This window comes from Metabacillus hrfriensis (assembly GCF_030127205.1).
In the GTDB taxonomy this organism is placed as follows: domain Bacteria; phylum Bacillota; class Bacilli; order Bacillales; family Bacillaceae; genus Bacillus_P; species Bacillus_P dongyingensis.
On the sequence record NZ_CP126116.1, the window covers coordinates 4247354 to 4362696 of the forward strand.

General features: G+C 39.7%; 122 protein-coding genes (1 of these 122 cut by a window edge). 42 read left to right on the top strand and 80 right to left on the bottom strand.

Features of this window, described 5'->3' with window-relative positions; genetic code table 11:
• Positions 1-4: the 3' end of a potassium channel family protein gene (locus QLQ22_RS21095; protein ID WP_252207337.1), read on the top strand. The gene continues 989 nt to the left of window position 1, outside the view; the window shows 4 of its 993 coding nt (coding positions 990-993); its start codon lies off the left edge, out of view; it ends in the stop codon at positions 2-4.
• On the opposite strand, the gene QLQ22_RS21100 is transcribed toward QLQ22_RS21095, so the two are convergent.
• From QLQ22_RS21100 to QLQ22_RS21115, 4 genes are all read right to left on the bottom strand, one after another.
• Positions 1-405 (bottom strand): YugN-like family protein, encoded by a 405-nt coding sequence (locus QLQ22_RS21100; RefSeq protein ID WP_223437814.1) that lies wholly within the window; start codon positions 403-405, stop codon positions 1-3. The two genes, QLQ22_RS21095 and QLQ22_RS21100, sit on opposite strands and share 4 nt — an antisense overlap.
• A 393-nt stretch (positions 406-798) precedes the next feature.
• On the bottom strand, positions 799-1257 hold the full coding sequence (locus QLQ22_RS21105; RefSeq protein ID WP_223443647.1) for a 2-thiouracil desulfurase family protein: 459 nt from the start codon (positions 1255-1257) through the stop codon (positions 799-801).
• A 125-nt stretch (positions 1258-1382) separates the two neighbouring features.
• Positions 1383-1724, bottom strand: coding sequence for a cupin domain-containing protein (locus QLQ22_RS21110; RefSeq protein ID WP_223437816.1), 342 nt, complete (start codon positions 1722-1724; stop codon positions 1383-1385).
• A 170-nt stretch (positions 1725-1894) separates the two neighbouring features.
• Positions 1895-2365 (bottom strand): DinB family protein, encoded by a 471-nt coding sequence (locus QLQ22_RS21115; RefSeq protein ID WP_223437818.1) that lies wholly within the window; start codon positions 2363-2365, stop codon positions 1895-1897.
• A gap of 76 nt (positions 2366-2441) precedes the next feature.
• Between QLQ22_RS21115 and QLQ22_RS21120 the strand changes: the two genes are divergently transcribed.
• Entirely contained in the window at positions 2442-2585 is a 144-nt protein-coding gene (locus QLQ22_RS21120; RefSeq protein ID WP_223437819.1) for a hypothetical protein, read from the top strand.
• A gap of 200 nt (positions 2586-2785) precedes the next feature.
• Here the strand turns inward: QLQ22_RS21120 and QLQ22_RS21125 are convergent, their stop codons facing one another.
• Complete coding sequence (locus QLQ22_RS21125; protein WP_223437821.1) at positions 2786-4138, bottom strand: glucose-6-phosphate isomerase; 1353 nt, start codon at positions 4136-4138, stop codon at positions 2786-2788.
• A gap of 143 nt (positions 4139-4281) precedes the next feature.
• Positions 4282-5445, bottom strand: a complete 1164-nt coding sequence (locus tag QLQ22_RS21130) for an iron-containing alcohol dehydrogenase (protein WP_284015499.1) — start codon at positions 5443-5445, stop codon at positions 4282-4284.
• A gap of 159 nt (positions 5446-5604) precedes the next feature.
• Between QLQ22_RS21130 and QLQ22_RS21135 the strand changes: the two genes are divergently transcribed.
• The gene (locus QLQ22_RS21135) at positions 5605-5838 is read left to right on the top strand and encodes a DUF378 domain-containing protein (RefSeq protein WP_223437825.1); all 234 of its coding nucleotides are present in this window, start codon (positions 5605-5607) and stop codon (positions 5836-5838) included.
• Positions 5839-6156: 318 nt separating this feature from the next.
• Here the strand turns inward: QLQ22_RS21135 and yugI are convergent, their stop codons facing one another.
• The 5 genes from yugI to QLQ22_RS21160 form a co-directional block, all read right to left on the bottom strand.
• Positions 6157-6555: a S1 domain-containing post-transcriptional regulator GSP13 gene (yugI, locus tag QLQ22_RS21140; RefSeq protein WP_101569160.1), complete on the bottom strand. Its 399-nt coding sequence runs from the start codon at positions 6553-6555 to the stop codon at positions 6157-6159.
• A 628-nt stretch (positions 6556-7183) separates the two neighbouring features.
• Positions 7184-8818: a hypothetical protein gene (locus QLQ22_RS21145; protein WP_284015500.1), complete on the bottom strand. Its 1635-nt coding sequence runs from the start codon at positions 8816-8818 to the stop codon at positions 7184-7186.
• Positions 8811-9368 (bottom strand): RNA polymerase sigma factor, encoded by a 558-nt coding sequence (locus QLQ22_RS21150; protein ID WP_223437829.1) that lies wholly within the window; start codon positions 9366-9368, stop codon positions 8811-8813. The genes QLQ22_RS21145 and QLQ22_RS21150 overlap by 8 nt, the downstream gene beginning before the upstream one ends.
• Positions 9369-9573: 205 nt before the next feature.
• A complete protein-coding gene (locus QLQ22_RS21155; RefSeq protein ID WP_223437831.1) occupies positions 9574-10740 on the bottom strand; it encodes an aminotransferase in 1167 nt (388 codons plus the stop codon).
• Positions 10737-11237, bottom strand: coding sequence for an Lrp/AsnC family transcriptional regulator (locus tag QLQ22_RS21160; protein WP_223437834.1), 501 nt, complete (start codon positions 11235-11237; stop codon positions 10737-10739). Before QLQ22_RS21160 ends, QLQ22_RS21155 begins: the two co-directional genes overlap by 4 nt.
• Positions 11238-11613: 376 nt before the next feature.
• Between QLQ22_RS21160 and QLQ22_RS21165 the strand changes: the two genes are divergently transcribed.
• Positions 11614-12441 carry an alpha/beta fold hydrolase gene (locus QLQ22_RS21165; RefSeq protein ID WP_223437836.1) on the top strand — a complete coding sequence of 276 codons (828 nt, stop codon included), beginning with the start codon at positions 11614-11616 and terminating at the stop codon, positions 12439-12441.
• 42 nt (positions 12442-12483) lie between these two features.
• Here the strand turns inward: QLQ22_RS21165 and QLQ22_RS21170 are convergent, their stop codons facing one another.
• The gene (locus QLQ22_RS21170) at positions 12484-12738 is read right to left on the bottom strand and encodes a DUF1871 family protein (protein ID WP_223443649.1); all 255 of its coding nucleotides are present in this window, start codon (positions 12736-12738) and stop codon (positions 12484-12486) included.
• 354 nt (positions 12739-13092) lie between these two features.
• On the opposite strand from QLQ22_RS21170, the gene QLQ22_RS21175 reads away from it, so the two are divergent.
• The 3 genes from QLQ22_RS21175 (at position 13093) to QLQ22_RS21185 (ending at position 16291) form a co-directional block, all read left to right on the top strand.
• Complete coding sequence (locus tag QLQ22_RS21175) at positions 13093-14259, top strand: MalY/PatB family protein (protein ID WP_284015501.1); 1167 nt, start codon at positions 13093-13095, stop codon at positions 14257-14259.
• Positions 14260-14581: 322 nt separating this feature from the next.
• Positions 14582-15877, top strand: a complete 1296-nt coding sequence (locus QLQ22_RS21180) for an ATP-binding protein (protein WP_223443650.1) — start codon at positions 14582-14584, stop codon at positions 15875-15877.
• Positions 15878-15976: 99 nt separating this feature from the next.
• Complete coding sequence (locus tag QLQ22_RS21185; protein WP_223437841.1) at positions 15977-16291, top strand: hypothetical protein; 315 nt, start codon at positions 15977-15979, stop codon at positions 16289-16291.
• Between the two features lie 36 nt (positions 16292-16327).
• On the opposite strand, the gene QLQ22_RS21190 is transcribed toward QLQ22_RS21185, so the two are convergent.
• Complete coding sequence (locus QLQ22_RS21190) at positions 16328-16900, bottom strand: superoxide dismutase family protein (protein ID WP_284015502.1); 573 nt, start codon at positions 16898-16900, stop codon at positions 16328-16330.
• A gap of 196 nt (positions 16901-17096) precedes the next feature.
• Positions 17097-17309 (bottom strand): hypothetical protein, encoded by a 213-nt coding sequence (locus tag QLQ22_RS21195; RefSeq protein WP_338036994.1) that lies wholly within the window; start codon positions 17307-17309, stop codon positions 17097-17099.
• Between the two features lie 146 nt (positions 17310-17455).
• Here QLQ22_RS21195 and kapB point away from each other — a divergent pair, with 146 nt between their 5' ends.
• Positions 17456-17839: a kinase-associated lipoprotein KapB gene (gene kapB / locus QLQ22_RS21200; RefSeq protein ID WP_284015503.1), complete on the top strand. Its 384-nt coding sequence runs from the start codon at positions 17456-17458 to the stop codon at positions 17837-17839.
• Positions 17840-17873: 34 nt separating this feature from the next.
• On the opposite strand, the gene kapD is transcribed toward kapB, so the two are convergent.
• Complete coding sequence (gene kapD, locus QLQ22_RS21205) at positions 17874-18497, bottom strand: 3'-5' exonuclease KapD (protein ID WP_223437847.1); 624 nt, start codon at positions 18495-18497, stop codon at positions 17874-17876.
• Positions 18498-18733: 236 nt separating this feature from the next.
• Between kapD and QLQ22_RS21210 the strand changes: the two genes are divergently transcribed.
• From QLQ22_RS21210 to QLQ22_RS21220, 3 genes are all read left to right on the top strand, one after another.
• A complete protein-coding gene (locus QLQ22_RS21210) occupies positions 18734-19912 on the top strand; it encodes an MFS transporter (RefSeq protein WP_223437849.1) in 1179 nt (392 codons plus the stop codon).
• A gap of 160 nt (positions 19913-20072) precedes the next feature.
• Positions 20073-21905, top strand: coding sequence for a transglycosylase domain-containing protein (locus QLQ22_RS21215; RefSeq protein WP_423246270.1), 1833 nt, complete (start codon positions 20073-20075; stop codon positions 21903-21905).
• A 52-nt stretch (positions 21906-21957) separates the two neighbouring features.
• Positions 21958-22356 (top strand): thiol-disulfide oxidoreductase DCC family protein, encoded by a 399-nt coding sequence (locus tag QLQ22_RS21220; RefSeq protein WP_223437853.1) that lies wholly within the window; start codon positions 21958-21960, stop codon positions 22354-22356.
• A 33-nt stretch (positions 22357-22389) separates the two neighbouring features.
• Here the strand turns inward: QLQ22_RS21220 and QLQ22_RS21225 are convergent, their stop codons facing one another.
• Positions 22390-22947: a DUF5366 family protein gene (locus QLQ22_RS21225; protein WP_284015505.1), complete on the bottom strand. Its 558-nt coding sequence runs from the start codon at positions 22945-22947 to the stop codon at positions 22390-22392.
• A 114-nt stretch (positions 22948-23061) separates the two neighbouring features.
• The gene (locus QLQ22_RS21230; RefSeq protein WP_223437857.1) at positions 23062-23295 is read right to left on the bottom strand and encodes a hypothetical protein; all 234 of its coding nucleotides are present in this window, start codon (positions 23293-23295) and stop codon (positions 23062-23064) included.
• A gap of 239 nt (positions 23296-23534) precedes the next feature.
• Here QLQ22_RS21230 and QLQ22_RS21235 point away from each other — a divergent pair, with 239 nt between their 5' ends.
• Genes QLQ22_RS21235 through QLQ22_RS21270 form a run of 8 tightly spaced genes read left to right on the top strand, consistent with a single transcriptional unit; the run spans position 23535 to position 29977 of the window.
• Positions 23535-25925, top strand: coding sequence for a Na+/H+ antiporter subunit A (locus QLQ22_RS21235; protein WP_284015506.1), 2391 nt, complete (start codon positions 23535-23537; stop codon positions 25923-25925).
• On the top strand, positions 25922-26359 hold the full coding sequence (locus tag QLQ22_RS21240) for a Na(+)/H(+) antiporter subunit B (RefSeq protein WP_070876103.1): 438 nt from the start codon (positions 25922-25924) through the stop codon (positions 26357-26359). The genes QLQ22_RS21235 and QLQ22_RS21240 overlap by 4 nt, the downstream gene beginning before the upstream one ends.
• Positions 26359-26700 carry a Na(+)/H(+) antiporter subunit C gene (locus tag QLQ22_RS21245; RefSeq protein ID WP_070876102.1) on the top strand — a complete coding sequence of 114 codons (342 nt, stop codon included), beginning with the start codon at positions 26359-26361 and terminating at the stop codon, positions 26698-26700. The genes QLQ22_RS21240 and QLQ22_RS21245 overlap by 1 nt, the downstream gene beginning before the upstream one ends.
• Complete coding sequence (locus QLQ22_RS21250; RefSeq protein ID WP_223437861.1) at positions 26693-28174, top strand: Na+/H+ antiporter subunit D; 1482 nt, start codon at positions 26693-26695, stop codon at positions 28172-28174. Before QLQ22_RS21245 ends, QLQ22_RS21250 begins: the two co-directional genes overlap by 8 nt.
• Positions 28175-28179: 5 nt before the next feature.
• Positions 28180-28656: a Na+/H+ antiporter subunit E gene (locus tag QLQ22_RS21255; protein ID WP_284015507.1), complete on the top strand. Its 477-nt coding sequence runs from the start codon at positions 28180-28182 to the stop codon at positions 28654-28656.
• Positions 28656-28940, top strand: coding sequence for a Na(+)/H(+) antiporter subunit F1 (locus tag QLQ22_RS21260; RefSeq protein WP_223437865.1), 285 nt, complete (start codon positions 28656-28658; stop codon positions 28938-28940). Before QLQ22_RS21255 ends, QLQ22_RS21260 begins: the two co-directional genes overlap by 1 nt.
• The gene (gene mnhG, locus QLQ22_RS21265) at positions 28924-29283 is read left to right on the top strand and encodes a monovalent cation/H(+) antiporter subunit G (RefSeq protein ID WP_284015508.1); all 360 of its coding nucleotides are present in this window, start codon (positions 28924-28926) and stop codon (positions 29281-29283) included. Before QLQ22_RS21260 ends, mnhG begins: the two co-directional genes overlap by 17 nt.
• Before the next feature lie 37 nt (positions 29284-29320).
• Positions 29321-29977, top strand: a complete 657-nt coding sequence (locus tag QLQ22_RS21270) for a DNA alkylation repair protein (protein WP_252207345.1) — start codon at positions 29321-29323, stop codon at positions 29975-29977.
• A gap of 1518 nt (positions 29978-31495) precedes the next feature.
• Here the strand turns inward: QLQ22_RS21270 and QLQ22_RS21275 are convergent.
• The 10 genes from QLQ22_RS21275 to QLQ22_RS21320 all read right to left on the bottom strand — a co-directional run bounded on the left by QLQ22_RS21275 (position 31496) and on the right by QLQ22_RS21320 (position 39573).
• A complete protein-coding gene (locus QLQ22_RS21275) occupies positions 31496-32056 on the bottom strand; it encodes a GNAT family N-acetyltransferase (RefSeq protein WP_284015509.1) in 561 nt (186 codons plus the stop codon).
• 58 nt (positions 32057-32114) lie between these two features.
• A complete protein-coding gene (locus QLQ22_RS21280; protein WP_284015510.1) occupies positions 32115-32513 on the bottom strand; it encodes a hotdog fold thioesterase in 399 nt (132 codons plus the stop codon).
• Between the two features lie 13 nt (positions 32514-32526).
• A complete protein-coding gene (locus tag QLQ22_RS21285) occupies positions 32527-33585 on the bottom strand; it encodes a PQQ-dependent sugar dehydrogenase (RefSeq protein WP_284015511.1) in 1059 nt (352 codons plus the stop codon).
• 290 nt (positions 33586-33875) lie between these two features.
• Complete coding sequence (locus QLQ22_RS21290) at positions 33876-34562, bottom strand: SIMPL domain-containing protein (protein WP_284015513.1); 687 nt, start codon at positions 34560-34562, stop codon at positions 33876-33878.
• An 87-nt stretch (positions 34563-34649) separates the two neighbouring features.
• Complete coding sequence (locus QLQ22_RS21295; protein WP_223437880.1) at positions 34650-35291, bottom strand: response regulator transcription factor; 642 nt, start codon at positions 35289-35291, stop codon at positions 34650-34652.
• 80 nt (positions 35292-35371) lie between these two features.
• Entirely contained in the window at positions 35372-37684 is a 2313-nt protein-coding gene (locus QLQ22_RS21300) for a sensor histidine kinase (protein WP_284015514.1), read from the bottom strand.
• A gap of 29 nt (positions 37685-37713) precedes the next feature.
• Positions 37714-37875, bottom strand: a complete 162-nt coding sequence (comX, locus tag QLQ22_RS21305; protein WP_223437884.1) for a competence pheromone ComX — start codon at positions 37873-37875, stop codon at positions 37714-37716.
• Positions 37876-37879: 4 nt separating this feature from the next.
• A complete protein-coding gene (locus tag QLQ22_RS21310; RefSeq protein ID WP_223437886.1) occupies positions 37880-38791 on the bottom strand; it encodes a polyprenyl synthetase family protein in 912 nt (303 codons plus the stop codon).
• Between the two features lie 172 nt (positions 38792-38963).
• The gene (gene degQ / locus QLQ22_RS21315; protein WP_101567816.1) at positions 38964-39104 is read right to left on the bottom strand and encodes a degradation enzyme regulation protein DegQ; all 141 of its coding nucleotides are present in this window, start codon (positions 39102-39104) and stop codon (positions 38964-38966) included.
• Positions 39105-39345: 241 nt separating this feature from the next.
• Entirely contained in the window at positions 39346-39573 is a 228-nt protein-coding gene (locus QLQ22_RS21320; RefSeq protein ID WP_223437888.1) for a hypothetical protein, read from the bottom strand.
• A gap of 248 nt (positions 39574-39821) precedes the next feature.
• Between QLQ22_RS21320 and QLQ22_RS21325 the strand changes: the two genes are divergently transcribed.
• On the top strand, positions 39822-40112 hold the full coding sequence (locus tag QLQ22_RS21325; protein ID WP_223437890.1) for a YuzC family spore coat inner layer protein: 291 nt from the start codon (positions 39822-39824) through the stop codon (positions 40110-40112).
• Between the two features lie 20 nt (positions 40113-40132).
• Here the strand turns inward: QLQ22_RS21325 and QLQ22_RS21330 are convergent, their stop codons facing one another.
• The 7 genes from QLQ22_RS21330 to QLQ22_RS21360 form a co-directional block, all read right to left on the bottom strand.
• Positions 40133-42112, bottom strand: a complete 1980-nt coding sequence (locus QLQ22_RS21330; protein WP_223437891.1) for a methyl-accepting chemotaxis protein — start codon at positions 42110-42112, stop codon at positions 40133-40135.
• Positions 42113-42200: 88 nt separating this feature from the next.
• Complete coding sequence (locus QLQ22_RS21335; protein WP_223437893.1) at positions 42201-42809, bottom strand: pyroglutamyl-peptidase I; 609 nt, start codon at positions 42807-42809, stop codon at positions 42201-42203.
• 142 nt (positions 42810-42951) lie between these two features.
• The gene (locus QLQ22_RS21340) at positions 42952-43587 is read right to left on the bottom strand and encodes an NAD(P)-dependent oxidoreductase (RefSeq protein ID WP_223437895.1); all 636 of its coding nucleotides are present in this window, start codon (positions 43585-43587) and stop codon (positions 42952-42954) included.
• Between the two features lie 124 nt (positions 43588-43711).
• Positions 43712-44362 carry a DsbA family oxidoreductase gene (locus tag QLQ22_RS21345; protein WP_223437897.1) on the bottom strand — a complete coding sequence of 217 codons (651 nt, stop codon included), beginning with the start codon at positions 44360-44362 and terminating at the stop codon, positions 43712-43714.
• Between the two features lie 85 nt (positions 44363-44447).
• Positions 44448-44891, bottom strand: coding sequence for an Rrf2 family transcriptional regulator (locus tag QLQ22_RS21350; protein WP_223443652.1), 444 nt, complete (start codon positions 44889-44891; stop codon positions 44448-44450).
• Between the two features lie 150 nt (positions 44892-45041).
• Positions 45042-45944: an aldo/keto reductase gene (locus tag QLQ22_RS21355; RefSeq protein WP_284015515.1), complete on the bottom strand. Its 903-nt coding sequence runs from the start codon at positions 45942-45944 to the stop codon at positions 45042-45044.
• Positions 45945-46127: 183 nt separating this feature from the next.
• A complete protein-coding gene (locus tag QLQ22_RS21360) occupies positions 46128-47399 on the bottom strand; it encodes a tetratricopeptide repeat protein (RefSeq protein WP_223437901.1) in 1272 nt (423 codons plus the stop codon).
• Positions 47400-47538: 139 nt separating this feature from the next.
• On the opposite strand from QLQ22_RS21360, the gene QLQ22_RS21365 reads away from it, so the two are divergent.
• The gene (locus QLQ22_RS21365) at positions 47539-47679 is read left to right on the top strand and encodes a lipoprotein (protein ID WP_223437903.1); all 141 of its coding nucleotides are present in this window, start codon (positions 47539-47541) and stop codon (positions 47677-47679) included.
• A gap of 150 nt (positions 47680-47829) precedes the next feature.
• On the opposite strand, the gene QLQ22_RS21370 is transcribed toward QLQ22_RS21365, so the two are convergent.
• A complete protein-coding gene (locus QLQ22_RS21370; RefSeq protein WP_284015516.1) occupies positions 47830-49083 on the bottom strand; it encodes a S8 family peptidase in 1254 nt (417 codons plus the stop codon).
• 220 nt (positions 49084-49303) lie between these two features.
• Here QLQ22_RS21370 and QLQ22_RS21375 point away from each other — a divergent pair, with 220 nt between their 5' ends.
• Complete coding sequence (locus QLQ22_RS21375; protein ID WP_223437907.1) at positions 49304-49522, top strand: hypothetical protein; 219 nt, start codon at positions 49304-49306, stop codon at positions 49520-49522.
• A 22-nt stretch (positions 49523-49544) separates the two neighbouring features.
• Here QLQ22_RS21375 and QLQ22_RS21380 read toward each other — a convergent pair whose 3' ends face one another.
• Positions 49545-49934, bottom strand: coding sequence for a YueI family protein (locus QLQ22_RS21380; protein WP_223437909.1), 390 nt, complete (start codon positions 49932-49934; stop codon positions 49545-49547).
• Between the two features lie 79 nt (positions 49935-50013).
• The gene (locus QLQ22_RS21385; protein WP_243550983.1) at positions 50014-50301 is read right to left on the bottom strand and encodes a hypothetical protein; all 288 of its coding nucleotides are present in this window, start codon (positions 50299-50301) and stop codon (positions 50014-50016) included.
• 145 nt (positions 50302-50446) lie between these two features.
• Here QLQ22_RS21385 and hpaB point away from each other — a divergent pair, with 145 nt between their 5' ends.
• Positions 50447-51907 carry a 4-hydroxyphenylacetate 3-monooxygenase, oxygenase component gene (gene hpaB / locus QLQ22_RS21390; RefSeq protein WP_252207351.1) on the top strand — a complete coding sequence of 487 codons (1461 nt, stop codon included), beginning with the start codon at positions 50447-50449 and terminating at the stop codon, positions 51905-51907.
• Here the strand turns inward: hpaB and QLQ22_RS21395 are convergent.
• The 12 genes from QLQ22_RS21395 to yicI form a co-directional block, all read right to left on the bottom strand.
• Positions 51898-53952: a molybdopterin-dependent oxidoreductase gene (locus QLQ22_RS21395; protein WP_284015518.1), complete on the bottom strand. Its 2055-nt coding sequence runs from the start codon at positions 53950-53952 to the stop codon at positions 51898-51900. The genes hpaB and QLQ22_RS21395 overlap by 10 nt on opposite strands.
• A 130-nt stretch (positions 53953-54082) precedes the next feature.
• Positions 54083-55060: a LacI family DNA-binding transcriptional regulator gene (locus QLQ22_RS21400; RefSeq protein WP_284015519.1), complete on the bottom strand. Its 978-nt coding sequence runs from the start codon at positions 55058-55060 to the stop codon at positions 54083-54085.
• A 94-nt stretch (positions 55061-55154) separates the two neighbouring features.
• On the bottom strand, positions 55155-55370 hold the full coding sequence (locus tag QLQ22_RS21405; RefSeq protein ID WP_223437919.1) for a spore germination protein: 216 nt from the start codon (positions 55368-55370) through the stop codon (positions 55155-55157).
• 203 nt (positions 55371-55573) lie between these two features.
• Positions 55574-56728 (bottom strand): AI-2E family transporter, encoded by a 1155-nt coding sequence (locus QLQ22_RS21410; protein WP_223443654.1) that lies wholly within the window; start codon positions 56726-56728, stop codon positions 55574-55576.
• A 177-nt stretch (positions 56729-56905) separates the two neighbouring features.
• A complete protein-coding gene (locus QLQ22_RS21415) occupies positions 56906-58240 on the bottom strand; it encodes a hemolysin family protein (RefSeq protein ID WP_223437921.1) in 1335 nt (444 codons plus the stop codon).
• Positions 58241-58324: 84 nt separating this feature from the next.
• Complete coding sequence (locus QLQ22_RS21420; RefSeq protein ID WP_252207353.1) at positions 58325-58738, bottom strand: MerR family transcriptional regulator; 414 nt, start codon at positions 58736-58738, stop codon at positions 58325-58327.
• Between the two features lie 185 nt (positions 58739-58923).
• Positions 58924-60420 carry a xylulokinase gene (xylB, locus tag QLQ22_RS21425; RefSeq protein WP_284015520.1) on the bottom strand — a complete coding sequence of 499 codons (1497 nt, stop codon included), beginning with the start codon at positions 60418-60420 and terminating at the stop codon, positions 58924-58926.
• Between the two features lie 89 nt (positions 60421-60509).
• Positions 60510-61817, bottom strand: a complete 1308-nt coding sequence (gene xylA / locus QLQ22_RS21430) for a xylose isomerase (protein WP_223437927.1) — start codon at positions 61815-61817, stop codon at positions 60510-60512.
• A gap of 69 nt (positions 61818-61886) precedes the next feature.
• Positions 61887-62708 carry a carbohydrate ABC transporter permease gene (locus QLQ22_RS21435; RefSeq protein WP_252207355.1) on the bottom strand — a complete coding sequence of 274 codons (822 nt, stop codon included), beginning with the start codon at positions 62706-62708 and terminating at the stop codon, positions 61887-61889.
• Complete coding sequence (locus QLQ22_RS21440) at positions 62705-63565, bottom strand: carbohydrate ABC transporter permease (protein ID WP_223437931.1); 861 nt, start codon at positions 63563-63565, stop codon at positions 62705-62707. Before QLQ22_RS21440 ends, QLQ22_RS21435 begins: the two co-directional genes overlap by 4 nt.
• Before the next feature lie 134 nt (positions 63566-63699).
• A complete protein-coding gene (locus QLQ22_RS21445) occupies positions 63700-64992 on the bottom strand; it encodes an ABC transporter substrate-binding protein (RefSeq protein WP_223437933.1) in 1293 nt (430 codons plus the stop codon).
• 49 nt (positions 64993-65041) lie between these two features.
• The gene (gene yicI, locus QLQ22_RS21450) at positions 65042-67360 is read right to left on the bottom strand and encodes an alpha-xylosidase (protein WP_284015521.1); all 2319 of its coding nucleotides are present in this window, start codon (positions 67358-67360) and stop codon (positions 65042-65044) included.
• A gap of 396 nt (positions 67361-67756) precedes the next feature.
• On the opposite strand from yicI, the gene QLQ22_RS21455 reads away from it, so the two are divergent.
• The gene (locus QLQ22_RS21455) at positions 67757-68941 is read left to right on the top strand and encodes an ROK family transcriptional regulator (RefSeq protein WP_284015522.1); all 1185 of its coding nucleotides are present in this window, start codon (positions 67757-67759) and stop codon (positions 68939-68941) included.
• 299 nt (positions 68942-69240) lie between these two features.
• On the opposite strand, the gene QLQ22_RS21460 is transcribed toward QLQ22_RS21455, so the two are convergent.
• A complete protein-coding gene (locus QLQ22_RS21460) occupies positions 69241-69774 on the bottom strand; it encodes an HD domain-containing protein (protein WP_223437939.1) in 534 nt (177 codons plus the stop codon).
• 239 nt (positions 69775-70013) lie between these two features.
• Between QLQ22_RS21460 and QLQ22_RS21465 the strand changes: the two genes are divergently transcribed.
• Complete coding sequence (locus QLQ22_RS21465; RefSeq protein ID WP_223437941.1) at positions 70014-70475, top strand: helix-turn-helix transcriptional regulator; 462 nt, start codon at positions 70014-70016, stop codon at positions 70473-70475.
• A gap of 129 nt (positions 70476-70604) precedes the next feature.
• Here the strand turns inward: QLQ22_RS21465 and QLQ22_RS21470 are convergent, their stop codons facing one another.
• On the bottom strand, positions 70605-71171 hold the full coding sequence (locus QLQ22_RS21470) for a hypothetical protein (protein ID WP_223437943.1): 567 nt from the start codon (positions 71169-71171) through the stop codon (positions 70605-70607).
• 160 nt (positions 71172-71331) lie between these two features.
• On the opposite strand from QLQ22_RS21470, the gene QLQ22_RS21475 reads away from it, so the two are divergent.
• The gene (locus QLQ22_RS21475) at positions 71332-71820 is read left to right on the top strand and encodes a DinB family protein (protein WP_252207357.1); all 489 of its coding nucleotides are present in this window, start codon (positions 71332-71334) and stop codon (positions 71818-71820) included.
• 280 nt (positions 71821-72100) lie between these two features.
• Here the strand turns inward: QLQ22_RS21475 and QLQ22_RS21480 are convergent, their stop codons facing one another.
• A complete protein-coding gene (locus tag QLQ22_RS21480; RefSeq protein ID WP_223437947.1) occupies positions 72101-72853 on the bottom strand; it encodes a (S)-benzoin forming benzil reductase in 753 nt (250 codons plus the stop codon).
• A gap of 162 nt (positions 72854-73015) precedes the next feature.
• Positions 73016-77530, bottom strand: a complete 4515-nt coding sequence (locus QLQ22_RS21485) for a cell wall-binding repeat-containing protein (RefSeq protein WP_284016916.1) — start codon at positions 77528-77530, stop codon at positions 73016-73018.
• Between the two features lie 727 nt (positions 77531-78257).
• Between QLQ22_RS21485 and QLQ22_RS21490 the strand changes: the two genes are divergently transcribed.
• Both QLQ22_RS21490 and ald read left to right on the top strand, forming a co-directional pair.
• On the top strand, positions 78258-79490 hold the full coding sequence (locus QLQ22_RS21490; RefSeq protein WP_284015523.1) for a sporulation transcriptional activator AdeR: 1233 nt from the start codon (positions 78258-78260) through the stop codon (positions 79488-79490).
• 152 nt (positions 79491-79642) lie between these two features.
• A complete protein-coding gene (gene ald, locus QLQ22_RS21495) occupies positions 79643-80773 on the top strand; it encodes an alanine dehydrogenase (RefSeq protein ID WP_223437952.1) in 1131 nt (376 codons plus the stop codon).
• 68 nt (positions 80774-80841) lie between these two features.
• On the opposite strand, the gene QLQ22_RS21500 is transcribed toward ald, so the two are convergent.
• Positions 80842-81573: a DsbA family oxidoreductase gene (locus QLQ22_RS21500; RefSeq protein WP_284015524.1), complete on the bottom strand. Its 732-nt coding sequence runs from the start codon at positions 81571-81573 to the stop codon at positions 80842-80844.
• 287 nt (positions 81574-81860) lie between these two features.
• On the opposite strand from QLQ22_RS21500, the gene QLQ22_RS21505 reads away from it, so the two are divergent.
• A complete protein-coding gene (locus tag QLQ22_RS21505; RefSeq protein ID WP_223437957.1) occupies positions 81861-82796 on the top strand; it encodes a DMT family transporter in 936 nt (311 codons plus the stop codon).
• On the opposite strand, the gene QLQ22_RS21510 is transcribed toward QLQ22_RS21505, so the two are convergent.
• Entirely contained in the window at positions 82793-84562 is a 1770-nt protein-coding gene (locus tag QLQ22_RS21510; protein WP_223437959.1) for an ATP-binding protein, read from the bottom strand. The two genes, QLQ22_RS21505 and QLQ22_RS21510, sit on opposite strands and share 4 nt — an antisense overlap.
• Positions 84563-84736: 174 nt before the next feature.
• Positions 84737-85333, bottom strand: coding sequence for a sulfite oxidase-like oxidoreductase (locus QLQ22_RS21515; RefSeq protein WP_223437961.1), 597 nt, complete (start codon positions 85331-85333; stop codon positions 84737-84739).
• A 108-nt stretch (positions 85334-85441) separates the two neighbouring features.
• Here QLQ22_RS21515 and QLQ22_RS21520 point away from each other — a divergent pair, with 108 nt between their 5' ends.
• Complete coding sequence (locus QLQ22_RS21520) at positions 85442-86026, top strand: biotin transporter BioY (RefSeq protein ID WP_223437963.1); 585 nt, start codon at positions 85442-85444, stop codon at positions 86024-86026.
• A 46-nt stretch (positions 86027-86072) separates the two neighbouring features.
• Here the strand turns inward: QLQ22_RS21520 and QLQ22_RS21525 are convergent, their stop codons facing one another.
• The gene (locus QLQ22_RS21525; protein WP_284015525.1) at positions 86073-86606 is read right to left on the bottom strand and encodes a DUF6241 domain-containing protein; all 534 of its coding nucleotides are present in this window, start codon (positions 86604-86606) and stop codon (positions 86073-86075) included.
• Between the two features lie 188 nt (positions 86607-86794).
• On the opposite strand from QLQ22_RS21525, the gene QLQ22_RS21530 reads away from it, so the two are divergent.
• Positions 86795-86938 (top strand): hypothetical protein, encoded by a 144-nt coding sequence (locus QLQ22_RS21530; RefSeq protein ID WP_223437967.1) that lies wholly within the window; start codon positions 86795-86797, stop codon positions 86936-86938.
• Between the two features lie 121 nt (positions 86939-87059).
• Here the strand turns inward: QLQ22_RS21530 and QLQ22_RS21535 are convergent, their stop codons facing one another.
• The 3 genes from QLQ22_RS21535 to QLQ22_RS21545 form a co-directional block, all read right to left on the bottom strand.
• Positions 87060-88388, bottom strand: coding sequence for a Na+/H+ antiporter family protein (locus QLQ22_RS21535; protein ID WP_223437969.1), 1329 nt, complete (start codon positions 88386-88388; stop codon positions 87060-87062).
• Positions 88389-88632: 244 nt separating this feature from the next.
• A complete protein-coding gene (locus tag QLQ22_RS21540) occupies positions 88633-90123 on the bottom strand; it encodes a leucyl aminopeptidase (RefSeq protein ID WP_284015526.1) in 1491 nt (496 codons plus the stop codon).
• A gap of 15 nt (positions 90124-90138) precedes the next feature.
• Positions 90139-90537 (bottom strand): DUF309 domain-containing protein, encoded by a 399-nt coding sequence (locus QLQ22_RS21545; RefSeq protein ID WP_223437973.1) that lies wholly within the window; start codon positions 90535-90537, stop codon positions 90139-90141.
• 157 nt (positions 90538-90694) lie between these two features.
• Here QLQ22_RS21545 and QLQ22_RS21550 point away from each other — a divergent pair, with 157 nt between their 5' ends.
• On the top strand, positions 90695-91174 hold the full coding sequence (locus tag QLQ22_RS21550) for a divergent PAP2 family protein (RefSeq protein WP_284015527.1): 480 nt from the start codon (positions 90695-90697) through the stop codon (positions 91172-91174).
• Between the two features lie 12 nt (positions 91175-91186).
• Positions 91187-92002, top strand: coding sequence for a cobalamin-binding protein (locus QLQ22_RS21555; protein WP_252207360.1), 816 nt, complete (start codon positions 91187-91189; stop codon positions 92000-92002).
• Between the two features lie 179 nt (positions 92003-92181).
• Here QLQ22_RS21555 and QLQ22_RS21560 read toward each other — a convergent pair whose 3' ends face one another.
• The 5 genes from QLQ22_RS21560 to QLQ22_RS21580 all read right to left on the bottom strand — a co-directional run bounded on the left by QLQ22_RS21560 (position 92182) and on the right by QLQ22_RS21580 (position 95507).
• Positions 92182-92880 carry a 3D domain-containing protein gene (locus tag QLQ22_RS21560; protein ID WP_223437978.1) on the bottom strand — a complete coding sequence of 233 codons (699 nt, stop codon included), beginning with the start codon at positions 92878-92880 and terminating at the stop codon, positions 92182-92184.
• 139 nt (positions 92881-93019) lie between these two features.
• Positions 93020-93310: a YuiB family protein gene (locus QLQ22_RS21565; RefSeq protein ID WP_223443658.1), complete on the bottom strand. Its 291-nt coding sequence runs from the start codon at positions 93308-93310 to the stop codon at positions 93020-93022.
• Between the two features lie 102 nt (positions 93311-93412).
• A complete protein-coding gene (locus QLQ22_RS21570) occupies positions 93413-93538 on the bottom strand; it encodes a YuiA family protein (protein ID WP_223437980.1) in 126 nt (41 codons plus the stop codon).
• 163 nt (positions 93539-93701) lie between these two features.
• The gene (locus QLQ22_RS21575) at positions 93702-94184 is read right to left on the bottom strand and encodes an NUDIX domain-containing protein (RefSeq protein ID WP_223437982.1); all 483 of its coding nucleotides are present in this window, start codon (positions 94182-94184) and stop codon (positions 93702-93704) included.
• 99 nt (positions 94185-94283) lie between these two features.
• A complete protein-coding gene (locus QLQ22_RS21580) occupies positions 94284-95507 on the bottom strand; it encodes an NAD(P)/FAD-dependent oxidoreductase (RefSeq protein ID WP_223437984.1) in 1224 nt (407 codons plus the stop codon).
• A 388-nt stretch (positions 95508-95895) separates the two neighbouring features.
• Between QLQ22_RS21580 and yumC the strand changes: the two genes are divergently transcribed.
• On the top strand, positions 95896-96891 hold the full coding sequence (yumC, locus tag QLQ22_RS21585; protein ID WP_223437986.1) for a ferredoxin--NADP reductase 2: 996 nt from the start codon (positions 95896-95898) through the stop codon (positions 96889-96891).
• 208 nt (positions 96892-97099) lie between these two features.
• On the opposite strand, the gene QLQ22_RS21590 is transcribed toward yumC, so the two are convergent.
• Positions 97100-97897, bottom strand: coding sequence for a hypothetical protein (locus tag QLQ22_RS21590; RefSeq protein ID WP_284015528.1), 798 nt, complete (start codon positions 97895-97897; stop codon positions 97100-97102).
• A gap of 129 nt (positions 97898-98026) precedes the next feature.
• Here QLQ22_RS21590 and QLQ22_RS21595 point away from each other — a divergent pair, with 129 nt between their 5' ends.
• Positions 98027-98554 carry a hypothetical protein gene (locus QLQ22_RS21595; protein WP_284015529.1) on the top strand — a complete coding sequence of 176 codons (528 nt, stop codon included), beginning with the start codon at positions 98027-98029 and terminating at the stop codon, positions 98552-98554.
• 52 nt (positions 98555-98606) lie between these two features.
• On the opposite strand, the gene QLQ22_RS21600 is transcribed toward QLQ22_RS21595, so the two are convergent.
• A complete protein-coding gene (locus tag QLQ22_RS21600) occupies positions 98607-98969 on the bottom strand; it encodes a HesB/IscA family protein (RefSeq protein WP_223437992.1) in 363 nt (120 codons plus the stop codon).
• 90 nt (positions 98970-99059) lie between these two features.
• A complete protein-coding gene (gene dapF, locus QLQ22_RS21605) occupies positions 99060-99920 on the bottom strand; it encodes a diaminopimelate epimerase (RefSeq protein WP_284015530.1) in 861 nt (286 codons plus the stop codon).
• 334 nt (positions 99921-100254) lie between these two features.
• On the opposite strand from dapF, the gene QLQ22_RS25200 reads away from it, so the two are divergent.
• Positions 100255-100473, top strand: coding sequence for a DUF2225 domain-containing protein (locus tag QLQ22_RS25200; protein WP_423246213.1), 219 nt, complete (start codon positions 100255-100257; stop codon positions 100471-100473).
• Between the two features lie 43 nt (positions 100474-100516).
• Here QLQ22_RS25200 and QLQ22_RS21610 read toward each other — a convergent pair whose 3' ends face one another.
• A complete protein-coding gene (locus QLQ22_RS21610) occupies positions 100517-100759 on the bottom strand; it encodes a YuzB family protein (RefSeq protein ID WP_070876045.1) in 243 nt (80 codons plus the stop codon).
• A 286-nt stretch (positions 100760-101045) separates the two neighbouring features.
• Here QLQ22_RS21610 and QLQ22_RS21615 point away from each other — a divergent pair, with 286 nt between their 5' ends.
• Positions 101046-102113, top strand: a complete 1068-nt coding sequence (locus QLQ22_RS21615) for an NAD(P)/FAD-dependent oxidoreductase (RefSeq protein ID WP_252207361.1) — start codon at positions 101046-101048, stop codon at positions 102111-102113.
• Positions 102114-102281: 168 nt separating this feature from the next.
• On the opposite strand, the gene QLQ22_RS21620 is transcribed toward QLQ22_RS21615, so the two are convergent.
• Positions 102282-102605, bottom strand: a complete 324-nt coding sequence (locus tag QLQ22_RS21620) for a YuzD family protein (RefSeq protein WP_223438002.1) — start codon at positions 102603-102605, stop codon at positions 102282-102284.
• A 219-nt stretch (positions 102606-102824) separates the two neighbouring features.
• Between QLQ22_RS21620 and QLQ22_RS21625 the strand changes: the two genes are divergently transcribed.
• Positions 102825-103046 carry a NifU family protein gene (locus tag QLQ22_RS21625; protein WP_101568137.1) on the top strand — a complete coding sequence of 74 codons (222 nt, stop codon included), beginning with the start codon at positions 102825-102827 and terminating at the stop codon, positions 103044-103046.
• 42 nt (positions 103047-103088) lie between these two features.
• Here QLQ22_RS21625 and QLQ22_RS21630 read toward each other — a convergent pair whose 3' ends face one another.
• From QLQ22_RS21630 to yutH, 7 genes are all read right to left on the bottom strand, one after another.
• The gene (locus QLQ22_RS21630; RefSeq protein ID WP_284015531.1) at positions 103089-105077 is read right to left on the bottom strand and encodes a S9 family peptidase; all 1989 of its coding nucleotides are present in this window, start codon (positions 105075-105077) and stop codon (positions 103089-103091) included.
• A 180-nt stretch (positions 105078-105257) separates the two neighbouring features.
• Positions 105258-106193 (bottom strand): homoserine kinase, encoded by a 936-nt coding sequence (gene thrB, locus QLQ22_RS21635; protein ID WP_284016918.1) that lies wholly within the window; start codon positions 106191-106193, stop codon positions 105258-105260.
• Positions 106190-107248 (bottom strand): threonine synthase, encoded by a 1059-nt coding sequence (thrC, locus tag QLQ22_RS21640; protein ID WP_223443664.1) that lies wholly within the window; start codon positions 107246-107248, stop codon positions 106190-106192. The genes thrB and thrC overlap by 4 nt, the downstream gene beginning before the upstream one ends.
• The gene (locus tag QLQ22_RS21645; RefSeq protein ID WP_223438006.1) at positions 107248-108546 is read right to left on the bottom strand and encodes a homoserine dehydrogenase; all 1299 of its coding nucleotides are present in this window, start codon (positions 108544-108546) and stop codon (positions 107248-107250) included. The genes thrC and QLQ22_RS21645 overlap by 1 nt, the downstream gene beginning before the upstream one ends.
• A gap of 281 nt (positions 108547-108827) precedes the next feature.
• Complete coding sequence (locus QLQ22_RS21650) at positions 108828-109001, bottom strand: hypothetical protein (protein ID WP_223438008.1); 174 nt, start codon at positions 108999-109001, stop codon at positions 108828-108830.
• A gap of 51 nt (positions 109002-109052) precedes the next feature.
• Entirely contained in the window at positions 109053-110018 is a 966-nt protein-coding gene (locus tag QLQ22_RS21655) for a 2-hydroxyacid dehydrogenase (protein WP_223438010.1), read from the bottom strand.
• A gap of 64 nt (positions 110019-110082) precedes the next feature.
• On the bottom strand, positions 110083-111081 hold the full coding sequence (yutH, locus tag QLQ22_RS21660) for a spore coat putative kinase YutH (RefSeq protein ID WP_420828885.1): 999 nt from the start codon (positions 111079-111081) through the stop codon (positions 110083-110085).
• A gap of 167 nt (positions 111082-111248) precedes the next feature.
• On the opposite strand from yutH, the gene QLQ22_RS21665 reads away from it, so the two are divergent.
• Complete coding sequence (locus QLQ22_RS21665) at positions 111249-111749, top strand: phosphatidylglycerophosphatase A family protein (protein WP_223438014.1); 501 nt, start codon at positions 111249-111251, stop codon at positions 111747-111749.
• Positions 111750-112006: 257 nt separating this feature from the next.
• On the opposite strand, the gene QLQ22_RS21670 is transcribed toward QLQ22_RS21665, so the two are convergent.
• Both QLQ22_RS21670 and QLQ22_RS21675 read right to left on the bottom strand, forming a co-directional pair.
• Positions 112007-112777, bottom strand: a complete 771-nt coding sequence (locus tag QLQ22_RS21670; protein WP_284015532.1) for a TIGR01457 family HAD-type hydrolase — start codon at positions 112775-112777, stop codon at positions 112007-112009.
• Between the two features lie 82 nt (positions 112778-112859).
• Complete coding sequence (locus tag QLQ22_RS21675) at positions 112860-113297, bottom strand: DUF86 domain-containing protein (RefSeq protein ID WP_223438016.1); 438 nt, start codon at positions 113295-113297, stop codon at positions 112860-112862.
• A 199-nt stretch (positions 113298-113496) separates the two neighbouring features.
• On the opposite strand from QLQ22_RS21675, the gene QLQ22_RS21680 reads away from it, so the two are divergent.
• On the top strand, positions 113497-113763 hold the full coding sequence (locus QLQ22_RS21680; RefSeq protein WP_284015533.1) for a DUF3055 domain-containing protein: 267 nt from the start codon (positions 113497-113499) through the stop codon (positions 113761-113763).
• 189 nt (positions 113764-113952) lie between these two features.
• Complete coding sequence (locus QLQ22_RS21685; protein ID WP_223438018.1) at positions 113953-114240, top strand: cytosolic protein; 288 nt, start codon at positions 113953-113955, stop codon at positions 114238-114240.
• 24 nt (positions 114241-114264) lie between these two features.
• Here QLQ22_RS21685 and QLQ22_RS21690 read toward each other — a convergent pair whose 3' ends face one another.
• Entirely contained in the window at positions 114265-114540 is a 276-nt protein-coding gene (locus QLQ22_RS21690) for a YutD family protein (RefSeq protein WP_223443668.1), read from the bottom strand.
• A 113-nt stretch (positions 114541-114653) separates the two neighbouring features.
• Here QLQ22_RS21690 and QLQ22_RS21695 point away from each other — a divergent pair, with 113 nt between their 5' ends.
• On the top strand, positions 114654-115307 hold the full coding sequence (locus QLQ22_RS21695; RefSeq protein ID WP_284015534.1) for a YhcN/YlaJ family sporulation lipoprotein: 654 nt from the start codon (positions 114654-114656) through the stop codon (positions 115305-115307).
• Positions 115308-115343: the final 36 nt, after the last annotated feature.

Genomic DNA, 115343 nt, shown 5'->3' on the forward strand with positions numbered 1-115343 from the left:
TTAATCCAGCAGTACCGCTTCAAGTTCTTTCACTAAATCCTTGCCAATATCGATATACTTTTCAGGGAACTCGGCATCCTTATCCTGTGGTTCCTGAAATTGATCAAACGAAGCTTTCACATTTCCGATACGAACGTTATCATCAAGTCCAATTTGGTATTTATGTGAAAGCAGATATGGATTTGTCAGCTTAACGGTAGTATTTTGCGAGTCAAGCTGGCCATCCACTGCTGTAAATGGCACACGAAGAAACTGATAGCCTGCTTCATCGTCAATTTTGTAATCAAACGACCCATGATCATACTCCCAGCCTCCGCCAATTGAATAGCCAAGCGGCTTTAGCTGCTGTTCAAGATGGTAAAGTTTAAACGACTTTCCTTCAAGCTTTGACGGAATTTCAATCATAATTTCGACCTCCTTTTTTATTATGATTTACAACGTGGAGAGATTTTATAAAAAAAGCACAACGTATTGCGTTATAAAGCTTAATTAGAAATTCAAGGAAGTAAGAGAAGGGAAATCAAATTAAGAGAATGTGTTCAGCACTCTTTAAATAATCTCCCTATTTAGTTGAATAGCAAAGTACTCTTTCAGGGAACGCAAGCAAGCCGGGGAAAGGTTTCAATCTCCCCGGCTCCTGCTTTATTTTTTTCAAACATGTATAATTTTTATCAGCCTTTTACTGCTTGTTCTGGCATGCGTCCGATTGTTTAAGAACGAAAGTATGAAATTAGATATGAACATTTCTCAACAATACTTAATTACTGCACGCTTAGCCTGAAGATAAATTATATTATCTCACCCGAGATTATCCGAAAACTGTTCTTCTGAAATTACTCGTAACCCGTTTCTTTTTAGTAAAGCAGTTGTGACTCCATTTCCAACAATTTTCTTACCTATAAATTCACCATTGTAAATCATTGAACTCCCACAGGATGGGCTACCCTCTTTAAGAACAACAATTGTTGCATTAACCTCTTTTGCTTTATTAAAAGTTACATAAGCTCCTTTTATGTACTGTTCAGTTACGTCTCTTCCTGATTTCTCGACTACTTTGGCATTCCCATCCAGTACATCTTCCCCGTTGCCGCCTATTATCTCAGCAGGTTCTCTTGGTGTTGAAAAACCACCAAGCAATTCGGGACAAACGGTTATTGCCTTATTTTCTTCTATTAGTTTACTTATCTTGTTATCTAGACTATGCGTACCATTATACCTTACCTCTAACCCTGCTAAACAAGAACTCACTAATATCATTTCTTTCATATCCCCTCAAGCTAGTAGGACCTTCTTGTACAACCAAATGGTTCCAATTGTTCAAAAAAACAGCAATATTTTATGAAGTTATGCCAACCGGGGCAATTTAATTGATTGATTTACTATTAACTTTTGCTCCCTTTTATATCGTTAATTGCCTTTTCAAAACAAAGATTGACTGTTCTTTCGTTTGAACGAGTTCGATGCCTTGTATTAGCAGGTACAGTAAATATTTCACCTGGAGTTAATGAAACTGTTTCACCGTTTTCTAAGTCTATGAAAAGTTCACCTTCTAATACATAAAATAACTCGTCGCAATCCTCGTGTTTATGCCAGTGAAATTCTCCATTTATCACAGCTATTCTAAGAGCGTGGTCATTTACTTCACTTACAATAAAATTTGTGTAGTCCTTTTGGTCTTTTATTAATTCATTTAAGTTCATAACCTCTAATTGACCTTTTTTCATCAATCTTATACTCCTCGCAAATCTATTCTTTTTTAATGGACTAAATTCAGGCCATAGACTAAAAAAACATTATCTTTGTCAACTAAACGCGTCCGTTTCTCTAATTTCCATTTTAAAGAAACTGCACAAAGAAAAAATAGCCGAAGTATTTGTTACTTCTATCTGCCTACTTAGTCCCAAATTCGAACTCTGGGTATGCCTGCAGATCTTAGATAATCTAATAACTGACCAGTGTGGACAGATTCATGATAGGCCACACGCAGCAGCATATCTCCCAGACTTCTTATGTATCCAGATTCGGATCTGTCAATTTTTATGGTATCTAAATCTTCTTCAGAAAACGATTTAACTGTATCTATGAACTGTTTTCTATACAGGTCTGCAAACTCTAATTCTGCTTCTACTGATGTATAGGGAAGGTTTTCAAAGGGAGAATCAAAAGTAGAGAGGCTCCCTCTGTTTTTAATTGCCAAGTGATAGTAATGTTCACTTTCTAATACATGTCTAATCATTTCTAAACAAGTCATAGCTTTATCATCTGGTTTCCAATTAAGTTTTTCTGCGGGAATAGAAGTCCAAACCTTTATGCTTCTTCTTCTAACTTCATTAAAATTTAAGATAATCAAATCAATTGAGTTCATAATTTCCTCCTTTGAAAAGTATGTCTTAATTATACACGAATGAACGTTCGATATAGAGTATGAATGATGAACAATTATGAAAAATAAGGATAAAGAATATAAAGACAAGTTTGAGGAGTCTAAGAAAAAGGATTCAGTTTCTTTCGCGGAATATGGATTACTAGTGCAAATCCTTGCCAAACTACCGGCACCGGCACAATTAGAGATTAAGAAAAATTAGGACACAAGGATGTTACGGCCGAATAAACTATTTATTACCATTTTACAAAATATATGGAAGCCAGATCAATAAAAAAATTCTCGGAGTATATGGCCGGCTCAAACACATTTTAGCAAGGAATGTGGTCAGTCGCCCTTTTTATACCCCGAGAACTATGCAATTACCTTATAAAATACCACTTAGGAAAGTGGCGTAAACCCTTATTCCTCTAAGCGTTTCTCAAGCTTTGCTTTTACTTCTTCAAAACCTGGTTTCCCGAGTAAAGCAAACATGTTCACTTTGTAAGCTTCAACACCTGGCTGGTCAAATGGGTTGACGCCCAGCAGGTATCCGCTCATTGCACATGCTTTTTCGAAGAAATAAACAAGGTATCCGAATGTGTACTCGTTCATTTCCGGAAGATTCACGATTAAGTTCGGAACGCCACCGTCTGTATGAGCAAGCATTGTGCCCTGGAATGCTTTTTTATTAACGAAATCAACTGTTTCACCAGCTAAGTAGTTTAAGCCGTCCAAATCATTTTCTTCTGCTTCAATTGTTAATTCATGACGAGGCTTCTCTACGTTCAGCACGGTTTCAAATAAATCGCGGCGGCCTTCTTGAACGTATTGTCCCATTGAGTGAAGATCCGTTGAGAAGTTTGCTGAAGCAGGGAAAATGCCTTTTTGATCTTTTCCTTCACTTTCGCCAAACAGCTGTTTCCACCACTCTGAAAAGTATTGAAGACCCGGCTCATAGTTAATCAGCATTTCAATCGTTTTACCGCGGTTATATAAAGCATTTCGAACAGCAGCATATTGGTATGCAGCATTATCTTCCAGCTCAGAAGCTGCAAAATCTTCCATTGCTGCTGCCGCGCCTTTCATCATTTCCTCGATGTCAGCTCCTGCAGCAGCAATTGGCAATAAGCCAACAGCTGTTAAAACTGAGTAACGTCCTCCGACATCATCTGGAATAATGAATGATTCGTAGCCTTCTTCAGTTGCGAGTGTTTTTAATGCACCGCGGGCTTTGTCTGTTGTTGCGTAAATACGGGATTTAGCTTCAGCTTTGCCGTATTTTTCTTCAAGCAGCTTGCGGAAAATACGGAATGCAAGCGCAGGCTCAGTTGTTGTGCCTGATTTGGAAATAACATTGATAGAGAAATCTTTCCCATCAAGAAGATCCATTAAATCCTTCATATAGGTTGAGCTGATATTGTTGCCCACAAAAATAATCTGAGGTGTTTTGCGGTGTTCTTTAGAAAGAGCATTGTAGAAAGAATGATTCAGCATTTCAAGAGCAGCACGTGCCCCAAGGTATGAACCCCCAATTCCGACAACTAAAAGAACATCTGAATCAGATTTAATTTTTTCTGCACTTTTTTGAATGCGTGCAAATTCTTCTTTATCATACTCAGACGGAAGATCAACCCATCCTAAATAGTCGCTTCCCGCACCTGTTTTTTCATGAATTGAATGATGTGCCACTTTAACGAAATCGCGCAAATATGTAAGTTCGTGTTCACCAAAAAATGACAACGCTTTAGAATAATCAAAACGAACATGTGTCATTGCAGTTCCTCCATCGCATATAAAAATTTTTATCCTCTTTCACTTTAACGAAACTGAGATAGTAAATCAAGCGAGCCTCCGGATGTAAACGCGTTCATTCCAAAAATAAATAAAACACCCTGCCGAAACAGAGTGTTCTTCTATTATAGAGATGCTCTTAAAATCGCAAGTACGTCTTCTTTATTGAGCTTTTTAAAGTTGCCGAATTCTCCGTTAGACATTGCTTTATCGGCAATCAGGTCAATCTTCTCGTTTGTGATGCTGTAATCAGCCAAGCGGCTTGGTGCGCCTAAGCTGCTCCAGAATTCACTTAGCTTATCAATGCCTTCTAATGCGATGTCACGATCTGATTTCCCTTCAGGATCAACATTGAATACTCGTACAGCAACTTGTTTGAAGCGGTCAACGTTCTCATCCAGCGTATGTCTCATCCAGTTAGGGAATAGGATTGCGAGACCTCCTGCATGCGGAATGTCATACACAGCTGATACAGCATGCTCAATGTTATGAGTCGCCCAATCGCCGCGGTAACCCATTTGCAGAGATCCGTTTAATGCAATTGTGCCTGAATATAGGATTGTTTCGCGAAGCTCATAATTTTCTAAGTCATTCATCAGCTTAGGAGCTGTTTCGATTACTGTCTTTAAAGTAGCTTCACAGAAACGGTCCTGCAGCGGTGTGTTTTTCGTATGGTGGAAATATTGTTCAAACACATGCGACATCATGTCAACCATTCCATACACGGTTTGGTCCTTTGGAACTGTAAATGTGTTAACAGGATCTAAAATAGAGAATTTCGGGAATGTAAGAGGACTTCCCCATCCGTATTTCTCTTGTGTTTCCCAGTTAGTGATAACAGAACCTGCATTCATTTCAGATCCAGTTGCAGCTAATGTCAAAACTGTTCCAAACGGAAGAGCTTCTGTCGGCATATGTTTTTTGGTAACGATATCCCAAGCATCTCCGTCATACTTTGCTCCTGCAGCGATTGCCTTTGTACAGTCAATTACACTTCCTCCGCCTACAGCTAAAAGGAAGTCAATATTTTCGCTTTTAGAAAGATTTACGCCGCGCTCTACAGTCGATAACCTTGGATTTGGTTCAACCCCTGCAAGTTCGAAAACATTTGCTCCTATTTCCTCAAGCTGTGCAAGTACTTTATCATATAAACCATTACGCTTAATGCTTCCGCCACCGTAAACAAGGAGAACATTTTTGCCGTATTTAGGCACCTCAGTTTTTAGCTGTTCAAGCTGATCTTTGCCAAAAATTAATTTAGTAGGATTATGGTATGTAAAATTTTCCACAATCATCGCCTCCTTACTTTTTATAAAATAAGTATGGCCTTCTTTCGATTGTTTTTGCAAGAAATGCGCTCGGCAAACTCTTTTTTTGCCTGGATGAATAATTCTGCTGATTTCTTCAAACTCTATGAGTGCATTCTCATATCTGAAGGAGGTAACATCATGAGCGCATTACAACGCATAGCACTTGTACTTACTATTATCGGAGCGATAAACTGGGGTTTAATCGGCTTCTTCCAATTTGATCTAGTAGCTGCTATTTTCGGCGGCCAAGACTCTGCATTATCAAGAATTATCTACGGACTAGTTGGAATTGCCGGCCTTATCAACCTTGCAATTCTGTTCAAGCCGGCAGCTGAAATTGCTCGCGACGAGCCAAAACCAGAAGCACGATAAAATAATATGTGCAGGCACCGAATGCCATCATTCGGTGCTTTTTTGTTTTTCAGAAATTTATTATCGCTGAAATTCAACTTTATTTAGCCGCATTCTGCTTTTATATAGCTGAAACTCGGAATCATTTAGCCGAAAAAGCAATTTATTTAGCGAAATACAAAAGCCTATTTAGACTTAAGGTTTCGATAAATGCCTAAAATTGTTTTTATTAGCTGCAGCAAATCGTTTCCTGCCACAAATTCTTTTCTCCGAAAATCATTTTTCACACAAAAAAAGAATCCATCCGCTAAGGATGCATTCTTTTAAATAAGGCCGGATTTATTTATTTGTTTGTTTAGATTGCTCAATCCACTCTTCTAACTTTTCTTTAAGAGTGTTGAAACCTTGTGGAGTTTCGTTAGAATAAGCAGGAGTTGCTTTCACTGTAGCTTGGCGCTTTTTAGGCTTTTTAGGAGCTTCAGTTTGTGCTGGAGCTTCTTGAGTTGCACGAATTGAAAGGCTGATTTTACCAGCTTGCTCGTCAACTGAAAGAACTTTCACTTGAACTTCGTCGCCTACTTTTAATTGCTCGTTGATATCTTTAACAAAACCGTGTGCGATTTCAGAAATGTGAACTAAACCTTGTGTTGATTCATCTAATGCTACAAACGCTCCGTAGCGTTGGATTCCTGTTACTTTGCCTGTGTGAACAGAACCTGTTTCGTATTTTGTGCTCATGGTAACACTCCTATATAAGTTGTATTTTTCTCGTTTAATATACGCAATTTAAAACTATATCATATATCCCCATTTTTTTCAATGAAGTTTTTTATTTATGTCAAGCATTTGAGCTTTCAGAAGATGCTTTTAGCCGATTCCCCTGTTCCAAGAATCCGGCTATCCTATAAACTGATCCATTCCAAAAAAAGATCCCTCTGGGTATCATAAATACACCACTCTTTTTGAATTAATTCAAAAAACAGAAGATAGCCAATCGGGATATGATCATAGGCTATGATACATCTTACGGTTTCGTTATTCCGATCGTAAAATTTCTTTCCATCCATTTCCAAAGAAATCGGATTATCCTTTTCCTCATAAAACTGAAGACATCCTTTCGTCAGAAAGTCTCACTAATTTTCGAACAGCAAGCTTATCCGTTTGAATCTGCATATCGAACGCATCCTTTTACCTATTAGAAAAACCGGGCAACAAGCGCCCGGCTGAATCGACTATATCTTATCCGCCTAAGTTGAACTTTTATCAACCTGTTTACTAAATTTATCCACTACAGGTTTTTCAGATTTTCCAACCGAAATTTCCATCTGAATTAAGAATTTATCTGTGAAACGACGGAGCAGCCTTCTTATTGATAAACGACACTTGAAGTGTAGTCCCCTAGATCAATTTTCACTTTATAACTGATTGAGGATCCATCTTTAAATATCAATTCAAATGTTGCTGTATCACCTTCCTCATTATATTCTTCGTAAACCTTATACACTCTGTTGGAAATATCTTGAAACTCAGCTGATTTATTCTTTATTTCCATTTCAAACTCTTCTTTAGCCGGTGTTCCTTCTCCTTTGTAGAGAAGGCCGTAAGCAGTATCTGCATCTCCTTTTACAACTGCATACATGTAAAGTCGGATGATGTCGGGAGGCTGCAAGTCTCTGAGATCCTGGATATCTCCATTCTCTTTATATACTAGGTATGTCTTGTGAATCTTGTCAGGAAGGGGAAGGATATTGAATTCCCTGCCCCTCTTATATGAAACAGCAGGAACTAAACCTTCAGGAACATCCACCTGATATTGCTCATATTTTTCTCTAGAATCAAACGTAAAGTTTTTTTCTTTTAATTCGTTATAGAACCTTGTAACAACTTCCGCCGTTTGACTATTTGGATCCTTTTCCATTACATATTCGAGTGCCGACTTCCATTCCTCTTTCAAACGATTCTCTTCATCAATTGCTTCCGAATTCGTAAGCCCTTTTAAGAGTAAAAACAGCCAAAATTCATACCGCTCTTTCAACTTTTCACCATATTTAAAGTTCGGATTTTTATTAATAAAATCTTCTAATGCAAGTGTTCGATCTGCAAGCTCCTGAGGTGAAACACTGACTGCACCGTCTTCCGTCACCTGAGCCTGATTTTCAACTTCAAAATACTTCTTCATCTGCGGGCTCGGCCTTAGTTCGGTTTCCAATAAAGTCAGGTCAGGCTGAAAATTAATCATCCCTTCACCTTCATGATAAAAACGATAGCCGCTGTCTTTAATTTCTTTCACTATAGGTCCTGCTTCAGGATCGTCTGTGCCAGTACGATTCAATTCATCAGCAAAAGCAAACACATCTGTATAGTGTATGTTCAGTGATACAGACAGCCACTTTTCAAAGTAATATTCATTCATCACACGCTGTTTTTCAAGCAAACTGATGATTTCTTCATCTTTAATTTGCTTTCCTTCTTCAGCTTTTGCACGCAACTTGGCAAGCTGTTCACTTGGAACTGAGACATTTTGCTCAACCGTCTGCTTCACCGTATTGTAGTAATTTTCAAGCTCCTGATTTGATTTATAGGTTTCCCGTTTTTCAAAATCAGCAACAGCTTTCCCTGCATCTTGTATAAAAGCATATTGTTCCGCATCAGCTATGCTGACAGCTTCATCAAATGCAGTTAATTGATCTTCATATAGCTGTCTTATTTCTTTATGCCTTTCTTCAATGTCTTCAGCTGAAGGCGGCACAACTGCTGCAGGAGGCTGATCGCCAGTTCCTCCATTTCCCCGCATTAAAAGCTGGGTACCCAGCAGTCCCGCTATGATTAAGACGCCAATGAAGCTTGCGGCATATAGGGTTTGAGCAGAGAAAAAGCTCCGTTTCTTTTTCTCTTCCTTTTTAATTCGTTCCATTATTTTATCGGAAGAAGTTTGCGATGGCAGCTGCTTATATGATTGTTTTAATTTCGATAATCTTTTCTCAAAGATTTGATCATCCATGAGTTTCACCTTCTTTCTTCTCGTGCTCCTCCAATATCTTCTTAAGCATTGTTTTTCCTCTTAATATTCTTGTTTTAACAGTAGATAACGTGATCGACATAATTTCAGCAATCTCTTCATATTTCAGTTCATGAAAAAAATAAAGCACAATTGGAACTCTATATTTTTCATCAAGCTTTTGAAGACAAAGATGAAGGGCCCTGTCTTCTTCATTTTGAAGAACATGAGCTTCTACCTCCGGATAATCATAGGCAGGCTCGTTTTGAATTTTAAAGACCTTTTTCATATTTGACATTCGTTTTCTTGCAGCATCACGCGTGACATTTAGGGTTATTTTATAAAGCCAGGTCGAAAATTTTGCTTTTGAAAATTGATCAAGAAAACGGTACACGCGTATAAATACTTCCTGAGTAATATCATCTATATCATCACGCCGGTTCCCCAGCTGATAAGCAAACTTTTCAACAACTGGAGTGTATTTCTCAACAAGCTCCTGAAACGCATTCATATTGCCTTTTTTTGCTTTTAAAACCAACTCATCATCGTTCATGTTCTGCCCTCCTTCTGACATCTATGAAACGCTGGCAAAGTATCTTTTGTTTCATAATATATCTATTTAGAAGAGAAAAAATGTAAATAAGAGGTTTATCAATCAAAAAAAGGGGAATACTATTAGCGTATAAGCTTTCTAGTATTCCCCCCTTTTGTTTATTGGACAAACCCAAACGGTTTTGTCCTTTTTTTGTTTAGAATTCCTATTGGAAATTTTTCATAAATATAGAAATTCTTCTTAATGCCTCTTGCAGCTGTTCTAAGGAAGAAGCATACGAGCATCTGATAAAGCCCTCTCCGCTCTCGCCAAAAACATGGCCAGGCACAACAGCTACCTTTTGTTCGAGCAAAAGACGCTCAGCAAATTCTTCAGAACTGAGTCCGGTATTCGCAATTGAAGGAAATGCATAAAAAGCTCCTCCCGGCAGATGGCAAGGCAGCCCAATTTCATTAAGGGAGTCAACGAAGTAATTTCTTCTTTGCCTATAGCTTTTTTTCATCTGCTCAACATCCTGCAGTCCGTTTTTCAGCGCTTCGATTGCTCCGAACTGGGCCATTGTTGGAGCACACATCATAGCGTACTGATGTATTTTAAGCATGGCTTGAGAGAGTGCAGCGGGTGCCGCAACAAATCCAAGTCGCCATCCAGTCATCGCAAAGCCTTTTGAAAAACCGGAGATTAAAATGGTACGCTCCTGCATGCCCTTTAAACTTGGGAAACTTGTATAGGCCTCATCATATGTAAGTTCTGCATAAATCTCATCGGCTAAAATGATTAGATCGTGTTTTTCAGCCATTTCAGCGATTTGTTCGAGCTCCTTTTTATTTAACACGGCTCCTGTTGGGTTGCTTGGCGAGCACAGCAGCAATCCCTTTGTCCTGTCTGTAATCGCCGCTTCTATGTGTTCAGGAAGAAGCTTAAATTGATCCTCTGCCTTTGTATGCAAAGGCACAGGCACCCCTCCTGCAAGCGATACTAAAGGTCCATAAGAAACAAAGCAAGGCTCTGGTATCAATATTTCATCTAAAGGATCGGTGATTGCTCTTAACGCAATATCCAAAGCCTGACTGGCTCCTACAGTTACAATAACTTCGTCCTCATAGCGATAAGAAACATTGAATTTCTTTTGCAAATACCGGACAATCTCCACTCTCAGCTCTGCAAGACCTGCATTAGCTGTGTAAGAGGTAAATCCCTGCTCGAGCGATAAGATGCATGCTTCTCTGACATTCCATGAAGTGACAAAATCCGGTTCTCCGACTCCAAGCGAAATAACACCTTCCATGCCAGCCGCAAGATCAAAGAACTTGCGGATGCCGGAAGGCTTTAATTGTGAAACGGTTTTAGATAAATACCTCTCTTGTGTCATGGAGACACCACAATTCGTCTGTCTTCATCATCCTGCTCGTAAATTTTGCCGTCATGCTTATATTTTTTCAAAATAAAATGAGTCGTTGTTGACAGCACAGAATCAAGAGTAGATAGCTTATCTGAAACAAAATGGGCAACCTCTGACATCGACCTGCCTTCAATCACAACCGATAAGTCGTAGGCCCCTGACATGAGGTACACCGACTTTACCTCTTTAAATCTGTATATTCGTTCAGCAATCGCATCAAAACCTGTTCCTCTTTTTGGAGCGACCTTTACGTCAATCATAGCTGTTACACCTTCATGACCGTCTACTTTGCGCCAGTTGACAGTTGTCGAATAATCAATAATGACCTTCAATTCTTCAAGGCGTTTAATCGCTTCAATCGTTTCTTCCTCTGACAGCTGCACCATTTTGGCAATTGCAAGAGGAGTCAGTCTGCTGTTTTCCTCTAAAAGCTCAAGTATTTCCGTTTCCTTTTGAGAAAGCTTCATTTCGCCGTCCTCCTTTTATCCTTAAGAATGTTCTGATAATTATAGCATGAACAGGAGAAAACAGACATGGGGTTTCCCGTTTTTTTTCCTCAAATTACGGGTAGATTTTACATGAGTTATTTCTGTAATCAAGGTTAAAATAGTAGAAACTATTGCGGCAAAAATACTGATAACCGTCAGCTTTTTGTCAAAGGATACGAATTCATGTCGTATGAAGAAAAGCGCAGGCGCCGTTTAGCTCAGGTATGACAGTTAAACTTTTTGCCGGATTCATTCTGGCCGAGGGGTTGGACAAGTCCGCTTGCCATCAATGCGCAAAATGTTATATTTTCTTATCTCTCAAAGAAAATCAGAATAAATGCTGGAGTGAACGACTATGGTGACTTTTGAAAATAAACAGGAATTCAAGATGATGATACAGGACATTCATGTTCATTATGAGCTCTATGAGAACCCTGGAAAACCTACAATGGTATTGATCCACGGCTTTCTTTCTTCCACATTCAGCTACCGGCGGCTGATCCCGTATTTAAGAAATGAATATCGTATTATTGCGGTTGACCTGCCTCCTTTTGGGCAGTCGGAAAAGTCCATCGCATTTGTTTATTCATACCGCAATATGGCTAAAGTCGTCATTGAGCTTTTAAAAAATCTTCAAGTGGATGACGCCATTCTTGTTGGACATTCGATGGGCGGGCAAATTTCCTTGTATGCTTTAAAAGAAATGCCTGAGATGTTCAGAAAGGTTGTCCTTCTTTGCAGTTCAGGATATATGAAAAGATCTCATCCCTCCCTTATATTCGGTTCATATGTGCCTTATTTCTATCTTTGCATCAAACATATTATGAGCCGGCAGGGAGTATGGAAAAACCTTTGCAATGTCGTTTATGACCATTCATTGATTGATCAGGAAATGATGGATGGCTATATTCAGCCGTTTTATGATGACCGGATTTTTATGGCTTTATCACGCATGATTCGTGACCGTGAAGGTGATTTATCTGCAGAGGATTTAAGAAAAATTGAAACACCGAGCCTGCTTATTTGGGGTCAGGAAGATAAAGTCGTCCCTGTACAAATCGGTGAACGCATGAACAAAGATCTTCCAAATTCTCATTTCTTTTCGTTAAAAAATACAGGACATCTAGTTCCAGAAGAGCGTCCTGATTTCGTGTCCGAGCGAATTTTCGAATTTTGCGTGTAACATCCAAATACGGAAACAAAAAATGCAGCTGAGAACGACAGATTACCGTTCACAAGCTGCATTATTTTTTATAAGAAGCAATTCAATAGCTATTTTTTCACATTCTTTTAATGGAATAATTTCTTCAAAGGAGAATTCATAAATAGACTGAATTTTTCTGGACAAATGGGAAGGCGCTTCTGAAACATGAACAGCCTGCAAAACATCGAATACTTCTGTTTCATAAGCTTCCGCACCGTAATGTAAGGGATCCCACTTATATAAAATTTCGAGCATCTGCTCATTAGCTTCTTTCATTTCCACTTAATATCACCCATCCATTTCATTTGCATAGCTATTTTATCATATATATTATAAAAGAAAAGCGGAAGCGATTGTTTAGAGCAGACAGACAGATAAGAATTCATCCGAAAAGTCGGGTTTGACTTTTTGGGGAAATTTCTTCTGGCCGAGAAGTTGGGAGTTAGAGCTGGACAAAGAAAAACATTACCAACTGAACAGACCCGGCAAAAAGATAAGGAGTCAACCGAAAAGTCCGATTTTGACTTTTCGGATAAATTTTTATGACAAGGGTTGCAAGATGGAGCAGTCACCAGAAAGCAGAACAGCCCTTATAGTGCACACACATACAGGAAAGTAGGAGGGTTAAAAATGAATCCTTTTGATCAGACAACTGACAGATCCAATACTCAATCCGTGAAGTGGGATTATACGGAGGAAATTTTCGGTATTAAAGATGTTCTGCCTATGTGGGTGGCGGATATGGATTTTAAGGCTCCTCAAGAAGTAGTTGCAGCACTTGCAGAGCGGGCAGCGCATGGTATTTTTGGATATACATCTCCAGGTTCCGGGGCAAAAAAATCCGTGCAAATGTGGATGAAAAAACGCCACAACTGGGACATTACACAAGAATCGATTGTTTTCAGCTCAGGTGTTGTGACAGCTTTAAGCATGGCCATTCAGTCACTGACAGAGCCTGGTGACAGTGTCCTCATTCAGTCTCCCGTTTACCATCCTTTTTTTGATATCACCGAAAAAAACAATCGCACCATCGTTAATAATCAATTAAGTCTTGTAAGGGGGCACTATGAAATTGATTTTGCAGATCTTGAAGAAAAGCTTTCAGATCCTGATGTTAAGCTCATGCTGCTGTGCAGCCCCCACAATCCTGGAGGCAGAGTCTGGTCCTTAGATGAATTGAGAAAGATTGGCGAGTTATGTGCTGCCCATCATGTAATCGTGGTATCAGATGAAATTCACTCGGATTTAATGTTATTCGGGCATAAGCACGTGCCTTTAGCCTCCATTTCCAAGGAGCTTGCCAACCTTTCTATTACATGCATGTCACCAAGCAAAACGTTCAATCTTGCAGGTCTCCAATCTTCTGCGATTATCATTCCAAATAAAGATCTTCGGGCTAAATATGAGGATTTTCAAAAAAGACAGGGCTTTTTCACGCTAAATACATTCGGCATCACAGCCATTGAAGCTGCTTATACTTATGGCGATCCTTGGCTCGAGGAGTTAAAAACGTATTTAGAAGGGAACGTAAAAACGGTCACTTCCTTTATCGCTCAAAAGTTGCCGGAGTTAAAAGTGATTCAGCCAGATTCCACTTACCTCGTTTGGATTGACTGCAGAAGCCTCTCAAAAACAGATGCTGAATTGAAGGAGCTGCTGCTTGAAAAAGGAAGACTTGCTCTTGAAGAAGGCACTAAATACGGTCATGGCGGTGAAGGTTTTGTCCGAATGAATATTGGCTGTCCGCGTTCTGTTGTAATTGAGGGGTTAAAACGGCTTGAAAAAGCATTTTCTTAATCAGCAAAAGCCATAATCTGAGATTATGGCTTTTTGTATATTAAAAAATCCTGTTTATAAATGACAGTCAGAAAAACGGCGAACCTTGTATTTTCTCTAGATAAGTATGTTCTTCAGGGAGTGTTCCGAAAGGTCAGATGTTTCACCGCTTCGTCTTTCCTTGTCTTTCAAGAATAGCTTTGTCATACCTGCGAAACGGTTTAATTATCAGCGTCATTAGACAGAACATCCCCTGTTATTAATTGAACTATTTTGAAGTATATTAATTTTTTAAATGGTATAATGAATTCAGAAAATTGTAAAGGTGTCGAGTCCATTGACCATGACAATCGAATCGATTAAAGAATTAATCCTGCATATGACATTCATTCTTTTTCCTGTCTTCATTTATCAGACTGCTTGGCTGAGCAGGCCTTTCAAATCGCCTCCCAGCCGCAACAAAACTCTTATTTATTTGCTTTGTGCACCTTCTGCTATTCTTTGTATAACCTACCCTCTTCATATTGTGGATGATTTAAGCTTTGATCTGCATTCCATCCCCATTGTCATCAGCATTTTATATGGAGGGCCGCTCTCTGGCGCCCTTGTTATTCTCACTGTGTTTGCCTACCATTTTTATACAGGCGGATACTGGCTGCTGCTGAGTATGATTACCATTCCTTTCTATATTATTCTTCCTTACTATCTTCAAAGAAAATGGTTTTTTTATAATAAACAGCGCAAAATGATGTTTATTCTGCTGATTGGCAATATTAAAACCGCAGTCACTTATTCTGCCATGTATTTGACTGGAACACTTGGTCTTACTCCTATGATTTTCACAGGGAACAATACGATAACCTTAGTGCTTGACTGGCTTTTCCTCATGTCTGCATTATTTCTTTCGCAATATGCCATTGAATACATTCGTGAAAACGCAATGATGCGTTATCAGATTATCAAAAACGAAAAGCTCTCCATCATAAGCGAGCTCGCTGCAAGCGTTGCTCATGAAGTCCGCAATCCATTAACGGTAGTGAGGGGTTTTATTCAATTGATGGGTCAGGAACTGCAGGAGAACGAACATAAAAATAAGGACTATTTCGAATTAGTATTATCAGAGCTTGATCGGGCTCAGGATATTATTACCGATTATCTAAATTTAGCAAAACAGCAATATTTTGAAAAAGAGAAAGTTTCTTTATCCTCATTGCTTATTGAAGTCGATCAATTAATGCGCTCTTATGCCAACTACAAAACGGTCACAATCGAAACAAAAATCAACTCGGATTTAGTCGTGTATGGAGATAATCCGAGACTAAAGCAAGTATTTATCAATCTTTTAAAAAATGCGATCGAAGCGGTGCCGGATTTTGAAGGAAAAGTTTTCATCAGAGCCTATTCTTCACATGAATACATCAGAATCAAAATCACTGATAATGGAAACGGAATGACAGCAGACCAGCTTGAACGCTTGGGAGAACCATACTTTACACTAAAGGAAAAAGGAACCGGTCTTGGGTTAACAGTAACCTTTTCCATCATCCATCACCACAGCGGTACTATCCGCTATCAGAGTTCCGTTGGCGAAGGAACAACTGTCACCGTTTCTCTGCCAATTCAATCAGATGTTCAATAGTTCGAATGTTTTTTTCGATTATTTAATAAACTGACCATAGAGACGAAAAGTGACCAGACGAAAAGAACATGAGGAGGGGTTTTACTGAAGAACCGATTCATGCTGATTTTTCTGCTGACCTTATGCCTATTAACCGCAGCCTTCTTTATCCCGAAGCAAATAGGGAACGGCGCACAAGCAATACCGAATGAAGAAATGCAGCAAGAAGCTGCCCTTGCGATTGACACGATTCAAACACTTCACTTTAACTCGTTTCAGCGTGCACTTTCCCTGAACGAGGAAGTGCTGAGCATCAAAGAGCAAAAAGGGTCTAGTCAAAAATGCTATGAAACGACTGTCCAGTTTTATACATTTTTTGGACTGCCTCTCTCAAAAGTAAAAGCAGACTGTAATCAAATCGCAGAAATAAAGTAAAAACGGCCTGAAGGGCCGTTTTTACTTGTTAAGTGATCACTGTTTTTCTTCTGCAGGCTTTACTTCCTTCTTATCAGAACGCTTTCCTTCTTTTTCAGTAATTTCACCGCATCCGATGCGTGTGCCTGAATCACCGGATGGCTGAGTCATTCCATCGTCTTTTAGTTCAGTTATAATGAGCGTTGTCCCCTCTTTCATTAATAAAGAGTTTTTTTCATCTTTTTTCAGCGTCACAGCAGGTGCTGCAATTTCCGCCTCAACAAGCCCATTTTCATCCGCAATCAGGTTTTGCAGATCACCTGCATGAGATCCTTTTGGATGCAGCAGACCGTGCTGCTTTTCATCAGGATTAAAATGATTGCCTGCACTTTTAAACTCCGGCGCCTCGCACTTTGCATTCTCATGAATATGAAAACCATGCTCTCCAGGAGGAAGACCCTCTAAAACCAATTCCAATTTTACGCCTTTTGCCTGTTCGGAGATTTTCACTGTTCCAAGAGAATCTCCGCTTGCATTAAACATTTCTACATCTAATTTTGTCGGTGCCTCTTCCATGCACCCGCTTAAAAATGAAAGAAATAAAACAGCCGGAACGATACGTTTCTTCATTGTTCCCTCCAGATATATGTACTTCTTACCATTTTTTGCATAGTGTGAGTTTTTTATTCTGGAAAATTAAGAAAAGCTTAAAGCGCTCTTGTTCAGAAGCGTTTTAAGCGAGGATCTGCAGCTTGGCATAGATGCAGTAGAATATTTAAAATCTGATCCTATAAAAAATACCAACCCCAAAATTGGAACTTTCAACTTACAATTTATTTTTATGAGCGGCTTTAAGTTTTTTTTCAAATTCCTCTGCTTTCAGTTCTTCTTTTTTCGAGATTTTTTTAATTAACATGAACGCTGCTGCAGCGGCCACGAAAAAGATGAACATGGTAATCCCAGCTGGAAGGTACTCAGACTTGTCTTCAGGAAAATAGAGAAACAAACCTACTATGAAAGCGTTCAACAAAACGATCACTCCTTACCTTTATCCACTTAACTATAACAAGTTTCAGCCCCAAGCTCCACACTATTTCTTGAACTGATGTCTATAAACACTCTATTATTAAAATAACTTCAAAAATAAATGGGGATTTGCACCATTTAAAAACAGGGGGCATAAAAATGAGAGAAGAACTTCTTATTGGGGAAATCGTGACAGGCAACTATAAAACCGGAAAATATATCGGAGAAATCACAAATGTACGGCCAGAGCATTATTTGGTAAAAGTAAAGGCCGTTATGAAACATCCGCTTCAGGGAGACCTGCATATGCCAAAGGAAGCAGAGGTACCTCTCTTTCATGAACGCAGGGCCCTTGCAGAGCATGAGCAAACCAATATTCCAAAGAGCATGGTCCGTAAATATGAAGGAAGCATCCCGTCTTACCATGAATCTCTTAGCACAGCTGTTGCAGAACTTGAGAATGACCTTAAAGATGATGCAAGGCCATGGGCAAAAAAGTCACTTGAGAAAATCCAGCTGTTAAAGGCCGATTACTTTAAATAATCAATAAGCCAAATCACGTGTAAGGTGATTTGGCTTATGTTGCAAATTTGTTCATGACTTTTGAAAAATCAATCCTGTCTCCGATTGTCGTTGGTGTTGGTTTTTGCAAATATCGTTTGTCATTTTCGACAAGATTATAAATATTGTAGGTGGTCAGTGCATCATCTAATGCGCAATGATGCCTGCCTGTTCCTTTTTTCCCATACTCTTCAACAGCTTTCCATAAACCCGTCTGATTTCTGTCTCCAAAAAACTTCTTGTACTCCATTGATAAATCTCTGAATTTGCCGGAGAAAGGGAAATCAACATTATTTTTCTGGCAATTTTGCCTGAGTACTTTCATGTCCATATTCCCCCACGTCACAACGGTTGTCTTCGGATAGTCTGCAAACTCCTTTAAGATCGTGATCAATTCCTGAAAGGAAATACCTGAGTTAACCTGTGCCTGAGAAATGTGCAGAAATGATTTGCAGCGATTTGATAAAAAGGGAAACTGAACTGGCCTTACATAAGAGGAAAATTGTTTATGTGCGGTTTGATTGATGATGGAGACGATTCCTACTTCGATTATTTCAGGATAAAATCCGCGCGGGTTGGCTTTTCCTTCTGGCATGGTAAATTCAAAATCAATAAAAATTAATTGATGGTGATCTGCCATACGAACCCTCCTTTCAACTTATTTTATTAGACAAAAAAGAAATTTCCTTTTTATTACTATTATATCACCGAAATGTAAAATATAGCTTTATTTTTCTAAAAATAATGAATATTGCTCAGATATTATTTCTAAAAACGAAAGGATTGATTTATAATATTAAGGGACCCGAAATAAAAACCGGGCTTTTATCTAAAGAAGGTGTTTTTATTTCTATACTAAAACGAAATTTTTTAATCATGTGGACGGCTAACTTTTTTGTTGCAGCAAGTGCGACCATGATTATGCCCTTTTTGTCTTTATACTTGAGCACATTTGGCGATTTTTCAGATGACTATGTGCGCAAATGGGCTGGCTATGTATTTGGCATCTCTTTTTTGATGGCTTTTCTTGTTTCGCCATTATGGGGAAGATTTGGAGATAAGTATGGCTATAAGAAAATTTTGCTGATTACAGGCTCCGGCATTGCCACAAGCATTCTTTTAATGGGTTTCGTAAAGTCTGTTCATGAGTTATTTTTACTGCGGCTGGTGATGGGTGCTGTAACTGGATTTATCCCGACTTCTCTCGCTTTAATTTCAGCCCAGACTGAAAAGGAGGTAGCAGGACGCACGCTCGGAACCCTTCAGATGGGGACGGTATCAGGAGGCTTATTCGGACCGCTTATTGGAGGTCTTCTCGCTGACCAGTTTGGTTTTACGTACACGTTTTTCATTACGTCAGGCGTTATATACATATCTGTCCTTCTTGTTGCTTTTGGGATTAAAGAAGCACCGCTCAGAGTAAAAGAGGAAAAAAAGAAATCGTACACAAGAAAACAAGTCTTGCAGCATATTTTTAAATCTCCTCTCCTCTTAACCATTATGTTCTTAACCCTCCTTGTCCAAATTGGCAATTTCAGCATACAGCCGCTGCTAGCTCTTTATGTGAGCGAACTTCACGGCCCGGTCAATCTGGCATTTTTCTCAGGACTCGCTTTTTCCGCTACTGGCGCCGGCAATTTAATCGCTTCAAGGAGATGGGGTTCTCTTGGTGATCGGATTGGACATGAAAAAGTGCTGATTGGATTATTGGTTGCCTCTGTCTTCTGTTTTATTCCGCAGGCGCTTGTCCAAAATTTATGGCAGCTGATGATTTTCCGCTTTCTGTTTGGCATGGCGATTGGCGGCATCATTCCCTGCATTACGGCATTCATCCGCCAGACAGCACCTGTAGCTATGCAGGGCGAGGTCCTTGGCTACAATGTCAGCTTTAAGTTTCTCGGCAATGTTGTCGGACCTGTTCTTGGCGGAATCATTGCAGGCAGCTTCGGAATCTCTGCTGTTTTTTATGTAACAGCCGGTTTGTTTCTGTGCAGCGCGGTTCTATTATGGAAAAGCCTGCGCAGTGAACAAAAAGCCCTGGCAAAAGCGAGCTGAAAACGCGCTATCCAAATTGGAGCGCGTTTTTTGGTCTGCGCCCCATCAGGAAATATCTTCTATCTTATTTCAGCAGATGGTACTATAAGGTGAACACTAATAACCTATAAAGCGAGTGACAGTATTGCGTTCAATAATCGGCTGGATATGCCTGTTTATCATGGCCCCCGTACTTATTTATTTATTTTTCATCTCTGGGGATGAAGTAAAAAATGTGAAAGCTTTATCAGCAGTTTTAGACGAAAAGATTCCTTTAAAAGAAATTCCTCTGACACAAAATAGTTTTATCGTTGATCAAAACGGGGCCCTCGTTTCTGAGATCGTCACAAATCAGGAAAACCGGAGCTTTGTCCCAATTGACAAGATTCCTGAAGCTGTTAAAACCATTTTCATCGTTTCAGAGGATCAAAAATTCTATGAACATATTGGCTTTGATCCTGCCGGGATGGCGAGAGCGGTCATGATTAATGCCAAAAACCAATCCATCGAACAAGGCGGAAGCACAATCACCCAGCAGCTTGCCCGCAATGTCTTTTTATCTCACGAGAAAACCTATAATCGGAAGCTGAGCGAGCTCTTGTATTCCTATCACATAGAGAGAACCTTTTCAAAAGAAGAAATTCTCGAAGGTTATTTAAACGCAGTCTATTTTCATAACGGGGTTTACGGGGTTCAAATGGCAAGCAATTATTATTTCAGCAAGCCAATCGACAAGCTGACACTGGCTCAAATTGCTTTTATCAGTGCTATTCCGAATAATCCAACCTTATATGATCCGATCAAGCATTTTGAAAATACAAAGAAAAGACAGCTGCTGCTGCTTAAAAATCTATTAGACGATGAATATATTACTCAAGAACAATACGACTCTGCTTCAGCAGAAAAGATCAGATTAAATCTGCATCATCGGACAGACCGCTATCCTGACTATGTCACCTATGTACATGATGAACTAAAACGCCTTATTGCTGAAAATGAAGGCTACACAAAAAGAGCAGCAGATGCAGACAAGGATGAAAAAGCTGTCCTTGAGGAAGAGCTTAAAAACAGAGTGCAAGAAGTAGTGAAAAAAGGCGTGATCATCCATACGGCTCTTGATCCAGCCCTGCAGGCTAACGTTGCTGATGCTTTTAAAAATCATCTAAGTGATTCTTCTGTTCAAGGAGCGAGCGTGGTAATTGATCATCATGCTCATCAAATAAAAGCCTTATATGGCGGCCATAATTATCAAAAATTTGATTTCAACCGCGCTTACCAGGCCTATCGCCAGCCAGGATCAGCCATAAAACCATTGCTGGATTATGTTCCGTATATAGATGTAAAAAATGCTGCTGCATCGTCCCTTATAAGCGCAAGACCATTTTGTAAGAAAGACTATTGCCCCAAAAATTATGATGAGAAAACTTACGGAAATGTGACGCTTGAAACGGCTTTTAAAAAATCATACAACACACCTGCTGTCAGAATGCTTGATGAAGTTGGCATTGAAAAAGGATATTCTTATTTAAAGCCGTTCGGTTTCCGTTCGGTAACGCCTGCTGATTACGTGCTTCCATCAGCAATCGGCGGCTTCACAAATGGTTTTTCACCTTTAGAACTAACGCAAGCCTATTCGGCTTTTGCAAATGATGGCGTCTTCCATAAAAGCCATGCCATTATCAAAATAACAGATTTACAAGGGAACGATCTATACAAATGGCAGGAAGAACCGGTAAGAGTGTGGAAAAGCACAACTAATAATGAAATGAGAAAGCTTTTATCGGCTGTTACAGCAAGCGGAACCGGAACAAAAGCCAATCATGCAGCTCCCTATATAGGCGGCAAGACAGGTACGACTAATGACTATAAAGATCTATGGTTTGTCGGTTTAACCGATCGATATGCAGCCGGCGTGTGGATTGGCAAAGACAAATCAGGCAGCATAGTGAATTTAGCCAAATCAGCCCCGCATCAGCTTATATGGAGGGATATCACGAAAAATCGGCCGTTTTAGATTGTTTATTCGTGGAAAAGTAACGATATAGCTTGTAATTGAGGGTGAAATGATGACAAAGGGAAAAATTTTATTATTTGATGGTGTGTGCAATTTCTGTGATGGAACCGTGCAATTTGTGTTAAAGCACGATAAAAAGGCTGTTTTTAAGTTTGCCTCCCTTCAGTCTGATGCAGGACAGCAAATTCTTTCTCATCACAGCCTTCCTCTTTCCGATTTTGACAGTTTCGTTTATGTGGATGGTGACAAGGTTTACCTCAAATCTACGGCTGCTCTGCACGTATTAAAGGAGCTTGGCGGTTTATTCCGGCTAACCTTTTTATTTATAGTCATCCCAAGGCCTATCAGGGATTATGTTTATAGCCTTCTTGCAAAAAACAGATACAAATGGTTTGGAAAGAAGGAATCGTGTACACTCCCTTCTCCTGAAGAAAGAGAAAGATTTTTATAAGAAAAGCCCCTCGCAATAGCCGAGGGGCTTCTTCTATACGGGCAAACTCGCCATCACGCTGTTATACAATCTCATGCAAATATAAAGGATGCCGAACAAAAAGATGGACCAGAACAGCACATGAAACAAAACAAGTCCAATTAACGAGAACGAAGTTAAGAAAAAGCTGAACTGATAAACAACAAATATGAAATAACAAAGCGTGGCCAGCAGAAAGACAGCGAAAATTCCAATCCCATATTGGATGAGCAGCAGGGAAAGAGCAGCTGCTATTAGATAGATCGCTGATCCAAGCCTGATTTTCTTTAGACTTTCTCCGTCCACATCCTTTGAAAAAAAAAGCAGAGAAAGCTCTGTTACTGTGTCTGCAAGAAGCTTTAGAGCGGAAAAAATCATAAAATAAATAAGAGCAAAAATAATAAACAATGCTAATTTGATTCCATTCGCTGAAAAGAATTCAAGCATTCCCCCGTAAACACCAAGCCTCTTAAGCACCTTTAAAACCATCATGACAGTCGAGATGGAAAAAGAGGTGCTGAACAGCAGAATGGAAATCAAGGGGAAATAGCTTGTAAAATATGTATTTTTCATTCCATGAATCTCCTAATCTGTCATAATACTCATTCATTATGACCGAGTGCTATCTGGGTTACAAGAACTATTTTCCACATACAAAACAGAACGTCCCAAGACTGACGTTCTGTTTTACTTATTCACATTCACAATCCGAATGTATTCTCTCGGCTTAAATTTCTCAAGCATCCTTTTTTCCTCATTAGACAAATAAAACGGCTCTTCTGTTTCAGACATTTCCGCTTTGCTTTCATTAAAGGAATCAGGATCAATGTAGGTTCGTTTTGTCTTTTCATTTGCAGCCCATGCACTCGTGAACATGGCTGTAAAAATAAAGGAAGCAGTGATGATCTTCTTTTTATTCATATGGATCACCTCATCCCTAGCATGCTCATTCAAAAAAGGAAATATACAAGCCTGCAGTGAAAAAAATCCGTTATTTTTTGGCTGATTTTCGTTTCTTTCTTCTTATTTAATAGAACAGATAAAGGAGGTCAATAATACGTGTGTAAGGAATGCATGAACGAAATATTTACGTTATAATTAATTTTAAATTCAATATAGGGTCTTATGACCGTGAAATTTCATCATAAGGAGGATCAAAAATGACGTTATTACATGCGGCTATCATCTCACCATTTCTACTGGCCATTCTGATACCTTTCCTTTATAAATATTTCAGAAGCGTACATACTGGATGGTTTGTTCTCATTTTGCCGATTGTATTGTTCGTTTATTTTCTTGGGTTTATCGGCGAGACCGTTCAATCAACTGTCAATTGGATACCATCGCTCGGCATTAATTTTACAGCTTATGTGGACGGGCTTGGTCTGCTTTTTGCTTTGCTGATAACAGGTATAGGATCGCTCGTCGTACTGTATTCGATTTATTATCTCTCAAAAGAAAAAGAAAAATTAAATCATTTTTATGTATATCTGCTAATGTTTATGGGAGCTATGCTTGGCGTTGTTCTATCGGATAATGTCATTGTGCTCTACACTTTCTGGGAATTTACGAGCCTTTCATCTTTCTTATTAATCGGCTATTGGTATCACAGAGAAAAATCAAGATACGGTGCATTAAAGTCGATGATGATCACAGTTTTTGGCGGACTTTCAATGCTCGGGGGTTTTGTTCTGCTCTATTTAATGACAGGAACGTTCAGCATCCGTGAAATGATTGAAGCTGTTCCAGGCATCATGACCCACCAGCTGTTTATTCCTGCTCTTGTACTTGTTCTGCTGGGAGCTTTTACGAAATCAGCCCAATTTCCATTTTATATCTGGCTTCCGGATGCGATGGAGGCACCAACGCCTGTCAGCGCGTATCTTCACTCTGCGACGATGGTTAAAGCAGGGATTTATCTTGTTGCAAGGTTCAGCCCTGTATTTGCGATGACGGCTGAATGGTTTTGGCTTGTCAGCATTTTCGGAATCATTACGCTGTTTTGGGGCTCATTAAATGCTGTAAAGCAAACCGATTTAAAAGCGATTCTCGCTTTCTCAACGGTGAGTCAGCTTGGGTTAATCATGTCTTTGCTCGGAGTCGGCGCAGCCGCTCTACATTACGATTCACTTGACGATAATTTTTATACGGTAGCTACTGTTGCAGCAATTTTTCATTTAATTAATCATGCAACATTTAAGGGCAGTCTTTTCATGGTAGCAGGTATTGTTGACCATGAAACCGGCACACGTGATATCCGAAAGCTCGGCGGTTTGATGAGCTTTATGCCGATCACGTTCACAATCGCTGTTATTGGGGCTTTTTCAATGGCCGGTCTGCCTCCATTTAACGGATTTTTAAGTAAAGAAATGTTCTTTACCGGAATGCTCAACGCAACGAAAATGGATATTTTCAATATGGAAACATGGGGATTTTTGTTCCCTGTTCTCGCATGGATTGCAAGTATCTTTACGTTCTTATACAGCATGGTGCTTGTATTTAAAACATTTACAGGTCCTGTTCAATTGGGGAAGCTCGAGCGCAAACCGCATGAAGCACCGCTTGGCATGCTGATTTCTCCTATTATTCTCGGTTCACTTGTTGTGATTTTCGGGTTTTTCCCGAATCTGCTGTCTTATACACTAATTGAGCCTGCAGTAGAATCGATCATGCCGTCTCTGCTTTCTGAAGGCAAAAAGTTTGAAGTTCATATTTCCTTCTGGCATGGATTCAAACCTGAGCTCTTTATGACAATGGGGGTTATAGCGCTTGGCGCAATTGGATACTTGACGCTTGGAAAATGGAGAAAAGTATACGATCTGTTCCCAAAAAAACTTGCGCTCAATAAATTTTATGATGCTTCTTTAAGCGGCATGGAGCGCTATTCAAACACATTTACGCGCTTTTATATGACAGGGTTCATCAGAGATTATCTGGCCTATATTTTTGTTTTCCTGATTGTGATAACAGGCGGAACGATGGCCATCAAAGGAGGATTTTCATTCACTTTGGATGGTACAGCGGAGATTGGCATTTATGAGGCTGTTCTTGCTTTTGCCATGGTGCTTGGAACGGTCACGATTTTATTTTCAAAATCCAGATTGACCGCTATTATTGCACTCGGATCAGTCGGCTACAGTTTAGCCCTGTTCTTTGTCCTTTTTCGCGCACCAGACCTGGCCCTAACCCAGCTTGTGATTGAAACGGTATCGGTTGCGCTGTTTTTGCTATGCTTCTACTTCCTGCCTTCTTTCAAGAAAAGAGAAAAGAAGCTCAGCTTCCGATTAGTGAATTTCTTTATTTCATTGGGAGTGGGACTTGTTGTCACATTGGTTGCTATTTCGGCCAATAGCAATCGCGTCGGCGAAACGATTTCGTCTTTCTTTATTGAAAACAGTTATACAGAAGCCGGCGGTAAAAATATGGTCAACGTTATCTTAGTAGATTTCCGCGGATTTGATACTTTATTTGAGATTACCGTTCTTGGCATTGCTGCACTTGGTATTTACGGCATGGTCAAACTGCGGATGGCAAAGGGGGAGGAAGGATGAAAAAAACACATATCAAAACAAACGACGTGATCCTGCAGACGATTACTAAAGTTGTGTTCTTCATTATCATCATTTTCTCAATTTATCTCTTTTTCGCCGGACACTACACACCTGGCGGCGGATTTGTCGGAGGATTAATGACTTCCTCTGCAATTGTGCTGCTTCTGCTCGCTTATGATGTAAAAACAGTCATCAATATATTGCCTGTCAATTACATTAATCTTGCTGCAGCGGGACTGCTGATCGCCGTTTTAACAGGCGTCGGATCTTTCTTTTTCGGCGTTCCGTTTTTATCCCATACATTCGGTCATGTTGATCTGCCGATTCTTGGGGATACGGAGCTTGCAACAGCAGTCTTGTTTGATCTTGGCGTTTATCTTGTTGTAATCGGTGTAACCCTGACCATTATTCAGACGATTGGAGAGACAGAATAATGGAAATTTTAATGGCAATCGTTGTTGGTATATTGTTTATGGCTGCAACTTATTTAATGCTATCTAAAAGCTTGCTTCGCATTATTATCGGTACAGGTTTGCTGAGCCATGGCGCCCATCTTTTGATCCTTACTATGGGCGGATTGAAAAAAGGCGCAGCACCGCTTCTTGGCGAAGAAGCTTCATCATATGTCGATCCTTTGCCGCAGGCTTTGATTTTAACGGCAATTGTTATCAGCTTTGGTGTTACATCCTTCTTGCTTGTTTTAGCTTACAGAGCGTATCAGGAACTTGGAAGTGATGATATGGATCAGTTAAGGGGAAATGATCATAATGAATAATATCGTGATGCTGCCTCTCATTGTTCCATTATTGGCAGGCATTCTTTTAATCTTTTTCAATAAGTATATAACCGTCCAAAAATGGATGAGCGTCATTGCCTCTTTAATAGCAGGTATCATCTCTTTTCTGCTTGTTTTGGATGTCAGAGAAAATGGTATTCTCACAGTAGAAATCGGAAGCTGGGCGCCTCCGTACGGGATTGTATTCGTTGCAGATATGTTTTCCAGCCTGCTCGTTTTAACAACCAGCATTATCGGGCTGACTTCTATTCTGTTTGCCTTCCGTTCAATCGGGGCTGAAAGAGAGCGTTTTTACTTTTATCCGGCTGTTCAATTCCTGCTGACTGGTGTAACAGGCGCTTTTTTAACTGGCGATATCTTTAACCTGTTTGTCTTTTTTGAAGTGATGCTTATGAGCTCGTATGTACTGATTGTCCTTGGCGGAACAAAACCGCAGCTGAGGGAATCTATTAAATATATTATCGTGAACATTTTTTCCTCAGCTTTATTCGTCATCACCGTTGCTTACTTATATGCAGTAACAGGCACACTGAATATGGCAGATTTGAGTCAGATAATCAGTGAAAACGGACAAACAGGGATATTGACTGTTATTGCGATTTTATTTTTAGTCGTTTTCGGCATGAAAGGTGCAATCTTTCCGCTTTACTTCTGGATGCCGGGATCTTATCAGGCGCCTCCAGCTGTTGTAACAGCTTTATTTGGAGCTTTGTTAACAAAGGTCGGCGTATATTCCATTACTCGGGTATATTCACTCATTTTCATTCATGACACGGGCTATACGCATCAGATTTTAGCATGGCTCTCTGTTCTGACCATTCTGTTCGGAGTAATTGGAGCAGTTGCATATTGGGATATAGAAAAGATTGTGATTTATAATATCATTGTCGCAGTAGGCGTCATTTTGTTTGGAGTTGCGGTCTTCAATTCACCTGGGATTGAAGGGGCCATTTACTACTTGATCCACGATATGATCATCAAAGGCGCCCTCTTTATGCTTACAGGTGCCATGATTGTGATTACAGGCACAAGTGATTTACGGAAAATGGGCGGACTGCTGAAAAATCATCCTCTCCTTGCGTGGATGTTCTTTATTGCCGCCATTGCCCTTGCTGGAATTCCTCCATTAAGCGGTTTTGTCGGCAAGCTTAAAATTGTCCAGGGCGGCTTTGAAGCCGGAGAATATGTCTTTGCTTTATTTGTCCTGATATCAAGCTTGCTTGTTCTCTACTCCATTATGAAAATTTTTATCAATGGATTCTGGGGTGAAGTCAAGCTTGCGAAAGAACAGGAGAAAGGCTCGACAAAAGGTCTTCTCTTTCCAATCGCTGTCCTGATAGCTCTATCGATTGCTTTTGGGGTTGGAACGGAAGCAGCTGCACCATATATCACTCAAGCTGCTGAAACGCTGCTCGATCCATCAATCTATATTCAAGCCGTGCTGAAGGAGTAGATGTTATGGCCTTTCAAATTTTACTTAATTTCTCTATTGCATTTACATGGATGTTCTTAAAGGGCGAATACTCCGTCCGGGACTTTTTTAACGGCTACTTCTTCGGACTGCTGATGATCTTTGCGCTGCGCCGTTTTTTCAATCACCGGTTCTATCTATGGAATATTGTCGCCGTTTTAAAGCTCCTTTATATTTTCAACCGTGAGCTGATTATGTCTAATCTTGCGGTATTAAAAATCGTGCTTGCACCTAAAATCACAGCCCGGCCCGGGATTTTCAAGCTTGAAACAGAACTGAAAAAAGATTGGGAAATTACCATTCTGGCCAATTTAATTACCTTGACGCCCGGAACTCTTGTCGTTGAGGTCTCAGACGATAACCGCTTTCTGTATATTCATGCGATGGACTTAGAAGACGCAGAAGAAGCAAGAAAAGATATTAAAAACACGTTTGAGAAAGCCATTCAGGAGGTGAGCCGCTAATGCTCGACCTGGTATTAAGAATCTCACTTCTCATCATAGCTATTTCAACTGTTTTATACTTGTACAGGCTGATCAAAGGGCCATCGATTCCTGACCGGGTCATTGCGCTTGATGCCATTGGAATTAACCTGATTTGTATTACGGCCATCATTTCAGTTATACTCCGAACCAATGCTTTCCTAGAGGTCATTCTGCTGCTTGGAATCCTGACATTCATTGGAACAGTTGCCTTTGCAAAGTTCCTTGAGAAGGGAGAGATTATCGAAAATGATCGTAATAGCTAATATCATTATTGGGTATTTCATTCTTCAGGGGGCACTGCTGAGTCTGATAGCAGCCTTTGGGGTTGTCCGCCTGCCTGATGCCTATACGCGCAATCATGCCGCTTCCAAGAGCGCAACGCTTGGCGTCATCAGTATCCTGCTTGGTGTATTCTTCTATTTTTGGCTGATTGAAGGCCATTTAAATGCACGAATCATACTGGGGATAGTTTTTGTTTTTATGACAGCACCGGTTGCCGGGCACCTCATTATGAGGGCTGCCTATAATACGAAAGTGCCGCTTTGGGAAAAAAGTGTTCAGGACGATTTAGAATCAGACCGGAAAAATGAAAGTGTAAAAGGATGAGATCCGTCTCATCCTTTTTTAAAGGAGCAAAAATTAAATGACCTACGCTATTAAGCTTAGAGACGTTTTTTCACAGCATGCAGATCAGGAAAAAGCTTTTGCGATGGAGAAGTATATGCGCAATCAATTTCGTTTTTTTGGAATAAAATCACCTGAAAGAAAAGAAATTACGAAGCAATTTCTTAAACAGCACGGACGGCCTGATCACTTAAAAACCACGATATTGGAACTTTGGACGTTTGAAGAAAGGGAACTATTATATGCTGCGGTCGATATTCTTCTGCTTGAAAAAAACAAGCTTGGGCAGCTGGACATAGAATGGATAAAACACCTGATCATTACAAACTCCTGGTGGGATACAGTGGATCTAATTGCATCTAACATAATCGGTCACCTCGTTATAAAGAATCCCGAATTGCGGGAAACACACCTCGATCAATGGACTGACTCGGACAATTTCTGGCTTCAAAGAACGGCCATCCTGCATCAATTAAAATACAAGCAAAAAACAGATGAAGCCTGGCTTTACGGTGTCATCCTAAAGCACTCAGCATCAGCCGAATTTTTCATTCAAAAGGCAATTGGCTGGTCATTGCGCGAATACTCGAAAACAAATCCTGATTCCGTAAGAACATTTATTGCAGGGAATGAATTGCCTTCTTTAAGCAGGCGTGAAGGAATGAAGTATCTGTAATCATACTCATAGAGTGCTTTTGAGTATTCAAAAACGGAATTCTCTTGGTTTTGAGTACTCATTGAGTGCAGGTGAGTACCCAAAAACGGAATTCTCTTGGTTTTGAGTACTCATTGCGTGCTTTTGAGTATTCAAAAACGGAATTCTACTTGGTTTTGAGTACTCATTGCGTGCCGGTGAGTACCCAAAAACGGAATTCTCTTGGTTTTTGAGTACTCATTGAATGCCTTTGAGTACTCAAAAACGGAATCCCCTTGGTTTTGAGTATTCATTGAGTGCCTTTGAGTACCCAAAAACAGGCTTCCACTTGGTTTTGAGTACTCATAGAGTGCTTTTGAGTACCCAAAAACGGAATTCCTCTTGGTTTTGAGTACTCATAGAATGCCTTTGAGTACCCAAAAATGGAATTCTCTTGGTTTTTGAGTACTCATTGAATGCCTTTGAGTACTCAAAAACGGAATCCCCTTGGTTTTGAGTATTCATTGAGTGCCTTTGAGTACCCAAAAACAGGCTTCACTTGGTTTTGAGTACTCATAGAGTGCTTTTGAGTACCCAAAAACGGAATTCCTCTTGGTTTTGAGTACTCATAGAATGCCTTTGAGTACCCAAAAATGGAATTCTCTTGGTTTTAAGTACTCATAGAGTGCTTTTGAGTACCCAAAAATGGAGTTCTCTTGGTTTTGAGTACTCATAGAGCGCTGGTGAGTACCCAAAACGGAATTCCTCTTGGTTTTGAGTACTCATAGAGTGCCTTTGAGTACCCAAAAATGGAATTCTCTTGGTTTTAAGTACTCATTGCGTGCTTTTGAGTACCCAAAAATGGAGTTCTCTTGGTTTTGAGTACTCATTGAGTGCTTTTGAGTACCCAAAAACGGAATTCTCTTAGTTTTGAGTACTCATAGAGTGTTTTTGAGTACCCAAAAACGGAATTCTCTTGGTTTTGAGTACTCATAGCGTGCCTTTGAGTACCCAAAAACAGATTTCCACTTGGTTTTGAGTACTCATAGAGTGCTTTTGAGTACCCAAAAACGGAATTCTCTTGGTTTTGAGTACTCATAGAGTGCTTTTGAGTACTCAAAAACGGAATTCCCTTGGTTTTGAGTACTCATTGAGTGCCGGTGAGTACCCAAAAATGGAATTCTCTTGGTTTTAAGTACTCATAGAGTGCTTTTGAGTACCCAAAAACGGAATTCTCTTAGTTTTGAGTACTCATAGAGTACCTTTGAGTACCCAAAAACAGACTTCCACTTGGTTTTGAGTACTCATAGAGTGCTGGTGAGTACCCAAAAACAGACTTCCACTTAGTTTTGAGTACTCATAGAGTGCCTTTGAGTACCCAAAAACGGAATTCCATTTTGCTTGAAGTACTCATTGCGCGCGGTTGATTCCCCAATTAAAATAATCTTTTTTTAAAAGAAGTGATAATAACAAAAAAAACGGATACAAATTGCGGTGCAATTTTGTACCCGTTTTCTTCTATATTTGCTGTTATCTCCTTCATAACGGTACTCATTATGGTTAAATGCTCTGTTTTTTCCCGTATTCTTCTTTTAAAATCGAGCATACTGCTGCATCACAAAATACCCCTTTTTCATATGCAGCCTGTCTTAAGACACCTTCATATATAAATCCTGCTTTTTCAAGGCACTGCTTTGAAGCCGTATTGTCCGGATCATAAAAAGCTTCAATGCGATTTAAGCCCATTTGGGCAAAACCAAACTCCAAAATGGGTGATAAAACCTCGGTCATTACCCCTTTTCTCCAATGAGAGCGATTCAATTCAAAGCCTATTTCTGCTTTAAAATGTTCTTTTTCCCAGCTGTGATAGCCGCAGCTGCCTATAATTTTATTCGTTTCTCTATCAGCAATTCCCCATCTGTATCCTTCATTTTTATCGAACCTTTCACCCCAGCGGTTAATCACCTGAACTGCCTGATTTATTTCAGTAAAGCTTTCCAGATCATAGTATCTTGTGACTTCATCATCTGAAAAATAAGCAAACACCTCATTCGCATCGCTCTCATCCATTTTCCTTAAAACAAAACGCTCTGTATAGAGGACTGGAAAATTTGTTTTCATCTGTTATTTCCCCTTTTTCTCATAGAAAACATGCCCTGTTAAACATCAGGGCATGCAGTCAACCTGAATTATTTTTCTTTAAAATTGCCATCGTGCATCTGGAAATGCAGATCAGGCTTTCTCTTTCATCGACAATTTTAATCTCCCAAACCATTGTTGTTTTGCCTCGGTGCATAGGGATGGCGTGAGCGGTAACGGTGCCGTCCTGCTTTCCTCTTATGTGATTTGCATTAATCTCAAGTCCAACGCACATTTCTGTTTCCTGGTTGATTAAATGATAGGCACCTATGCTTGCAACTGTTTCTGCAAGCGCTACAGAAGCCCCGCCATGCAAAATGCCAAAAGGCTGTCTCGTACGGTCATCCACAGGCATTGTAGCAACGACTCCATCATTTGTTACGCTTTTCACCTCAATACCAAGTGAGTTCAGCAGTGTATTTTCAACATTGTATTCCATTATATTTCCTCCTCTATTGCGGACTTAGTTTCTTTCGCAGCATTTGATCATCATCTTTGCGCGGATTTCCTCTGCCATCGCGATTATTCGTTACTGTATACAAATTGTCATCTTCAATCATAACATCGCGCATCCTGCCCCATCCTTCCAGGTAAATCTGCACCTCTCCTGTATGGACTTCAAATCGTTTAACAGAATTTCCGGCTAATGTCGCCACATACAAGATTCCTTCCTTATAGGCAAGGCCAGAAGGCGCCCAAGTCTCTTCCCCGGTTTGATAGAGCGGTGTTTCCATGCCTTCCTGCTGCTCGTCCCCTTCTATTACTGGCCAGCCATAATTTTTCCCCGGCTGAATCCAGTTAATTTCATCATGAGCAGACTGGCCGTGCTCTGTGCTGAACAGTGAATTTTTCTCGTCCCATGCAAGCCCTTGAGGATTACGGTGCCCATAAGAATATACATAGGAATTTTGAAAAGGATTGTCATCCGGGACCGATCCGTCAAGTTCAAGTCTTAGGATTTTTCCTGCCAGAGAATTTTTATCTTGTGCAAACTCAGGACTCATAGCATCGCCTGCTGTTGCATAAAGCTTGCCGTCAGGGCCAATTTTGAGTCGCCCTCCGTTATGGACACGCGCACCTGGAATATCTTCTAGTACAGTCTTTACTTCCTCCCAATGGTCTGCATTTTCCTTTAGAACAACGATTCGGTTCTTTACTTTGTTTCCATCTTTATATGTATGGTAGGCAAAAGCTTGCTTGCTCTCTCCAAAATCAGGGGAAAGCTCAAAGCCAAGAAATCCGCCCTCGCCTTCTAGATGCAGTTTCTTTTTCAATATCACCTTTTGAGTCACCTTTTCATCAGACACCTGGTTCCATTTCACAATTTGCCCAGTTCGTTCACTCAGGTAAAAAACATCATCACTCTTTGTAATAGACCACGGAACATCCATTTCCTTTAGAATACTTTCTGTATCCTGCCTCTCAGACTGGCCGCTCACTTCTTTGTCTTCCTGATCTTCATTCTGAAAGGACTGACATCCCGCTATGACCAAACTGCTGAAAATAATCACCCATAACCTCTTCAGGAAAATCACCTCATATTCCCATTTTCTTTAAGTTTAACGAATAATAAAAAAGGATTCACGAATTTATACTTCCATTTTTATTTTCGAAGGGCGTATACAGCAAAGAAAAAGTAAACGATCAATATCATAAGAGCAGGTAATACCGTGATCACGTCCATCAAAAACCCCCCGGTAAGAAAGCGTTTTCCAACACTTGAATCTGTAATTAGATTCCATCTTAGCGCAGGATTATGATGGCGATATTGAGAGAAAGTTTAAAGTTTGTAAACTTATGCTTACTGATACGTAAACAAAACCGTCAGTTCTGCAACAATTTCAATTTTCCTTGCAAAAACAGGGGTCTGTCCTGAAGATTGTGCACCTAGACTTAATTCTTTAGACAATGGGAAAAATCCTCTAGGTTCTTCGGTTATTTTTACAGGCTTGCGATGCAGATTGAGCTGATAGGAATGGGCAATTGCTGCTGCCTTATCCAAAGCTTGTTTTGCAGCAAGGTTCAGAGCCTCATTTATCCACTTTTCTTGGTTGGAAAGCGAGAATTGTACAGAATCTGCCCGGTTGGCTCCATTAGAAAAGGCTGTATCATAAATCAAACCAATCTCATCTAAATTTTGAGTTGTGATGGATATTGTATTGGTCACTTCATACCCTTTTAAGACTGGATCCGTACCCGCACTATAATCGTATTGAGGAAAAACGGTGTAGGAAATGGTTTCAATTTGCTGTTCTCCTATTCCAATTGACTGAAGGGCTCGAATAAGCTGATTAACGCGTCTTTTATTTTCCTGCTGAGCTGCAGTTACATCTTTGTTCACAGTAACTACTGCAAGCTGAAGAACGGCTGTGTCTGGTTTTGCTTCCACTCTTCCCGTCCCGCGAACAGAGATCATGTTTTTTGATTTTGGTTCTCTCACGCTTGTTCTGTAAGCCGGATCAAAAGGCTGCCCATACACCGGAAACATAAGCCTCACTCCTCTCAGAATCTAACACTCTTTTCCATCTATATGCCTGAGCAATAAAAAAAAGTGCGCAAGAATGGTACTTGCACACTAATCAATAATTCCTTCTGACTTTGAAATTAACACAGCTTCTGTTCTTGAACCGACATTTAATTTATTAAAAATAGAGGTTAAACTGTATTCAATTGACCGCTTGCTTAAATGAAGCTTATCGGCAATCTCCTGGTTCGTCAGACCTCTTTCAACCTCTTGCAGTATGGCTTTCTCACGATCATTCAATGCTTCTATATCATTTGAACCGGAACTGCTTTTCATTTTTTGCTGAAGAATGAGAGATTTTAAGTAGGTATACGGCACAACAATGTCACCTGAGAGAACATGCCGAATGGAAGAAAGAATCTTTTCCTTTGTCTCTGTTTTGCTGATCGCCCCGTGAATCCCAAGGCGAATTGCCTCTTCAAAATAATCTTCTACATCGTAGCCTGTATACAGAATAATCTTGCAATCCTCGGAGTGCTTAATAATTTCTGTGGAAAGCTCCATTCCATTAATATCTCCGAGATTCATATCCATCAGGACAACATCGTATTCATGAAAGCTGATATGCTTAATAACATCAATTGAATAAGGGGGATTTAAGCAGGATACCCTAACATCCGGCTCTGTTTCCAATATCGCTTTTGTTCCCTCACGTACTGCTGGATGATCATCCACAACTAAAATATGTATCATGTAATCAACCTCTCTGCTCCGAGCATCTAGTCTCTATTTTATAAAAAAGACCTGGCAAATGCCAAGTCTGAACTATTCTTTCAGATTTCTACAACTACTTTAAAGCCATTTCCCTTTGAAGTCTCAATATGAAGGGAGCCGTTTAGTGCTTTTACTCTCTCCGTTATACCGGAAAGACCCATGCTTTGATTATTGGAATACAGTTCACTTTGATCAAAACCGATGCCGTCGTCCTCATAATGAAGAACAATTTTATCCTTTATGCAAACAAGCATTATCAGTACATTGAGTGCATTGGAGTGCTTTCCGGCATTTGTTAAAAGCTCCTGAACGATCCGGTACAAATTCAGCTGTGTATCAATATCAATCGCTTTAGTGAAGTTTCCTGTATTTAATCTCACATCAAAGGCTGCGGACTCATTATATTGAGCTGCAAGCTTCTGCAAGGCTTTTACTAGCCCAAGATCATATAAAAGCTGCGGACGAAGTTCCTGACACGTTTCCCGCGTAGTCTTGATGATATTGGTCATCGAGCTGTTCATATCCTGCAGCTGATCCCTGAAAACAGTCGGAGCCATTTCAAGCTCAGCTAGGGCGAGCTCGCTTTGCCGCTTTAAAGAAATTAAATCCTGCAAAACAGAATCATGCAAATCCTTTGCCAAGTTAGAACGCTGTTTTTCCTCTATTGAAAATAAAACTTTCGTAAGCCAGGCCGGGTTACTGCCTTCGCTCTTAATCTTCTGTAAATGATTCATCAGCTCTTCTATCTTAAGGAAGTTCTCAAGGGATATATTCGTATAAAAAGAAAGCGTCTTTAACCAGGAAATTTCATCTCGGTTCAGCATTGGAGTATTAAGCATAGACAAACAAACCATGACATAACTTCGGTCATCTGTCTCCCCTACATTAATCACAAAACCGCGATCCACTTCGATAATCTTTCCGATCTCTTGGGTTGCCTTCTTAATCTCTTTTTCATATGAAAGATAATCTGTACCCTTCATATTAATCTCGACTGAAATGATGTTCCCGCTCTTATCCACTTCAACATAATTCGCCCTGCTGACAAGCAATACATCTGTAATCACCTGTTTCAGTTCATTAATTACATGATGAAGCTTGCTTGCCTTTCGAATGCTTTGCGTATATTTAAAAATACTATCCTGATAATTGTATTTTTCGGAAAAACGTTTAAAGCGAAAGCGGAAGTCGAGAATTTCCTTAATATAAAAGACTACAAGCATTGTGATATAGATGAAGATTGATAGTTTAATTGGATAGAATGTCGGGCTATTCTCTTTAATAATTAACATAATACTTACACACACAACAGTAGGTAAAACTGCTAGTAAAGCGTAGTATCTGACACGTCCTAAAATAAATTCTATATCATAAATTTTAGTAGCGAGAAATTGGTAAACCAAAGAAAAAGGAATTAATAATAAAAATGCTGCCAATATATTAGGCGGGAAAATATGTCTATTTAAAAAGACATACGGCAAAATGTATAGTAAAACAAAAGGTGAGAATGCAACAATATTTGTTATTATTAAAATTTTAACCAGGTAGCCTTGTGCTGAGTATCTAACTTTTTTTAATCCTACAAATTTAACAATGAAGGTTAAAGCAAATAAAATGACAAACGAAGCTAAATTTAAGTTTTTTACGAAAATATAGAAAAAACTATAAGAAAGATTTACAGTTTCTGTACAAAGTTCTGCAACTATATTAATAGCTACAATTAAGAAAGACACATATAAAAACTTTTCAGAGAAAAGTTTTTCACCCAATTCTTTAAAGTAGTAATATAGAAAAGACATATAGGTAACAGGTACTGATAAAAAGAAGCTTAGATTCAAGTACCTACTTAACACATCTCCTCTAGAAGAACCTGTTCCGCTGAAATGAGCTAATGTAATCATTAATAGGAAAATATTTAGTAGAAACGCTGACTGCAATTTTAATTTTTTATTTGTTTTATAAATAAAATAACTGCAAAATAAACAAAGGACATATAAAATAATAGGAACCACAACTAAAAAAAGACTCTGGTGACTTATTATTGAATCTTTAACAACGTAACTAATATCGTTTCCGTTTCTTTCAATTGTTACATTTTCTAACTGTTCAAGCATCCCATAGCGAACTGCAGGGTAGTGTTCATGTGCATGTTCATGATTAATTCTGGTTACAGTATCGCCTATTTTCAAACCGACTTTTGAAGCCCAAGTGTTAGGTTCAATAAGCGTTATTTCTAGCTTATCTGTATCATTGAATCTAACACTGGCACCTACGTAAGGGTATTTAATACCTATTGCTAAAAAATACACGACTAAAATAAAACTAAAAAATAGTGTAATAAAATATAATTTGTTAAAGTTTAAATATTTCATTTTAAAACCTTCTTAATTTAAGCTAAACTCTAATACCAATACAAGTTCGTCGTTCTAGCTGTACTCAACAGTCCTTCTACTAATCCTAACACTTCATCCACATTTTTCACACCCAGTAAACTTGCTTCACCGTTAGCTACTTTTTCGATTACTTCCGGGTTTTCTACTAGAAAATTTACGATTTCCTGCATGGCTTTAATCTCTCCTTTTATTTTCAGCTGAATTTATGATCAATTGAGACTTTAGAAGCTCAATTTGATTTTGAGGTAAGGGTAATTCTGCAATCAGGGTTGAAGCCTTTTGAATCGCAATTTGCTTCATTACATTCAGGTAATGGACAACACCAGATTGTAACAATTTCGATTTAAATGCATCAATACTCCCGTAGTGTTCAATAAATGTTTCACTGCTTGAAATAAAATCGGTAAGCTCCTTTGCATGCTCGTTAAACCCTCTTTTTAGAAAGAGGAGCGGCAGCGATTTTTTCTGTGCAGATAGATCATTTTTATGTTCATGAAATAAATCACGGTAATCGTTTTCAATTTGGGCAGCAAGTCCTATTTGATAGGAATAATGTTCAACGCATGTTAATTCTTCTCCTGCGGCAAGCATGGCGCCTGTGACTGATGCTAAAGCAATCAGTGAACCTGATTTTTTTTCAATCATAGAGATGCACTCTTCTTCAGTTGCGATTTCATTTTGAAGATCTGCGTGCTGACCTTCCATTGCCTGCAAGGCAAAACGCTGGAACGTGCTGATGATCTTCCATTTATGTACGCTTGATAATTCATGAAGCATTTGCAGACTGATTGTATACATAGCAGTAGCGGCATTCAGTGAGAGAGATGGGTTTATTTTCATCCATGGCTCTTCATAGTTATCTAGGTCTTCAAGATCATCTAAGATGTCGAATGATAGCGCAAGCAGTTCAACTGCAGCTGACAGATGAATGATTTCCTTCTCTTCTCCGCCAAAAGCTGTGTAATGCAAATGTGTCAATTGACCGAACGGAAAGGTTTTTTTCGTTTCTGAGAACGACAGGATAAGATGCAATAACTCTTTGTTCGTTATATATGAAGAAATTGCAGCTTTCTGACTGCAAATCATATCTTTATAGTCCAAATGTAATCTAATTGCAATCACCCCTTCGAAATTATATTACAATATTCGCGACCAATATAGTAGATATAAAACAATGTTTTTACATAAATATAAAACATTTAACATATTTTTGAAAAAATAGACATAAAAAAAAAGACTTGGCTCGAAAGGCCAAGTCTTATGACACGTTTATAAAGGAGTATTTATCATACTTATCAATGCTTTTATTAATTGATCTTAGTGACTGTTTCGTTTCCTGAATTTCTTTCTCAAGACGTTTCAATAATTGAGTTATTTCTTCAATGTTGTGCTTTTTCATCGTTTCCACACTCCTCTGTAAAAGATCAAATTATGCATGGTGAACGAAACACTTGTTTTGATCTTCCCTACTTCAAATTTTATAGGATGCAGAAAGTATTTTCACCGAAAATAATGCGAAATAATCAATGCGTGATACCGCAAACGGCGCAATAGTCCATTGTATCTGTTTTTATACAGATAGAATATAATTCCATTTTCATAATTTATAACAGAAAAAAAGCCCCAGATACAGGGACTTGTCACTTTGCGGCAATAATTGTGTTCAAATAAATGTTCTGTGCTTCTTGCAGCGCAATTTTCGTCAGTTCATCTCTCTTTTCAATCGGTCCGCTAAACTCTAAGGTGTAATCCAGAATTCCCTGTTCTGACAGTAAACACTCCATTTTAACCTTACATTCGCCTTCTGCAACCGAAAATACCGCAACCGTTTTATCATCCAGCACATATATGGATGGCCGCACGCGCATAGAGAGCTGAACCTCCCCCGAAAAAAGTAGTTTAACAATTATCCAAGTTCGACATAAGCAGCAGTATTCCTGCAACATTTTCATTTTATAGAAAAAGCACGGACAAGAAACCTAACATATATATAAGAAGCAAGTTCACTCGGAGGTGAATTATTTTGCGGGTGCAAAGGCAACAATGGTTACGGCCGTTTTATTTCAACCCTTATTATCCAGCTCATTTCCCATGTTATCAATGTACGAGGAGACCTATGCCGGAAATTGATTCAAGTCAATTTGTTCATTCCGCTTCACAAACGGATGGACTATTGACTGATGCTAAAAAATTGACCACTTACCTCTCAACTTCAAAAGAACAGACAAAAAAGATCATGGCTGCCGCTCAGGCATCCAACAGCGTCTTGGTAAAAAAACTTTTGCTCGCTTCCGGCATTACAAATGAGTTAGAAACTGAGTTTAATCCGGACAGTGTCAGACTCATCCTTTCTTATAAAAATCCTGACTTGAATTGCTGCAAGTTAATATTGGTGCTGAGATGGTAAAAAAAGGATGACGAGTATCGTCATCCTCCAATTTTAAATCTTTTCACTAGCTCCTGAAGCTGCTTAGTGGCTTCGCTTAAATTTTCAGCTGAATCTGCAACTGTTGAAAGAGCTCTGAGCTGTTCGTCTGTTGAAGCATTTACCTCTTCTGCAGCTGCAGCAGATTGTTCTGTAATGGCCGAGATATTTACTATTGATTCTATAACCTGTTCTTTTTGCAGTGTCATTTCTCTAATATCTTCAGTGACAGTCGAAATGGATTGTGAAAGCTCACTCATCATCACTGCAATGGTCTGAAAGGCCTCACCCGAATTTTGAACTGCTTTATGCTGTTCATTATTCATTTCCTTTGTGCGAATCATTGCATCAACTGCTTTAATGGATTCTTGCTGAATGCCGAAAATCGTTTCCGTAATCCTGCCAGTAGCTCTGGCTGACTGCTCTGCAAGTTTTCTTACCTCAGCTGCGACTACAGCAAATCCTTTCCCGCTCTCTCCTGCCCTTGCAGCTTCAATGCTTGCATTTAGAGCCAGCAAATTGGTTTGATCCGAAATGGCTGAAATGACCGTCACCACTTCTTCAATTTGTTTAATCTTACCAGCAAGATCAGATAATACTCCTTCCACTGAAGCAAGCTCTTTATTCGATACTGTTGATTTAACCTGAAGAACATTTAATTTTTCCAGCCCATCGTAGCTTGCATGCTCTGACTTAGCAGACAAGGTCTGAATATGTGAAATGGATTCATTTACTTTAGTAATCTTCAAAGATAGGCTGGTTGTGCGTTCATTCATATTTTCAACATCAGAAGTTTGTTCAGATGCTCCTCTTGCAACATCTTCCATTGCACCTGCAACTTGCTCACTGGCTGCCATCGTTTCTTCAGAAACCGCACTTAAATTCTCTGCGGAATCATTGATCGTTGTGATAGACAAATCCACTTCCTTAATCATGCGTTTCATTTCAGAAACCATAGTGTTGAAGTTTTCTGCCAGCGTTCCAACTTCATCCTTATTCGAAACGTTCACTTTGAGAGTTAAATCTCCCGCTGCTACGGCTTTTGCACTTTCTCCTATACGAATGATAGGATTTGCAATTGATTTAGAGACGAAATATCCAATTACAACAGCAATAAAAAGTGCTGCAAGTGTAATCAGCGTACTTGTTAAGGAAACTGTATTGGCCGTTTCCATTAGGTCATCATATTTATAAACCGCTCCAATCTTCCAGTTCAATCCGTTAATTGTCTCAAAATAAAGCATTCTGTCTTCAGATTCAAAAACATATTCTACTAACCCTTTTTTATTTTCCATCACAGATTTCATAAAATCTAACTTAGATAAGTCTTTTCCCTGTTCTTTTGGATGAGACAATGCTATCCCTTTTTGATCAATTAAGAAGGAATATCCGCTATAACCAACTGTTACACTGTTCACTATGTCATTGACCGCATCTAACGACAAATCAAAGGCAATGACACCTATTACCTCATTATTTTTCACAATTGCTTTCGCACCAGTCACAATATAGCTGCCCTTTACAGCATCTTCATAAGGTTCAGTCCATACCACCTTATCCGGGCTTTCTTTAGCCAGAGTATACCAGGGCCTTGTTGTAGGATCAAAATCCTCAGGAAGTTCGACCGAAGGCCGAATGAACAGCGATTTTTTTTCGCTCCCTGCATAAATCAAGCTTACCTGCTTGTTCGTCTCTAGAAAGGTTTGAAACTGCTGTGAAACATCTGCTTCATTTCCTTCTTCACTTAACAATCTGACGAGCTGATTATCTTTTCCAAACCTGATGAGGCTTTTCTCATAATCACTCAGACTTAATTCAATATTGCTTTTCAGCTGCTGAATAATGCCTGTACCATTTCTTTTTGCATCTTCGTGCATTTCCGATTGCAGATAAAAATGTGAGAAGATCTGTACGGCAGAAAGCGCTGCTATGATGATGAGCGCCAAAAACAAAGTAATTTTAACTTGAAGCTTATTGAACATTTTCATTTCCCCCACTAGTTTCTGTGTATAGGGGTTATATCGTCAATTCAGCACTAAATATTAGGCTGAAAAGAAAAAAGAAAGTCGATTAAGCCTCTGATAGATGCTGGATCATGATAGAAACAGCTTTTGTTAAATCCTGCTGAGAAAAACTTGGAACATTCCCTATTTCCACAGCAAGCTCATGTGATGCAGGAAGGTGAATAAATCCTGCTGGAATGTCCCGATCTGCTTTTTTAAAATAGTGCAAAGTCTGATACATAATATAATTGCACAAGTAGGTTCCGGCAGTGTTGGATATTTCTGCAGGCAGCACTTTTTCCTGCAGCACATTTACAAATGTTCGGATAGGCAGTGTGCTGAAATAGGCATCTGGTCCATCGGACTGTATCCATTCATCCTGTTTTACAATTCCCTCATTATCCTTTTCGCCATCAGCACAGTTAATGGCCACTCTTTCAGGAGTAATTTTGTATCTGCCTGCTGCAAGCCCAAGCAGCAATACGGCGTCAGGCTTTTCCTCCTCAATATGAACATGGCATTGCTCCCATGTTTTTGAAAATTGAACAGGGAGTACTTTTCCGCAGACTTCAAATTGACCGATAGATTGTCCATGCAATTGCTTCACAACTTCAGCTGTTGGATTAATTGTATAATGCAAAAACGGTTCAAATCCTGTTAACAATACCTTTTTCATTCTTTTGTCCCCTTATTTAGTCACTCGAATGAAATTATTATATCAGAAAATTCAGGTTATTAAATGGTGCAGAGTAAATGCTGGCCGAATGAATAAAAGAGCAAATGCGGATTAAGGCACGCATTTGCTCTTTTCATGAAGATTATTTAGACACTACTGTAAAACGCTCATTTTTGTGTTTCGGTTTTTCGATTTCATCAACAACAGCGATGGCATAATCTGCATAGCTGATATAACTTTCACCTTGAGAATTCGTTAATAAATGATCTTTCCCTGAATGGTATGTGCCTGTTTTTATACCCTGAGGATCAAAGTTTGCTGAAGGACTGATATATGTCCATTTTACTGTTTCTGCTTTTTGAAGTTCATCAAGATTGATTCCCATATTTTTTGCAGTAGGGAAATAAGCTGCAGGAAAATTTGGATCATCCATTACCCGTGTTGTTTTTTCTTCATCTAAAAATAAACTGCCTGCTCCTCCAACAACAACTAATTTCGTATTAGTGCTGTTTTCCAAGGCCTGAATGAGCACTCTTCCGGCGTCAACATGAAGATGTTCTTTTCCAGGAGCAGCATTAAACGCGTTAACCACCGCATCAAATGGTTTTAAATCATTGGATTCAAGGTTAAAAAGGTCTTTTTCGATTACTTGAACATTTGTGTTTTTCACTTTTGAAGCCTCCCTGACGACAGCTGTTACCTCATGGCCTCTTTCCAGCGCTTCTTCCATGATAAGGCTGCCTGCTTTGCCAGCGGCTCCAATAATTGCAATTTTCATTATAAATCCCTCCGAATTTTATTCGATTTTTTTAAAAATAACCTAACTCTCCCAAATTCATTTTTTCGGTTACAAAATAAAGGCAGGAATGGTCTTTTCCCCGGCTGTTCAAATGAAAATTGCCTTAGCAATCGCCATTAAGATCACACTGCAAACCATCTATGGAAAGTAAGTGCTTTTTATCTAATTCCTTATCAATGACTTGTGCCAGTCTTTCTTTGCTTGCCAATCCCTGAATCACTTCGTCCCCAATAATAAATGTAGGAACGGCTGTAATCCGAGCATCTTCATAAGCATGTCTCAGAGCCTCCTGATGAACCTCTCGATATTTGCGTTTTACCAGAGCGTCTCTGAAATCTTCCTTAGGCAGGCCAACTTCACCAGCTAATATTGTTAATACTTCTACATCCTCAATGTCTTGTTCTTCCTGGAAAAATGCAGTGAATACTCTATGGTGAAATTCATTTCCTTTTCCATGATCCTTTGCAAACTGGCATCCCTCAAAAGCTAAATGGGTATATGGATGGGGAGAAAGGCGCGGCAAGAGCATCTCAACGCCGAGCTGCTTTGATGCAGGCAAAATAAAGGAGTCCCAGGAACCTAATTTATCTGCTTCTTTCCAAGGATCAATTTTTGGAGCAGGACTTGGACGCAGTTCAAAAGGCATCCATTCTACCTCCACATCCTTTTCCTTAATTATTTCATCCAAAGGTCCCTTCCCTAAAAAACAAAACGGACAAATAAAATCTGAATAAGCTTTAATTTTTAATGTCATGGCTTAATTCCTCGCTTTTTAAAAATTATCCATTGTAACCAATGCGGTTACAACCGAGGTGAAAAATTAAGCATTCTGAAGAATGCTATACTTTCTTTTCACTTTGTATTTGATTTTGCAGTGTTGTAAACAGCTGGTCCATCGTGATGCTTTCTAATACTTGTTCCATAGCTTCCTGTGCTTGAACAAGAATAAGCTCCAGCACGCTCTGAATATTTGCACCTATTGGACAATCCGGATTTGGCTTTTCATGAAAATGAAACAGCTTATCTTCTTCAACTACTTGAACTGCACGATAAACCTCGAGTAATGTGATGTCATGCAATTCTTTCAGCAAATAAGCTCCACCGGCTCCGCGCCGCACTTCCACAAGTCCTGCCTTTTTCAGATAGGACAATATTTTTCTTATGATCACTGGGTTCGTGTTTACACTCCCAGCCATAAATTCAGAAGTACAATCAGAAGGCGGATTTTGCTTTATTAGAGTTAAAATATGAACAGCAATCGTAAATCGGCTGCTTATTTTAATCTTAATCACCTCCGATGTAACCATTATAGTTACAACAAAAATAAATGTCAACAGCTAGTTATTATTTAATGTAGACATTCGGCAGCTTTCCATTTTATTTCTGATTCTAAACTAAAAAACCTCCGCCCGCCATAAGCGGAGATTTTCAAACTATGCGACTTCTCGTCCCATTGCTGCCTGCAGGATATCAAACCATTGGTCGCGTGTTAATGTTAAATCAAGTGAGCAAATAGCGGACTCGATGCGGCTCATTTTACCTGAACCGACAATCGGCATAATGTTTGCGGGATGGCTGATCAGCCATGCATAAAGGACTTCATCAATCCCTTTTGCACCGATTTCGAGAGCGATTTTCTCAAGTTTATCACGCAGGCTCTTAGCTCTCTCGTCATCAGCAGAGAAAATAGATCCTCCAGCAAGCGGAGACCATGCCATCGGCGCTATTCTTTCTTCCTGGCATAAGTCTAGCGTGCCATCTTCGAAGTTCTCAAGATTGTAGGCAGAAAGCTCAATCTGATTCGTAATCAGCGGGAAGCCCAAGTATGATTGAAGCATTTTAAACTGTGAGCGTTTAAAATTCGACACACCAAAATAGCGGGCTTTGCCTTCATTTTTAAGTTGTGTAAACGCCTCTGCAACTTGTACTGGATCCATATAAGGATCCGGACGGTGTATAAGCAGAACATCTATGTAATCAGTCTGAAAGTTTTCAAGGGACTTATTGACAGAAGCCAAAATATGCTCTTTGCTTGTATCATATGATTTAATACTGTGTTCAGGGCGATTGTCTGAGACAAGTTTAATGCCGCATTTCGTGACAATCTCCATTTGCTTTCTGAGCTCTGGCTTTAGTGCAAGTGCATCCCCAAATTTTTTTTCGCATGTGTAATTTCCGTAAATATCCGCGTGATCAAAAGTTGTAATGCCAGCCTCTAAGCAATCCTCTATTAATTTAAGCACTTCTTCATTTGACATGTTCCAGTCAGAAAGACGCCATAATCCATGAATGATTCTTGAAAATGATAGATCTTCAGTAAGTTGTATTCTCTGCATAATCATTCTCCTTTCCTTATCATTCTAACTGAATGCGCTCAGGTTCAAAATAGCTGAATTTGAATCCTGCCGGCTCTTGTCAGCTCGTATGTGCAATTTCATCATGGGTTAAAAGATGATTTGACCAAAGAACAGCTTCCATATAGCATTCATGAATTTCCTCAGGGGAGAGCAACTTGTGTTTTACAGCTTTAAGTATTTTTCTACAACATAGAAAAGTGTTTTTTCATTTTTGGTAATATAGGCTATTTCAGCTATTTTTTTCAGGACCTCTTTTACGATAGAGGAATCTCCAACCAGGACAGAATGATTCAGGATCTCATAATAGAACTTCAGAGCTTCTTCCTGTTGATTTTTCCGGTGATGCAAATCTCCGATTAAATGCAGAAATTTATATTTAAAATCGCTGAAATCACTTAAATAAACTTCCAGGAACGTTTCATAAAGTCTTAGTACTTCATCATCCTGTCCTGCCTCATAATAGGTAACGGCCAGCTCATACAGCGTATTTAATATTCCTTTTACATCACCTTCCCGTTTGTAAATTTCATGTGCAGATTGAAGATAGGACATCGCACTGTCAGCATCCAATAAATATCTGCTGAGAATACCTAAGTTGGTATATGTGCCCGCCAAATTCAGCGGATCGTCTGTCCCTTCGAAAAACAGCAAAGCTTTTGCGTAGGCCGCACTCGCGTTCTCATACTCATTCATTCGTCTATAGCACAAGCCAAGCACCATGTATATAACACCTGTTTGATAGTAAATGGATGTTTTGCTGCTGATAGCCAGTGCCTGTTTCAAAAAGCGGATCGCAGAATAAAATTCTCCTTTTTTTGCATGTGCAAGACCAAGGTTATTCAGTAAAGATATTTTTTCTACACCTGAAGCCTTGAAAGCAATTGAGTCGTCATAAGCCTCATTTAAATAAGAAAATGCCTTTGATAACTGATCCTGGTTAATGAGCAAGGTCGTCAAATAATTGCTGGTTCTGAGTCTCTCTTCAGAATATTGCAGGCTGCAGAATAATTCGTAGCTTTTTTCATAAGCTGCAATGGCCTCGTCCATTTGAAGCTTTACCCGCTGCAGAATCCTTCCCTGGCAAAAATAATAGAGAGCAAGATCATTTTGGTTCAATGATTCAAGATTTTTTTCTAAGTCGTTTAAATGTTCAACAGCATCTGCAAAGTCATCATTTATCACTGCATATTCCAAACTGGAAAGAGCTTTTTTTATATCAAAAGACAGAAGTGATTTATCCTCTTCTTCGAAAAAATCGTGAATATCACATTTCAGTCTTTCGCTGAATTTCAACAGCAGTTTATAAGAAGGCTGGACCATTCCTTTTTCAAGCTGGCTGATGTAGCTGCGGTTCACTATTCCAATTGCCAGCTCGCTCTGAGTCAATTTTTGTTTTTTCCTCAGCTGTCTTAATTTCATTCCAACGGTATTCATACGGCGCCTCCTGATAAAAATTTGAATATGTATTGACAAGAAATTGAATAATTGTATATATTTGAATTGTCAGATAATTATAACAAAATGTTACTTATTTCTAAAATGTTAAAATAAAAGAACTAATGGAGGCTATGAGATGAAAAAAATCAGAAAACATCTTTTATTACTTGCACTTGGTACGGCAATCCTCTTAACTGGATGCTCTAAAGCTGAGCAAAATATCCACACTGCTGACGAAGAATGGCCAAGAATTATTAAAGCCAACCAATATAGTTAACAGCTGCTTTAAATAAACTTCTGAAGATATATGGCTTCACTCTATATCTATCTATTAAAACATATTTTCAAAGATTTGAACCAAATATAGTATGACGAAATAGCAAAAGAGCTTTCCCGATTCAAATGGGGAAGCTCTTTTTCTCTCTTATTATTGAACTCTTGCAAATCCAAAGCCTGATGCGTGGTCATCACCTGTTGCCGCACCAATGCCGCCTTTTATATCATACAGCTTTGCACGGCGCTGCAGCTCTGCACGAACTTGAACGTTGCTTTGGCCTTTATTAGAAGACCAGATTTTCGCAGCAAGCCCAGATACGTGAGGAGTTGCCATAGATGTACCGCTGATCGTGTTGTAACCGCTGTTGATCCAAGTTGATTCAATAGCAGCACCAGGAGCTGAGACTTCAATATCACGCTCTCCAATAATATAGTCTCCATCTGTTGCCGAGTTACCGCGTGAAGAGAAGTTTGCCACACGGTATGTTCCATTTTGCTGAACATTTTCAAGAGCCGCAACAGCAACAGCATTTACTAGAGCGCCAGGATATCCAATCGTATTATTGCCTGATCCTGAGTTTCCGGCTGCTGCGATAACCAATGCACCTTTGCCATAAGCATAGTCTACTGCACTTGCAATTAAACTATCTTTACTGCTTGACCCAAGAGACATTGAGATGATGACTTTAGAACCAGTCCGTGTTCCTTCATCTGCAGCATGTCTGATAGCAGCTGCAATATCATCTGAGTAGCCAGAACCGCTGTCTGTCAGTACTTTGTATGCCCAAAGCTCAGATTGAGGTGCCACACCGTAGATTCCCTGTCCATCAGAACCGCCATTTGCAAGTGCCGTTCCTGCAACATGTGTTCCATGTCCATTGCGGTCTGTGCATGAATTATTAGTATAAGTTGTCCCAACTGTAAAATCTTTGCACTGCTCAGCATTTTGCGACAAATCAATATGGCTTGTCTGAACTCCGGTATCAAGAACAGCTATTTTAATGCCGTCACCTCCACTAGTTGATGTCAGCGAGCTGTTATTATAAATGGCTTTAATTCCCCATGGGGTTCTTGTGCTTGGAAGGGCCATTGTCTGAATCGGCTTTCCGGCAGCTACTTTAAAAGTCGGAACTTTTTCAACCTTGATTTTGCTGTTCTTCTGCAGTGCTTCTAATTGTTTCTGTGTAACGGTTGCTGTAAATCCATCTTTCCCAAAATCGCGCCGGACCTGATGACTTTTCTTCACTTTACCCATTTCTGCATCAGTTCCCTTGATTACTACACGAATTGATTCCTGTTTCACATCTGTTTTTACCTGCTCACTTGCAAAAGCGGCTGTCCCAAACATTGAAAGACTCATTGATAAACTTAATACTGCAGCTCCAAACGCTTTACCGATTTTCATTTCTTTTCCCCTCTCAAAATGTTAGTGTTTTATAACTTTAATCTATAAGCAAAATAAATATATAACATATTAACCATTATCACAATAATCTAAATTTACTAATAACTTTGTTGTAAAGCTATGCTAATTGATGCTAGTTTTTAATCCATATCCCACTATTAGCCCGCTGTTTATTTTAAAAAAGCTTTAAATTAAAAAAACCACCTTCGTGAGGTGGTTCATGAATCCTATTACAGGCAGCAAATTAAAGATTAATCGACAATTTAAGACAAAGGATTCATTGATTAATAACGGCATCAAGAGATATATTAATCATAAGACAGAAATCGCGGGGTATGTGATGAGGGAAGATCAGGCATTTGCAAAAGGCTGTTTTTACGGAGTTATCCTATCGATTCCAATTTGGATTCTGATTTTTTATATCATATATAGAATTTAAAAAAACACAGGCTCCCCTGTGTTTATTTAAAAGTCTGTTCAAATATTTTATCTCTCACATAAATATCTTTATGATCAATCGCATGATCAGAAGCAACGATTAATCCTATTTTTGTGTCGTTTTGATCGCTTACAATGGTAAATGGGATTTTCTCTTTATTTGCAGCCTTGATATATTTAGACAAGGCTCCATAATCTATTGTTCCATTTAAAAAGAGTGTTTGGTTCTTTCTTGTTTCCAATGAGGCAAGCACTTCACTGTATATTTTATTTTGTCTCACTTGTCCAATGGTGAGAGCCACATATATTCTTTCTCTTAATGTGCCGAGGTAAACATTTCTCTCTTCCGGCTTCGTTTCAAACGTTCCGTAAATTCCCTGCTTGATATATAAATCGATCTGATCGTCTGACATGATGTCATTCTCCTTGTCTAAAGTCCATTATAGGATAAGTCTATCAGAGCAGAAAGCTGACATAAAATGATACGATTGTTTACCAATCAGTATATGATAAAATAATTTTAATCCACCCGAAGAAGGATACCCATAATGGAACACTAAGAATGGTTGCCCAGATCATTCCTTTGAAAAAGTTAGCATCTTTCATGATCAGCTCTCCCTCCGAATCTTCCTTACTATGCATTTTACCCTTCTCTTTGTTTTCTATAACTGCAGAAAAAAAGGAAACGCTTACATTAACTATAATTCTTTTTTTTCTTATGATATCCTCTATAAACATTTCATTATTTTTCTGCATTCCCTTAGGGGATTTCCTTGTCAAGTTTCACCTGTACTTCTTCGGCAGCATATAGTGTTTAAATCAAAGGCTGTTTTCTCACATCCCTTACGATCTCTGCCTGTTTACAAATCAGGCTTAACCGTTCATTAGAAAAGAGCCAGATCAATAGACCGCAAGGAGGAAAAGAATGCCGGCCATTTCAGGGATAGAATATCTGCAGCGCATGAAAGCATTAAAGCCTAATGTTTGGTTAAAGGGCCAAGCCATTACAGAAGATCTTATGATGCATCCCGTTTATAAAGGGGCTATGCAAACAAAAGCATCTCTTTATGATTTGCAGGTCGAAAAAGAGAATATCAGCTTTATGACATTCCCTTCCCCATTTACGCAAAATCGTGTAGGAATGTCCTATCTAGAGCCAAAGACAAAAGAAGATTTACAGAAAAGAAGAAAAATGATTGAATACTGGGCGAATGCAACATGCGGGATGATGGGGCGGAGTCCTGACTATATGAATACGGCATTAATGTCTTTATCAGCTGCATCTGCCATTGTCGGCGCTCAGGATGAAGAGTTTTCGAAAAACCTTCGGAACATGTACGAAACTGCGCTTGAACAGGATTTATCTTTTACACACAGCTTTATTAATCCGCAGGTAAATCGTTCGTCCTATTATTTTGAAACATCCAGGCAGCCGGTCGCAGCAAAAGTGATGAAAAAGACTGCAGACGGACTGGTTATTAAAGGAGCCAGATTGCTTGCAACAGAAGGCGGAATGACGGATGAAGTGCTGATTTTCCCTTCTGGCGGCAATAATCTGGGCGACGATTATGCATTTGCCTTCAGCATTCCGGCAAATACGCCTGGACTGAAATTTATCTGCCGCGAACCGTTTCATGCTGGTGAATCTGCTTTTAACTATCCGCTATCCTCACGCTTCGATGAAATGGATACGCTTCTCGTCTTTGAAAATGTTCTGGTTCCATGGGATCGCGTGTTTTTTTACCATAGACAGGATATTGCCTTTAACTTATTTAACAAAAGCGGGTTTATTTCGCATGCCCTTCATCAGGTTGTCACACGACAGACAGTGAAGATGCAATTTTTAATCGGACTTTCTCAATTATTGATCAATTCTATGGATGTATCTGAGTATGAACATATCCAGCTGAAACTGTCTGAAATGATATTAGGTCTTGAGAGCATGCACGCACTCCTGCTTAAATCAGAAGCAGAGGCCAAGATAGATGCCTTCGGAACGATGACTCCAAGCTCTCATCCGTTATACGCAGCCATCAATCTGTTTTCAAAGCTTTACCCTCACTACATTGGTCTTCTGCAGCAGATCGGGGCAGGCGGTTTAATGGTTCTGCCATCAGAGGAGGATTTCACTTCCCCTATCGGCAGGCACGTTGAGCAGTATCTGCAGGGAGCTTCACTTGATGCAAAAGCAAAAACAAAGCTGTTTCGATTAGTATGGGAACTGACGATGAGCTCTTTCGGCACGAGACAAACTCACTATGAAAGATACTTTTTTGGAGACCCGATCCGCCTTGCAAAAAATTTATACAGCGGTTATGCACGAGAAAAATACATGGAAAGAGTCAAAGACTTTTTAGATCAAACGAAAGAAAGACCTCAGGAATGAGATCTTTCTTTTTTTCTAACGCCAACTCTTCCTGAAAAAAAGGTTGCACCCCCGCCCATATCTGATATCCGGTCTGGCGTAAGTGAGTTCACGAGCTGTTTTTTCCCGGGTTCATCTGACCATAATCCTTGGCTGACGACTACACCCGGCAATACGTTCTCTCCAACTGAAACTGTCAGCTCACATTCACCCCGGGCATTCCAAACGACAGCCATATCTCCACTTTCCAAACGAAGCATCCTGGCGTCCTTACTATTCATATGCAGCTTAGGAGCTTTTTCAAGGAATTTATGTTTTTCATTGTTTGAAAACGTGGAGTTTAAAAAGTTATGATTTGGACCAGGGACAAAGAGGAAAGGCAAATCGCTTTCTTTGACGAGCGGTGAAAATGTCGGCAAAGGCTGATATCCTGCTTTCTCCATGACACGTGAGTAAAGCTCTATTTTCCCGCTTGGAGTGTTAAGTCTTCCCGGAAATAGCGGTTTTACATTTGCTTTCACATATTTCTTCTTCTTCAAATCCTGAAAAGTGATCTTATCCATATACGGATTTTGAGGATTGTTCAGCGCCTGATCAATCATCTCTTCATCTGAATCTTTAAATGCCTGTTCTGTAAATCCCATTCCTTCCGCTAAAAGCCTGAACACTTCGACGTTTGATTTTGACTCTCCATATGCTTCAACTACCGGCTCCTGCAAGTGAAGATAATGATGCCAGTATGACGTATAAAAATCTGTATTCTCAAAGGCTGATGCTGCAGGGAGGACGATATCAGCATATGCCGCAGTCTCGGTTAAAAACAAATCATGGACCACCAGAAATAAATCTTCCCGCTCTAATCCCATTTTCACTTTATTAGCCTCTGGAGCGACGACTGCAGGATTGCTTCCATATACAAACATGGACTTTATCGCCGGATCGGCATTTAGAAGCTCTTCGCCAATTAAGTTCATATTGATGATTCTGGTCTGTTTTTTCTGGAGGAGGTCAGGGCGCTGCAGAGCATCTGTATTAAATGCCAAATATCCTGAATTGCCTTTAATAGCACCCCCTCCTTTATTCAGCCACTGGCCGGTCAGAGCTGGAAGACAGGCAATAGTCCTAATGCACATGCCGCCATTATCATGATGCTGCAGGCCATTGCCGATTCGAATACAGGATGGTGATGTTTGGCCGTACATTCTAGCCAGTTTTAATAGGTCATCTGCTGGAACTCCTGTTATTTCTGATACTGTATTCGGATCATATTGAACTACATGACTTCTCAGTTCTTCGTGTCCAACTGTGTAGTTTTCAAGGAAATCAATGTCCTCCATGTTTTCCTTAAACAAGATATGCATGATTCCAAGCGCGAGGGCACCGTCCGTTCCCGGAAGAATCGGAATAAACCAGTCTGCAAGTCTCCCAGTCTGATTTTTGTGAACATCAATGACGATGATTTTGGCCCCATTTTTACGCGCCTTTTGAGCAAGTGCCACTTGATGCATATTTGTGCTGACCGCATTAATGCCCCACATAATAAACAGCTTAGTATGTACAGTATCCTCTGGATCGATCCCAAAGCTTCCTCCCATTGTATACTTGTAGCCTGTTGAACCCGCAATTTGGCAAATTGTCTGATCAAGTCTGCTAGCGCCGAGCTTATGAAAGAAACGGCGATCCATTCCCTCAGCATTCAAATTACCCATATTTCCATAGAAACTGTATGGAAGAATGCTTTCCGGCCCATCCGTTTCAATAAGTGTTTTCCATTTAGAAGTAATAGTCCCAAGGGCTTCGTTCCAGCTGATCCGCTCAAATTGTTTTAAGCCCTTTTTCCCTGTCCTTTTTAAAGGATATTGCAGCCTCTTCTCATCATAGATGCGTTCAGCCATGTGCCGCACTTTATTGCAAATGCTGCCTTTTGTAACGGGATGCTCCGGATCCCCTTCCACTTTTATGATTCTGCCGGCTTTCTTATGGACAAGAAGTCCGCATTGATCAGGACAATCCAATGAACAAACAGATGGAAAGACACCATCCCGCTTTTCGATATAAGAATGCATATGGTTTCTCCTTTTATGAGAATAGTTGTCTCAATGATAGAATAGTTTTAACTTTCTATCAAGAATTCCTTTTTCATTCGTTTTAGACATAAAAAAACTGAAGAAAGTTCTCTCTCTTCAGCAATGTTTCCTATTGTTTTGTTGATGTTGATTCTCTCATTTTCAGTGTGGATGGAACCAGTACTTTAAGTGGCGTATCTCTATGCTCAATTACTTGCTCTTGTAATAGCTTCAATGCGATTTTTGCTATCTCAGCTGATGATACATGAATGGCAGTCAAGGAAGGGGCAAAGTAATGAGCTTCAGGAACATCATAAAAACTGACAATTGAGACATCCTCTGGTATCTTTACATTTTCCTCGCGCAGCGCCATGATAGCGGCAAGGGACATGACACTGCTTTGAATGATATAGGCATCAGCAAGCTTTCTGTTTGAAGCAGCTTCCTTTAGAATCCTGTATCCTTCCGTTCCGTACGGTTCTGTCAGGTAAATATGCTCTTCTGACAAAAGATTCGCTTTTTCTAGCTGCTCTTTCATTGTCTGCCCCCAATTAGAAGCGCCTATGTATCCAATTCGTTCATGTCCCATATCTTTTAGATGTGAAATAACGAGCTCTGTCATTTGAGCAAGATCTATACTTACGATATCTGCAGTGGAATCTGCAGTCCAATCTGTAACAAACACGATATTCTTTGAAACCTTTTTCAGCTTTTCCATATCGTTTTTCTGTAAACGGCCTATGACAATGATCCCATCCAAAGGCTCCATTTTATTAGTCGAATTGATATTTTCATAGCGGATGGTCTCTTTAATATGTACGTTATTTAGGAGGCATGCCTGCTCAACATGCTTCCTTAGTGCGATAAAAAAAGGATTTTCCAGTTCTCCGCCCGCAGCATCTAAAATGGCAAGTGCAATATGGATGCAGTTGTTACTGGCCGAAGACATTTGCATCTCTGTTAATCGGTAGTTTAATGTTTCTGCGGCCTGAAAAATTCTCGATTTCGTTTCTTCAGAGACCGTTGATTCAGCATTTTCATGGAGCACTTCATATGCTGCAGCAGCAGACACCTTGGAAAGCTTTGCAATCTCATTGATCGTTGTCATCCCTACACCTCTTCATTCATTGAATTCATAGGTTTTAATACCCTTTTTCAAGCAAAAAGAAAACCCTCTCTCAGGATAAGAAAGGGTCATTCGTTTAGCCATTGAAAATAGTTGGCTGATCGATAATGTCAAAATCATAAAAATTTGTAATGCTTTTTTCATCTGTAATCACCGTGAAGTCTCCTGTATTGAGTGTACCCGAACCAACAGAGAATTTACTTGTGCTTTTTGGCGAGAGGGCAAAGACATCCCCGGCACTAACAGCACCGGTGCTTGATTCAATAATAATGGGACCAACAAAAGCCGGCATATAATCTCCTCCTTTATTTTTTATTAGACTATGCCGAAAAGGGCTCTTGGGTTTCTTATAATAAAGGACCTGTAAAATAATAATGTGGTTCATACAGCCAAAGGCTGATTGCTTATACGTTATAGAATGAATAATAAGATAACTGAAATAATCTCAGCAGGACAATCACAGAGGGGGCAAATGAACAATAGAAAAGCCGCCAGTTACACCGGCGGCTTTCTATCGTTTTCATCTCTGTTATTTTTTCGGTTATCTGTCTCCTGCTTATACCTATTTCTTAATTTCACCAGCCTGATGACGTGTAAAAGAACAGCTTTTAGTACCGCATATGTCGGCACAGCTAAAATCATTCCTAAAATACCGCCAAAGCTGCCTGCGCCAATCAGCAGGAGAATGATGGTGAGCGGGTGTGTGTTTAATCTCTTGCCGATAATTAGTGGTGAAAGAATATTTCCGTCAATCTGCTGAACAACGGTTACAACAACTGCAGCGATCAAAGCTTTAGTCGGTGAATCGAGGAGAGCAATCACCACTGCAGGTGCAGCGCCGATAAATGGTCCTAAATAAGGGATGATGTTTGCAACAGCTACAATTATCCCGAGTATGAGCGCATAGTCAAGTCCAATCAGCGTATATCCGATAAAGCAGCCTGTCCCGACAAAGAGAGAAACAAGCAGCTGGCCCTGTATATATGCGGCAAGTGTCTTATAAAGGTCTTCAAAAATTTTAATGCCTTCACGTCTATACGCTGCAGGCAGAATTTTGACTGCTGTGACGGGAAACTTATGCCCGTCTTTCAGCATGTAGAATAAAATGAATGGAACCGTGATGACGATAAGGGTAATATTTGTAACAAAACCCAGAACCTTTGTTACAGATGATGTAATGCTTTCCGGCAGCGTTGTCGTCAGATTGCCCAATGATTTTTCCATTTTGTCGATCGTTTCCTCAATTGAAACATATTCTTGTGTCATCACCCATGTAAACCAGCGGGACTCAGACAGGTTCATGATGAACTGCCTGATTTCAGTTATGTATCTGGGGAAATTTTTAAACAAGTCTGTGAACTGCTGAGAAACAACCGGTCCGACTGTAGATAAAAGCAGCAAGATCAATCCGATAAAGATGAGATACAAGATAAGGATTGCAAGTGTTCTTGGCACTTTGTTTTTTTCTAACAGCTTAACCACAGGGCTGAAAATAAAAAACAGGATACCGGCAATCAAAATCGGGAAGAACAGCGTAGATGCAAAAACAATCAGCGGCTGAAATAAAAACGAAACCTTCGTACTTACGTAAAAAATTAACAGCAGCAGCAAAATTTCAATCGTCCAAAAATGAACCTTTGACTTATTCAGGTTACATCCTCCTCTGCTTCATTATGCCTGTTTCAAACGTACTATGAGAATGAAAGAGTGTCAAATTAAGATTTGATGAAGCTTAACCCATTCAGAGCTGAATGAAGCATCTTGGTAATCTTTTCCTGAATTTAAAGAAAAAGCTATGCACTGAGCATAGCTTTCATAATAAACAGATTAATTTTCTTCAGCAACAAGTTCTTCTACAGCTTTTTCAAGCTTAAAGATTTCTATTACTCTAATCAAGTGGCCTTCCATTTCTTTTGCAAAAAACTCATAGCCATCTAAAATGATGCTTTCTCCTTGCTGGATGTCGATATTTTCTGTCAGCATCCATCCGCCGATCGTGTCTACATCCGTATCATCGATATCTAGACCGAGCAGATTATTCACTTCATAGATAAGGACCTTTCCGTCCAGCAAGTAATGGCCTTCGCCTTTCTTCTGAACCTCAGGAACCTCATCCTGGTCAAATTCATCACGGATCTCTCCAACAATTTCCTCGATAATATCTTCAACTGTTACAAGTCCGGCCGTTCCGCCGTATTCATCTACGAGAATCGCCATATGAACGCGTTCTTTTTGCATCTTTATTAATAAATCATGAATTGGAATCGATTCGATGACTTGAATAACAGGGCGGATATACTTATCAATCGTGCTCTTTTTGCGTTCTTCTTCGGATAATGAAAAAATGTCAGTGAAGATCTCCTTGAGATTAATCATACCAAGGACGTGATCTTTGTCTCCGTTTACAACCGGATAGCGAGTATATTTTTCCATACTCATTGTCTCAAGGTTGTCTTGAAACGATTTCTCTACTGAAGCAGCTACAATTTCAGTTCGAGGCACCATAATTTCTTTTGCTACACGATCATCAAATTCGAAAATTTTGTTCATATACTTTAATTCAGATTGGTTGATTTCTCCGCTCTCATAACTTTCTGAAAGAATAATGCGAAGCTCTTCCTCAGTATGAGCAAGCTCATGCTCAGATGCAGGCTTTAGTCCAAAAAGACCTGTTACTACGCGGGCAGAACCATTTAGCACCCAAATGAATGGGAACATAATACGGTAGAACCAAATCAATGGAGCTGCAAATAAAAGTGTCACAGCCTCTGCTTTTTGGATCGCTACTGTTTTAGGAGCAAGCTCTCCAATAACAACGTGCAAGAACGTAACAGATGCGAATGCAATACCGAAAGTTATAATATGGGAAACCGATTCGTTAATTTCAAAGTTATCGAATACCGGTCTGAGAAGACGTTCCACTGTTGGCTCCCCCAACCACCCAAGACCTAAGGCTGTTACCGTGATTCCTAGCTGACACGCTGATAAGTATTCATCTAAATGAGTTGTTACTTTTTTTGCAGCCACTGCCCCTTTTTTACCTTCTGCAATCAATTGATCCAATCGTGAACTGCGGATTTTGACAATCGCAAATTCTGATGCAACGAAAAAAGCTGTTAAAGCAATTAAAATCGCCACGAATAACAAGTTAACTATGTCCAAAACACCCTTATTCCCTAATAGAGAATAAGGAGTCACCTCCTAAAATAGTAAGTTATCAGTTTAAAATATCCGTAAACTATAAAATCAATGAAGCAGAATCATTAATGATTGCATAAGCGCCATGCTCTGCGGAGAGATGCGGCTTGCTATGATTTCCTGATTTTCCCCATTCATTTTATCAAAAATTGGTTTCAGCTCTTTTATTTCATGTTCGAGCTGTTTCATATGCTTAGCCAGTATTTCGGCTTGTTTGATTAGCTTATCTTCTTCATTGGTTTGACTTCTCTTAAGTTCCAGTCTTTCTTTAATATCCTGCAGACACATATTGAATAACTTGCATTCCTCAATAAACTGAATGTCGTTAAGTGCCTGTTCAGAATAGAGGCGATAGTTGGACTTAGATGTCTTATCTACATGGAGCAGCCCAATTTGAGTATAGTAATCAATTGTTCTCTTTGATACGTTTGCTAATTTTGCTAGTTCGCCAATTCGATACAATGCCCCATCTTATCACCCCAATAAAAAAAGATTACTCCTATCATACCTTTTTTTTAACTGTACAGTCAAACGTTACGGTTATGGAAGCTGTTCTCTTAACCTGCCCTTCCCCAGTTGTATACTATTTGTGACAGAGAGGCGCCAGGTTCCATCCAATATAAGGATGGGACCTGGCGCCTCTCTTTTTACCTGAATACATGCAATCGTTGATTCAGTTCTTTTGTTTGTTGATATATGTCTTTATATATCTGGTATATTTCTTCATATACGATCACGTTTTCAGGGATTGGGCTGAATTCTTTTTCATACTGAATAAATGTTTCTGTACAATCTTCAATAGTATCGAACCAGCCGCAGCCCACTGCTGCAATTATGGCAGCTCCAAGAGCAGGCCCCTGCTCGCTTGTTAATTTAACAATCGTTGCATTAAAAATATCTGCCTGCATTTGCAGCCATAGTTCACTTTTCGCCCCTCCTCCTATGGAGATGATTTTATTAATTTCTTTCTTGCCTGTGGTTCTCATCAACTCCAGTGAATCATGTAAAGAGAACGTAATTCCCTCAAGTACGGCACGAGCGAAGTGATCGAAGGAATGTGAACCATCCATTCCGATAAAGCTGGCACGAATATTGGAATCTGCGTAAGGGGTTCGTTCTCCTGCTAAATAAGGTGTAAATAGAAGACCATTTGAGCCAATTGGAACAGAAGACACACCTTGAAGCATTTCTTCAAACTTCTTTTCCTTTGCGAAGGTATTCTTAAACCAGCTTAAGCTATATCCTGCTGCCAATGTTACTCCCATAAGGTAATAACTATTCGGCTTGGCATGGTTGAAAAAGTGCAGGATGCCGCGGAAATCCTGCTCTTTTTTCTCTTCGTATGACAGAAGGACCCCAGAAGTTCCTATACTGCAAAGTGCAGCCCCATCATTCACAATGCCCGCACCAAGGGCACCGCATGCATTATCTGCTCCGCCAGCAAACACCTTTGTTTCTTCGGCAAGCCCCATTGAACTCGCCATTTCCGGAAGAAGAGTCCCTACACAGTCAAAAGAGGATACAAGCTCTGGACAAAGAGCGGCAGAAATGGAAAAGGCACTGCATATTTCCTCGCTCCACTCTTTGTTTGTTACATCTAATAACAGTGTTCCTGCAGCATCTGAGTACTCCATATGCAGTGCGCCTGTGAGACGATAGCGAACATAATCCTTTGGCAAAACAAATGCAATGGCCTTTTCATAAATCTCAGGTTCATGCTGCTTTACCCACAATAATTTTGGCAATGTAAACCCTTCTAATGACTTATTTTTCGTGATATCTAACAGCCGGTTCCCTAAAACATCAACGATTTCCTGACATTGCGAAGTTGTTCTTGTATCATTCCATAAAATAGCCGGCCGTATTGAATGACCCTTATCGCCTACTAGCACTAACCCATGCATTTGCCCCGAAAAACTTATTCCTTTTACTGATTGAGGAGAAATCGATACCTTTTCGGTTAATTCCGCTACAGCACTGAGAGTTTGCGTTACCCAATCTTCCGGATTTTGTTCACTGTAACCTGCCTTCGGCTGAAATAGTTCATACTCTCGTACTGCTTCTCCTGAAACTGAACCTTTTTCGTCTACCAATACCACTTTTACAGAGCTTGTTCCTAGATCAATTCCAAGTACGTATTCCATTTAAGTTACCCCCAAAATATGAAAAGCGCCTCCTGACAACAAACAGGGAAACTGTCCATTTGTAGAAGGCGCTTCTTCTAATCTGTTTTTTAGAAAATATACTCATTTAACGCTGCTTTAACATGCTCTATTCGGTCGGAAGCATTTTTAATATTTTTGTTCTGCATTGTATACGTTTCTAAAGCTTTGAAGTCTGCCTTTCCGTTTACAATGTCTAAGCCAATACCTTCTTTGAAGGACGCATAGCGCTTATCAATTAGATTATCAAAGAATCTTTCTTCTTTTAATCTTGCAGCAATCTTCAATCCTCTTGCAAATGTATCCATTCCTGCAATATGTGCCAAGAACAAATCTTCTGCTTCGAAGGAAGAACGACGTACTTTAGCGTCGAAATTAACGCCTCCGGTATGTAATCCGCCATTTTCAAGAATTTCATACATTGATAGAGTAACAGCATATAAATCTGTCGGAAATTCATCTGTATCCCATCCCAGCAATAAGTCGCCCTGGTTAGCATCAATGGACCCTAACATACCGTTAACTCTTGCCACTCGTAATTCATGTTCAAATGTATGTCCAGCCAATGTAGCATGGTTTGCTTCTAGATTTAATTTAAAATCATGGTGTAAATCATATTTTTGTAAAAATGCAATCGTGGTAGCCGCATCATAATCGTACTGATGCTTTGTTGGTTCTTTTGGTTTTGGCTCGATTAAAAATTGGCCAGTGTAGCCAATCTCTTTCGCGTAGTCAATGGCCATATGGTAAAACTTAGCCAGGTTGTCCATCTCTAACTTCAGATCAGTATTATATAGAGATTCGTAGCCTTCACGGCCGCCCCAGAACACATAGTTTTCAGATCTTAATTCCTTTGCTGTTTCTAATCCTTTTTTCACTTGTGCTGCTGCATAGGCATAAACATCTGCGTTGGACGATGTGGCTGCCCCGTGAACAAACCGCGGATTGGTAAACATGTTAGCTGTGTTCCATAATAACTTTATATTGTTTGTTTTCATGTAATCTTTGAACATCGCAACAATTTGATCTAAGTTTGAGTTTGTTTCCTGCAATGTGTCTCCTTCAGGCGCGATATCGCGATCATGGAAGCAGAAGTAAGGTACATCTAACTTTTCAAATAACTCAAATGCTGCTTCTGCACGTTTTTTAGCAACATCCATCGCACTTCCGCCATCCCACGGGCGAATCATAGTGCCCGCACCGAATGGATCCGATCCATTCGCAGTAAAAGTATGCCAGTAGGCTACGGCAAAGCGCAAATGCTCCTTCATTGTTTTACCTGAAACAATTTCCTGCGGATTATAATGCTTGAATGCAAAAGGATTTTTTGACTCTTTTCCTTCAAATTTAATTTTATTTATGTTTTGGAAATAACTCATATCTCTATTCCTCCATTATCCTTTAATTGCACTTTTCAAAATAAATTGCTCAACCATAACATCTCTTCACTATTTAACAGCACCATCCGAAACACCTTTAATAATATGCTTCTGCAGGAACATGTATAGGATGATGACAGGAAGAATAGCAATCAATAATGCTGCAAGTGCTAAGTGCCATTGTTTTGAAAACTCTCCAAAAAAATAGAACATTTTCAAAGGAATGGTATACATCCCTTCTTTATTAATAACAAGTGACGGCAACAAGTAATCATTCCAGAACCAGATAGAATTAAGAACAATGACCGTAACAGTCGTTGGTTTTAACATAGGCAAGATAATATACCAATAGATTTGCAATTTATTGCAGCCATCAATAGTCGCAGCCTCATCCAAGGATTTTGGGATCGACCTAAGTGCGCCGTAGTATAAAAAGATTGCCATACTGCTGCCTAATCCTAAATACATGAACACTAGGCCTACGCGATTCAGCATACCAACACTGCCAAAACTCGTCATAAGCGGAATCATGATCGCTTGGAATGGAATCAGCATTGCCACTGCAAAAAGGAAATAAATAAATGAACTTACTTTACTATTATTACGAGATAGAGCGTAGGCAGCCATTGAGGCGCAAACTACTAAGACAAATACGCTTACAACGGTAATAATGACGGAATTCATCATACTTCTTACGAAATCCAATTCAACGAAAGCTTCTAAATAGTTATCGATAACTGGTTGTTGAGGAATGCCTAAAGTATTGACAAAAATCTCTTTCTTTGCCTTTAAGGAGTTAACCAGCACGAGATAAAATGGATAAAGCCATACTAAAGCCGTTATAACACCGACTATACCAATGACAGCTGGAAGAACCTTTTTGCTTCTCACAGTTCTACCTCCCTTTTTCTCGTAATATAAATTTGCACTATAGAAATGATGACGATAATAATTAAGAATACAACAGCTTTCGCCTGTGCATATGACATGTCTTGAATACCGAATGCTGTGTTATAAATATTCATAGCCGTCATTTCAGTTGAATTGAATGGACCGCCTGCTGTTAAGGCCATATTCTGATCATATACTTTAAACGCCCCAGATAGGGTCAAGAATAAGCTAACTGTAAAAGCTGGCGCCAGCATTGGAAATTTAATTCTCCAAAAACGCTGCCAGGAATTAGCACCATCAATCTCTGCTGCCTCTAAGAGTTCTTCAGGGATATTATTTAAAAATGAAATGTAGATAATCATTATATATCCAGCCATTTGCCAGACATATAAAATGACAAGACCCCAGAATCCGGTTTCTGTCGTTGAAAGCCAGCCGGACAAGAAGGAGAATCCGGTAATACCGGAAATGGATTCAAATGATTTAATAAAAATAAACTGCCAGATGAAACCCAATATAATTCCGCCAATCAGGTTTGGCATAAAAAACGCCGTACGCAGCGCTGTATTAAGTTTAAATTTCTGGGTAACCAGCAAAGCTAACGCTAATCCGATAACGTTAATGCCAATGACAGCTGCAACGGCAAACTTTCCTGTAAAAACTAATGAATTCATAAATCCTTCATCTGTCAGCAGACGTTTATAATTATCCAAACCGACAAATTTATCCACATAATTTCCATCCCAATTAGTAAATGAATAATAGATGCCCATAATCAAAGGCATAGCAAGAACTATAAATAGAGCTGCTAGACACAGTGATAGAAAGGCCCAATAGGAAACGCTTTTATTACTCACTGTAATGAACCTCCTAAGACGAGACTGAATCAAAAAGGGTCCGACTTCCACTCTCAATATCCAGTGTTCCTAAAAGCAATAAATATTGTTTTTGTGGGGTCAGACACATTTGGTTTTTAAGTCTTCCTCATTATTTATTCGTTGCTGCGCAGCTCTTCCCAAGATTTAGATGCTGATTTTGTAAACTCATCCCATGTAATATCGCCAGTTAGATATTTTTGGAATTCTGGATGAAGACCGCTTTGGAACCAGCCATTCGGATAGCTGCCATGAATCCAAACTGTGTTGTTTCCGTCCGATAAATGCTGATAAATTACTTTTGAAACTGGATCTTTAATAGAATCTGCGTCATTGCCTTTGTATGCAGGAATATATTTAAAATCTTCTATTAATGATTTTTTTCCTTCCTTAGATGTATACACCCAGTCTAAGAATTTTTTTGATTCTTCAACAACTTTCTCATCTTCATTTTTGTTGATGCCCCAGAACCATGAAGGACCTGCTGCAACAGTGCCTGGTTCACCATCTTTTAAGAACATTGGGACTAAAGCTAATTTCTCTTGAGAGAATGTTTCATCAATACCATCTAAAGTCGGAATAATCCAGTTCCCTTGATGAATAATTGCAACTTTTCCATTAGCGAATTTTTCTTCCACAGATGTACTATAATCGATGGATACTATCGGCTGAAGGTTATATTTGTTCATTAAATCAGTGTATTGATTAAATTGATTACCATACTCAAATGAAGGTTTTTCAGCTTCAAGTGCCGCATTTAAATCATTTTCGTACGCTAATGACATAAAATTACTAGAGTATTGAGAAACAACCCAGTTTTCTTTGGCACTGAAAGCAAATACCGCATCAATTCCTAATTCTTTCTTTTTTGAATCAATTGTTTTAACTGCGTTTTCGAAATCCGCAAATGATTGGATGGATTCAACTTCAATTCCTGCCTTTTTGAAGATTTCCTTGTTGACCATCCAGCCAAAACCTTCAATGTTATAAGGCAAGCCATATGAAACTCCATCAATGGTTGCTCCCCCTAATGTTCCTTCAATCGCAAGCTTTGCTGCTTCCGTTTCTGAAACATCCAATAAAGTCTTTTGCCACTTTTTCGCATCATTTAATCCGCCCATCATAAAAATGGAAGGTTCATCACCTGAAGAGAATTTTGCTTGTAATGCTGCTGGTGCATCCTGACCGCCGCCAACAGTAGTAACATTGATATCAACATTTTTATTTTGACTTTCATATGTTTCTACTAATTCATCAAGCTGTTTTTTTGTTTCAACTTTTATATTGAAAACATCAACTACTACTTTATCGTCAGACCCTCCTTTTGTTACATTTGAAGATGAACATGCCGTTGCTACTAACGAAACACTGAGTACACTGCTTAATAATAATGCAGTTCTTTTTTTCATTAAATTTCGCTCCTTTAGTATATGGAAATTATTTTATTAATTATTATCATTATTCTGACAAATAAATTTGTACGGCTTCATCTTTTGTTGTTATTAAAGTTCCTTGTTCTGTATAAGTCATTTTGCCATTACTTACTGAATCTACTTTTTCAACATTGCGTAATAAAATACTATAAGAATCAGGCATATTGTTTGCTCTGAACGAAATCTTGCTGCCTTCTTTGATTGCGGTTACACTACCTGCTTTTTCACCATGAATGTTATAAATATCTGCTGCAGTTCCTTTTCCATCTGCTAATTCAAACACATGGAAAGTCACTCCATCTGCATAGTCATATTCTGCTTTGCTATCGATAGCTCCAACAGGTATGATTGAGTTTTCTCTTGCCATGAACGGCAAGCTCATGTAACCGTGTTCCTCGGTATGCCACTTCTCTCCTTGTATCGCTTCATTAGTCAAGAAGTTTGTCCATTTACCGTCTGGAAGGTAGTATTTAACAATTCCCTTTTCATTGAAAATTGGTGCAACCAATAGTGAATCACCAAACATATATTGTCTATCTAAATAATGACATGTTTCATCATCCGGAAATTCAAGTACCATTGGCCTCATCATCGGTACACCGGTTTGAGCTGATTCACATGCATTCCGATATAAATATGGCATTAGGCTGTTTTTTAATTTCGTAAAGGCCCTTGTTACATCAACCGCTTCATCATCGTAAATCCAAGGCACTTTGTATTCTGTATTTCCGTGATAGCGGCTATGGGAGGACAATAAACCAAATTGCGTCCAGCGCTTGTATAAGTCTGGAGTCGTGCCATGTTCAAATCCAGAAATATCATGGCTCCAATAGCTAAAACCGGATAAACTGAATGACAATCCGCCACGTAAGGATTCAGCCATAGATGGATATGTAGACCAGCAATCCCCACCCCAATGAACAGGAAACTTTTGGCTGCCAACTGTAGCCGAACGAGCAAATACAGCTGCCTGATCTTTTCCAAACTTACGCTCTAATAATTTAAAAACCACTTCGTTGTATAAATAAGTATAATAGTTATGCATTTTCATAGGATCTGATCCATCAAAGTAAACGACGTCGGTTGGTATCCGTTCGCCAAAATCTGTTTTAAAGGAATCTACCCCCATATCGATGAGCGCTTCTAACTTTTCTTCAAACCATCTGCAGGCATCCGGATTGGTAAAATCGACAATACCTTGACCAGCTTGCCATTTATCCCATTGCCAAACGCTTCCATCTGGCCGTTTCAACAAGTATCCTTTTTCCATTCCCTCTGTAAACAACTGGGACTTTTGACCAATATACGGATTAATCCATAAACAAATTTTTAATCCTTTATCTTTTAATCTCTTTAACATAGTTTCTGGATTAGGGAAAACACGATTGTCCCACTCAAAGTTGCACCATTCAAATTCTTTCATCCAAAAACAATCAAAATGGAAAACATCTAAAGGAATATCTCTTTCAATCATTCCATCTATGAAACTATTTACTGTTTCTTCATTGTAATTTGTTGTAAAAGACGTACTTAACCATAAACCAAATGTCCAGGCAGGCGGCAGACTCGGTTTTCCAGTCAAAGTTGTGTATTTCCCCAAAACATCTTTCATGGTCGGACCATTAATAATATAGTATTCGAGACATTCTCCTTCTACACTGAACTGCAATTTAGATACTTTTTCTGAACCAACCTCAAAGGATACTTTTTCGGGATGGTTCACAAAGACGCCATACCCCTTATTGCTCATATAAAATGGAATATTCTTATAGGCCTGTTCGCTGCCTGTTCCTCCATCTTCATTCCAGATATCAACGGTTTGGCCATTTTTCACAAACGCAGTGAATCTTTCCCCTAATCCGTAAATCAATTCGCCAACATCCATGGACAGCTGTTCGCGCATGTGGGCATTTTTTTGATCGGTTAATATATAACTCATCGCTTTACTTTCACTAGAGGTTAATTGCTTTTCATTATTATAAAATCCTAGATTCCATACATCTTTTTTGTTGAACTTTGCATGCAGGCTGCCACTGGAAAATACTATGTCATCTTCGGTTTCTTCTATTTCGATCGATACATCTTTTTTATTTAATTCAAAATGAGGTCCCTTGTTGTTGCTCCCCAAGTGATGAAACATTTTCACACAAATCACATCTTCTATTGGTGAAGATAATTGAATGGTCATCATACCGCCATCTAACGTTTTTCCTCTGTGAACGATATGATCGAAAGGAGCATATATCGTCAGGTCCTTCTCTGTTTTTCGAACATCATATACTTCCATTGGATATTGCAGGATATAACCTTCCTTATTTAACCAGTTTCCATTAGAGAACTTCATGTCCAATCCCCCTTTTTGTATTAGCTTTAGAGTAGAAATCAAGTAATATCAATAAAAAGAATAGATCTAAACCCCGTATTTCAGCCTCATCTTCGTTCGTTGATTAAACTAACTTTACGAGAAAATTCTATCACACGTTATTTTCACTTGCAAGCGTTTACTTTCAACAAAAAAATAAATGTTTTTTTGCAATAAAATAAGGATACCATGATATTTTTTTAATAAATTCCCTATTAAATATAAGAAATTAATAACAAAACCGAGATTTAACAAGGTGTTTTTATGAAATATTTATCATTTTTTTGTTAATTCATTGCCAAAAGTTAGTTTGGATATTAAACTTATTATATAAACCGGATATTCTTTAGAAAAAACGTTTCATTTTGGAGGAGTATTATGAAGGTGGCAGATAGATATTACATTCGTGAGATGAATGAGAATCTCGTTCTTGAAATAATCATTCAACAAGGTACAATTTCACGAGCAGATATTTCCAAGCTGTGCGGATTAAATAAAGCAACCGTATCATCTATTGTTAACAATCTTTTAGAAAAAGACCTAGTAAAAGAAATTGGGATTGGTGAGAGTAGCGGGGGAAGAAAACCGATTATGGTGACGTTTAATGAGAAAGCGGCATTATCCCTTAGTATCGATTTAGGTGACAATTATCTCTCATCTATTCTTACTTATTTAGACGGAACAATCATTTTGCAAAAAAACATTGATGAAATCATCATTAATAAGCGGACCGTCATGAAAGAACTTAAAGACCTCATTACTTATTATCTAGAGCAGGCTCCGCACACTACCTATGGTGTTATCGGTATTTGTATAGGTATTCATGGAATTGTAAATGATAATCAAATCGTATTTGCTCCATACTATAATTTCGAAGGTTTAAATTTAGTAGAAAATCTCGAAAAGGTTTTCACGATTCCAGTAAGATTGGAAAATGAAGCAAATTTGTCTGCTTTAGGGGAGAAAATATTTTTAACCAATGTACCAAATTTCGTTAGCATCAGTGTTCATACTGGGGTAGGTGCCGGAATTATCGTTAACGATGAATTGTTTAGAGGCTCAAAGGGATATGGCGGAGAAATTGGACATATGATTGTGCATCAAAACGGAAGAAAATGCCCTTGCGGAAACAGAGGCTGTATTGAACAATACGCTTCTGAGAAACGACTTCTAGAGGTGTACCGTAAAAAGAAAGGGCAAAAACAATTAACATTTGAACAGCTTATTCTCGATTACAAAAATAATGAACAGGAAGCATTAGACATCGTGAATACTTTTATCAATTATATAAGCATTAGTGTAAATAACATCTTTACAGCCTTCGATCCCGATGTCTTTATTCTCAACAGCCGGTTTACAAGTGATATAGATGGATTGGTCGGCTCTATAAAGGAAAAAATCAACAATAAAATGAATAGCGATACGATTATCAAAAGTTCAACTTTACGGGAAAAAGCCACTCTGTTAGGCGGCGTACATGTAAACAGCACATCTTTTTTGGATATCAAGCATTTCTCATTCCAAAATATGTTAAGTGACAGCTCACATCCAGCTTCAAAATAATATTTAGCTGCATAAAAAACGAACTTTAGAAAAAACAAGTTCGTTTTTTCTTCATTTATTCTCTTCATTCAGAGAAGCAAACAAAAACGTACATAAAATCAAAAAAACAATCGGGTGTCGGACTAGGGCTAAAGCAGGAAGGAATCAATAATATAACGGTTGATATAAGAGGAAAAACTAAAAATGGAGATATCTTTGAAAGAACAATTGTTCAATCAGTCTGCGTAGATTCAACGGGAAAAATATTCAGTCAATAAAACAAATCAAATCCACCATTTCCTTGGGTGGATTTTTACCATTTAAACCGATTTTTTCAAGGTGGGACTTTGCAGCTGATTGATTTTTTCATCTAGCTTTTGAATTTTCTTTAATGCAGTCTTTTCGCTAATTGTCCGGTAATGATGGCCTCCGCCTGGTTCCTCATCCATTTCATCAGCTAAGCGAACTACTTTTTGAAGTGAATTTTGATTAAGCGAGCCTTCCGGCAGGTAAGAATCTGTATGCAGCAAAATGGCCAATGCGATCTGTTTAGCAGATTGCGGGTCCTCCCCAAGACGGATCAAAAGCTTATGGGCACGTTCTGCACCTTTTATCGCATGTATATCATTCTCTTTATACTTTTCATAATCCCATTCCCCATCTGTGTACCACTCATAATGCCCAATATCATGAAGCAGGGCTGCCTTGGTTGCAAGATCGGGATCTACACCGTGCTGAATGGCTAATCTATATGCATGGTAGGTTACTGCAATTGCATGCGCTACTCCTGAACGCTGTAAATATTTTTGAGCAATTGGATGGGAATAAACCTCTGTCAATGTTACATTTCGCATGTAATCTCCTCCCTGTAAATAGTTTGAAACCGGTAATTTCTATATAATAAAGCTGAAGTATTTTAAAAAATATTTCTGTATACATTAACATAATACGGCATTTGCCGCAACAATCCTGTTATATTGTATGACATGATAACCAAATCTATCTAACTTCTTAAATATTTTAAGCAGGTATACTTGAGTTGCCTTTCATTTCGTGTAGAATTACACTATATCAAGGGAAAAGGAGCTCTTTCATGAAAAAACACGAACTAACCGCCAATCTATCTAAAAAAATGCTTCTAATCCGGACTGAATCCCGTTACACACAGGAAGAAATGGCTGAAGTACTTGGGCTCTCCAAAAAAACGCTCGTGCAGATTGAAAAGGGACGGCAGGAAGCATCATGGTCAACGATCGTTGCATTGTGTGCTCTCTTCAGACACAGCAGCATTCTTCAGCAGACTACAGGCGGTGACCCCTTAGATATTCTGCAGCTCGTTGCTCATCAAAAAATGCAGACCCGCAAGGAAAAGACACTTGGTGGAAAAATATGGTGGAAGGATGTTAATCAGATCAAAGGATTCAAACTCCAGCAAAATGTGATCAGCTTCCATTTTCGGATCATTGATGAAGACGATTATCGCTGGTACTCTTCCTTTGACCGGACAGAAATGGAAAATAAGCTGAATGAGCTGACAGATATCCATTTAACCTGACGATTTTAGAGTTTGTCTTTAATATATATATGTCAATTTTAATGAGTTGCCCTAGGGAAAATCATTAAAAATCATGTTGATATTGAGGATATAGAAAAGGGACGCCATTTGGACGTCCCAGACCGCTGTTTATCCTTTTGTTTGCTCATTCATTAGTGTTTTCATCTTCTGATTGTGTTCTTTCATCTGCTGTAATTTTGCATTCAGCATTTCTTTGATTTTGGCTTTGTCCTTGCTGTCGATTGCTTTCTTCCACTGCTCTCTCATCTCTTGTCTTCCTTGATGGTGTTTTATTTTATGTTCTCTGAAAGCTTCCATCTTCTCTTTCATTTGTTCCTTCGTTATTTCACCTTTTTTCACTTTCTCTTCAAGCTCTGCTATTTCCTGTTTTCTCTTTTCTCTAAGTGCATGATGCATCTCTCTTAAACCTGTTTTATCCAGCTGCTTGAAAAGCTCTTCTCTCTCCTTAAATACATTCTCCCATTCTTGTTTCGTTTCAGGTGAATACTTACTTACTAATTCAAGAATCTTTTGCTCCCGTTCAGCTTTTGTCTCATGCCAGTCCTTCTTCATTCCTTCATCATTTGCAGGCTCATGCTGCTCACTGATCTGCCATTTTTCTGTGTTTGCCATTGCAGTTGTTGGAATGACAAGTGCCAGTGCAGTAAAAGCAATAAGCCATTTCTTGTTTTTCATTTTTCCATCACTCCTTTTTCGTCTATCTTCCTTATCATGTCCAACTGATTCCGTAACATAATAAGAGAATTATGTGAAATCATGTGAAAATTATTTTAATAGAATTCTAAAGGGAAAACGGAGTGACTTGTGGAAATTCTTCTAAAAGGAGATGAGAAGAATGAATTCAAATGAAATTTTCAAAGAACAACTAACAGCCTGCTTTTTTGAAGATAATTGGTTTGCCTCCCTTGAAACAGCCCTAAAGGATTTAACCGAAGAACAAGCCTCGTGGAAACAAGAGGAAAACATTCATTCGATTTGGGAGATTATTAATCATCTGGTTTTCTATAACACAAGACATCTTCAACTTTTTAAAAAAGAGCCTTTGTCAAACAGTCACCCTGCTAATGAAGATACCTTCATCATCAAAGATGGTGATAATTGGCATGACCAAAAGGAGAAGCTTTTTCTGGTCATAAAAGAATGGATAGAGGAACTTGAAAAATTGTCGGAAGAAGAACTTCAATCATCCGTTCGAGAAGATAATAAAGAGCCGTGGATTTCCGTTTTGCTGAATGTAACCATCCACAATGCAAGTCATGTCGGTCAAATTATCCTTATCCGTAAACTCCAAGGAAGTTGGAAAAAGGAACTTAGTGTGTCTTGATACACGAAAAGGAGAGCCGGCTGCTTAACTCCTAGACAGAAAAGGATCCGTCAGTAAAAGCCGGTTTTGCTTTTACTGGCGGAGCGTTCTGGGAGGAGTTAGGAGGCGGAGCTAGACAATAGAAAAGCGGAATCTCCCGTTTTGCCCCGACAGACAGATAAGTCTTTGACAGAAAAGTCCGGGCTTGACTTTTTTTTGCAGAGATGTTCTGGCGGCTGAGCGGGGAGCCAGGCAAGTATAAAGAAACGGAACACCCATGTCAGGATGCTCCGCTCTGTTATTATATAAGTTCTTTTATGTCATATACTCTTCCATTTTCAATTGGACCGTTTAATAACTTAAGCAGTTCACTTGCTACAAATTCAGCGGATCTAAGCTTCCCTGATTCATGATATTCTTGAAACCTTGCCACTTCTGCAAAATCCTCAGGCAGTGTATTACGGATATTTCCCTGCATATCTGTGTCCATAATTCCCGGTGAAAATGATAGGACAGTGACAGGATGCTGTTCTTGTTTCTGTTCAAGTCCAAAAGCTTTAGTGAACATATCAAGCCCAGCCTTTGAGCTGCAGTAAGCATTCCATCCGTAGATTGGATTGTTGGCAGCGCCAGATGAAATATTGACTACCACTTTTTCGGCTTCTATATTCCTGGTTTTATCTGCAAAAGCATTTGATAATACCATTGGTGCGATCAAATTCAGCTGGACATGCGCTTCAAGTTCAGCCGCTTCTGCTTTCCCCACAGGCTTCATAGGGTCAACCGTACCCGCATTGTTAATCAGGGTGATCCTTTCTGCAGCATTCAAATCAATTTTTTCGAAAATTTCAGGGATCGCTGCTTCAACATGAGGAGCGTTTGATAAATCGCATGCTACAAATTGCAGAGCAGCATCTTTTTCAACAGCAAGACGTCTTAGTTCTTTATTCTCAGACCTTGAAAGATAAATAATTTGATGGTTGGGTTTCAGCAGCTGTTTTACAATGGCTTCTCCGAGTCCCCGGGATGCACCAGTAATAATCGTCGTATTCATAGTATCGCCCCTTCCTTCTTATCCTGTATTTTATCAAAGTTTTAAGCTGTCTAATAGAAATTAGATTCTAAATTATTTTCAGCTGACATTGTTTGCTGCATTAAAGAAATGCTTATACTAAAAAACTGCCGGGAATCTCCCGGCAGCTTAATTTCTTGCCTATTACTTTTTTAACTGATTGACTATCTCTTCACTTACCGCATTTTCTCCGCCAAGAACGTTAAATTCATCAGCTTTGATCGCCGCTAATGCTGCTTCTGTTTCAAAAGGAATGTATTTAGGCTTAACTAGAAGCATTGATGCATTTTCTTTGGCTGCAAGTACAGATCCGGCAAGTGCATCCGCAAAGTCCTCGCCTGTTGTAATAAACACCTTATTTGATGGATTGAGCTCTGTCGCAATGGCAGCAGCTGTTCCGTATCTGTTTTTTCCGTAATAGCGTTCAGGTTTTTCAAGCTGCTTGAATACTTTAGCATTTACTGCAGCTTCACCGCCTACTACGATTGTGCTGTCTATATTTTTTAATGCTTTCTTTGAAGCTGCTGGAAGCAAATTAGAATCCGTTAATAGGACTGGATATCCTTTAAGCGCTGCATAAGAAGCTATTGATAGCGCATCAGGGAAATTCCTTCCATTTGCTATGATCGCTTTTTCAGGTGCTCCGCCTAGAACAGCTGCAATGTTTGCTGCTGTTTCAAAGCGGTTATCTCCGCCAATACGCTGCACTTTTAAGTCCATTCCTTTTAGCTGGTATTTCACATAGTCGCTAACTGCACCTGTTCCGCCAAGAATAACTGCTTTCTCGGCACCAAGGCGCTTGATTTCTTCTTTCGCTGCTCTATTTAATGATCCCTTTTCTGTCAGCAATATTGGTGCATTAAGCTTATAAGCAAGCGGTGCACCGGCAAGCGCGTCAGGGAAAGAATCTCCGCGGGCAAGAACAACGGTTTTCGCTGTTTCCCAGCCTGTTTTAGAGATTTCAACAGCTGTTTCATAACGATTTTTACCCTTAATGCGTTTTACAGGAGTTTCATTTACTTCTGTTTCTTGAATAATTCTGCCTTCAACAACAGGTGAAACTGGATTGTTCTTAGCAAGATATGATGTAAAGACCTCATAATCTACTATAAATAACTCTGTCATACGGCCTTCATCTTTAGCTTTTTTAAACATCGTATAGCCGTCTCCGCCATCTGCTGTAAATGCATTGGTGGCAACTCTATATGTTTGCTTTGCATCAATTGCTTCAAATCCATTATCTGTTTTCGCTTCAGCAAACCAAACCCGGTCTCCGGCAGGCTTTGTTATGTCATACTTGAATTTAATACCTGATACTTGCAGGAAACGTCCTTCTCCTGTTTCTACTCCGCTTACACTGTGCTCAAGGGCATCCAGGATTTCCTGGCCTGTGAGGTCAAGTGTCACCAAGTTGTTTCCAAACGGCAAAACTGTCAGAACCTCGCCAAGCGTAATCTCTCCAGAATTGATGGACTCACGGATTCCTCCTCCGTTTTGAAGAGCAATATGCGTTTTTACAGATTCATTTGCTTTCGCAACCATTCCATCTGCAATAAGATTTCCTAAGTTTGTTTCTTTTGTGCGTACATCTGCACGTTTTCCGTTAAGTTCAACCGAAGTATTTCCAACTGCTTGGTTCTTAATTTCTTCAAGCGGCACTTTGTATTCTTCAACTTTTTCCTTTGCAGCAGCATCCTCAGCATAGTTTGAAAGTGTAACTAATTGACCATTATGACCAGTTACAACACCATCTTTGTTAAATGTCACATCTACTAAACCAAGGAAGTTTAAGTATTCGCCGGCTTGAACAATAACAGTAGGCTCTTCTTTCTCGATTAAAACTGGTGCATCCAATTTTGTATGAGAGTGGCCGCCTACAATTAAGTCAATTCCATCTACTTCTTCAGCAAGCTTTAAGTCTGGAGAATACCCTAAATGAGAAAGGGCAATAACTTTGTTGACGCCTTCTGACTTAAGCATATCGATCGTTTCTATTGATTTTTGAACAACATCTTCGAATACAACATTTTCTCCCGGGCTTGCAAGGAATGCCGTATCAGGTGTTGTTAATCCATAGATCCCTACTTTTTCTCCATCTATTTCTTTGATGATGGCAGGATAGATGTTTCCGCCTTCACCAGGTGTTCCGATTTCATTTTTGAAAAGGGGACCTAAATCAGCATCTGCTGTAACATTTACGTTTGAAGACACCATTGGGAATTTCATTTCATTTATAAAGTTTGCAAGTGTTTTAGAGTCTTTATCAAATTCATGATTTCCGAGTGTCATAGCGTCATAGTTCAGGTGATTCATAAAATGCAGATCAGCCAGTCCAAGATATTGGCGGAAGTATAGTGTTCCTGAGAAAACGTCTCCTGCATCAACAAGTAAACTGTTCTCTTTTTGACTCCGCAATTCGTTTACAGCTGTGATTAAACGAGGATAGCCTTCAACGTGTGCATGTGTATCATTTGTATGCATAATAGAAAGATTGAACTCGTCATCAGAAGATAGGTCAAACTGTCCAACATAAGCATCGTGGTCACTTGCACGGCCATGCTCTTCCATATATGGAGAGTTAAAGTTGACAATATCATATTCTGCACCGGCAGCCAGTTGATTCGATGCCAGCATGTGGTCAAGAACCTGTGCGTTGCCTTGGTAGTTATACGTATAGCGTTCAGCTGCAGGAAGGCTTTCAACTAAATTCGCAAGCTCAGAACCTTTTAGGATTTGAAGCGGTGCCGAGAATTCGAAGTCATTTAAATCTCCCATTACAACTACATTCGCATTTTCATTTTTTTCGTGAACATCTTTTACAAAAGAATGAACAATTTCAGCAATTTTCAGGCGCTGTTCTTCGCTGCCCAATACAGGAGGCTGATTTTTGCCGAATAGCGGCTGGTCTCCGCCTTTAGAGTTGAAATGGTTATTGATGACAATAACATCTTCTCCTTTAAAGGTGAATTGTGCAGCAAGCGGCTTGCGGCTGTCTTCAAAAGCCGGGTTTGTCGGATCGATTCGTCCAGGATTTAATGTCAATGAGCCATTTTCGTAAGCTACTGCCGTTGTTGCATCACCTTTTGTTCCTTCTGATAAAGTGACTCTTTCAGGATTGTACAGGTATCCAACACGGATATTCCCTCCTGGAACGCCGCCATCCTTTTTATCTTCTGGTGCAATTTCAGTAAATGCGTAAGCAGGACCGCCGTTAGCAGCAATTGCATCGCTGAGCGCTTTGTAGTTTGCATCTCCTTTTACTGTCCCGTCATCTGTTTCGCCGCTTTCATCCAGCACTTCTACCAAACCGATAATGTCTGGAGATTTTAAGTTGTTAACAACAGATTTAGCAAGCTTATCGCGTTTTTCCGTATCTGCTGCTGCAAAGTTTTCGATGTTATAGCCTGCAATCGTTAATTTATCTTCTTCTTTTTCGATTATTGTAACATCTGATGTAACTTCTCGCTCTGTCAATTCAGGCAGATTTGTTTCTTTTACTAGAATCTTAAAGTTGCTGAAGCTGTAGCTCACAACACCTGTAACAGTTCCGCTGAACTGATCTCCGGCTTTTGCCGCATAGCTGCGGTTATCTAATAATAAGAACATTTTCTCTGGGTTTTGATTATCTTTAGTTAGTAAAGGCGCGCCTTCTTTTGTATAGGCTTTTCCTTCTTCTTTTCCTGTAATGACAGGTACTTCACCATACTTTTGCGGACCGGTAACAGTCGGACTTTCAAGAGAAACACGCATACCTTCCAAGCTTTCATAAAAATCAATTCCATCTTCCTGCGGATCGAATGTGCCCAATTGGTCATTGTCGATTACTTCAGTCGGAGGAATCGCATCTTTGCCGATGGTGACAGCAGCTGGCAATGCTTGACCGCTTGACTTAATAGTTACATTTCCGTACTGAGCATTGATTTCTGTCATGGCAAGGTCCGTTTCAAGCTTCTCTGCATAGCCATCCAGGACCCATTCCTTTACTTGTCCATCTACTGAAACTAGATCACCGGCTTTTATGCCGTGTGACGGTTTGTAAACAAGAACAGCCTCTGATGTGTTTGCATTATCATCAGGTGACGCATCCTGCATATAGAAGTTGCTTGCATCGACTACATGGGTTGCTACACCTTCAACTGCTTTTACGTTCTGTGATTGATAAGGTGAAACATGGCCGGCACCTTGGATATCATGAATTCGCAAGCCTTCAATTCCTTCAAATGGCTTCGGTTCCTCAGGTGTTTCGCCATCGAAATTCATAGCAGTAGGGTTTTTAAGTCCTGGAACTGAAAAATAAGCTTCTAATGATCCAGTAATAATGACTTTTTTGCCCACTATATCAGGATTCGTTTTCAGACCGAATTTTGCCCGCAGCGCTGTTGGCAATTGAACAGGAAGAATTTTTGCCGGATCCGTTTCATCTGCCTTGTCTGCTATAGCAAAATTTGTATCAGCGCTAAAAGGCGCTTCAAAATCATAGCTGGTGCCACTGTTTGTATAACCGACTATATATCCTTCTACAGTACCTGTACCGGAGTTATTGGCGATCGCTTCTTGCACTGTTAAATTGGCTGCCGCTGATACAGTCGTGCTAAATGGAACAATATAACTGACAAGCAATGCCAAAATTGTTGTCAGAATGAACAACTGCTTTTTCATAATCTTCAACCTGATTCCTCCTCAAATTTAATAAAATTGCAAAATAAGCATATGTACCCTTTATCCGCTTATTTTAGCTGCCGCTAAACTAAAAACCGGAAAGTGATGATGGCCCCACAAAATGTAAGCGCTTACTGCGAAACACGTCCTAATACATCATCCATCGGAAAGGCTCCTTCGTTCTAAATCAGACGATTAATGAACACCTCCAAATAAACCTTGTTATTTAGCACTCTTTAAATATATCATTTTTTTGTCAAAAATTAACGAATTTACAGATGATTTGCAAAAAAACCACAAACAGTTAACAAAACGTAAATCCTTATTACCATAAATTAGGTTTTCCATCTGAACACTTCGTCCCATTTAAACTTGCAAAATAAAAAATACACGGACCATAAGTCCGCTTCAGCCAGCAGAACAACACGGATCGAGGATAGCAAGCCATGTTATTGGTTCAGGTATTAAGTTTCATATATTGCTCTTTTCAAGCGCTTTTAATTAATTTAATATTATTTATTTTTATCATATGACTTAATTGTTTGAAATCATAAAACAGAATTACCCTTTTTGTTGATTTTTACAAACGCCAGTTACATAATATCCATAAGGGTGAACTTTGATATAGTTAAAATAGGACCAATTTACTTGAAAATAGATCATTTTAAGTGATAAACGGAGTTAAAATCAAATAATATATTTTTTAAAAAGAAGCAGGTGAAATGAAATGAACAAACCGGCTAATGAAGCCTTTAAATACAATGCTGACCGTCTTGAAGATGTCGCTGACCGCATCAGCGAGGTTCTTCAATGCCCGATCACGATTGAAGATATAAATCACCGCCTTCTCGCATACAGCACACATGATGACTGTACAGACCCTGCGAGGATATCAACGATCATCGGAAGGCGCGTTCCGGAGAAAGTCATTAACAGTTTATGGAAAGACGGGACGATTCCAATGCTTCTGCAAACAGATGAGCCTATCCGCGTAAAAAACATTGAGGAAGTGGGTCTTGGCAACAGGATTGCCATATCCATCTGGAAAAACAATGAAGTTCTTGGTTTTATCTGGGCCTTGGAAATTAATAAAAGGCTGACAGATGATGAGCTTGAACTTTTAAAGAAAGCTGCTCAAGTTGTTAAAAATAAGCTTCTAAACCTGCATAACCGCAAATCGAAAAAGGAAGAGCGGAACCAGGAGTTTTTCTGGAAACTGCTTACCGGGCATATTAACAAGGAAACTGACATAATCAATGGCTTTCATGATATCGGCATTACCCCTCCCTCTCAGCATTCCGTTGTCTTGTTCCGTTTCAGCGATGAAATTAAAGATCCCACTGAAAAACAAATTAATTATCTGCTTCAAACAACTCAGCAGGTTCAAATTATCCTTTCTACTCTTGATCAGAATGAACTGATTATCCTGCTTGCGCCTAAAAGCGGCGAGCCTCTTTCGGATATTAAACAATTTGTCGACTGGACCATCCTTCAGCTTAAAGAGCGATTCATGATCGACGATGTGAAGGCGGCAATAGGAAGTATATATAAAGAAGCTGAGCAAATTGAACTCAGCTATAAAGAAGCAATCGCCGTTCAAAACATAAAAAAACGTTTTGTTTCAGAAACAGTCGGGCTCATCAGCTTTTCAGAACTGGGCATCTATCAATATTTGGATTTACTTCATGAAAAACGAAAGCAGGAAGGGTTTATAAACTATCCTCTTCTAAAACTGAAGGAATATGATGAGATGCATCACACAAACCTTATTGAAACACTGGAAGTTTACTTAGACAAAGACAGCAATGTGAACGATGCTGCCAAAGCGCTTAATGTACATGTCAATACATTAAGCTACAGAATCAAACGCATTTCGCAGATTGCCGAGCTTGATTTAAGAGATCCAAATCAAAAAATAACTGTATATCTTAACTTAAAGCTTGATAAAATGAGTTTGTGAAATTTCACAAAAGATCAGAAATCCTTTCTCTTTTTTAAACAAACAAATGTGTGAGAAAACGCTTTATACTAATCTCATATTCAAGAAATCATCACACATTTCAAGACAAGCGGCACAGTATAAACTGGCTGTTAAAGGAGGAAGGGTTTCAAATGATTATTGGAGTACCTAAAGAGATTAAAAATAATGAAAATCGTGTTGCATTAACGCCTGGCGGGGTTACACAATTTGTGGCAACTGGACATAAAGTACTTATCGAAAAAGACGCAGGAATTGGAAGCGGTTTCACAAATGAAGACTATCTTACTGCCGGTGCAGTAATTGCAGAAGATGTTAAGGATGTATGGGCTGCTGAAATGGTTATGAAGGTTAAAGAACCTTTAGCATCTGAATATGTGTATTTCCGCGAAGGACTTATTCTTTTCACATACTTGCATTTAGCTGCTGAACCAGCTCTTGCAGAGGCGCTTAAAAATAAAGGTGTTACAGCTATTGCTTACGAAACAGTAACAACTGGACGCACACTTCCATTGCTTACTCCTATGAGTGAAGTAGCTGGACGCATGGCAGCACAAATTGGCGCACAATTCCTTGAAAAACCAAAAGGCGGCAAAGGCATTCTCCTTGCAGGTGTACCGGGAGTAAGCCGCGGCAAGGTAACAATTATCGGCGGCGGTGTAGTTGGAACAAACGCTGCAAAAATGGCGATCGGCTTAGGCGCAGATGTTACAATTATTGATTTAAGTGCTGACCGTCTTCGTGAATTAGACGATATTTTCGGCAATCAAATTAAGACATTGATGTCTAACCCCATCAATATTGCAAATGCAGTTGCAGAAGCAGACCTATTAATCTGTGCTGTCCTAATCCCTGGTGCAAAAGCTCCGACACTCGTATCTGAAGCAATGGTTCAATCAATGAAACCAGGCTCAGTTATCGTTGACGTAGCCATCGACCAAGGCGGTATCGTTGAGACAGTTGATCACATTACCACTCATGATAACCCAACTTATGAGAAGCATGGCGTTGTTCACTATGCTGTAGCAAACATGCCTGGAGCTGTTCCAAGAACATCAACACTTGCTCTTACGAACGTAACAGTGCCATACGCTATGCAAATTGCAAACAAAGGCGTGAACAAGGCAATCGCTGACAACCTTGCGCTTAAAGCAGGTGTCAACGTTGCAAAAGGCGATATCACGTATGAAGCGGTAGCCCGCGATCTTGGCTATACATTCGTTCCTGTTGATGTAGCACTTGATAAAGAAATCGCTGTAAACTGATTCGATTAAAAATCTGATGAAATACAGAAAGAGCATGGAGGCTGCCTCCATGCTCTTTTTTTGACGTACTACTCCTTGTTCGGAGGTACAGCACAGCTTCCGTCTGCGCAAAATGCGTCATTACCGCTGTCTTCAGACAGGTCCTGCAAGGTTAGTTCAGGATTTTCTTCTTCCCAGACCTTCAGGAGCGCACCAGCAAATGTTTCTGCCCGCTGCGCCCCTGAAATCGCATATTTTTGATTGATGACAAAATAGGGCACTCCGCTTATGCCGTATTGCTGCGCAATTCCTTCATCATTTCGCACTTCAGCCGCATATGCAGTTTTGTCACCCAGAACTTCTAATGCTTTCTGCCGCTCAAGCCCTGATGCTTCTGCCAGATCTGCTAGGGTATGTTGTTCTCCCAGATCTTTATTATCTGTAAAATAGGCGTAAAGAAGGTTTTCTGTGATAGCCTCTTCTTTACCGTGTGTTTTAGCGAACTTTGCCAGGCGGTGAGCGTCAAATGTATTTGTTGGCTTCATCTTGTCAAAGCGGAAAGTCAGACCAGCACTTTTCGCCTGTTTCCCGATTCCGGCATTCGCTTCCTTCGCTTGTTCAATCGTCATGCCATATTTAGATGCCAATGCCTCATCAATTGTTTTCCCGCTGTTTAGTGGAGCATTTTGATCCAGTTCAAAGCTCTTATATACCACTTCAACTTGATCTTTATGCGGAAATTCAGCCAGCGCTTCTTCTAATCTGCGCTTCCCTATATAACAAAATGGACAGACAAAGTCAGACCATACTTCAATTTTCATAAGAACACCTCATTCATTCATAGATTGCTTCTATAGTAGCATAACCTATTTTAAAAGCGCAGGCGCTATGCTCAGTTCCGTTCAAACCGGGGAGTCAGGCCACCCTGTATATTGGTATCATTTCCTTAAACATCAACATTAAACTATGCTCATGCTCTGCCTGTTAATATGGAAAATTTCAGGAACAGCAATTCTTCAAAAAACGGCCTTTTTCTTATCTGAACATATCAAAGACTCTAATAAAAGTGGTAAGGTGAATATAAGAAAATAGAAACGGGGAATGAAAGATGAAGAAAGAACAGGTACTTCCTTACCTTGGCGCTGTATTAAATGCCTCAATAGTCGGACTTACCTTTTTATTTACAAAGCTTGCGCTTGAAGATGCTTCGCCGATCGATACACTCTCATACCGGTTTACACTGGGGTTTCTTGTTTTACTGGTTCTTCAATTCTTTGTGCCTATTAAAATGCCATCATTTAAGAATAATGGAAAATCTCTTGCTTTTCTGCTGCTGCTTGCTTTATTTTATCCGACAATGTTTTTTAGTTTCCAGGCATTCGGGCTGCTTTATACAACATCTGCAGAAGGCGGCATCCTGATGGCTTTTGCACCAATCTTAACCGCCTTGCTTGCTTCTGTTTTTTTAAAGGAAAAAACCAGCATGATACAAGTTCTGTTTATTTTCATGTCGATTTTCGGTGTTGTCTATATATTCTTCATGAAAGGGGCAGGCATCGAATTTAACAGTATGCTTGGATTTCTTTTATTGTTCATTGCCTGTTTATCGATTGCAGGGTACACAGTTCTTGCGAGATTTCTGTCTGTTTCATATTCGCCCCTTCAGCTTAGTTTTATTATGGTGACATTCGGGTTTATCTTTTTTAATCTGTACGCTATGATACAGCATTTGGCTGCAGGTGATTTTGTTCAATATATTTCGCTGTGGACAAACGTCCCATTTTTATTATTCACGTTCTATTTAGGTGTTTTTGCTACACTATTGACTTCTTTTCTGTCAAACTACATTCTTTCGAAAATTCCAGCTTCTCAAATGAGTGTGTTCGCTAACTTATCAACCGTCATTTCAATTGTAGCAGGAGCGGTTATCCTGAATGAAACCATTTATTTCTATCACTGGATAGGTGCTTTTTTCATTATCGCCGGGGTTATCGGAACAAACGCATTTAAACAAAAACGAGATTCAGCAGATGATACAGACTAAATGGATTCAGCAGGAAGGATGATATGAACTGTCGTTCCGCGTCCTTCCTCGCTTTCAAATAGAATCTCTCCTGCATGCTCTTCCCGGATGATTTTATAGCAAACCGTTAATCCAAGGCCCGTCCCTTTATCCTTTGTCGTATAAAAAGGTTCACCTAATTTCTCCATTCGTTCTTGACTTAAACCAATTCCTTCATCCGAAATAGAGATCCGAATGCTGCCATCTGCCAAACGCTCTATAGCAGTTTCCACGGTTCCTCCATCAGGCATGGACTCAATTGCATTTTTTACTAAATTTATAAAAACCTGTTTTAAATGATTTTTATTCCCGCTGACTTTAAATAAGTCTGCTTCGTGATTAAGCACAAGGCTGATGTTATTTTGAAGAGCACTGCTTTTCATTAGTGTCAGAACGTCTTCAATGACTGCTTTCAAGTCAACAGATAAGACTGTTTGCATTTGCGGCTTGGCAATTAAAAGCAGCTCGCCTACTACCTCGTTGATTCTGTCAATTTCTTCTGACATGACTCTTAAATGTTCGCCTCTCTGCTTCATAAGCTCATCTTCCTGCAGAAATTGCACAAAACCTTTTATTGATGTCAGCGGGTTTCGGATCTCATGAGCAATGCTTGCCGCTAATTCTCCGATGACGCTCATTTTTTCTGTTTTTAAAATAACCTCTGCATCCCTTTTCTTCTGTGTCACATCATTGCCGATGCAAAGAATATATGTCTCCCCTTCCAATCTTACAGGGATCTTTGTCACTTCAATCCACCTAGTATTTCCGGCTGAATCAATCGCAAGCTCAGGCTCCGCCCATTTCTCTGTTTCCCCGGCAAGAATCCGAAGCTCTTCATCGCGGATTTTCTTGATCTGATCCGGCTGATTATTAAAGTCAGAATCAATCTTTCCTATTAACTCATGTACTTCTTTACCGTATAAAGCGGACATTGCCTTGTTAATCAGAACAAACTTAAGCTCATGGTTCTTTACATAAATATAACTTGGGTTTAAATCCATTACTTTGTGAAGAAAATCCTTCTGATCCCTCAAATCCCTGTTCATCAACTGAATTCTTTTTGAATGCATGTTGAAGTAAGCCATAAAGATAATAAAGGTCGAGAGAACCGACCCAAAGCTGGATAAAAAAAGCGGAACCACTTGATAGCCTGATAGAATACCATTAAAAAAGACGAATAAAATCGATGTGCAGAAAAAAATACTGAATGAACGCAAATCCTTATTAGTAAGTTTCTTCGACACAACGATAAGCATAATGATGTTTATAAATACAAAAAAGACATTCAAATAGTACGTCCAGTTTAACGGTCCAAAAACCGGATAATAATGATCCGGGAAAAAGTCATCCTTTATCATTTTTAAACCGGATACTCCATATGAAGTTAAATTAATAGCAAAAACAGCCAGGCTCCAGATAATGAGCATGATGAGTATTTTAATATTAATAAAACGGAACCACTGCTTTTTTTCGGCTTCGTTTTCTTGATTTATCATTAAGTACATAAAATAAAATAAAATCGGCATGATCATAATCGACCCAAAACGACCTATTTGAAATAAAGTTTCTGCTGTTTCCATAGAAAATAAATCAGTGCCATATAAAAGAGCAACGTCTATTTGCCAAATAAAAAGCATGATTAAGAAATAAACGATCGCTCTTGATAAGATGGTTTTCTCATTCATATATATAATCATCCCAAGCAGCAGAGGGATGAGAGAAACAAGGCCAAGCACAGTAAAGTACATTGTAAGTCACTCCGAACTTTCGTATGAAATTGCCAACCTTCTCATTATAGACGAAGTTTGGAAATTGCGGCTATCTCATTTTTTCCTGAGGCTTCCGTATTACCTGAGTACGTCCAGTTTCAAGTCAGATTCATACCCCTAAAAAATACACCTGAATCATACAGGTGTATTTTTTCAATCCCATGTAAACCGCTCTTCTTTCCACGGATCTCCATTCATATGATACCCATTTCTCTCCCAGAATCCAGGGTGATTGTGTTCTGTAAACTGGATTGCACGTATCCATTTTGCACTTTTCCAGAAGTACAAATGCGGAAAAACAGCTCTGAATGGAAAACCATGCTCCGGCGTAAGCGGTTCTCCGTTATGGGAATGAGCAAGCAGACTCGTTTCCTTTAGGAAATCATCAAGCGGCAAATTTGTTGTCCAGCCCTCCTCGGCATGGAGAATGCAATAGTTCGCGTTCTCATGCAGTCCCAAATCCTTCACGAGCTCTCGGGTGCTGATTCCTCTCCATACATTATCAAGCTTGGACCATCCCGTTACGCAATGAATATCGTTGCCCTGATCGATTTGCTTCATCTCCATCAAATCTTTATATGTAAATCTCTTAGGATGATTAAGTAAGCCAAATACTTGCAGATCCCATTTGCTTATATCCTCGTAATTAGGAACATTGCCTGCGTGAAGAACTGGAAATTTGGTTGTGACATGCTGATTAGGCGGAACCCGATTGGGATCTCCTTTGCTTTTGACTTTGCCGAAATACATATTGATACCTCCTCTTTAGTTAACTTCAATAAAATAAAGTTGACATATTTAACTGGATTCAGTACTCTTTTTATAGAAAGATACACAGCATCTATGGGGGATGAGAGAATGAAAAATAAATTAAAAGCTTATGATTTAGCACTCGTCGGAATGTTTGCAGCTTTAATGGCGATTGGTGCAAACCTCACTTCATTTTTAACAGTTGGAACGGTTCCGTTATCGATGCAGCCCTTTTTCTGTATTTTAGCAGGTTTGCTGCTCGGAAGCAGATTAGGCGCATTATCTATGATTGTTTATGCACTCGCAGGAATAGCAGGTGCACCTGTCTTCGCACAGTTCAGCGGAGGAATTGGAGTTATTTTCGGCAGTACCGGCGGGTTTATTTTATCCTATATTGCTGCTGCTTATGTAGCAGGCAAAATTATTGAAGCAAGCAAAAAACCAGCACTTTCCGTTTTTTTCCTTTCATCATTTGCAGGAATTGCTCTTATCTATATTATCGGAACGTCTTATATGTACGCAGCTCTTAATTATTGGCTGAATGTTGAAATGAGCTATACTGGCGCATGGCTTGTGATGACGTGGTTTATTGTGAAAGATATAATCTTTACAGCCATTGGCGCTGTCATTGCTCCACGCATTTATACAGCTGTAAATAAAGCTTCGAGACTTGGGAAGCATCGCGCTGCCTGATCTGAAAGATACGTATGAAAAAAACACATGAGAAATCATGTGTTTTTTATTTGATCTCACCCTTATTTTCTTCAAGATATTTTAATTCTTCGTCTTTGGACAGCACGCCTGTTGCTTTGCCTATCGTACCGCCCTGAAGGCTCCATATTGCATTGTGGTCTCTGTCAGCATCTGCATAATCATTTTCAAGCCATCTGCTGAGGATATCCAAATATAAATCCGAGTTTTCAAAGGCTTCTTTGTCGCTTTCAATTTGTTTGATTAAATAAAGAATTCTCTCTTCCGTGATTTCAAAGTGAATCCACTTATCTTTGGCCTCCACTTTTTGGTGAGACATCCCGTGCAGATATTTTTGTATTTGATCTTCTGTAATCGTCGCTCCGCCTACTGGAAATGGGTTATTGCTTAAATCTATTTCAGCAAGCTTCTCCGAACTTTCATTAATTGTCTTATTTACTTGTTCTGTACTTTGTACAGGTGTAAGGATCGTTTCGGTGAAAATATAAAAAATAACACCCGCACAGCATAGCAATAATATCATTGCACCTGTGAGAAACTTATGCTGTTTCATCCATTTCATTCACTGCACCCCTATCTTTTTTATACTAAATAGTTCTATTCATCTATTTATATCTCCTTCTCCGGTAAAGATTGTTGCATAACTAGACAAAATCCGATAAAATCTTACAGTATCCTAGATTTCATGTATAAAAGATTCCTAAATTGGAAAATACTTAGTGTGAGATCTTGTGAAAGAGGTGAGCTTACATGACAGTATTGCAAATGAAGCGCTATTTCTTAAATGAAAAAGAACGCGAAACATACGAGAATACTCTTTTAAAAAGACAGCCGGAACTATTAGAGAGAATCCTGGAAATGGATGACGAAGAGTTATTAGAGAGATTGAAATAAGAAAAGCGAAGCTTAACATCATAGAAAAGCTCTGGCGCCTGTCAGGAGACAGAGCTAAGCATCGAAATAGCAGAGAAAAGGCCGCCCTGTTTATATGCAGGCGGCCTTTTCTCTTTTTCTATTAAAGGACAATTGCCGCAATCCATCCGAAAATAACCAATGGAATGTTATAATGCAGGAATGTCGGCACACATGTATCCCAAATATGATCATGCTCTCCGTCAGCATTTAAACCCGACGTTGGACCAAGTGTGCTGTCAGATGCAGGTGAACCTGCATCACCGAGCGCTCCGGCAGTACCTATGAGTGCAATGGTTGCCATAGGGCTAAAGCCCAGCTCAAGGCAAAGCGGTACAAAAAGAGTCGCAATAATCGGCACTGTTGAGAACGATGAACCGATCCCAGTAGTAACTAAAAGGCCTACAAGCAGCATTAACACCGCTGCAAGCGACTGATTGCCGTCAATTAAATCTGCAGAAGTTTTCACCAAAGAATCAATATGACCTGTTTCTTGCATAACAGCTGAAAATCCTGAAGAAGCAAGCATGACAAATCCTATAAATGCCATCATCCTCATTCCGTTAGTCAGAAGCTGATCCGCTTCGTTCCATTTCATTGATCCTGTTGCATAGAGGACAGTAATTCCGGCCAAAGCGCCGAAAATCATCCCTTCTACTTCTAGTTTCTGAGAAAGGAACAACTGAACACTTAATGAAACAACAATTGCCAGAATAGCAAAAGACACACTTTTTTTCGTATAAACAACAGGAGTCTGTCCAGCTATTTCTTTTGTCTCATACATACGTCTCTTTCTGAACGTAAAGAATGAAATGACTAAACCGACGAGCATACCTGCAGAAGGAATCAGCATCGCCTGAGGAATATCCTTCAAACTTACAGTTAAGCCGCCTGCTGCTATACTCTTTTGAAGAATACCATGGTATATGGCTCCGAATCCTACCGGCAACAGCATATAGGGTGTAATTAATCCAAATGAAATGACAATGGCAATTAAACGGCGGTCCAACTGCAATTGATTCAATACCTTTAATAAAGGCGGGATTAAGACAGGTATAAATGCGATGTGAACAGGTACAACATTTTGAGAGAAAATAGATATAATCAATATAATCATGATAATAAGTACTTTTGAAAGAGTTTTCCTTCTCTCTTCTCCTTCTTTACCAACTAGCTTAATAGCTGCTTCCACCATTGCATCAGGCAAGCCTGTTTTTGACAGAGCAACAGCAAATGCGCCAAGAAGAGCATAACTCAGGGCAACAGTCGCGTTCCCGCCAAGACCGCCTGTAAATGTTTCAATTGTCGCTTTTAAATCCAGTCCGCCTGTTAAACCTCCAACAAGTGCGCCTGCCACTAAGGAAAATACAACATTTACCCTCAGCAAACTTAAAACAAGCATGACCAAAACAGCCAAAATAACTGCATTCATCTATAAAACCTCCGGAATCTTCTTACTTTAGTATGCTAATGTATTAGTGAGATAAAATTCAATAGAATTAAAATAACATATTTTCTTTTTTAGTGTCAATGTTAAAATTTTATTATATTAGCAGACTAAAGGATTATAGAATAAGGATGGATTTATTTTGAATGATGCAATCTTTCCGAAAATGAATGAATCCATTCCATTTCCATACAAAAAAAGGCACTGAAATCAGTGCCTTCCCCCGTCATTAAACCTCAAAACGTTCTACAAATGCTGCAAGTGTCCGAGCCATGACACCAGTGCCGCCAGAAGGTCCAAGATCATCTGCATTCGAAGATGTCGCTGTTCCTGCGATATCTAAATGCACCCATGGAGTACCTTCTGCAAATTCTCCAATAAATGTCCCCGCCATGATGGCATGGCCTTCACGTCCAGGGGAATTATTCAAATCCGCCATTTTACTGCCGCGAACTTTATCAATGTCTTTTTTTGTAATCGGCAATCTCCAGATTGGCTCCCCGCATTCATGGGATGCCTCTAACACTTGCTCAAATAATGCTTCATTATTTGTCATCGCACCTGTTGTATGTGTTCCTAGAGCAATGATGACTCCGCCTGTCAATGTCGCAACATCTACTAAATAATTAGCGCCATGATGCTTGGCATATGTGATGCCGTCAGCAAGGACTAATCGGCCCTCTGCGTCTGTATTGAGCACTTCAATCGTTTTTCCGCTCATCGAAATGATGACATCATCAGGCTTGAAAGCATTGCCGCTGATCATGTTGTCAGTTGATGGAATGACAGCGAGTACGTTTTGTTCAGGCTTCAGTTTTCCAATGATCTCCATCGCTCCTAAAACAGCTGCTGCTCCACCCATATCCGATTTCATTCCGACGATGCCGTCTTTCGGCTTAATTGAGTAACCTCCAGTATCAAAGGTGATGCCTTTACCAACCAGACCAATCACATCTGTCCATTCTTCTTTTCCCTGGTATTTAAGAACAATCATTTTCGGCGGTTCATCAGATCCCTTGTTCACGGCAAGGAGAGCACCCATTCCAAGCTTCTCCATATCTTCTTTTTCAAGCACTTCATATTCAAAACCGTATTTTCCAGCGATATCCACAGAGTATTTAGCAAGTTCCGTTGCAGTTAAAATATTACCGGGCATGTTGACAAGCGTTCTTGCAGAGTTTGTTCCTTCTCCGAATGCAGATCCAACTGCAAGACTTGAACGTATTTCGGCATCATCCTCATTTGAAATGATCGTAACTTGGTTGATGTTTCGTTCCGGCTCATTTGATTTTTGTTTATAGTCCTGTATTTTATAAGTAGAAAGCGGAAGAACTTCTGCTAATGCGTGAGCAGCTTCGTTTGCCTGAACATGTTCACTTGTGAATGTATCAAGAACGATTGAAAAAGATTGAATTTTATCTTTTTGCAGCGATTTGAACAGCTTCGCAAAAGACTCTCTTGCAGCATCAAAATCATATTCCTTTTCTTTGCCAAGGCCTGTAAAGTAAATTCGTTTTGCGCCGATTTTACCAAGAGTATGTACTTTCGAGATTTCTTTCTTATTGGCAGAAATATCCCCCTCTTTTACAAGCACTGAAAAATGACCTTCAAGCTTTTGGTCAAGCTCAGCTAAGGGGCCATCAAACGAGCTTGTTTTTTGAAATAATCCAAAAATGATTGTTTCTTCGTTCCATTTAATTGATGATTGAACATGAAACATGAAAACACACCTCCATTAATAGTTAGGTTTTCCATGCTCTTCTTCAAGGTATAGAAAAAGAGCAGGCAATTTAGGCAGCTGCCCGGCTTTTTCAAAAGAAACCGACTGAATGCCGGAAGGAATAATTACCAGACATTCTTCAATGAATGCATTTACTTTTTCAAGGTCCACTCCCCAATGGAATGGGCGGTAGGACTGTATGTAAGAGTGTCCTGCTTGCATCATGAGCCTTGCTCCTTTAATATTGCCATATTCGTAATGATAAATAGCAACTGTCATTTGCAGCAGCCCTTTTAGAAATAAGTTATCCTTCTCCGTCAGCCAGATTAATTCAAGCAAATCATGGCAAGTATAATAATCGCCTTCATTAAAATGGATAAAAAACTGATAATATTCTATTGGGTAAAGAGTCACGTGGCATGCACTCCTCTCTGACCTTATTGTATCAAAGGATAAAAAGTTTTTATACTATTTGAACAAATGACAGAGGATAAGGACATGTATGCATGGAACTATACCATACAGTCAATTACAGAGTATTTATATTTGAACGGAAAGGATGTCCGACCTCATGGAGATACTACTTAATTTCCCGCTGCTAGCTTCCCTGACAGCCATTTTCTTTGCACAATTTGTAAAAGTGCCGATAACGTATATTGCGACTCGGAAAGTTGACTGGTCTCTTATTTTAAGCACTGGGGGAATGCCCAGTTCCCACTCTGCGGCTGTTACGGCACTTGCAACAGGGGTCGCTCTTGATAACGGGCTTGCCTCTTCCCTTTTTGCTGTTTCAGCGGTTTTTGCTATCATTACAATGTTTGATGCCACTGGAGTAAGAAGACACGCCGGAGAGCAGGCCACAGTTCTTAATAAACTTGTAACTGACTTTAATACATTTGTCGGCGAGGCAAAAGCATGGCCTCAGCAAGAAGAAAAAGAAAAACAAAAGAAATTGAAAGAACTTCTGGGACATCAGCCTATTGAGGTATTCTTCGGAGGATTAACAGGAATTTTATTGACCCTGTTCCTTCACTATCTATTCATTATGTAAGGAGGGATTGCTATGCGGCTTATATCCATCTGTCCAAGCAACACAGAGCTTGCCGCCTATTTAGGCCTGACTGACGATCTTATCGCGGTCGACGATTATTCAGACTGGCCGGAACTAGTGAATAATCTGCCGCGTCTTGGACCTGACTTATCCATTAATATGGATCTGGTAGAACAACTGCAGCCTGACCTTGTTCTAGCTTCATTAAGTGTGCCGGGTATGGAAAAAAACGTTGAAGAGCTTATAAAAAGGAATATTCCTCACCTTGTTTTAAATCCCCAATCCTTTGAGGATATAGGAAACGATCTTATGGCCGTAGGTATAGCGGCAGGTAAAGAAAAAGAAGCCAAGGCAGTTGTCTCCCGCTATTATGGGATTTTAAAGGATTATAAAGAAAAAGCATCAAATCTTGATAACCGTCCAACTGTTTATTTTGAATGGTGGCCTAATCCGATTTTTACACCTGGTCAAGTAAACTGGCTAACTGAAATGTGTGAATTGGCAGGAGGGCGCAATAGTTTCCATGATGTGGAGCTTGCGAGTGTCCAAACCAGCTGGGATGACATTATCCGCAGAAATCCTGATCATATTTGTCTTGCATGGGTCGGCGTTAAGCAAAGCAGAATGAAAGTCCAGCATGTCCTGAAGCGGGAATCAGCAGAAAACCTTACAGCAGTAAGGGAAAATCGGATTCATCTTCTTGAGGAACAGCTTTATTGCAGACCATCGCCCAGACTCTTAAACGGGCTTGCGAAACTTGCTGTCATCCTTCATCCGGAACACTTTCCGCAGCCTGAAGAGACAGATTACTTAACTTCTAATACATAGAAAAAGCTCAGGTACTATAACCTGGGCTTTTTCCACAGTTGAAATACTCATTAATTCTAAATTTTTATTATTCCTTATGATTTCAAGGTGATTCATTGAATTCTATGACTTTCAAGATTAACCACTTTCCGCTGAAATCACCTCAGGGCCGCGGGACCAACAAGGAGTCACTGTGCTAGTTAACTTTTGGTTTTCGGCTTCATGTATTTTTGACGAAATGCCTGCATAGACTTATCTTCATTCAGTTTCGTCAGTTCATTTTCAGTTAATCGTCCGTTTCCTTTTTGAACGATATATATGTCTAACGTTTTTTTGCCCCAGGATTGAAATACTTCATCAACAGTATCGTAATAAAGATCCAGTTCATTCCCCTTAATCGCTCCGCCCTTGTCTGCTACAACACCAAAGCCGTAACCCGGAATAAAAAGAATGGTTCCTATCGGAAACACACTTAAATCAGCTGCTATTGTTGAATACAAATCTCTTTTTACTTTCACTCCAGAATACGTAATACCATATTCTGGATGTTCAGGTTTTTTGCCTGTTGATTCATAGCCTGCCGTGTATCCGGTTGCTGTTACTTCTTTTTTCGGATATTGTGACCAGTTAATTTCATTTTCAAGCGACATTTGATTTAAAGAACTTCCGCTTGAAGAAATCGCAGTTGCGACCGTTTTTTCATTGTGCAGAGATTTCGGGATAAGGCCTGTCAGCTTATAGGGATGGCTTTCACTTGCCAAGATGCCTTTGCTCCACCCATTTATATCAGACAGATCCTTTGCCTCCACACCTGAAAAAGCTTTTAAAGTGGTACCGAGCGCTACTAGCAGTAATAGTGTCATTAATAGACGCCTTGACCAGGTTTTTGTCCTATCCATTTACGATGTGTTCACTCCTCTCACATCAATAATCGTTTCCAAATGATAAACGAAATATTCAAGATAGAGAGGAATCCATATTTTACAAGTTTTGATTTCTGCAAATAAAAAAGATCTGTACTCTTGTACAGATCACCTTTTAAAACATTTGATAGCCTCTTTTGCGGAGCATGTTAATAACAATTCCGGACACAATCGCTCCGATAAAACCGCAGACCAGTATTAGAATATCTGCCAAAGCCAAAGATAGAATACGCTCTCCTAAAGATGAAAAAGATGGTCCAGGTGAGGTAAAGTATTGAGTGACTCTCACATTATCTACAATCAATATACAGACAATCGGATAGATAATAGCCATGATCCAAGACATGCGAAGCAGCATATTCAGCAAGAAACCGATTCCAAAAAATAAAACAAAGAATAAAAGCATCGAAATTATCAATACAGGTAAAAACAAGTCATCGCCTCCAGTACACCTATTTAAGTGTACTGAACAAGCGATATTCAGTCAATTGTAAAAAAATTGAACGTTTTATGAAGACTTCTTTCCTGTTCCGTTGCAGCAATCGCACGTTTCTGAACCGCCAAGAAGCAATTGGAAATAACCTTTCCCCGAACAATATGGACATTCTTTCTTTTCAATAGCAGATGCATTCATAATCTATTCTCCCCTCTGTCAAGTATCTCTTTTTTGATATTGAAAATACTATATCAGGTTCTTTGTAAAGGATAAAGGGAGAAAATCTTACGGGATTCTTGATGTAAGCGAATACATCAAGCTCTTCCTTCTATTTACTCAATTTTTCTTATTATTTTGAAAATTATAAAAATAAGCGATATGACGTGTAGCCAAACTGATCACCGGGGTTTAGACCATCTATTTTATAAAGCATTTTCTCAAACATTTCCTCTGCAAATGACTGAAGCAGCAGGGAGGCATCCTCGTCATCCTTAAGAAAATTGGGAGGAAAAAAGGCAGCTTCAAATAACTCATCTTCCTGTACGATAATTTTTGATGAATTCGCCTTGAGTTTAAAAATAATCATATTATCGCTGATTGTACTTTGAATGACTCCTGACCGGATGCCAATAACACCCTGCACTTCAGCTTCAATTCCCGTTTCCTCATGAATTTCGCGAACAATCGCCTCATCGAGCGTTTCCCCTTCATTTACGAATCCGGCTGGAAAAGACCACTTCCCTTTCAACCCCCCGTATTTCTTTTTCACGACAAGCCAGTCCCCGTTTTCATTTTCAACTACACCAGATACAGCAATCCATACATTCCCCCGCTTATTTGCCACCATAATCTCCCCTTTTGACTTACTATATTAAATTAGATTTTTTCGATAAAAAAAAGACAAAAGCTTAGAAGGCTCTTGTCTTTTATTTTACTCTACTTCTTAGAAAAATTTAAATTTACCTTTTTTAACGACTAATCCTGCTCCGCCAACCATTAATAGAGCACGGTTATCAATCATTTTTTTCATGAATGAAGCTTTTGTTCCCATAACTTTCTTGCCAAATACCATACCTACAGCGTCATCTTCGCCAAGTGAAGCAACTGTACCTTTGATGTCTGGTTTGAATTCTTCCATTTCACCCTGGTCGCGAACGGCCACAGCAATGTTTTTAGCTGCTGTAATACCTTGCTGCATAGCAATTTGAGCTGTTGGAGGATATGGACGGTTGATTTCTTCGTTGATTACTAGTGAACAGTCGCCAATGATGAATACATCTTCATGGCCTGGTGCTCTTAAGTAAGAATCTACCTTTACACGCCCGCGCATGTTTTCAAAGCCAGCTTCTTCAACGATGCTGTTTCCGCGCACACCTGCTGCCCATACAACTGTATCAGATTTAATTTCTTCCATTACGTCATCTTTTGCAACAATGATGCCGTCTTCAACACATTCTTTAATGGCTGTGCCGATTTTGAATTCTACCCCTTTACGCTCTAAGTGGTTTACAGCGTATTCTACTAGCTCTGGATCAAATCCAGGAAGAGCTGTTGGAGCAGCTTCTACACAGATGATGCGTACTTTCTTATGATCAACATCGTACTCACGGCAAAGCTCAGGAACACGGTTAGCAAGCTCGCCAAGGAACTCGATGCCAGTGAAGCCAGCTCCGCCCACAACGATTGCAAGGCGCTGATCGCGCTTTACTTCTTCAGTGTTGTAAGTAGCGAATTGATATTCGATATGCTCGCGCAATTGACGCGCTGCATTAATGTTTGTAATACCGAAAGCGTACTCTTTCAAGCCTTTGATACCGAATGTTTCTGGATGAGATCCAAGAGAAATCACTAGGTAGTCATACTCAAGCTCGCCATTTGAAAGAACAATTTTCTTTTCATCTTTGTTGATGGAAACAACTGTTTCTTTCACAAATTTTACACGGCTGTTATCAATAACATCCTTGACTTGGTATCTTGCTTTATCATGATGCAATGTACCTGCTGAAGCTTCATGAAGCCATGTTGTTTCATAGTGATAATCATTTTTGTTAACCAGTGTAAGATCTGCTTCGTTTACACCAATCATTTTTTGAAGACGTGTAACTGCCATTAATCCGCCGTAACCTGCACCTAAAACTACTATTTTGGGCTTTCTCAACCGAATCACATCCACCTTTTTTTGAATTTGCTGTAAAGAATGAAATAATTTCAATACTAATTATCTTCCGCTGCTTCACAACATTTTATTTTGTTTTACCTAAAAAAGTATGTGAAAATGTTCACTTAACTTTTCAAAATGATACTGAAAACTCTGTGAGTAGTAATATAGAATATAAATAATGCCTATATTACATAATAGCATCTGCATTATATTTTTCAAGACCAAATTGAAGGATTAGAAACGTTAAGAATTTTACAAAAATAAAAACATTCTCTATAATAATCATATTCATCATACAAGCACATCTCTTTACTCAATTACCAGATGAAATTGTTAAAGAGGTATGATATGTTATAATTAAGAATTATTATCAATTACAATCGGGGGGATATTTGTGAAGGAAGACACAAAAGTATACGATATTACGATCATTGGCGGCGGACCTGTCGGTTTGTTCACTGCATTTTACGGCGGTATGCGCCAGGCTTCTGTTAAAATCATCGAAAGTTTGCCGCAGCTCGGCGGTCAGCTTTCTGCCTTATATCCTGAAAAATACATATATGATGTTGCAGGATTTCCTAAAGTGCGCGCACAGGAGCTGGTAAACAATTTAAAAGAGCAAATGGCCAAGTTTGAGCAGACAGTTTGTCTCGAGCAAGCAGTTGAAACGGTTGAAAAACAGGCTGACGGCGTGTTTAAATTAACAACTGATCAAGAAGTTCACTATTCTAAAACGATTATCATTACTGCAGGAAACGGTGCGTTCCAACCCCGAAAAATTGAACTTGAAGAAGCTGCTTCATTTGAAAAAGCAAATCTTCATTACTTCATTGATGATTTAAATCAATTTGCCGGCCAGAGAGTTCTTATTTGCGGAGGCGGAGATTCTGCTGTTGACTGGGCACTTATGCTAGAGCCAATTGCTGAAAAAGTAACACTTGTTCATAGAAGAGATAAGTTCCGTGCTCATGAGCATAGTGTCGAAAACCTGAATAACTCAAAAGTTCAAGTTCTCACTCCTTTCGTTCCAAAAGAATTAACAGGTGCAGGTAATATTGAACAAGTAGTCTTAGAAGAAGTGAAAGGCGAACGCAAAGAAGTCATAGATGTTGACTCTGTCATCGTGAATTTTGGATTTGTCTCATCACTTGGCCCAATCAAAAACTGGGGTCTTGAAATTGAGAAAAACTCAATTGTAGTTAACAGCAAGATGGAAACAAACGTTGAAGGCATCTATGCTGCGGGCGACATCTGCACATATGAAGGAAAAGTAAAACTGATCGCAAGCGGTTTTGGTGAAGCTCCAACTGCTGTTAATAATGCGAAAGCTTATATGGATCCAAAAGCAAGAGTTCAGCCGCTTCACAGCACAAGCTTGTTTGAAAAATAATAAGAAAATCGGATGACCTTGGATAACACAGGTATGACAGATGCCATCCAGTGAGAAGCCCGGGTTTGACATTTTTTGGCGAAGCCGTTCAGACGGAGGAGCCAGGCGCTTCCGCTCGCCCTTAATGTGCAAAACTTTATATTCCTACAATAAAAAGAGGAAAGCGGTCTGCTTTTCCTCTTTTTTATTGGAATAAACGCTGCATGACTTACTGCTGCCAGTAATAGCTGTATGGATTGTAATAAACCGGCTGATTCCATTGCTGGTATCTTTGGCCGCCAAACGGTATTCCGCTTTGATCACCTCCAGGAATTTGACCAAAAGGACTTCCCTGACCGTCCTGCATTCCTCCAGGTTGACCCATTCCCGGCATTTGACCGAATGGACTTCCCTGACTGCCCTGCATTCCTCCAGGTTGACCCATTCCCGGCATTTGGCCGAATGGACTTCCCTGACCGCTCTGCATTCCTCCAGGTTGACCCATTCCCGGTATTTGACCGAATGGACTTTCCTGACCGCCCTGCATTTCTTCAGATTGACCCATTCCCGGCATTTGACCGAATGGACTTTCCTGACCGCCCTGCATTTCTCCCGATTGGCCCATTCCCGGCATTTGTCCGAATGGACTTTCCTGATCGCCCTGCATTTCTTCAGGTTGATCCATTCCCGGCATTTGACCGACTTCCTGATCGCCTTCTGTCCCGCCGTTTTGTACTTCTGATTCTTGAGGAGCCTCTTCTTCCATTTTTGGAGGTTCAGGCATCACTTCGAAGGATTTTATATCATTCACATTCGCCTGACTTGTCGTTAATTTGGGAAATGACAAAATAAACACTGCACCTGATTGTTTATCTAAGTAGAATATAAATGCCTCTTTTTCCGTACCGTTTGTAAAGGTTAATTTCACCCATTTATATAGGCCTTCATTTAATTCATCTGTTGATGAAAGACGAAATTGATTATACATCTGATATGGATATGGATATGGATATGGGTTGTAATTCATTATTCAAGCTCCCTTCTCTATTCACACATCCATACTATATGCCCGCTATTTGTCCTTTGTTTTTAAATTGGAACCTGAAACCTTTTTCTATTTATCCTCGACTATGTTTTCAAGGAAGGGGGAAATAGTGTGAAATGGAAACTAAAACTAATCTTATGTGCGGTAATTATGTCAGGCATCTTTTTAGTAAATAAAGAAAATGGCTATGCTTGTTCATGTGCGCAGCAGCCTTCCGTTCAGTCAGAATTAGAAAACAAAACAGCCATTTTTTCAGGAAAAGTATTAAAGATCACAGGAAGCAGTCAGAAAAAAGTGTTAATTGATGTGGATCTTATCTGGAAGGGCCCTTCTCAATCACAGCTTATTGTTGAAACAGAGAGGGACTCTGCAGGGTGCGGAGTTGATTTCATTGAAGGTGAAAATTATCTTGTTTATGCATACGGAGATAAGTTTAACCTTGAGACCGGATTATGCGAACGAACAAATTTGCTCACAGACGCAGGGGATGACATAAGAAATCTCGGTGCCGGAAAAGAACCTGAAAAGCAAGTGAATCTGGAACATCAGCTAGGAACTAATGCCATTACTTGGGGAATTATTTTTATCGCGATTCTTTTCATTTTCACTCTCCTAATGTTTTTACGGAAAAAGAAATAAAAAAAGACACTTTACTGGCGTTTTTTTGCCAATGAAATGTCTTTTTTTATATTCAGCACTCTTCAGGAGTACCTGTATTCGTAGCTGTTCTGAAAGATGAACCGCATCCGCATGAAGCGATCGCATTCGGATTATCAATGGTAAATCCGCCCCCCATTAGGGACTCTTTAAAATCAATTTTTGTCCCTTTTAAAATAAGGGAGCTTTCTTTATCGACAAGCACATTGATGCCATGCACCTCAAACTGAGTGTCGTCCTCATTAGGTTCTTGTTCAAAACCCATGCCGTAAGATAAACCGCTGCAGCCGCCGCCTTTTACGCCAACGCGCAGAAAAGCCTGCTCTTCGCCGTTTTCTTTCATCATATCTTTTATCTGATAAGCTGCTGCTTCAGTAATTATTACAAAATCATTCATTTTCTTGTTCCTCCTTTGCCAATAATCCAAAGGCTATACATAAAGTATACCCTTTCCACCCGGAACTCTCAAATGAAACACACTGCACTGCTATTTATCGTAAAAATAAACACCAGTACAGATGACCTCTGCTGGGCCAGTCATTAAAACATTCCCTTCTTCCGTCCAATTAATAAGGAGGTCCCCGCCGGCAAGATGGACAGTTGTATCCATTCCTCTTTTCGTATGGCCATTGAGAACAGAAGAGACAACTGCTGCACAAGCTCCTGTTCCGCATGCCTGTGTAACTCCTGAACCTCTTTCCCAGACTCTGAAATGAAGTTCATTTTCGGAAGCCACTTCAACAAACTCTACATTGATGCTTTCAGGAAAAAGAGGGTCTTTCTCAACCCTTGGTCCAAGTGTTAACACTGGAGCTGTTTCAATGCTGTCCACATAGAAAATAAGATGCGGATTTCCCATTGATACGGCTGTAGCATAATAGGTTTCGCCGGCAAATTCAAGCTGTTCATTTATTACTTTTTCATCAGGAGTGCCGGCCATAGGAATTTCCCCCCGATCAAGCTTTGGCTGCCCCATATTAATTGTTACCCTTTGGACTTCATTATCTTTCACTTCGAGCTTTGCATGAACCAAACCTGAAAGTGTTTCAATCGAAAATTCTTTTTCATCTATCAGTTTATTCTCAAATGCATATTTCGCAACACAGCGAAGACCATTTCCGCAGTTTTTTCCTTCAGAACCATCACTGTTAAAAATCCTCATCTTTACTGGTGCTTTTTCAGATGGACAAATTAAGATAAGTCCATCTGAACCGATTCCTGTAAATACATTAGATACCTCCTTTGCAACCTGAGGAAGTTTCGACTCTTCAATTTGCTCTTTAAACATATTTACATATATATAATTGTTGCCGAGTGCATGCATTTTTGTAAATTGGAATTGTTTCATGGAGTTCTCCCTCTTTTTTTCTTTTTATAAGTATAAAATGCTGGAAACAGGATCACAATAGAAATATCCCCCGTTTGTTATAGATAATAAAAGCTCTCTGCTTTGATGCAGGGAGCTTTTATTCGTGATTCTTCCATTATTAATACGTGAAAATCCCTGCTCTGACTGCACTTAAAAGGTTGGAAAGGGGCTAGTTGTCTAATCTTATTTTGTAATTGTTTGCTTTTAGTTATTCAAATAATGCACTTTATTTAGACATCATACATTGAATAAGCTCGATTTCCTCTACGACTGTCCGATATAGTAAGAAGCAGCTGCATATGCGCAACCGAACATGACAGCGACTTTTGTTCTTATTATAGTCAAAATTTACTATGTAATTGTATGCCCAGACTGCGGTTATTCTCATTCAGAAGAGTTTACGTCTCATTTGACTGAAATTGGAACTTCTATGTTAGGCGAAAAGATGCCCGTGAAAAATCCATCGCCGAAATGGCAAAAGACAGGTTGGCGAGAAATGAGAGAATGGAAACAAAAGTATCCAATAAGCTAAATATAAGCAGTAAAAAAACGCATACTAAATGTACGCGTTTTGCTTAGAACATAGGATTCTCATCCAGGTAATCATATATGTTTTTAACTAGCTCTTCAGATGATTCCCCGGTTACAACCTCACCGTTTACAAGGGCATAAAGAGAAGCATAGCATTTTCCGCAATATCCAAGACATCCGTATTCAATAATGTCCAGATTAGGATCCTTTTCTAACTTTTCCAAAGCAGCTTGTGAACCGTTCGCTAAATTGCTTATACAAAATTCTATTATTGGTTTCAACTTCATCACCTCACACCTGCAATCCTATGCTACCCTTTCTATGTACTATCGTCAATTATTTACGTTTTATGTTATACTTTTTTCATAAATATCAACACATTTTCATTAAAGTGATTTACTAATGGGCAGGTTCTCAGATTAATAGATGACTTTTTCATAACATATTGTGGTTTATCATCAAATTCGTTATACTTTTAGATGGCATATTGCAAAGGTTTACTTAATAACTGATTTAACCTATAGATAAGAATATAACTAACTCACTAAAAGAGGAGAAAAAGGGGAGTCTGCAATGAAGAACTTAGTAATTCTTGGCGGTGGATACGGCGGCATGCGCGTCCTTCATCGACTGCTTCCAGGTCAGCTGCCTGATGATGTGCAAATTACACTCATAGATAAAAATCCCTATCATTGTTTAAAAACGGAATATTATGCACTGGCTGCGGGAACGATTTCAGACCATCATATCCGCGTAGATTTTCCAGAGCATGAGCGTCTGCACGTAACGTTCGGGGAAATAACCTCGGTTGATCTTGAAGAAAAAAAGGTTCATCTGAATAATCAGGAACCGATTTCATATGATGATCTTATTATTGGTTTAGGCTGTGAAGACAAATATCATAATGTTCCAGGCGCGAAAGAGTTTACCCACAGCATTCAGACAATTGATCAATCAAGAGAAACCTACCAGCTCCTTAACAATTTAAGCGGCGGTGCTTCTGTTGCAATCGTTGGCGCAGGACTAAGCGGAGTTGAGCTTGCAAGTGAGCTCCGAGAAAGCAGAAAAGATCTTAAGATCACGCTTTATGACCGCGGAAAAAACATTCTGTCCAGTTTTCCGGAACGTCTGAGCAAATATGTTCAAGGCTGGTTTGAAGATCATGGCGTAACCATTATCAACAGTGCCAACGTGACAAAGGTAGAACAAAATGTTCTTTATAATCATGATGAGCCTGTTTCATACGATGCCATCGTGTGGACTGCAGGAATTCAGCCGAACAAAATCGTAAGAGATCTTCCTGTTGATAAAGATCCTCAGGGCCGAGTAGTGCTTACAAAACAGCATCATCTTCCGCATCATGAGGATGCATTTGTTGTTGGAGACTGTGCAAGTCTTCCTCATGCACCAAGTGCACAGCTGGCTGAAGCTCAGGCTGAACAAATCGTTCAAGTTCTGCTTAAAAAGTGGAATGGTGAAGAATTGCCGCAGGACTTCCCTGCCTTCAAGCTGAAAGGCGTATTAGGGTCGCTTGGAAAGAAACATGGTTTCGGCCTTGTGAATGACCGCCCTCTAATTGGACGAGTTCCTCGACTGCTTAAATCGGGAATACTTTGGATGTACAAATACCATAATGGATAAGAAAAACGCAAGGCAATGTGATGCCTTGCGTTTTTGCTTTAATCTGAGGGATTTTTTATGTGGCAGCGGCCAGAAACTTGCCCCGGGCGGTCAAAACGGTGTCTTGTGCAGTCAAAATGCTTATAATTCGATTATTTTCAGCCGCTGCACTTGCACATTAAATGATTACTAAGCAGAAACATATCCATGCTTCTCCATTTCAGCATATATTGTTTTCAATTTCGGATTGCCTTCTCCTACTACCACTCCATTAATAACAACCAAAGGGTAAAAATACTCATCATTTGCGATTTTCTCCGCAAAACTCTTTTTTTCAGGATTGTCTTGAGGCGAGAATACATCAACATATTCTATTTTAAACTGCTGCTGCGGGAATTTCCTTGAAATTGCTGCTTCCAGCCATTCATATGTTTCTTTTGAGGAGGGAAGATTTACACAGCTTGGGCATAATACTTCAGCTCCATATATATACACTTCGACTTGTTTTTTCATCGTATTCCCCCTTTTCTTAAGTTTCATTGTAAGGGAGGAAGCGTTTTTTTTCCATGAAAACTTATATGCTGAAAGTATCCATTTTTATTCACTGCGGAATATGTTAAAATAGTGGCATTAACAGATTTTACTTCAATCATATGAATAGATTTTCAGCGCTTTTTTGAATATAATAGCAGGATAAGGAAGGAGTCGATTAAGTTGACAACAGAAACTCAAATGGTAGAACAAGTACAGGAAGTATTAGATAAATTACGCCCATTCTTGCTTCGTGACGGCGGGGATTGTGAACTAGTGGATGTAGAAGACGGCATCGTAAAATTACGCCTTTTAGGAGCTTGCGGCAGCTGCCCAAGTTCAACAATCACACTTAAAGCAGGGATTGAACGCGCCCTTCTTGAAGAAGTACCGGGTGTTGTAGAGGTAGAACAAGTTTTCTAATGCAAAAAAAGATGGTGAGCCCGCTCACCATCTTTTTTTTGCTTATAAATATTCGCTGAACCAATTTTTTATATGATTTAACCGGTCGATCCGAAGCTTAGGATGGCCGCTTCTGGATAATTCATGATTCGCATCTGGAAAGCGCACGAGTTTTGTTTCTTTTTTCAGGCGCTTTAAAGCGATATAAAGCTGCTCAGCCTGCTCTACAGGACAGCGGTAGTCTTTTTCGCCATGAAGAATCAATAGTGGCGTTTCTACGTTTGTGACATATTTTAACGGCGAATGCTGCCACAGTTTATCAAAATCATCGATCAGATTGCCGCCGATTTCCCACTCTGTAAAGTAATAGCCGATATCACTCACTCCGTAGAAGCTGATCCAGTTGCTGATTGAACGCTGTGTAACAGCTGCTTTAAACCTGTTTGTATGACCCACAATCCAGTTGGTCATAAAACCGCCATAGCTGCCTCCAGTTACACCTAATCGATCTTTATCAATATAATCATAGGTTTCAAGAGCATAATCCACTGCACTCATTAAATCGGTATAGTCGCTTCCTCCATAATCACCGCGCACCTGATCAACAAAATGCTGTCCATATCCATGGCTTCCCCGCGGATTTGTATAGAGGACGGCTTTTCCGCTTGATGCAAGCATCTGAAACTCATGGAAATAAGTGTTGGCATACATGGCGTGCGGACCACCATGTATTTCAAGAACGAGCGGGTATTTTTCGCCGTTCTTAAATCCAACCGGCTTCATGATCCACCCGTGAATCTCAAGTCCATCTTCTGCATTCCACTTAATTGCTTCAGGTACAGCAAGCTCAATTTCCTGCAAGAATTCATCATTTACATTTGTAAGCTGACGATTTTCCCCTGTGCTGAAATCAAAGAAATACAGGTCGCAAGGATGATCAGGACTACTGATTCCGAGAACTGCAGTATGACTGCCAGGGTGAACCGATAACCCGTACACATGCTCCTGTTCAAACCTTACCGGCAAGGTTTGTCCTTCAAGCGATCCATAATAGACACCCGTATTGCCCTGATCGGTTAAAATAAAGTAAAATCCCTGGCTGTCCTCTGTCCAAATAAGACCTGGATTCACACTGCCAGATATAAAATCCGCTACAACCGCATCACTGATGTGAACGTCCCAGTCAGCTGAATAGCATGATAACTCTTCTGTTTCCATTTTGTACAGCCAAATTTTAGAGAAAGTCGCACTTTGGAATTCTTTTTCATGACCAAAAAAAGATAGGCAGCTTCCATCAGGCGACCAGGAAAGATTGCCAAAGAAACCATTGCTGTTCGTCAGCTGCTGCTGCTCATTAGTTTCTAAAGATAGAATAAAAACATCTGAGATTAAAGTTTGATCAGGATCGTCCGTCATATTCGAAGTAAACGCAATCGATTTCCCATCAGGGGACCAGGCTCCATCGTTATAATCAAACTCCCTTGAACCGATGAGTTCAAGCTTCCCTGTTTTCACATCCACAACCGCAAGCTGCCTTTTACGGTTCTTTACAAAACCGGCTGCATCAGACTTGTACCTCATATCTTCAACTACGAGCGGCTCCGGCAGCTTTTTCTCATCCCTATCCTCTTTGTCTAATTTGTCATCTGGCGCCAAAGAAATAGCTGCAAGTATTTTCTTGCCATCGGGACTCCAGACAGGCTGTGAGACAGATAAATGTTCTTTTGTGAGTGCTTTAGCCTCTCCGCCAGATGCTGACATGAGAAACAGCTGATTCTTTCCACTCCGATCTGAAATAAAAGCAAGACGGCTTCCATCAGGAGACCATCTCGGAGAAGTATTTTTACCTTCACCATAAGTCCATTGACTGGAAATATTCTTTTCTAAGTCGGTTAAAAATAGATTTGATATGTATTGATGTTTTTCTTCGTGAATAGACGTTTGAACGTAAACGGCCTTTGTGCCGCACGGTGAAACTTGAGGATCATTGACGGAATTCAGCTTGTATAAGTCCTCAGCTGTCATCCCTCTCTTTTGCTGTACAAATTCCATTTTTATCAACACCAAACTTTCCCTTGAATTTTTTCTGTTATTTTATTTATTTCGACAAGCTAAATAATTTTCCTTCTGAAGCGGCTTAAAATAGCTAAATTTTGAAATGAAACAGAAACATCCAAAAAACAGGCTGATCAGCATCTCAAAACAAAAAAAGCATCCTCATAAGAGAATGCTCTATCCAATCGAATCCCGAACTTGTCCAGAACGGGCTTCATAATAAACATTTGATCCCTCTAATACTGGTGTCAGCTCTTCAACTTCACATTTAGGAAATTGCGCTTTAAGCAGTTTAGCGAGTGTTTTCCCTTTCCCTTTAGCCGTAAATGCCAAGACAGTAGGCCCCGCACCGCTGAGAGCTGCGCCATATGCACCTGCATCCATTGCCGCTTTCTGTACTTTCGAAAGCTCCTTAATCAAAGTACCGCGATACGGCTGGTGAAATAAATCTTTTTGCATCATTTTCCCTGCAAGCGGCCAGTTGTTTGACAGAACAGCTGCTACCAAAACATTGCTGACTGCGCTTGCCTCTACTGCCCCGCTGTATTCCAAATACCCGGGAAGGACGTCGCGGGCATCTTTTGTATACAGCTTGTATGGAGGAACAACTGCTACTAGATCTACGTCGACTTCATCAACGGCTACCAATTCTGTTACTTGCTCCTGATGAAGTCCCACTACTAAACCTCCGTACAAAGATGCTCCTGCATTATCCGGGTGGCCTTCAATAATACTGGCAAGATGCAGCTTTTCTTTCATGCTTAACTTTAAAGAGCATAATTCATTTGCAAGCTCCACTCCCGCCACGATAGCAGCAGCGCTGCTCCCTAACCCCCGTGCCATAGGAATATCGCTCCATACCTCAACAGTACAGCCGGGCAGGGCAGATTCATAAGATGATGCCACTCTTTTTGCAACTTGATAAATGAGGTTTTCTTCATCTCTTGGGATAGTGAGCATTTCCTCATTTAACGGAATAAAAGACCATGTTTCAGCAGGAGTAACCCTCAGTTCCAGATAACGATTAACAGCAAGACCGACAGAATCAAAGCCAGGTCCAAGATTCGCTGTGCTTCCGGGAACTTTTATCTTTAACATGTCGCCTTCCTTCACCATGCACCCACTCCCTTAAGCTGCTCCATAACGGCAAGTTCATCGTTAGGAAGCACGATTGGTTTGATTTCAGAGAGATCAACAGCCACGTTTGGATCTTTTAATCCATTTCCTGTTAAAACAGCAACTGCTTTAGCTCCCTTTTGATAAACGCCCTTCTTGGCGCTCTTTATTAATCCTGCAATGGAAGCACAAGAAGCAGGCTCTGCAAAAATGCCTTCTGTCTTTGCTAAAAGCTGATAGGCTTCAATAATTTCCTCGTCTGTTACTTCATCAATAAAGCCGTTTGACTGCTCAGCTGCTTTAACAGCTTTGTCCCAGCTTGCCGGGTTGCCGATCCGAATGGCAGTTGCAATCGTTTCTGGATTTTCAATCACTTGATTGCGCACAATGGCAGCTGCTCCCTCTGCTTCAAAGCCGTGCATTTGCGGGAGGCCAGTCTGATGAATGCTGTCATATTCTAAAAAGCCCTTCCAATAAGCAGAAATGTTTCCGGCATTGCCGACGGGTATTGAGAGAATATCCGGAGCTGCTCCCAATGCGTCACAAAGCTCGAATGCAGCTGTTTTTTGCCCTTCAAGCCTGTAAGGGTTCACAGAGTTCACAAGAGTAATAGGAAGCTTCTCAGACATGCTGCGGACCATAGTCAGCGCCTGATCGAAGTTTCCCTTTATAGCGATGATTTCTGCTCCGTACATCACTGCCTGTGCCAGTTTTCCAAACGCAATTTTCCCATCAGGAATGACAATAATGCAGCGCATTTTCGCTCTGGCTGCATAGGCAGCTGCTGCAGCTGATGTATTTCCCGTAGAAGCACAGATGACTGTATCACTGCCTTCTTCTTTCGCTTTTGCAACAGCCATTACCATTCCTCTGTCTTTAAAGGAGCCCGTCGGATTAGCGCCTTCTGTTTTAGCATAAAGCTCAAGACCTAACTGCTCTGATAGAGTTGGTAAAAAAACAAGAGGGGTATTCCCCTCGTTCAATGTAAGTAAAGGTGTGTTGTCATTTACGGGCAAGTAATTCCGGTATTGATTCAAGAGACCTTTCCACATCATAAGTAACCGTTCCCTTCTACGCGATATGAGCTTTTAATGCCCTGTACGACTTCAAGATCAAGCAGGTTAGCCAGAATCTCATCAAAGTCTTTATTTGATGCCTGATGCGTGACAATCACAATTTCTGCCAGATTGCTGTTTTTTAGCGGAAGCTGGAGAATTTTCTCAAAGCTGACCCCGCGTTCTGAGAACAAGGAAGTAATGGTTGAAAATGCACCAACCTGATCTTTCACATGAATGCGCAGGAAATGCTGAGCATAGATTTCATCGCTCTGCTTCAATGCTTTTTCAAATTGAGGAAGAACTGCGCTTCGTCCATTCACACCAAGTCTCATATTTTTCATGACGCCTACTAGATCAGAAACAACAGCTGTTGCAGTCGGCAGGCTGCCTGCACCCGGGCCGTAGAACATCGTTTCTCCTACAGCTTCTCCGTATACATAAACAGCGTTATATTCGTTGTTAACCGATGCCAATGGATGATAATCGGGCAGCAGTGTAGGCTGTACACTGACTTCGACTTTATTGTGGTTGCGGTTGGCGATGCCGATCAGCTTCATTGTATACCCAAGTCTCTTGCTGTAGCTGATGTCCTCATCCGTTACTTCACTGATCCCTTTGACACTTACATCCTCTAAATCTACGTGCATTGAAAAACCGAGGCGTGCGAGAATCGCCATTTTGCGGGCAGCATCCAGACCTTCTACGTCGGCAGTAGGATCCGACTCAGCATAGCCAAGATCCTGGGCTTCTTTCAGCACTTCTTCATATGGACTTCCCTGTTTGCTCATTTTTGTTAAGATGAAATTCGTTGTCCCGTTCACGATTCCCATCATTTTGTTGATCCGGTCTGAAGCAAGTCCATCTACTAAACTTCTTAAAATCGGAATTCCGCCGGCAACACTTGCTTCATAAAATAGGTCACAGCCATTTTCTGTTGCAGCATCTAATAGCTCCGTGCCATAGACGGCCATAAGATCCTTATTTGCTGTAACTACATGCTTTTTAGCCCGAAGAGCCTGAAGAATATATTCCTTTGTATGCTCGACACCGCCCATTACTTCAATAATGACATCTATATCAGGATCGTGAATAACTTCATCAGCGTTTTTCGTCAGAAGCTCTTTTCCGAATTCAACCTGTCTTTTTTTATCAATATCCTGTACTAGGATCTTTTTCACCTTAACTGGACAGCCTACCTGATGCATCAATTTATCCTGGTGATCATCTATAATTTTCACTACACCGCTTCCGACTGTGCCTAGTCCCAACAAACCAACTTGAATTGCTTTCATGAATTTATCCACTCCCCTGATGTCCTTCTTAGAAATACATTTGTATATGTATGATAGACATTTTCTATTATTGTCATTATAAACAGTGTGCCATTGCTTATCAATAGAGAATTTTCAGTATTTATTATGTAATCGCTTTCTTCTTTAATTATACTGGGTTTATATTTTTTGGAAAATACTTATAAGTAAAGGAGAAACTCCTTGGTCAGATCCGATCTGACCAAGGAGCAAAAAAATTTTGGTGTAAAATAAAAAGACGTGCGGTAAATCGCACGTTTTTTCTATTCGCGGTCAAGCTGTATATCATTTTCGCTTTCAACTATTACATCAATGTGGCCTTTTCGCTCAAGCTTTTCTTTTTCAAGCATGGCTTCTTCCTCCGTTGGAAAGATGGGACCATCAAAGATTCTCTCCATTGTTTCTTTATCTGTATACTGCACTAAAAAACTGTTCATTTTGAAACCTCCCGTTTTAGAACACTATACCCCATTCTTAAAAACAGTAATCTAATTTAATGGCGTAATAGGAGATTTCCCTGTTAAAACCGACTTGATATTCTGAACACAACAATCGATCATAGCGTATCTTGTTTCAAGCGTTGCACTGCCAATATGAGGAAGCGCTACTGTATTTGGAAGCTTTAACAGCGGATGATCGGGGCTTATCGGTTCATTTTCAAATACATCCAATCCCGCTCCTGCAATTTCACCTTCTTCAAGGGCTTTTATCAAATCCTCCTCCACAACGGTTCCGCCTCGCGATGTATTAATAAAAATAGCTGAGGATTTCATTTTCCTGAAGCTGTCAGCATTGAACATCTTTTTCGTTTCATTCGTAAGAGGCGTCATGCAGACTACAAAATCTGATTGTGCCAGCAGTTCATTCAGGCTTTTATAAACTGCCTCCAATTTATTTTCAGCATCGTAATCTCTAGACCGATTATGATATAGAATGTTCATGTCAAATCCCTTTGCTCGTTTTGCCACAGCCTGGCCTATTTTTCCCATGCCGACAATCCCGATCGTTTTATGATGAACATCTGCTCCCGCAAGCAAAAGAGGGCTCCAGCTTGTCCATTTCCCTTCCTTCACATAGTCTGCCGCTTCAATGACCCGCCTGGCAGCAGCGAGGATGAGGGCAAAGGTGAGGTCAGCTGTTGTATCTGTTAAAACATCAGGTGTATTTGTAATGATCACATTTTTTTGCTTCGCATAGTCAAGATTAATATTGTCATATCCTACAGCAAGGTTTGAAATGACTTTTACGTTTTCTGCTTTGTTAAGCAGCTCCTCGTCAACCTGATCGGAAAGCATCGTCAAGAGAGCATCTGCTTCTTTTGCTTTTTCAAGCAGGAGGTCTCGCGGACATGGCTCATCCTCTTTATCCCACATCTGCACTTCCCCTAAACTCTTAAGCGCTTCCAAACTTTCTTCAGGACATTTTCGTGTTATGAATATTTTTGGCGTTTTCATCCTCTCACCCTATTTCCCTTTTCTTTTATCTTATCACATTAGGTGTGAGAGGATTGAACATGCCCTATAGCCAATGTATATCCGGCAAATAGATTTTTTTCGTCCGCATGGACAGTAATTGTGCATACGATTTCAGGAATCCTTCGTATTTGGAGGAAGACTTGAGCATTTCCGAAAGCTTTGCCTCATAATAGGGTTTATCAGTCTCTGATGATAAATAGTAATCCTCAATGCATTCAAAATAATGAATCGGCAGCAGCAGGCGGCTGTAAATGAGTCTCCATGAAAAAGACGAAAGCGGCGTTGTCCGGTCATACTCATCTAAAAGTAAAAATCCATCCTGGCGCAGCATATCGGGATGTTCAAAAAATTGGTTTCTTAAATATTCGGCAATATCTCTGCTGCAGTGATCAAACACCCAATCTGTCGGAATTTTAACAAGTCCTGATGATCTCCATGTATCCGAATTGAATCTGTGATGACAGACAGTTGCTGAATCAATGGGCTGAGGCTCATCGTCAAGTTCTGTGTCTACTAAGTATTGAATAGCATTTTCGGCAAGACCCATATAATATGGAAAGGATTCAGCGAACATTTTTTCAAAAGAATCAAGCGGCTGCGAACTGACTTTTCCTCTCCAAAACCCCTCAAGCTGATCTGTGCGCTTTTCCCAAAGCACCTTCCATTGGCCAATTCTGCTTATCTTTGACACCTGATAGGGATAGCTCCTGGCTTTTTGGTGAAATCGTGCAAGTTCTCTGCCCATCTGAAACACCCGCTCACTTGGAATATAAGAGGTTTTCAGAATTCCATATTTCTTTTTTTCCCATTCTATATATAAATTCCCTTGCTTCGTTAACAAAAAAACCGCCACAAACGGGTCTCCGCGTTCAAGCAGAAATTGACTCATATTATACAGTTCATAAAGCTCTTCATCGTCTATATGTGACAGCGGGACCATCAAATAGACATGCTGATGATATGAGAAAGCTTCATAATTACCTACTCTGAATGTCTCTGCCACTCTAAGTCCATATTGTTCCCGAATCAATTTTTCCACCAGTTTCTCCCCCATATATATAAAAGTCCTTACCCTATCGTAATCGCAAGTTTGCACATTTATGTATATTTTGGTTCCTATGTTAAACACTTTTTAATGATTGACATTTTTCATTACACATTCTGAAGGCCGTTTGCGTAAAATAGTAAAAAGAAGATTGGGTGAAATGGATGAAAGAAAAAGCGAAGATGGATATTGTTGAAAAAACAGCAAGACAATGGATACAGGACCGCGGCGTAAAGGTAGAAGATATCGCAGAACTTGTATACTTTCTGCAAGTCAAATATCATCCTTCATTAACAATCGATCAATGTTTGGAAAATATAGATCGAGTATTATCAAAAAGAGAAGTGCAAAATGCCATATTAACCGGCATACAATTAGATATTCTGGCGGAGAAAAAAATGCTTGAGGAACCGCTTCAGGCCATCATCGAAAGTGATGAAAGCCTTTATGGGGTTGATGAAATCATTGCCCTGTCCATCGTCAACATCTATGGATCAATCGGATTTACGAACTACGGCTATATCGACAAAGAAAAACCTGGAATCCTTAAATTCCTCAATGATAAATCATCCGGAATGGTCCATACCTATCTCGATGATATCATCGGAGCCATAGCAGCCGCAGCATCAAGCAGGCTTGCTCATCGGGCTAAGAATACTGAGTGATAACGAAATGCGAAATCGCCTGGATAGCAAAGGCAGACAGAAAAGGGTCCTCCATATAGGAGCTTTTCACTTGTATAGCGGACCCCTTTCTAATAAAGGAGTTAAACGCCGCAGCTGGACTATTAGTTTATAGCGATAAGCCCCATTTTATATTTTTTAGCCGTCGAATTTTTTATCGCTTATTTATTAGCTTATTTTCCCTTTTTTAGCTCCCCCAATAAAAAAAGCGCATCAATTCCGATGCGCTATCTGCTTCATTAAATTTTTTCAAACCACTCAGACAATGAATCAACCGTATAAGTTGGCTTTTCCTCATAGTTCAGCAAATGCTCACGCAGAGTCACTCCAGTATGGACAAGCAGAGTGTCCAAACCTGTATTCATGCCCGCTTTAATATCTGTATCATAGTTATCGCCGACCATTAACGTATCTTCATAGTCTGTACCCAGTACTTTTAAAGCCTGTTCCATAATGATGCTTTCCGGTTTACCGATAAAAATCGGCTGTACAGTTGTAGAAACAGCAATGACTGATGTTAATGAACCATTGCCCGGAAGCAGTCCGCGTTCTGTAGGTATGGCAATATCGCCATTTGTTGAGATAAAAGCTGCACCATTGCGAACAGCAATACAGCCCAATGCTAATTTTTCATAAGTAATGTCTCTGTCTATCCCTGTTACGACAAAATCAGGATTTTCATCAACAAGCTTCAGGCCCCGTTCGATCAATGCCTGCTGAATGCCTTCTTCTCCAATCACATAAACGGTCGCATCTGCTTTTTTCTCATAAATGAAATTTGCCGTTGCCCTGCTTGTTGTAAATACTTTATCCTCGTCTGCAGGAATATCAAATGAATTTAATTTATCTGCTACCTGCTGTGGGGTTCTTGATGAATTATTGGTAACAAACAAATATGGGATTTCTTTTTCTATTAATAATTTAACGAATTCGCTTGCTTCTTCGATTCGCTCTTTGCCTCGATACATGGTTCCATCCAGGTCAATTAAATAGCCTTTGTACTTCTTCATCCATCTCACTCCTTGCTATATGTAAAAAAATGAGACGCCTTCTTAATAAGAAAGCGTCCATTTATTATAATACGCTTATTCTTTAATGTCTAAAAGCAGAAACCGGTCCAAGTTCATTTTCCAGATAAGCTCTTACGCGGGATGGAAAACCGTCAAGCACAACTGACTGTTTATTAAAGATGTCTTTAAGTGCAGTGTGATCGATGAATAGATACTCCTGTACGAGCTGTTTCCGGAAACCGATTACTTCTTTCAGTCCATCAGCTTCAGCAGCGGCAACCACTTTTTCATCGAGCATAATATCGATAATATCCTCATAGCTGCCCGGGTCTCTCATAATAAAACCGTCAATAATTGCATTACCGGTATCGAGTATGGCTTCAATGATCATTTGGGCAAGACGTTCAAGCGCTTTCACTTCGATGTCTGTTTTCCATTCTTTGTGCTCAGCAAATAGAGTAAGGTTTTTTTCAAAATAAACCAGGGTTTCTTCGATTTTTTCGCGATCTACAAAATACATCTTTTGACACTCCCAACTTTCTCATTCAAGTGCGGCACGCACGAGCCGCTCAGTAATTGTATTTTAACACAATTTGGCTGATTTCAATTTATTCACGTAATAATTCCTTTCACTGAACGAAATGTTTACAACTTGTTTCGGTAAAGTGAAACGTTTGCTATGATTAGATAAAATGAACTGCGCTAAGGGGGAAATGAACATGTCCGAAAGATTTTATTTATATGATGATACAGTCGAAACAAAAACACGCTTTGTGAGTTTCATGGGTGAAAACAGCCGCTTTGATTTAGCCATTGTTAAGTCAGACCGTTATTATGGAAAATACCTTGTTATGAATTTATTGAGCAGCCGTTTTGCGATTATCGGCGAAGATGACTTAAACGAACCGGGATATATTGAGCATGCTTTCAGCCTCGAGGAAGATGAAGCAACTGAGCTGAGGGAATTTTTGTATGAAATGGTGTAAGGATAAGATGCTGTCATTCATCGTAAACTAAGTCAGGAAAGCGGAAGCGCCCGTTTAGCTAAAGGCGCAGATCACAGATCAAGTCCGCGTTTGATATTTTGACGGATTTGTTCTTGCCGGCAATAGGGTGATTTGGCTTGCCATCAATGAACTATAAACTCTCTTCTCTAGAAAAAAGCAGGTGGAACAATGGATGATAAAGAAAAACGGGAGTATACTGATTTTTCAAATGTTGAAGATATGAGAAATATGGTCCTGCCGGAAATTTTCCCAGAGGGGCCTTACGGTGCACCGCGGGGAAAGGATGAACCTGTGGAAAACAAAAGCTCTGAGTGGAAAGAGGGTCAGCGGTATTACAGCGCTTATAACTATGAGTTTAAATCGCTGCATCAGAATCTGCCAAGGCAGTATCCGGGAGCGCATCCTGCCCACGATGACCCGGAGAAAAATGAAGAACCTCCATATACGTCAAAATAATAAGCCGTGGTTTTCCCCCGCGGCTTATTTCTTTATTTTTTTTAAAACAAAGTGGGCGCATCCAAAATTGCAGTACTCAAAAATGTATTCATCAAGGGTGCTGATTTTTGTGTCATAGGAAGCTTTTTGATTTTGATCATCAAAAAAGCCTTTTAGTCTAAGCTGGTTATAGCCCCAGTCACCGACGATATAATCATATTTATTCAGGATTTCTGAGTAACGCGCTTTAAATGCTTCTTCATTGAAACCATTCTTTTCATCCTTAATGAGTTCAAAGCTATGATTTTGAACCGTTATCACTACTATCACCTCGCATGAAAGCTGTCTAAATACTATCATAATCGATTTCCCCATCAATTGCTAAGAAAGATTGCGTTTGTTTTGGTCAACCTAAGGTTACGGAGGTGTTTGCGATGAAGAAAATCGCGTTCACGGCGTCCTTGATAGGTATGATCATCATAACTGGATGCCAGAATACTGCAAGTGAAAATGAGTTATTTGAAGACGGCGGCAATACCGTTAATGTAAAAAATGAAAACGGCATAGAAAACGGCAAAGACAATAATTCATCCGATTTTGGCTATGTCCGTCATGTAAAAAGTAATCTGGCCGAAGACGAAGATTACAACAAAGTACCGGGAATAGATCACGAAAAGGTTGCCAATGCCATTTCAAGCTTAATTATCCAGCTTCCCAATATTCAGGATGTTGCTACGCTCGTAACCGATGAAGAAGTGCTGATCGCATATCAGACCGATTCTAAAAATCGAAATGATACAGCTGATCAAGTGAAAAAAACGGCGATTTCTGTAGTTCCAAGATACTACCATGTATACCTTTCAGATAATCCTGAAATGATTAAGCAAATCGAAGGGTACTCAGGTCTAGATCCAAACAACAGAGATATTGATCAAATCATCAATAAGACAATAAAAGAAATGCTGAAATCGCCACAAGGCCGCCAACTAAACAAAGGTGAAAACGCAAACGGAGAAGGCTACGGTGAAACAAACGAAAACCTTGACCAGGATATGAAGGATAACTACGAGCAGACTAGGTATAAATAGAAAAGCGGAATCGACTGGTTAGACCCGACAGACAGA

Bases quoted from the DNA above. Each gene is read 5' to 3' on its own strand.
- QLQ22_RS21120 (WP_223437819.1), top strand. From the start codon at position 2,442: ATGAAAAATAAGGATAAAGAATATAAAGACAAGTTTGAGGAGTCTAAG.
- QLQ22_RS21400 (WP_284015519.1), bottom strand. From the start codon at position 55,060: ATGACAACGATCAATGAGATTGCAAAGCTTTCCAAGGTGTCTGCTGCT.
- QLQ22_RS21330 (WP_223437891.1), bottom strand. From the start codon at position 42,112: ATGTTCAATAAGCTTCAAGTTAAAATTACTTTGTTTTTGGCGCTCATC.
- QLQ22_RS21375 (WP_223437907.1), top strand. From the start codon at position 49,304: ATGAATCCTATTACAGGCAGCAAATTAAAGATTAATCGACAATTTAAG.
- QLQ22_RS21565 (WP_223443658.1), bottom strand. From the start codon at position 93,310: ATGCTTTTATTCTTTGTTTTATTTTTTGGAATCGGTTTCTTGCTGAAT.
- ald (WP_223437952.1), top strand. From the start codon at position 79,643: ATGATTATTGGAGTACCTAAAGAGATTAAAAATAATGAAAATCGTGTT.
- QLQ22_RS21445 (WP_223437933.1), bottom strand. From the start codon at position 64,992: ATGAAAAAAAGAACTGCATTATTATTAAGCAGTGTACTCAGTGTTTCG.
- QLQ22_RS21555 (WP_252207360.1), top strand. From the start codon at position 91,187: ATGCGGCTTATATCCATCTGTCCAAGCAACACAGAGCTTGCCGCCTAT.
- kapD (WP_223437847.1), bottom strand. From the start codon at position 18,497: ATGGCAGATCACCATCAATTAATTTTTATTGATTTTGAATTTACCATG.
- QLQ22_RS21210 (WP_223437849.1), top strand. From the start codon at position 18,734: ATGTGGACGGCTAACTTTTTTGTTGCAGCAAGTGCGACCATGATTATG.
- QLQ22_RS21220 (WP_223437853.1), top strand. From the start codon at position 21,958: ATGACAAAGGGAAAAATTTTATTATTTGATGGTGTGTGCAATTTCTGT.
- QLQ22_RS21455 (WP_284015522.1), top strand. From the start codon at position 67,757: ATGAAGGTGGCAGATAGATATTACATTCGTGAGATGAATGAGAATCTC.
- QLQ22_RS21685 (WP_223438018.1), top strand. From the start codon at position 113,953: ATGGATGATAAAGAAAAACGGGAGTATACTGATTTTTCAAATGTTGAA.
- QLQ22_RS21520 (WP_223437963.1), top strand. From the start codon at position 85,442: ATGAAAAATAAATTAAAAGCTTATGATTTAGCACTCGTCGGAATGTTT.
- QLQ22_RS21335 (WP_223437893.1), bottom strand. From the start codon at position 42,809: ATGAAAAAGGTATTGTTAACAGGATTTGAACCGTTTTTGCATTATACA.
- QLQ22_RS21275 (WP_284015509.1), bottom strand. From the start codon at position 32,056: ATGAAAACAAATTTTCCAGTCCTCTATACAGAGCGTTTTGTTTTAAGG.
- QLQ22_RS21310 (WP_223437886.1), bottom strand. From the start codon at position 38,791: ATGATTTGCAGTCAGAAAGCTGCAATTTCTTCATATATAACGAACAAA.
- QLQ22_RS21670 (WP_284015532.1), bottom strand. From the start codon at position 112,777: ATGAAGAAGTACAAAGGCTATTTAATTGACCTGGATGGAACCATGTAT.
- QLQ22_RS21465 (WP_223437941.1), top strand. From the start codon at position 70,014: ATGAAAAAACACGAACTAACCGCCAATCTATCTAAAAAAATGCTTCTA.
- QLQ22_RS21470 (WP_223437943.1), bottom strand. From the start codon at position 71,171: ATGAAAAACAAGAAATGGCTTATTGCTTTTACTGCACTGGCACTTGTC.
- QLQ22_RS21280 (WP_284015510.1), bottom strand. From the start codon at position 32,513: ATGGAATACAATGTTGAAAATACACTGCTGAACTCACTTGGTATTGAG.
- QLQ22_RS21365 (WP_223437903.1), top strand. From the start codon at position 47,539: ATGAAAAAAATCAGAAAACATCTTTTATTACTTGCACTTGGTACGGCA.
- QLQ22_RS21165 (WP_223437836.1), top strand. From the start codon at position 11,614: ATGGTGACTTTTGAAAATAAACAGGAATTCAAGATGATGATACAGGAC.
- QLQ22_RS21180 (WP_223443650.1), top strand. From the start codon at position 14,582: ATGACAATCGAATCGATTAAAGAATTAATCCTGCATATGACATTCATT.
- QLQ22_RS21480 (WP_223437947.1), bottom strand. From the start codon at position 72,853: ATGAATACGACGATTATTACTGGTGCATCCCGGGGACTCGGAGAAGCC.
- QLQ22_RS21510 (WP_223437959.1), bottom strand. From the start codon at position 84,562: ATGTACTTTACTGTGCTTGGCCTTGTTTCTCTCATCCCTCTGCTGCTT.
- QLQ22_RS21240 (WP_070876103.1), top strand. From the start codon at position 25,922: ATGAAAAAAACACATATCAAAACAAACGACGTGATCCTGCAGACGATT.
- QLQ22_RS21655 (WP_223438010.1), bottom strand. From the start codon at position 110,018: ATGAAAACGCCAAAAATATTCATAACACGAAAATGTCCTGAAGAAAGT.
- yugI (WP_101569160.1), bottom strand. From the start codon at position 6,555: ATGAGCACAAAATACGAAACAGGTTCTGTTCACACAGGCAAAGTAACA.
- QLQ22_RS21225 (WP_284015505.1), bottom strand. From the start codon at position 22,947: ATGAAAAATACATATTTTACAAGCTATTTCCCCTTGATTTCCATTCTG.
- QLQ22_RS21515 (WP_223437961.1), bottom strand. From the start codon at position 85,333: ATGTATTTCGGCAAAGTCAAAAGCAAAGGAGATCCCAATCGGGTTCCG.
- QLQ22_RS21360 (WP_223437901.1), bottom strand. From the start codon at position 47,399: ATGAATACCGTTGGAATGAAATTAAGACAGCTGAGGAAAAAACAAAAA.
- QLQ22_RS21395 (WP_284015518.1), bottom strand. From the start codon at position 53,952: ATGCATTCTTATATCGAAAAGCGGGATGGTGTCTTTCCATCTGTTTGT.
- QLQ22_RS21530 (WP_223437967.1), top strand. From the start codon at position 86,795: ATGACAGTATTGCAAATGAAGCGCTATTTCTTAAATGAAAAAGAACGC.
- QLQ22_RS21505 (WP_223437957.1), top strand. From the start codon at position 81,861: ATGAAGAAAGAACAGGTACTTCCTTACCTTGGCGCTGTATTAAATGCC.
- QLQ22_RS21320 (WP_223437888.1), bottom strand. From the start codon at position 39,573: ATGCGCGTGCGGCCATCCATATATGTGCTGGATGATAAAACGGTTGCG.
- QLQ22_RS25200 (WP_423246213.1), top strand. From the start codon at position 100,255: ATGACAGCGACTTTTGTTCTTATTATAGTCAAAATTTACTATGTAATT.
- QLQ22_RS21160 (WP_223437834.1), bottom strand. From the start codon at position 11,237: ATGAAGCTTTCTCAAAAGGAAACGGAAATACTTGAGCTTTTAGAGGAA.
- QLQ22_RS21345 (WP_223437897.1), bottom strand. From the start codon at position 44,362: ATGACATTAAAAATTAAAGCTTATTCAGATTTTATTTGTCCGTTTTGT.
- QLQ22_RS21460 (WP_223437939.1), bottom strand. From the start codon at position 69,774: ATGCGAAATGTAACATTGACAGAGGTTTATTCCCATCCAATTGCTCAA.
- xylB (WP_284015520.1), bottom strand. From the start codon at position 60,420: ATGGAATACGTACTTGGAATTGATCTAGGAACAAGCTCTGTAAAAGTG.
- QLQ22_RS21340 (WP_223437895.1), bottom strand. From the start codon at position 43,587: ATGAAAATTGCAATTATTGGAGCCGCTGGCAAAGCAGGCAGCCTTATC.
- QLQ22_RS21370 (WP_284015516.1), bottom strand. From the start codon at position 49,083: ATGAAAATCGGTAAAGCGTTTGGAGCTGCAGTATTAAGTTTATCAATG.
- QLQ22_RS21105 (WP_223443647.1), bottom strand. From the start codon at position 1,257: ATGATATTAGTGAGTTCTTGTTTAGCAGGGTTAGAGGTAAGGTATAAT.
- QLQ22_RS21645 (WP_223438006.1), bottom strand. From the start codon at position 108,546: ATGAAAGCAATTCAAGTTGGTTTGTTGGGACTAGGCACAGTCGGAAGC.
- QLQ22_RS21235 (WP_284015506.1), top strand. From the start codon at position 23,535: ATGACGTTATTACATGCGGCTATCATCTCACCATTTCTACTGGCCATT.
- QLQ22_RS21560 (WP_223437978.1), bottom strand. From the start codon at position 92,880: ATGGATAGGACAAAAACCTGGTCAAGGCGTCTATTAATGACACTATTA.
- QLQ22_RS21550 (WP_284015527.1), top strand. From the start codon at position 90,695: ATGGAGATACTACTTAATTTCCCGCTGCTAGCTTCCCTGACAGCCATT.
- degQ (WP_101567816.1), bottom strand. From the start codon at position 39,104: ATGAAAAAGCACAACATTGAAGAAATAACTCAATTATTGAAACGTCTT.
- QLQ22_RS21620 (WP_223438002.1), bottom strand. From the start codon at position 102,605: ATGAAAAAACAAGTCGAAGTGTATATATATGGAGCTGAAGTATTATGC.
- QLQ22_RS21500 (WP_284015524.1), bottom strand. From the start codon at position 81,573: ATGAAAATTGAAGTATGGTCTGACTTTGTCTGTCCATTTTGTTATATA.
- QLQ22_RS21255 (WP_284015507.1), top strand. From the start codon at position 28,180: ATGGCCTTTCAAATTTTACTTAATTTCTCTATTGCATTTACATGGATG.
- QLQ22_RS21405 (WP_223437919.1), bottom strand. From the start codon at position 55,370: ATGCCGGCTTTTGTTGGTCCCATTATTATTGAATCAAGCACCGGTGCT.
- QLQ22_RS21610 (WP_070876045.1), bottom strand. From the start codon at position 100,759: ATGAAGTTGAAACCAATAATAGAATTTTGTATAAGCAATTTAGCGAAC.
- thrC (WP_223443664.1), bottom strand. From the start codon at position 107,248: ATGTGGAAAGGTCTCTTGAATCAATACCGGAATTACTTGCCCGTAAAT.
- QLQ22_RS21590 (WP_284015528.1), bottom strand. From the start codon at position 97,897: ATGAATTACAACCCATATCCATATCCATATCCATATCAGATGTATAAT.
- QLQ22_RS21145 (WP_284015500.1), bottom strand. From the start codon at position 8,818: ATGGATGATCAAATCTTTGAGAAAAGATTATCGAAATTAAAACAATCA.
- dapF (WP_284015530.1), bottom strand. From the start codon at position 99,920: ATGAAACAATTCCAATTTACAAAAATGCATGCACTCGGCAACAATTAT.
- mnhG (WP_284015508.1), top strand. From the start codon at position 28,924: ATGATCGTAATAGCTAATATCATTATTGGGTATTTCATTCTTCAGGGG.
- QLQ22_RS21170 (WP_223443649.1), bottom strand. From the start codon at position 12,738: ATGAAAGAAGCTAATGAGCAGATGCTCGAAATTTTATATAAGTGGGAT.
- QLQ22_RS21615 (WP_252207361.1), top strand. From the start codon at position 101,046: ATGAAGAACTTAGTAATTCTTGGCGGTGGATACGGCGGCATGCGCGTC.
- hpaB (WP_252207351.1), top strand. From the start codon at position 50,447: ATGCCGGCCATTTCAGGGATAGAATATCTGCAGCGCATGAAAGCATTA.
- QLQ22_RS21260 (WP_223437865.1), top strand. From the start codon at position 28,656: ATGCTCGACCTGGTATTAAGAATCTCACTTCTCATCATAGCTATTTCA.
- QLQ22_RS21230 (WP_223437857.1), bottom strand. From the start codon at position 23,295: ATGAATAAAAAGAAGATCATCACTGCTTCCTTTATTTTTACAGCCATG.
- QLQ22_RS21665 (WP_223438014.1), top strand. From the start codon at position 111,249: ATGAAAGAAAAAGCGAAGATGGATATTGTTGAAAAAACAGCAAGACAA.
- QLQ22_RS21570 (WP_223437980.1), bottom strand. From the start codon at position 93,538: ATGAATGCATCTGCTATTGAAAAGAAAGAATGTCCATATTGTTCGGGG.
- QLQ22_RS21270 (WP_252207345.1), top strand. From the start codon at position 29,321: ATGACCTACGCTATTAAGCTTAGAGACGTTTTTTCACAGCATGCAGAT.
- QLQ22_RS21135 (WP_223437825.1), top strand. From the start codon at position 5,605: ATGAGCGCATTACAACGCATAGCACTTGTACTTACTATTATCGGAGCG.
- QLQ22_RS21380 (WP_223437909.1), bottom strand. From the start codon at position 49,934: ATGTCAGACGATCAGATCGATTTATATATCAAGCAGGGAATTTACGGA.
- QLQ22_RS21185 (WP_223437841.1), top strand. From the start codon at position 15,977: ATGCTGATTTTTCTGCTGACCTTATGCCTATTAACCGCAGCCTTCTTT.
- QLQ22_RS21100 (WP_223437814.1), bottom strand. From the start codon at position 405: ATGATTGAAATTCCGTCAAAGCTTGAAGGAAAGTCGTTTAAACTTTAC.
- QLQ22_RS21190 (WP_284015502.1), bottom strand. From the start codon at position 16,900: ATGAAGAAACGTATCGTTCCGGCTGTTTTATTTCTTTCATTTTTAAGC.
- QLQ22_RS21110 (WP_223437816.1), bottom strand. From the start codon at position 1,724: ATGAAAAAAGGTCAATTAGAGGTTATGAACTTAAATGAATTAATAAAA.
- kapB (WP_284015503.1), top strand. From the start codon at position 17,456: ATGAGAGAAGAACTTCTTATTGGGGAAATCGTGACAGGCAACTATAAA.
- QLQ22_RS21475 (WP_252207357.1), top strand. From the start codon at position 71,332: ATGAATTCAAATGAAATTTTCAAAGAACAACTAACAGCCTGCTTTTTT.
- QLQ22_RS21540 (WP_284015526.1), bottom strand. From the start codon at position 90,123: ATGTTTCATGTTCAATCATCAATTAAATGGAACGAAGAAACAATCATT.
- QLQ22_RS21155 (WP_223437831.1), bottom strand. From the start codon at position 10,740: ATGACACAAGAGAGGTATTTATCTAAAACCGTTTCACAATTAAAGCCT.
- QLQ22_RS21245 (WP_070876102.1), top strand. From the start codon at position 26,359: ATGGAAATTTTAATGGCAATCGTTGTTGGTATATTGTTTATGGCTGCA.
- QLQ22_RS21695 (WP_284015534.1), top strand. From the start codon at position 114,654: ATGAAGAAAATCGCGTTCACGGCGTCCTTGATAGGTATGATCATCATA.
- QLQ22_RS21490 (WP_284015523.1), top strand. From the start codon at position 78,258: ATGAACAAACCGGCTAATGAAGCCTTTAAATACAATGCTGACCGTCTT.
- QLQ22_RS21325 (WP_223437890.1), top strand. From the start codon at position 39,822: ATGCCGGAAATTGATTCAAGTCAATTTGTTCATTCCGCTTCACAAACG.
- QLQ22_RS21600 (WP_223437992.1), bottom strand. From the start codon at position 98,969: ATGAATGATTTTGTAATAATTACTGAAGCAGCAGCTTATCAGATAAAA.
- QLQ22_RS21535 (WP_223437969.1), bottom strand. From the start codon at position 88,388: ATGAATGCAGTTATTTTGGCTGTTTTGGTCATGCTTGTTTTAAGTTTG.
- xylA (WP_223437927.1), bottom strand. From the start codon at position 61,817: ATGAGTTATTTCCAAAACATAAATAAAATTAAATTTGAAGGAAAAGAG.
- QLQ22_RS21650 (WP_223438008.1), bottom strand. From the start codon at position 109,001: ATGAACAGTTTTTTAGTGCAGTATACAGATAAAGAAACAATGGAGAGA.
- QLQ22_RS21215 (WP_423246270.1), top strand. From the start codon at position 20,073: ATGGCCCCCGTACTTATTTATTTATTTTTCATCTCTGGGGATGAAGTA.
- QLQ22_RS21680 (WP_284015533.1), top strand. From the start codon at position 113,497: ATGTCCGAAAGATTTTATTTATATGATGATACAGTCGAAACAAAAACA.
- QLQ22_RS21125 (WP_223437821.1), bottom strand. From the start codon at position 4,138: ATGACACATGTTCGTTTTGATTATTCTAAAGCGTTGTCATTTTTTGGT.
- QLQ22_RS21485 (WP_284016916.1), bottom strand. From the start codon at position 77,530: ATGAAAAAGCAGTTGTTCATTCTGACAACAATTTTGGCATTGCTTGTC.
- QLQ22_RS21175 (WP_284015501.1), top strand. From the start codon at position 13,093: ATGAATCCTTTTGATCAGACAACTGACAGATCCAATACTCAATCCGTG.
- QLQ22_RS21295 (WP_223437880.1), bottom strand. From the start codon at position 35,291: ATGATACATATTTTAGTTGTGGATGATCATCCAGCAGTACGTGAGGGA.
- QLQ22_RS21150 (WP_223437829.1), bottom strand. From the start codon at position 9,368: ATGAACGATGATGAGTTGGTTTTAAAAGCAAAAAAAGGCAATATGAAT.
- yicI (WP_284015521.1), bottom strand. From the start codon at position 67,360: ATGAAGTTCTCTAATGGAAACTGGTTAAATAAGGAAGGTTATATCCTG.
- QLQ22_RS21525 (WP_284015525.1), bottom strand. From the start codon at position 86,606: ATGAAATGGATGAAACAGCATAAGTTTCTCACAGGTGCAATGATATTA.
- QLQ22_RS21115 (WP_223437818.1), bottom strand. From the start codon at position 2,365: ATGAACTCAATTGATTTGATTATCTTAAATTTTAATGAAGTTAGAAGA.
- QLQ22_RS21625 (WP_101568137.1), top strand. From the start codon at position 102,825: ATGGTAGAACAAGTACAGGAAGTATTAGATAAATTACGCCCATTCTTG.
- QLQ22_RS21630 (WP_284015531.1), bottom strand. From the start codon at position 105,077: ATGGAATTTGTACAGCAAAAGAGAGGGATGACAGCTGAGGACTTATAC.
- QLQ22_RS21355 (WP_284015515.1), bottom strand. From the start codon at position 45,944: ATGCAGAGAATACAACTTACTGAAGATCTATCATTTTCAAGAATCATT.
- QLQ22_RS21290 (WP_284015513.1), bottom strand. From the start codon at position 34,562: ATGTTTCCGGTGTATGGGCAGCCTTTTGATCCGGCTTACAGAACAAGC.
- comX (WP_223437884.1), bottom strand. From the start codon at position 37,875: ATGCAGGAAATCGTAAATTTTCTAGTAGAAAACCCGGAAGTAATCGAA.
- QLQ22_RS21675 (WP_223438016.1), bottom strand. From the start codon at position 113,297: ATGTATTTTGTAGATCGCGAAAAAATCGAAGAAACCCTGGTTTATTTT.
- QLQ22_RS21250 (WP_223437861.1), top strand. From the start codon at position 26,693: ATGAATAATATCGTGATGCTGCCTCTCATTGTTCCATTATTGGCAGGC.
- QLQ22_RS21300 (WP_284015514.1), bottom strand. From the start codon at position 37,684: ATGAAATATTTAAACTTTAACAAATTATATTTTATTACACTATTTTTT.